The following is a 113,901-nucleotide window of genomic DNA, read 5'->3' as shown; positions in this document are numbered from 1 at the left end:
CCTGTTCGCTGTACCAGGAATAGACCTGCTGCACGTGCAGGCGCTCGCGGTTCTGCTCGATCCAGGCTTCGACACGGGCCACTTCCTCGGACATCTGCCGGTAGGTGTAGGCGCCCTTCCACATGTAGCCGATGAAGATGTCCTTGCCACCGTCGCCACCGAACATGTCGATCTTGGTCAGCTTCATCGGCACCAGGCTGACCAGCACCACCAGCACGATGCCGAGCAGGCTCCAGCCGCGATGGCGCAGTGACCAGTCCAGCAGCTGCGCGTAGCGGCGCTGCAGGCGCGCGATCACGCCGGTCTGCGAGTGCACCAGCTTGGGCGTGGCCATGCGTGCCGACAGCATCGGGATCAGGCTGACCGCCACCAGCCAGGAGGCCAGCAGCGAGACCGAGATGGTGATCGCGATCTGCGCCATGAAGATGCTGATGTTGTTGGTTTCACCAAACAGGTTGGGTACGAACACGATGCAGTGGCACAAGGTGCCGGCGCTGAGCGCGATGGCAACGTTGCGGGTGCCGATGATCGAGGCCAAGCGTGGCTGGTCCGGCAGCCGCTCACGCTCCTGGTAGATGCTCTCGACCACCACCACGGCATTGTCGACCAGCATGCCGACGGCCAGCAGCAGGCCCATCATGGTCAGGATGTTGAGCGTCACCCCGGCGAAATACATGAAGCCGAGGGTGATGGTGAAGCAGATCGGAATGGCCAGGGTCACCATCAACGTCGACGGCCAGTGGCGCAGGAAGAAGAACAGCACCGTCACCGACAGGATCAGGCCGACACCGCCGGCCTCGGCCAGCTCCAGCAGGGACGAGGTCACCGCCTTGCCCTGGTTGTCGATCACCTTGATCTGCACGTCGCGCATCGACGCCTGCGCGCGGATCGCCTCAACCTCGGCAAGCGCGCCGCGCGAGACGTCCACCAGGTTGGCGCTGCGTTCCTTGTAGATGTCCAGGCCGACGGCAGGATTGCCATCCAGACGGCGGCCATAGCTCATCCGCGCCGGCTTCAGCCGCACATCGGCAATGTCACCCAGGCGCAGCCCCTTGGCATTGATCACCAGGTCACGCATTTCCTGCAGATCGGTGATCTCGCCCACCGGCTGCACGCGCACGCGCTGGCCGTTGTCATCGATCTGCCCGGCCGAGATGGAGAAGTTCAGCGTGCGCAGCCGATCGCTCAGCTCATTGATGCTCAGGCCGTGGGCGTTCAGGCGGTTCGGATCGATCGCGATCTCCACCTCGTTCGGCGGCGCGCCGGTGATCTCGACCCGGGCCACGCCCGGAATCCGCTCGATACGCCGCTTGAATTCGCGGTCGAGCATGTCATAGGCAGTGGTCAGGTCGGTTGTGCTGGCCAGGCGCACCTTCAGCACCGGCTGGTCGCTGCTGGACCACTTGAACACGTTGTAGCGCTGCATGTCGTCAGGCAAATCACTGCGGATCGCGTCGATGCGCTCGCGCGCGTCCGAAGCGGCGATGGCGATATCACGATCCCAGTCGCTGAACTCGATGAAGATCGACGCAGCTTCGGAGGTCGCCGACGACCGCATGCGCTTGATGCCGGTCATCGTCGCCAGCGACTCCTCCACCGGCCGGATGATGGTCCGCTCGACTTCTTCCGGCGTGGAGCCGGTATAGGGAATCTGCACGAACAGGAACGGTGCGGAGATGTCCGGCAGCGCTTCCAGTGGCAGCCGGAACGAGGCGATCAGGCCGACCACCACCAGCGACACGAAACACATGATGGTGGTGACCGGGCGGCGGATGGAGAACTCGGCAACGCTCATGCCGGTTCCTCCGCACCCGACGCACTGCCCTCGGCACCGTGCAGGCCCTCACCGGCATGCTTGCGACCGCGTTCGCGGTAGTAGGCATCGCCGCGGCGGTCCATCAGGTCGTACACCACCGGGATCACCAGCAGGGTCAACAGGGTCGACACCAGCAGGCCACCGATCACGGTGATCGCCATCGGTGCGCGCACTTCGGCACCCTCGCCCATCGCCACCGCCAGCGGCAGGAAGCCGAACAGCGTGCACAGGGTGGTCATGATGATCGGCCGCAGGCGCGAACGCGCACCTTCCACCAAGGCCTCGTGCTTGGCCACGCCGGCCTCGCGCAGCTGGTTGACTTTGTCGATCAGGATGATCGCGTTCTTGGTGACCAGGCCGACCAGCAGGATCAGGCCGATGAACACCACCACCGAAATCGGCTTGCCGGTCAGCATCAACGCCAGGATCGCGCCGACCAGCGCCAGCGGGATGGTGAACAGGATCACGAACGGATGCAGCAGCGATTCGAACTGCGAGGCCATCACCAGGTAGACCAAGAAGATCGCCAGGCCGAAGGCGAAGATCAGCGACTTCGCCGCCTGTGCCAGTTCCTCGCCCTGGCCGCCGATGTGCAGGCCCACGCCTGCCCCCAGCGGCTGTTCGGACACCATCTGCTGTACTTCGCGCATGGCCGCGCCCAGGTCGATGTCGCGCAGGTTGGCCGAGACCACGGCCACCCGGGTCTGGTCGGCACGATGGATCTCGCTGGGGCCGGTGGTGGCAACCACGTCGGCTACCGCATCCAGGGTGACCGGACGGCTGCTGCCCGGATTGACGATCAACCGGCGGATGCTCTCCACGCTGGCGCGATCGGTTTCCTGCGCGCGCACCAGCACATCGATCTTGCGGTCGCGGAAGCTGTACCGGGTGGCGACATCGCCGCGCACCTTCTTCACCACCACATCGGCGATCTGCCGCGTGGTCAGGCCCAGTGCGCCGGCGCGCTCCTGGTCGAAGCGGATCTGGATTTCCGGGAAACCCTCTTCCACGGTGGATTTGACGTCGGCGTAGTGCGCATTGCCGCGCAGCAGCGCCGCCAGGCGCTGGCCAGCCACTTCCAGGGTTGCCATGTCCTGCCCACGCAGTTCGATTTCCAGCGGCGTGGAGAAGCTGAACAATGCCGGCCGCGCGAAGTCGACCTGCGCCCCCGGGTGCTGGCCCATGGTGTCGCGCAGGCGCTCGGTGATCTCCGCTTCGGTCTGCGGGTTGCCGCCGCCTTCCATCACGATGGTCAGCTTGCCGATGTTCTCGCCGCTCTCGGTCGGGCTGGCATCCAGGCGGGTACCGCTGCCGCTGACGCCGTACAGCGAGGCCACGCCTTCGCCGTTGCCGTGTGCCAGCTGCAGCTCGCGCACCAGCGCATCGGTCTGCTTCAGCGGCGTGCCGGCCGGCAGCTTGACCGTCATTTCGAAACGGTCCTGCGCCAGCTGCGGGATCAGGTCGGCGCCGAGCATCGGCACCAGCGCCATCGTGCCGACGAACGCCAGTGCGGCCAGGCCCAGCACCTTGCCGGGATGGGCCAACGCACCCGGCAGCAGCCGCAGGTAGCCACGTTCGGCACCGGCGTACGGCTTCATGGCGATGTCGCTGGCCTTGCGCATCACCGGGCCGACCACTGCAGCCACGCCACGGCAGAGGCGCACCACCAGCCATGCCAGCGCGTAGAAACTCCAGCGCATCGTCGCCACCACACCACGACGGCCGAGTGCGACCGGCTTCTGCCAGCGGCTCTGCGGCTGCCACGGCTCGGCTGCGGCTTCTTCCGGGAAGGCCAGCGGCGGCCGGCCCTTCAGCGAGCTCAGCATCGGAATCAGGGTCATCGACACCAGCAGCGAAATCGCGATGGCGATGGCCACGGTCAACGCCTGGTCGCGGAACAGCTGGCCGGCGATGCCGTCGACGAACACCAGCGGCAGGAACACCGCGATGGTGGTCAGGGTCGAGGCGACCACGGCCATGCTCACTTCACGGGTACCGGCGATCGCCGCCTGCAGGATGCCCAGGCCGCGTTCGCGCGCCTTGGCGATGCTCTCCAGCACCACGATGGAGTCATCCACCACCAGGCCGGTGGCCAGTGCCAGGCCGCCCAGCGACATCACGTTCAAGCTCAGGCCAAGCTGGCCCATGAAGAAGAACGTGGCGATGATCGAGACCGGCAACGACAGGCTGATCACGAACGTGCTCCAGCCGTCGCGCAGGAACAGGAAGATGATCAGGATCGCCAGCAGGCCACCGATCACCGCGTCTTTCTTGACGTCGGCGATGGCATGCTCGATGAAGCGCGACTGGTCTTCGATGGTGGTCAGTTCGGCATCGGCCGGGAACGTTGCCTTGATCTGCTCCAGACGCTTGCGCAGCGCTTCGGCGGTGGCCACGGTATTGGCGTCGCCTTCCTTGTAGATCGCCAGTTCGACCGACTCCTTGCCGCCCAGGCGGATGACCGCTTCGCGTTCCTTGTAGCCCTGGCGCACGGTGGCCACGTCCTTCAGGCGCACCGGCACGCCGTTGGCGACCACGCTGGAGGCGCCGCCAGAGGAAGCGCTCTGCGCAGCGGAAGCGGCGGCGACGGCTGCAGCCGAACCCGTAGAGGCAGCGATGTTGAACATCTGCTGCAGCGCCGAGTCGGCCGCGCTGCCGTTGGCGGACTGGGTGGTGACCAGCAGGTTGCGGATTTCTTCCAGATCGGCGAACTGGTTGACGGTGCGCACCAGGAAGCGCTGCGAGCCCTCCTCCAGGCGGCCGCCGGAAATGTTGATGTTCTCTTCCTTCAACCGCTTGATGACGGTGTCGATCGGCAGGTTGAGCTGGGCCAGTTTCTGCTGGTCGATGTCGACCTGGATCTCGTCTTCCAGGCCACCGCCAACCTTCACCGCCGCCACGCCGGTAACCGGCTCCAGCTTCTTCTTCAGGTCTTCGTCGGCATAGCGACGCAGGCCGGTCAGTTCACGGATCGCTTCTTCGTCGGTCGCAGGCGCGGCCTTGGTCGACAGCACCAGGCGCATGATCGGCTCGGTGGACGGATTGAAGCGCAGCAGCACCGGCGCCTTGGCTTCCAGGGGCAGGTTCAGCGCTTCCATCTTGTCGCGCACTTCCAGGCTGGCCTGGTCCATGTTGGTGCCCCAGGCGAACTCGAGCACCACATCACTCTGGCCGGTACGCGAGACCGACTTCAGCTTGCGCAGGTTCTTGACCACGCCCACGGCTTCTTCGACCGGCTGGGTGATCAGGGTTTCCATTTCCGTCGGCGCCGCACCGGTGTACTCGGTGCGTACGGTCAGCGTCGGATAGCTGAGGTCGGGCAGCAGGTTGACCTTGAGGTTGCCCAGTGCGATCAGGCCGAACAGCAGCAGGGTGACCGTGCACATGGCGATGGTGACGCGGCGGCGGGTGGCGAACTCCACCAGGCCGCCACGCATGCCTGCGGCGGCGCCATCGCTCCCGGGCGAGGCACCGTGATCGTGGCCGGGCGCGGTCATTGCGTGCTCCCGGCCTTCTCTGCCGGCTTGGCCGAGGCGGTTACGGTCTTCGCCTTGGCCTTCGGATCGGCGATCACCTGCACCGCGGTGCCGTCGCGCAGGGCGACCTTGCCGGCGGTGACGATCTGGTCGCCTGCCGCCAGTCCCTCACGGATTTCCACCCAAGGCCCTTCGGCGTAGCCGAGCTTGACCGGCACCCGCGCGACCTTGCCCTCGCGCACGCGGAACACTGCCGGCTCACCATCGTCCAGCAGTGCCAGGCGCGGCACCACCAGTGCGTCGGCACGCTGGTCGTAGTCGATGCGGATACGGCCAAACATGCCCGGCTGCAGCGACTGCGCGGCACCGTCGAAAGCACTGACCACACGGAAGGTGCCGCTGCCCGAATCCACTACCGGTGCGATGCGGTCGACGACGCCAGTGAAGGTCTGGCCCGGCAGCGCATCGGCCGACAGCGTGACCGGCTGGCCCGCACGCAAGGTCGCCAGCTCGCGCTCGGGCACGTTGAGGGTGGCTTCCAGCCGCGAGTTGTCGACGATGCGGAAGATCGGCGTGTTGATCTGCACGAAGTTGCCGGTCTTGATCGATCGCGAGGCGATCACGCCGGAAATCGGTGCGACCACGGTGGTGTAGGACAGTTCCAGCGTGGCCAGGCGGTACTGCGCGCGCACGTTTTCCAGGTCGTAGCGCAGTTGGTCGACATCGGCAGCGCTGACCATCTGCTGGCCGACCAGCTTCTGTGCGCGCTGGTAGTTGTTCTCCAGCTTGCGCATCTGCGCCTCGCTCTGGGCAACGGCCAGGCGTGCGCGGTCCGGATCCAGCCGCACCAGAGGCTGCCCGGCGCTGACCCGCTGCCCTTCCTCGACCAGTACCGCCAGCGCGACGCCCGAGGTCTTGGCGACCACCTGCGATTCGGCGCGCGGCTCCAGTGCTGCCGTTCCGGTGTAGCTGGCGGCCACCGCGCGATGGCTGGCCACGGCCACTTCAACCGGTACCGCGTCGACCTTCTTCTCGTCCTTGGTCTCGGCCGCCTTGGCCTCGTTGTTGGGCCCAGCGGCGCAACCGCTCAGCAGCAGGGAGGTGGAGAGCAGCAGCGCGGCAGCGCAGAGTCCGCTGCGGGGGCCGGGCAGGAAGGTTTGGTGCGACATCGTCAGATCCCTGGAGGATGCGTGGGCAGGTGTGGTAGCAAAGTAATGCACCACTTCACGGCAACACCATATCCCAAAGGTCATGGTGTCTTCACGCCGCCGGTCGGGCCGACCCCATTTCAGCTAGATGAAACCTGAGGCTATACTCGGGTCGTTCCGTACCCCACGCCGGAACGACCAGACCCGAATCCCCGGAAAAGACACCATGCGCCCGCAGCCGCTCGCCGCTTGTCTCGCTCTGGCCGTCCTCCTGCCCCTCGGGGCCGCCGCACAGCCCGCACCTGCTCCTGCAGCACCACCCGCCCCGGCACCGGCTCCGGCCCCTGTGCCGGCGGCTGCCACGCCCACCGGCAGTTTCGACAATGGCCGTGTGCTGGCCTACACCTGCCAGGGTTGCCACGGCATCACCGGTTACAAGAACGCCTACCCCAGTTACCGGGTACCGAAGATCGGTGGCCAGACCCAGCAGTACCTGACCCAGGCCCTGACCGAGTACCGCCAGGGCAAGCGCCGGCATCCGACGATGCAGGCGCAGTCGATGAGTTTCAGCGAACAGGAGATCGCCGATCTCGCTGTTTACCTGTCCACCGTCAAGTAAGGCCCGCCCATGTCGAAAGCCGCGCATCCACTGCGTCACGCCATCGCCCTGTCCGTCGCCCTGCTGCTGGCGGCCTGCTCGCAGTCACAGGTGGAGAACAGCGAGAAATCCGCTGGCGATCCCGGCCACGCCAGCGGCGAGCACGGATCGTCTTCCTCCGCGGGCCTGCCTGCCGGGCGTGAAGCCGCCGGCGAGGCCCGCGCCAAGGTCAAGAGCAAGGCCACCAGCCAGAGCTGCATCGATTGCCACGGTGCCGACGGCAATGCGCCGATCGATCCGACCTATCCGAAGCTGGGTGGGCAATATGGCGATTACCTGGCGCATGCGCTGCAGGCCTACCGTGCCGGTGATCGCCAGCATGCGCTGATGACACCGCAGGCGAAGGACCTGAGCGATCAGGACATTGCCGATCTGGCCGCGTATTTCGGCAGCCGGCCGAGCCAGCTGCGGGATCTGCACGGGGTCAAATGACCGCCGGCCGCCGGTGGGTGGGCGTTACTTCTCTTGATGACGCACATCCTTGTGCGTCACCCTGCGGGCCGGCTATGCCGTTCCGCCCTGCTCCTGCAGTGCGGTGCGGTGCGCGCAAAGAAAAGTAACCAAAAGAAACGCTCCGCCATCCGCGAGCCGATGCTACGCGCCGGTACCCTGCGCTCCTCGGTCCACCAAGGGACGGCGTGGGAACTCGCTGCGCTCAGACACCCGCACCTCTTCGCCCTCGGCGGACCTGCGGTGCTCGGCTCGCTACAAGGCGGAAACAGATCAAAAGCGACAGCCGCTAACAGGTATCACCATCACCAACGCACGAGTGCGCCCGGCAAGTGAAGCGACCGCTTTGGATTTTGCCTCAGGTCCGCCTTGAGCGAGCCGAGCATCGCAAGGGAATCAGGGCGTAGAGGTGCCGATGTCTGAGCGCAGCGAGTTCGGCACCGTCCCCTGATTCACAGAGAAGCGGAGGGCACCGGCGCACAGCGCCGGCTCGCGATCTGGCGGCGTGTTTCTTTGGTTACTTTCTTTGCACGAGCAAAGAAAGTGACAATGCCCGAACGCACGTGAATCGGTGGCCGCCCGCCAAGCGAGACGGCCATCGCCCTGGCTCAGCCTTCCAGTTCTTCCCAGCGTGCGTACGCGGCATCCAGCTCGGCCTGCACCTTGGCCAGCTGCTGGGTGTGCGCGGTCACTTCGGCGCTGCTGCGCGTGTAGAACGACGGATCGTTCATTGCCGAGGTCAGCCCTTCGACGTCGCCTTCCAGCTTCTCGATGGTCTTCGGCAGCTGCTCCAGCTCACGCGCTTCCTTGTAGGCCAGCTTGCGCTTGGGCGCTGCCGGTTCCGCAGCCGCCGCCGGGGCAGCGACCACCGGCTTGGCTACGGGGGCCGAGGCAGGCGCAGCAATGCTGGCCGCGTAACGCTGCCAGTCGCTGTAGCCGCCCACGTACTCGCCGATCACGCCATCGCCTTCCATCACCAGCGTGGAGGTCACCACGTTGTCGATGAAGTCACGATCATGGCTGACCAGCAGCAACGTGCCGTTGTATTCGCCCAGCAGCTCTTCCAGCAGCTCCAGGGTTTCCACGTCCAGATCGTTGGTCGGTTCGTCCATCACCAGCAGGTTGGACGGCTGCGCGAACAGCTTGGCCAGCAGCAGGCGGTTGCGTTCGCCACCGGACAGGCGGGTGATCGGCGCGCGCGCGCGCTCGGGGGTGAACATGAAGTCCTGCAGGTAGGCGTGCACGTGCTTGCGCTTGCCGTTGAACTCGAGGAAATCGCGGCCTTCGGCCACGTTCTCGATCGCGCTCCAGTCTTCGCGCAGCACTGCACGGTACTGGTCGAAGTACGCAACCTGCAGGTTGGTGCCGGCGTTGACCTCACCCTTCTGCGGCTGCAGCTCGCCCAGCAGCAGCTTCAACAGCGTGGTCTTGCCACTGCCGTTGGGGCCGATCAGGCCGATGCGGTCGCCACGCAGGATGGTGGTGGAGAAATCGCGGACCATCGTGCGATCGCCGAAGGCGAACGAAATGTCCTTGATGTCGATGACCTTCTTGCCCGAGCTCACGCCCTGAGCCGCTTCCATCTTGACGTTGCCGCTGAGGTCGCGGCGGGCGGAACGCTCGTTGCGCATCGCCTTCAAGCGGCGCACGCGGCCTTCGTCGCGGGTGCGGCGTGCCTTGATGCCCTGGCGGATCCACACTTCTTCCTGCGCCAGCAGCTTGTCGAACCGTGCGTTTTCCTGGGCCTGCGCGTTGAGGCGTTCTTCGCGACGGCGCTCGTAGTTGGCCCAGTCGCCCGGCCAGCTGGTGACCTGGCCGCGGTCGATCTCGACGATGCGGGTGGCCAGCGCACGCAGGAAGCGGCGGTCATGGGTGACGAACACCACGCTGCCGTTCCAGTTCTTGAGGAACATTTCGAGCCAGTCGATGGCTTCGATGTCGAGGTGGTTGGTCGGTTCGTCCAGCAGCAGCAGGTCGGGGCTGGAGACCAGCGCGCGGCCGAGCAGCACGCGGCGCTTCATGCCGCCGGACAGGCGCGCGAACTCCGCGTCGCCATCGAGGTCGAGCTTGGTCAGGGTCTCGCTGACCCGCTGATCCAAGCCCCAGCCATTGGCGGCATCGATCTTGGCCTGGACGTTGCCCAGCGCTTCGCCATCGAACACGTCGGCGTGGCTGAGGTGATGGAATTCGGCGAGCCATTGGCCCAGTTCGCCCAGGCCATCGGCGACGACGTCGAACACGCTGCCAGCGGCGCCATGCGGCACCTCCTGCTCCAGGCGAGTCACGCGCACGCCCTGCTGCACGCGCACTTCACCGTCATCGGGCTTGTGGTCGCCGGACAGCAGCTTGAGCAGGGTCGATTTGCCGGCGCCGTTGCGGCCGATCAGGGCGATACGCTCGCCCGGCTCGATCGACAGTTCGGCTTTTTCCAGCAACAGCGGGCCGCCGACGCTGAAGTCGACGTTTTGCAGAGTAATCAGAGGCATCCGGCCATTGTAGCGGGTTGCGGAGCCTGGCCGGGCGGCGCCCGGCACCCGCGGAGGCCACGGCCGCAGCAACAGCAACAGCCAACCCCGACTTGCTGGAGGGATAGCGGGGTGGTGTGGGGCTTCAGGACACGCCGTAAACCCTTCCATGGGGGCTCGATGGCGCCATCCATGGCGCCAACGGTCCTGCAGCCCCACACCGCCCCGCCTTCGACAGATCTCCGCTGCTGTTGGTAGGTGTCGACCTTGGTCAACACGTAGATCCACGCCATGCGTGAATGATCGCTGCGGGGTGAATTGATGGAATCGACTGGATTGGGCGGATTACCCCACTTCCCCCAGCAACGCCTGCAAACCCGGCAACCATCGCTTGCCGGGGTGGCGTACCAGCCACAGCGTGCGGTGCAGGGCCGGCAATGGCGTTTCAAGGATGCGCAGGCGGCCGAGGGCCAAGGGTTCTTCCAGCGCATGACGCGAGAGGCAGGCCAGGCCGAGGCCGGCGATGGCGGCTTGCTTGATGGCTTCGGTATTGCCCAGCTGCAGGGTCTGGGCGAAGCCGCGCAGATGCGGCAGCAATGCCTGTTCGACAGCCTCGCGGGTGCCTGAGCCGGGTTCGCGCAGCAGCCAGCGCGCTGCGCGCAGTTCATCCAGCGACCAGCGCGGAGGCGCATCCGCGGCGGCGACGATCACCAGCGGGTCCTGCTGCCAGGCGGTCACCTGCAGCCCGCGTTCGTGGCACGGGCCTTCGATCAGTCCTGCATCCACGTCCAGCCGTTGAACGGCCGCCACCACGCCTGCGCTGTTGTCGATGCGCAGATCGACCTCGGCCTGCGGTGCCTGCCGCAGCAGCTCGGCGATGCGCGGCGGCAGCAGGTAGTTGCCGATGGTGGTGCTGGCCGCCAACACCAGCCGCAGCGGTGCGCCTCGGGACGGGTCACCGCCCGCCGCCAATTGCCGCTCCAGATCGGCGGCATTGACCAACAGCGCGCGCGCCGGCTCCAGCAAGGCCCGGCCGTGGCCGTTCAATGTGAGGCGACGGCCGATGCGGTCGAACAGCGGCGTGCCGAAGTGCGCTTCCAGCTCCTGCAGGGCGGCGCTGGTGGCGGACTGGGAAAGTGCGATGGCCTGCCCTGCTGCGGTGGTGCTGCCCTGGTCGGCGATGGCAACGAAGACCTGCAGCTGGCGGAGCGTCAGGCGCATGTCAATTACCTGCTTTATGGGTAGGTTTCAGCTATATTATTCGTTTTACGGGTCGATTGGACAGAGGCAGGCTGTACGCCTCTCTCCCGTATCCCAGCCGCCATGAACGCGCCTGCCCTGCCCCCCTGGTCCCTGCCCGCCCTGCGCCAGCGCTGGCAACTGCGCCTGCCCGGCCTGCTGCTGGTCGGCCTGGTGGCGGCGGCGTCGCTGTACCTGGCCGAGCTGCCGTGGCTGCAGGCGCATGGCCTGAGTGCGCTGACCGTCGCCATCGTCGCCGGCATCGTGGTCGGCAACACCGCGTACCCGCGACTGGCCCCTGCCAGCGCGGCGGGCGTGGGCTTCTCCAAGCACTGGCTGCTGCGTGCGGGCATCGTGCTGTACGGCCTGCGGCTGACCTTCCAGGACATCGGCCAGGTTGGCGTGGCCGGTGTGCTGATGGACGTGCTGGTGGTGGCGAGCACCTTCGGCTTGGCCTGCTGGCTGGGCGTACGGGTGTTCAGGATGGAGCGCGAGGCCGCCATGCTGATCGGTGCCGGCAGCGCGATCTGCGGTGCGGCGGCGGTGATGGCCGCCGAGCCGGTGGTGCGCGGCCGTGCTGCGCAGGTGACGGTAGCGGTATCGACGGTGGTGGTGTTCGGCACGCTGGCCATGTTCCTGTACCCGGCACTGTATGCGCTGGTGCAGTCGCACGGCTGGCTGGCGATGGACGCGCGGCAGTACGGCCTGTTCACCGGCGCCACTGTGCATGAAGTGGCACAGGTGGTGGCTGCCGGACGTGCGGTGGGTGAATCAGCCGCCGATACCGCGGTCATCACCAAGATGGTGCGGGTGATGCTGCTGGCACCGTTCCTGATCGCACTTTCCTTGTGGCTGGCGCGTGGTGGCAAGGCAGCGGCGGACGGTGGCAAGACCCGGATCGTGGTGCCGTGGTTCGCGTTCGGTTTCGTGGCGGTTGCCGGGCTCAACTCGCTGCATCTGCTGCCGGTGGGTGTGCAGGCCGGGCTGGTGCAGCTGGATACCGTGCTGCTGGCCATGGCGATGGCCGCGCTGGGCCTGACCACCCATGTGTCTGCGCTGCGCCAGGCCGGGTTGAAGCCGCTGCTGCTGGCATCGATCCTGTTCGCCTGGTTGCTGCTGGGTGGCCTGGCGATCCACCACGGTGTGCTGGCGGTGCTGGGCTGATCGCCCCCAGCTTGCCGAGCCTATCCGCAGGTCGTACAAGAACGCACCCTGCGCTGCACTACATGGACACCATGAGCGTCAATCACCTTCCAAACTTCCGCTACCATCCGGACCCGGTTGCGACGGGCAACGTGGGCCCCTCCAGCTCTGCCTGCAGGGTCTGCCAGCAGGCGCGTGGATACGTGTACCTGCGCGATGCCCTCCACGAAGGGCGCGAAGATTTTTCGGAACAGATCTGCCCTTGGTGCATTGCTGATGGCCGTGCAGCATCGACGCTGGATGTCGAATTTGCCTTCAGTCTGGACATCGACGAAGTGGTGCCCGAAACCGCGCTGGAAGAGCTGTCCCGACGCACACCGGGCTACGCCAGTTTTCAAGGTGAAAAATGGCTGGCACATTGCAGCGATGTCTGCCGTTTCCTGGGCGACGCCACGATGGAACAGGTGAGTCAGGCCTCGGCAGCGACCATCGCGGCCTGGTGCGCGGCCAACAACGCCGACGAAACACTTTGGTCGGAGCTGGTCAGCGGTTACGTACCCGGTGCAGATATCGGCTTCTACACGTTCGAGTGCCTGCACTGTGGCCTGATTCAGTTCCATGTTGACGCGGCCTGAGCCTCCTGCTGCGCATGTCCAACGTGGATCGTTAGACTTGAGGCATGCCAGTCTCCCCCGCCCTGCTGAAGATCCCGCTGCGCCTTCTGGATGATCGCTATGGGCCGGGCAATGTCGATGAGGCCGAAGACACGCTGGTCGAGATCGTTCAGGCGATGATGGGCGCGCAGGCGACCTGCTCGTTCGACGTCGACACGCGGCACGCCAACCCGTGGTTCCACCAGCTGCTGCTGGAGCCCCGGGCCGCTGGAAAACCGGCCACCCCGGAGCAGTTGCAGGCGATGGCTGCGCGGCTGGTGGCCATCGGGCTGGGCTGAGAAGATGTTCGGCCAAGGTGCCGACCAAGGTCGCCCGCTACCGGGCGCCCCCACAATCGTGAACGACGGCGGGACCGGGCGCGCGCGCAGGTACAATGCGCCATGACTGATTTCTCGACCCTGCCGCTGAGCCCGGCCCTGCAGCCCGGCCTGGATGCCCTCGGCTATACCACCCTCACGCCGATCCAGGCGCAGAGCCTGCCCGCCATCCTTGATGGCCGCGATGTGATCGCCCAGGCCCCGACCGGCAGCGGCAAGACCGCCGCCTTCGGTCTTGGCCTGCTGCAATCCATCGATCCCAGCCTGATCCGCGTACAGGCGCTGGTGCTGTGCCCCACCCGCGAGCTGGCCGACCAGGTGGCCAAGCAGATCCGCAAGCTGGCCACCGGCATCCCCAACCTGAAGCTGCTGCTGCTGACCGGCGGCACACCGCTGGGCCCGCAGCTGGCGTCGCTGGAAAGCCACGATCCGCACGTGGTGGTCGGCACGCCCGGCCGCGTGCAGGAACTGGCGCGCAAGCGCGCACTGAATCTGGGCGCCGTGCGCACCCTGGTGCTGGATGAAGCCGACCGCATGCTCGATATGGGCTTCGAGGAACCGATCCGTGAGATCGCCGGCCGTACCCACCGCGATCGCCAGAGCCTGCTGTTCTCGGCAACCTTCCCCGACACCATCCGCGCCATGGCCCGCGACCTGCTGCGCGATGCCGTGGAAGTGACCGTGGAAGGCGCCGACCAGGCCCCGGCCATCCGCCACCTGTTCTGCGAAGTCGAACCGGCACACCGGCAGAAGGCACTGGCCGGCCTGCTGCTGAAGTACACGCCCGAATCGGCCGTGGTCTTCTGCAACACCCGCAAGGACGTGGACGAAGTGGCCAACTCGCTGCAGCAGTTCGGCTTCTCCGCGCTCGCCCTGCATGGCGACATGGAACAGCGCGACCGCGAGGAAGTGCTGCTGCGCCTGGCCAACCGCAGCTGCAACGTGCTGGTTGCCAGCGACGTTGCCGCGCGCGGCCTGGATGTGGAAGAGCTGGCCGCAGTGATCAACTACGAGCTGCCGACCGACGTCGAGAGCTACCAGCACCGTGTCGGCCGCACCGGTCGTGCCGGCGCCAGTGGCCTGGCGATCAGCCTGGTGGCCGGCCGCGAGAAGACTCGTGCCGACGCCGTTGAGGCCCAGATGGGCCAGCCGTTGGACTGGCAGAAGACGCCGCTGGCGACGTCGCGCCCGGCCGAGCTGCCGCAGGCGGCGATGCGCACCCTGCGCATCGATGGCGGCAAGACCGACAAGCTGCGCGCAGGCGACATCCTCGGCGCCCTCACCGGCGATGCCGGCCTGTCGGCCAAGTTCATCGGCAAGATCGCGATCTTCCCGACCCGTTCCTACGTGGCGATCGCCCGCGAGCAGGTCAACAAGGCGGTGGCGAAGCTGGAAGCGGGCAAGATCAAGGGCCGTCGTTTCCGCGTGCGGATGATGTGATTGAAGGAGCGCTGCCGATCACGGTTGGCAGCGAGGTGACCTGGTAGTGGCCAACCTTGGTTGGCCCATCCATGCGGTGCCAACCAAGGTTGGCAACTACCGGTTCGCCGCGATTCGCTCGGGCAGGCGCCACCTTGGTTGGCACCTGCGCAATCAGAACACCAGTTCGGTGTGCAGCGGCAGATCCGCTTCCCAGCGACCACGGCCGCCCAGGCCATCCAGCTCGACCAGCACGCCGGCGCCGACTACGTCCACGCCCAGGCGGCGCACCAGCGACAACGCAGCCACCAGCGTACCGCCGGTTGCCAGCACATCGTCGATGATCGCTACACGCGCACCGGCGGGCAGCGCGTCGGCATGCACTTCAATGCAGTCGCTGCGGTATTCCAGGGTGTATTCCTCACGCAGCACCTTGCCCGGCAGCTTGCCCGGCTTGCGCACCGGCACGAAGCCCACGCCCAGTTCCAGCGCCATGGCCGCACCGAGGATGAAGCCGCGCGATTCGATGCCGACCACCGCGTCCAGCTTCTGATCGCGCCAGCGATCGGCCATCGCCACGACCGCGCCACGGAAGTCCTCGCTGTGAGCGAGCAGCGGCATGATGTCCTTGAACAGGATGCCCGGCTTCGGGAAATCAGCGATGTCGCGCAGGCGCGAGGCCCAGGCGGGGACGGCCACGGTGGCGTCGGTCATTGCAGCTACCAGCTTGTATGGCGGCATAGGGTAACCGGTTCGCCCGTGCCCTGCCCGTTCCCGGCACCACTGCGCCGCTGCGTTCCACCGATGGCGCCGTGGGGCATCACGCCAAAATCGCACACGCGTGCGATAATCGCCCTAACCGGTCATTCACCCAGCCTGCGTCATAAGCAGGCCGACGCCTGCCCGCCGTCACGGCCCGCAGCCGCCCGGGATGCCGTTGGCCCCCGCCACGCCTGGCGCGCGCGGGGCTTTCCCCGCCTCCGCGCGGGTTTTTCGCAATGAGGTTCATGCAACGTGGACGAGACGACGAGAGTTCCGGCCCTGTGCCGTGTGCTGGTGGTCCTGCTCGGCATCCTGGTGACCCTGTTCGGCCTGGCTCTGCTGGTCGGCGGTGTACGCCTGGTGCAGCTGGGGGGCAGTTGGTATTTCCTGCTGATGGGTGCGGTGTCGGCGGTAGCCGGCGTACTGCTGGCGATGCGCCGGCCGAACGGTGCGCTGCTGTACGGCCTGGCCTTCCTGGCCACGCTGTTGTGGGCGCTGGTGGATGCCGGCTGGAATTTCTGGCCGCTGGTATCGCGGCTGGTGATGCCGGCGGTGCTGGCCCTGCTGGTCGCCCTGGCCTGGCCGGTGCTGCGCCGCAGCCGAGGCCAGGTTGCCGGTCGCGGCGCCTATGGCGTGGCCGCCGTGCTGCTGGTCGGCCTGCTGGGCACTGCGGTGTCGGCGTTCCAGCCGCGCCCGGTACAGACCGCGCAGGGCACGACGCCGCCGGTGGTGCCGGTGGCCAAGGGCGCTGAACAGCGCGACTGGATGCATTGGGGCAACACCACCGCCGGCACCCGCTTTGCCGCGCTGGACCAGATCACCCCGGCCAACGTGAAGGAACTGCAGGTTGCCTGGACGGCGCGCACCGGCGATGTCCCGGAAAGCAACGGTTTCGGTGCCGAGGACCAGAACACCCCGCTGCAGATCGGCGACACCCTGTTCCTGTGCACCCCGCACAACCAGGTGATCGCCATCGATGCCGATTCCGGCAGGCAGCGCTGGGCCTTCGACCCCAAGGCCACCGCGCCGAACTGGCAACGCTGCCGCGGTCTGGGCTATTTCGACGCAACCACGGCACCGTCTGCGGCAGATGCAGCCGCTCCGGCACCTGCGCCGCTGCCGGCCACCGAAACGGCCAGCACGGGTCCGGCGCTGTGCGGGAAGCGCATTCTGATGACCTCCATCGATGCGCGCCTTTTCGCGCTGGATGCGAAGACCGGCGCGTTGTGCCCGGACTTCGGCAGCAACGGCGTGGTCGATCTGAAGGTCGGCATGGGCGAGATCAAGCCGGGCTTCTACACGCTCACCGCCGCACCGCTGGTGGCGGGCGAACTGATCGTGGTCGGTGGCCGCGTGGCCGACAACATCGAAGTGGGTGAGCCGTCCGGCGTGGTGCGTGCCTACAACGTGCGCACCGGCGCACTGGCCTGGGTCTGGGATCTTTCCAGGGAAACCCCGGACGTGCCGCTGGATCCGTCGATCCACTACACGCGCGCCACGCCGAACGTGTGGACCTCGATGGCCTACGACCCGCAGCTGGGCCTGGTCTACCTGCCCACCGGCAACACCACCCCGGACCAGTGGGCCGGCGAGCGCACCCCGCAGGATGACAAGTACAGTTCGGCGGTGGTTGCGCTGGACGTGGCCACCGGCAAGGAGCGCTGGGTCTACCAGACCGTGCACCACGATCTGTGGGACTACGACCTGCCCGCGCAGCCGACCCTGACCGATGTGCCCGACGGCAAGGGCGGCACGCTGCCGGCCCTGCTGCAGATCACCAAGGCCGGGCAGATCTTCATGCTCAACCGCCAGACCGGCGTGCCGATCAGCGAAGTGCGCAACATACCCGCGCCGCAGGGCAATGCGCAGGGCGAACGCTATGCCGCCACCCAGCCGCTGTCGGTGGGCCTGCCGCAGATCGGCGCGCAGACGCTGACCGAGTCGGACATGTGGGGCGCCACCCCGATCGACCAGATGCTGTGCCGCATCCAGTTCAAGCAGTTCCGCTACGACGGCATGTACACGCCGCCGGGCGAAGACCTCGCGCTGCAGTGGCCCGGTTCGCTGGGTGGCATGAACTGGGGCAGCGCCTCGGTCGACCCCACCACCGGCTACCTGTTCGTCAATGACATGCGCCTGGGCCTGTGGACCAAGCTGATCCCGCGCGCGCAGATGACCAGCGGCGACGGTGGCGTGGAAATGGGTGCGGCCTCGCAGACCGGCACGCCGTACGGCTCGCTGCGCGACCGCTTCCTGTCCAAGCTGGGCATTCCCTGCCAGAAACCGCCGTTCGGCACGATGTCGGCGATCAACCTGGCCACCCGCCAGCTGGTCTGGCAGGTGCCGGTGGGCACGGTGAAGGACACCGGGCCGATGGGTATCAAGATGGGCCTGCCGATTCCGATCGGCATGCCGACCCTGGGCGGTTCGCTGGCCACGCAGTCGGGCCTGCTGTTCTTCGCCGGTACGCAGGATTACTACCTTCGCGCCTATGACAGCCGCACCGGCGAGGAAGTGTGGAAGGCCCGCATGCCGGTTGGCAGCCAGGGCACGCCGATGACCTACGTCTCGCCGAAGACCGGTCGCCAGTACGTGGTGATTTCCGCCGGTGGCGCACGCCAGTCACCGGACCGTGGCGACTACGTGATCGCCTACGCGCTGCCCGAGCGCAAGTGACCGGCGCCACGCGGCGCAGCCTCGCAGGCTGCGCCGCGTGGGTACCGGTTGCTGGTTCGAGCCCTTACCATGCGAGGTCGAACCCGATGAAAGCTGCTGCCATGCCTGCCGTTCCTCCCAGCCGTCGACCCAAGCGCCCCCCTGCCCCCCCGCAGGATCGTGGCCTGGCCCATGAGCTGATGCAGCAGATCCAGGACAACCAGGGCGATCCGGACTTCATGACGTCGCTCGGCCGCGGCCTGGCCGTGCTGAGCGTGTTCTCGCAGCACCCGCGCGAAGTGACGATGTCGCAGATCAGCAGCGATACCGGCATTTCCCGCGCAGCGGTACGGCGCGTGCTGTACACGCTGGAAAAGCTCGGCTATGTGGGTGAACAGGGCCGCGGCTACGTGCTGCTGCCGCGCGTGCTGGGCATGGGCGGCGCCTATGTCGCGTCGTCGTCGATGACCGCTGCTGCACAACCGCTGCTGGATGCCCTGCGCGATGCCGTGCACGAATCCTGCTCGCTGGGCGTGCTCGATGGCGATGACATCCTGTACGTGGCGCGCGCGGAAACCGTACGCATCATGTCGATCGGCCTGCGCGCAGGCAGCCGCCTGCCGGCCTACTGCACCTCGATGGGCCGCGTGCTGCTGGCCTCGTTGCCGCGCGACACGCTGGAAGGCTACCTGGAACGCAACCCGTTGCGGCCGCGTACTGAACGCACGGTCACCCGCATGGATGACTTCCTCGACCTGCTGGAAAAGGTGCGCCGCGAAGGCGCGTCGCTGGTCGATCAGGAACTGGAGATCGGCCTGCGCTCGATCGCCGTGCCGGTGCGTTCGCGCAGCGGCGATGTCGTGGCCGCGCTGAACATCGGCACCCAGGCGGGCCGTATCGGCCTGGGCGTAATGCAGACCCAGCTGTTGCCGCGCCTGCGCGAGGCCGCACAGCGGCTGGGGACGCTGTTGAATTGAGGTACAGCCGCCGGGCATGGCCCGGCGCCGGGGCCGCGCTCTGGTAGCGCCGGGCCATGCCCGGCGGATGTTCGGCGTCAGCGCTCTGCGGCCTGCTCTTCCAGGATCGGCCTGGCCAGCGCGAACGCGTGGTTGGCCGCGGGCACGCCACAGTAGATCGCGGCCTGCAGCAGCGCTTCCTTGATCTCCTCCGCCGTCACGCCGTTGTTGCGGGCGGCACGGATATGCAGCTTGAACTCCTCGTCATGGCCCAGCGCCACCATCATCACGATGGTCAGCAGCGAGCGCGTGTGCCGCGGCAGGCCCTCGCGCGTCCACACCGTGCCCCACGCCGTGCGCGTGATGAATTCCTGGAATTCGGTGGTGAACTCGGTGCGCGCCTGCAGCGAGCGTTCGACGTGTGCCTCACCCAGTACCTGGCGGCGCACCGCAAGGCCGGCTTCGTAGCGTTCCTGTTCGTCCATCGTGGTCTACCTGTTGTGCGGGATCAGTGCTGCGCCGAGAGATGCGCGGCCAGTGCGGAGGTGAACGCCTGCGGCGATTCCAGGTTGCAGATGTGGCGGCCCGGCACGGCGGCATGGTGGCCATGGGCCACGCCGTCGGCGATTGCCTGCAGCTCGGCCGGTGCGCACACCGGGTCGTCATTTCCGGCAATGGCCAGCAGCGGCACGCCAATGCGGCCCAGCGCATCACGGAAGTCGGCCGTGCCTACGGCGTTGCAGCAGCCGGCATAGCCAGCCACGCTGGTGGCGAGGAAGCGCTGCAGGATGTCTTCCACCTGGCTGGCATGGGTCTGCGCGAAGGCGGCGGTGAACCAGCGTTCGCGGGTGCCATCGACCAGCGGCAACAGGCCATCGTGCTGGACCTGGGCGATGCGCGCCTGCCAGCCGTCCAGCGTACCGATCTTCGCTGCGGTGGCAGCCACCGTGAGCGTGCGCAGGCGATTGCCAGCATGCACGCCCAGCCACTGCCCGGTCAGGCCACCGATCGACAGCCCGCAGAAATGGCTGCGCGCGATGCCGAGGTGGTCCCACAGGGCCAGCACATCAGCGCCCAGTTCGGCCACGCTGTACAGCCCCGGTGGCGTGCTGGACTGGCCATGACCGCGACGGTCATAGCGCAGGATGCGGTACTGCGAGGCGAGTGCATCCACCTGCGGCTGCCACATGCCCAGGTCGGTACCCAGCGAATTGCAGAAGGTCAGCCACTGCCCGTCGGCGCGGCCCTCGGTCTGGTAGTGCAGGCGATGCTGCGGAAGGTCGAGGAATGGCATGCGTGCTCCAACGTTGAACGTAGGATCAGCCGCGCGCGAGCACGCGGTCGATCCAGGTATCGGCCATGCCGCGCCAGCTGTCTGCGGCGAACAGGGCATCCAGTTGTGCGGCGGAAAGCTGCGCGGTGACTTCGGGCATCTGCCCGAGCACCACCCGCAGGTGCTGCGATTGCGCAAGCGCCTGCCTGGCCGCTTGTTCCACCAGGGCATGCGCGGCCGGCTTGCCGATGCGCTCGCCCAGGGTGACCGCAACGGCTTCGGCGTAAAGCAGGCCGCCATGACTGTCCAGGTGCTGGCGCATGCGCTCGCGATCCAGCTGCAGACCCTGCACCACCACATCCACCTGGGCCAGGCTGCCCGCACACAGGCGCACGATCTCCGGCACGGTGTCCCATTCGGCGTGCCATTGGCCTGCTGCGCGCTCGTGCGGCTGCGGCATGGCAGTGAACAGCGTGGACAGCAGGCCGGGCACGCGCGTAGCAGCGGCAATGGCGGCCACGCAACCCACCGGATTGCGCTTGTGCGGCATTGCCGAGGAACCGCCCTTGCCCTCGCCCGCCGGCTCGAAGGCTTCGGCCACCTCGGACTGCATCAGCAGCACGATGTCGGTGGCGATCTTGCCGAGGCTGCCGGTCAGCAGTGCGAACACGCTGCCGAACTCGGCAATGCGGTCACGCGCGGTGTGCCAGGGCAATGCCGGCAGCGGCAACTGCAGCTCGGCAGCCAGGGCTTCGGCCACGTCCAGCCCGCGCGTCTGCAGCGAGGCCAGGGTGCCAGCGGCACCGCCGAACTGCAGCACCAGCGTGTCTGCGGCCAACGCATCCAGCCTGCGCTGGCTGCGCTGCAGGGCGTCGAGCCAACCGGCCGCCTTCAGGCCGAAGGTCACCGGCACTGCCTGTTGCAGCAGCGTGCGTCCAGGCAGCCCGGTGCCGCGCTCGGCCTCGGCCAGCCGCGCCAGCGCCATGCACAGCACGCGCAGGCGCGCCTGCACCTGGCTGACTGCCGCGCGCAGCTGCAGCACCGCGCCGGTATCGATGATGTCCTGGCTGGTGGCGCCCCAGTGCACCCAGCGCGCGGCCTCGGCATCGTTCGCCTTGACCTGCGCGGTGAGTGCCTTGACCAGTGGAATGGCCGGATTGCCAGCCAGTGCGGTGGCTGCCGACAGCGCCGGCAACGAATACAGATCGGCACTGCAGGCCGCTTCGATCGGTGCCAGCGCGGCTGCGGGAATCACCCCGCACTGCACCTGCGCGCGCGCCAGAGCGCGTTCGACATCGAGCATCGCCTGCAGGCGTGCTTCATCGCGGAACACGGCGTCGACGGCGGGGTCGCCGAACAGACCGCCCAGCAGCGTTGGGAAGTGGCTCATCGGTGCAGTCCATCCTGAGTAATCACAGCTTACCCGCGCCCGCCGCACGCGGGCGTGGAATGGCCGGAAGGCGCGTCGGGCGCGCCGCGATCAGTATGCGAAGAACACCGTCTCGTCCGGGCCCTGCATGCGCACGTCCCAGTGGTACAGGCCCTTGCCCTGCGCCTGTGCGACCAGGGTGTGGCGGCGTTCGGCCGGCACCAGCGCGAGGATGCCGTCCTCGGCGTTGCTGGCTTCGTCACTGAAGTAGATGCGTGCACGGGTGGCCTGCAGCAGGCCGCGCATGAACACCAGCACCACCAGGTGCGGCGCCTGCGGCTCGCCACGCAGGCCCGGCACCCGGCCCGGCTTGACGGTGGTGAAGGCGAAGCGGCCCTGGTCGTCGGTGGGCACGCGGCCCCAGCCGTCGAAGGCCGGGTCGTGGTCGTCACGGCGCGGGTCTTCGCCATGGGCATAGATGCCCTGCGCGTCGGCCTGCCAGATCTCCAGCACGGCATCGGACACCGGCACGCCATTGCCATCGAACACCTGGCCCTGCACTTCCACGCGCTCACCCTGCGCGATGGCCGGGGCGATGTCGGTGCGGTACAGCGGTTCCAGGCCCAGGCGGTAGTACGGGCCCACGGTCTGCCATGGAGTGGATTGGAAACTCATGGTGTTACTCCCAGACGGTCATCTTGCGACCGCGCAGCACGATGTCGAAACGGTAGCCCAGCGCGAATTCGTTGGCGGTGTTTTCCCAATCGAACGAGGACACCATGCGCTCGCGCGCCTTGGCGTCGTCCACGCAGTTGTAGATCGGATCAAACGCCAGCAGCGGATCATTGGGGAAATACATCTGCGTGACCAGGCGCTGGCCGATGCCTTCGCCATGCAGCGAGAAGTGGATGTGTGCCGGGCGCCAGGCGTTGTAGTGGTTGCGCCACGGGTACGCGCCCGGTTTGATGGTGGTGAAGCGGTAGCGGCCTTCGCTGTCGGTCAACACCTGGCCGGTACCCTTGAAGTTCGGATCCAGCGGCGCGTCGTGCTGGTCGCCCTTGTGCAGGTAACGGCCGGCGGCGTTGCACTGCCACACCTCCACCACGGTGTTGCGCACCGGGCGGCCGTTCTCGTCCAGCACGCGGCCGCTGACGATGATGCGCTCACCCTGCGGCTGGCCTGGGAAGCCGGCAGTCAGGTCGGCGGCATGCTCACCGAGGGTGATGCGGTTGATGCTCGGGCCGGTCACTTCCGAGAGCGTCACCGGGATCGCGATCGGGTCGGTTCCAGGGCCACGCAGCGCGGTGGAGGCGTACGGCAGGTGGATGCGCGGCGGCTGGCTGCCGGGGTACGGCCTGCGGTAGCCGCGCAGTGGGGTGGGATCGCTCATGGCGTACTCCTGTTGGCGAGCGGCCCGGAAGCCGCAGCTGTCTTGAGATTACGGAATCAGGGGATGGTTCACGCGCGCTCGATGGCCAGGGCCACGCCCTGCCCCACGCCGATGCACATCGTGGCCAGGCCACGGCGGCCACCGCTGGCCTCCAGCTGGCGCAGCAGGGTCAGCGCCAGGCGCGCGCCGCTCATGCCCAGCGGGTGGCCCAGCGCGATGGCACCGCCGTTGGGGTTCACGTGCGCGGCATCGTCGGCCAGGCCCAGCTGGCGCATGCAGGCCAGCCCCTGCGAGGCGAAGGCCTCGTTCAGTTCGATGGCGTCGAAATCGTCGATGGCCAGGCCCAGCCGTGCCATCAGCTTCTGGCTGGCCGGCACCGGGCCCATGCCCATGATCGCCGGCTCCACGCCGGCACTGGCAAAGCCGAGGATGCGCGCGCGCGGGGTCAGGCCCAGCGCCTGTACCTGCGCACCGGACGCCAGCAGCAGCGCGGCGGCACCATCGTTGATGCCCGAGGCGTTGCCGGCGGTCACCGTGCCCGGCTGGCGGAACAGCGGCTTCAGCCTGGCCAGTGCTTCGGCGGTGGTATCGCCGCGCGGGTGTTCATCGCAGTCGACGGTCACGGTTTCGCCGCGTTTGCGGCCCGGTACGTCCACCGCCACGATCTCGCCGTCGAAGAAGCCGCGCGCCTGCGCGGCGGCCGTTCGCTGCTGGCTGCGCAGGGCGAACGCATCCTGGTCCTCGCGGCTGACGCCGTAGCGCTCAGCCACGTTCTCGGCGGTCTGGCCCATGGTCTCCACGCCGTGCAGTTCACGCAGGCGCGGGTTGATGAAACGCCAGCCCATGGTGGTGTCTTCGATCTGCTGGTCACGGGCAAACGGCGAGGTTGCCTTGCCCATCACGAACGGCGCGCGCGACATCGATTCGACGCCGCCGGCAATGGCCAGGCCGAGCTCGCCGGCAGCAATACCACGGGCCACGGTGCCGATCGCATCCAGGCCCGAACCGCACAGGCGGTTGATCGTGCTGCCGGGCACGCTCACCGGCAGGCCGGCCAGCAGCAGGCTCATGCGGGCGACGTTGCGGTTGTCCTCACCGGCCTGGTTGGCACAGCCCAGGTAGACATCCTCCACCAGCCCCGGGTCCAGCTGCGGGTGGCGCGCCAGCAGTGCCTTCAGCGCAATCGCGCCGAGGTCGTCGGCGCGCACACCGGACAATGCGCCGCCGTAGCGGCCGATCGGGGTGCGGATGCCATCGACGATATAGGTCTCGTGCAGGGGCATATCAGGCTCCCTCGGCCAGTGCCAGCGGCAGGCCGGTCAGTTCACGCAGTTGATCGATGTCCACGCCCTCGACCATTTCCAGCACGGTCGCGCCGTCGGCGCCAAGGTCGAACACCGCCACATCGGTATACACGCGCGACACGCAGCGCAGGCCGGTCAGCGGATAGCTGCATTCGGCCACCAACTTGCTCTCACCCTGCTTGGTGAACAGGTCCATCATCACGAACACCTGCTTGGCCCCGATGGCCAGGTCCATTGCACCGCCCACGGCGGGAATCGCATCGGAGGCGCCGGTGCTCCAGTTGGCCAGGTCACCGTGCGCCGAGACCTGGAAGGCACCGAGCACGCAGATGTCGAGGTGGCCGCCACGCATCATCGCGAACGAATCGGCGTGGTGGAAATAGCAGCCACCGGTCAGCAGGGTCACCGGCTGCTTGCCGGCATTGATGAGGTCCGGGTCTTCCTGGCCGGGCGACGGCGCCGGGCCCATGCCCAGCAGGCCGTTTTCCGACTGCAGCAGTATCTCCTTGTCCGCCGGCAGGAAGTTGGCCACCGTGGTCGGCAGGCCGATGCCCAGGTTGACGTAGGCCCCTTCGGGAATATCGCGCGCCACGCGCGCGGCCATCTGTTCGCGGCTGAGCTTGTTCATGCCTGCACTCCTTCTGCGGCCACCGGCACCACGCGCTGCACGAAGATGCCGGGGGTCACCACGGCCTCCGGGTCCAGTTCGCCCAGCGGCACCACCTCACGCACCTGCACGATGGTGCAACGTGCGGCCATCGCCATCAGCGGGCCGAAGTTGCGCGCAGTCTTGCGGTACACCAGGTTGCCCCAGCGATCGCCGCGGTCGGCCTTGATCAGCGCGAAATCGGCATGCAGCGGGTACTCGAGCACGTAGTGGCGACCGTCGATCTCGCGCGTTTCCTTGCCCTGGGCCAGCTCGGTGCCATAGCCGGTGGGCGTGAAGACCGCGCCCAGCCCGGAACCTGCCGCATGGATGCGCGCGGCCAGGTTGCCCTGCGGCACCAGCTCCAGCTCGATCTCGCCGGCGCGGTAGGCCGCGTCGAAGTGCTGCGAATCGGCCTGGCGCGGGAAGGAGCAGACGATGCGGCGCACGCGCTTGTGCTTGATCAGCGCAGCCAGGCCGGTATCGCCGTTGCCGGCGTTGTTGTTGATGATGGTCAGCTCGCGCGCACCCTGTGCAATGAGCGCATTGATCAGCTCGTCGGGCATGCCGGCAGTGCCAAAGCCGCCGATCATCACGGTCGCGCCATCATGGATATCGGCCACCGCTGCTTCCACGCTGGCTACGCTCTTGTCGATCACTGCATTGCTCCTTGCCCTGCCTGCCGGCGGTCATCACCGCCACGCTGCAGGGCCACTGCGAAGGGAAAACATGACCCGGACATGGTCGCCATGGCACGTCGCCCGGTCAATGCGATATTCGGCCATTCGATTCGATAATCGCACATTGAGTGACGTGCTCCGGCCATCGGTTCAACGCCGGTTCTGACCCACGCCCACGCGCAGGCCGAGGCACGCCCATGCCGCCAGCAGCAGCGGCGCAGCGCACAGCACGTACAACGAGGACGGCTGCCAGCCACCATCGACCAGAACACCCACGGTGAGCGGCGAGAGGATCGCGCCGACCCGGCCGATGCCGATGGCCCAGCCCAGGCCGGTGGTCCGCACTTCGGCGGCGAACACCACCGGCGCGGCCGCATACAGGCCGGCCATCGCTGCGAACAGTGCCGCACCGATCACGAAGGCCAGCGGGAAGGCCACGCCCAGCTGCGTGTTGAAGGCCGCAAAGCCCAGCATCGAGACCATCGCCAGCAGCAGCGCGCCGGCCGTCAGCCTGGACAGCGACCAGCGCGAGGCCAGCCAGCCGAACAGGCTGCCGCCAACGATGCCACCCAGGTTCAACAGCACGCCACCGGTGATGCCCTGCTGCGCCGACACGCCGGCCGACACCAGCAGCTTCGGCGTCCAGCTCAGCACGAAATAGAACGCGAACATGTGCAGGAAGAACGCCAGTGCGATCAGCAGCGCGACACGGCGCAGGTCACCCACGAACAGCGCGGCATAGCCCTGGCGCTGGCCGTCGCGCACCGGCGCTGGCGGCAGCGCCTGCAGCTCCGGCATGCGCATGCGCGAGAGCAGCGCGTTCAGGCGTGGCAAGGCACTGGCCGGGCGACGCGCGACCAGGAAATCCAGCGATTCGGGCAGGCATTTGAGCACCAGCGGAATGCACAGCAGCGATGCCGCTGCGCCGACCAGGAACACGCTGTGCCAGGCCCAGTGCTCCAGCATCCACGCAGCCAGCAGACCGCCAGCGGTCGCACCGATCGGGTAGCCGGTGGCCTGCAGCGCGACAGCGGTGCTGCGCCACTTGGCGTTGGCGTACTCGGCGGTGATCACCCCCACGCCGGCCAGCATGCCGCCGATGCCGATGCCGGTGTACACGCGCAGCGCACCCAGCTGCCAGGCGTCGGCGGCCAGCGCGGACAGCGCCATGCCACTGGTCAGGATCAGCAGGCAGCAGACGATCATCGGCCGCCGCCCCCAGCGGTCGGCCAGCGGTGCCAGCAGGAACGAACCCAGCGCCATGCCGACCAGCCCGGCACTGAGCATCAGCCCCAGTACCTTGCCCGACAGCGCCCAGTCCGCCGAAACATGCGGCGCGGTGAAGGCCATGACCATCACATCGAAGCCATCAAGCATGTTCAACAGCACGCAGATGGCGATGGCGGTCCACTGGAAGGGACTCATCCGTTCAAGGACAAGCGACGGTGCGGCGGCGGAGGCGTGGCTCATGGTGCGGTTTCCTGCAACAGCGTGGTGCGGTGGAAAGTCCGGCGGGGAAGGTCTCAGTGACCGGCCTGGCTGGATGCATGGATGACCTGCAGGACGTCCTGGAGGCGATCAACCTCGACCTGGCCTGGCGCCGACGGAGTGCCGATCATGCCGAAGGTCAGAGCCTGGCCGAAGGTTTCGCCAGCCAGGCGCGAAACCACGCCGGTACCACCCATCGACATGGTCAGCAGCGGCTTGTCGCTCTGCTGGCGCACCTGCCAGGTGGCATCGAGCAACGCCAGCACATCGCCAGCGTCGCGCGGCATCACCGCGATCTTCAGCACGTCCGCGCCAAGGGCCTGCTGCTTGAGCAGGCGTGAGACGATTTCCTCGCGCGGTGGCGTGGCGTGGAAGTCATGGCTGGACATCACCACTTTCACGCCAGCCTTGTGGGCCTGCGCCACCAGCGCCTGCACCACCTTCGCATCGCGGAACATCTCCACGTCGATCAGCTGGGCGACACCACCGCGCAGCAGCGCAGCGTAGAGCTTGCCGTAGTCGGCATCGCTGATCGGCTTGGCGCCCCCTTCGGCCTTCGTGCGGAAGGTCACGATGGCCGGCTTGCCCCCCAGCGTGGCCTGGATGCGCTTGCCCAGCGCGACCAGCGCCTTGCCATCGGTGGCGATGTCCAGGTAGTCGATGCGCCACTCGGCGATGTCGGTGGATCTGCTGGCGGCGATGGCCGCGGCCTGCTGCAGAGCGACGTCCGCGGTGGCACCGGTAATCGGTACGATGGTGCGCGGACTGCCCTCGCCGATGCGCAGTTGGCCGACCTGCAGCACCGCCGGTGGCGGCGCGGCCAGGGCCAGCAAGGGAGAGGAGGCGAGCACGCCGGCGAGGACAACGGAAGCGAGCGGAATTTTCATCACAGTCACCACAGCATGGAAGGAGCGCGCGGCCATCAGAAGGTCACCTTGGCCTGGACACCTACGGCCCAGGCGTTGTCGGTACCGCTGTAATTGAACGTGCCCGGGTTGACGATGTACTGCACGTCCGGGCGGATCATCAGCCAGGGGTTCACCTGGAAGCTGTAGGACAGCTCGAACAGCTCCTCGGCCTGGCTGAGGTTGTACAGCGGCGAATCGGTGGGCACGCCCCCGGCGGCCAACGTGGCGCGCCGCGCATCGACCAGGCGGTGGTTGATGTCAGCGCCGACGTAGCCCAGCGCGATGCTGTCCTGCGCACGCGCGCCGATGCCCTGGTAGACGCCGCCCAGCGCGTACCAGCGCTTGATCTGCGCGGTATCGGTGTCGGACACCATGTACTGCGCGAAGGCGGTCAGGCCGCGGCTCGGGTCGGCCGATTCCTGGGTCAGGCGCTGTTCGGCCAGCACGTAGGCGCCGTGGCGGCCGGTGGTCGGCGAGGTATCCAGGCCACGCTTGTCCACGCGCGACGTGTCGTAGTAGCCACCGAACTTGTAGACGCCGGCGTAGCGGCTGCCCTTGGCCGGCGTCCAGGTCACCTCCACCGGAAACAGCGAGCCGGTGGTGCCCGAAACGAACGGACGGAATGCGTTGCGTTCGATGTTGCCGCCCAGGTTCGGGTTGACCTGGAACCAACCCGTGCGCACGTTCACCGCCGGGCTGATCTGCTGGGCGAACTCACCGCCCCAGCGTGCCATCGGATAGTTGTACCAGCCGCTGTTGCCGGACATCGCCAGCGGGTGGGCGCAGAATGCGGCGTTGACGAAGTGGGTCAGCAGGCTGTGCAGGCCGAACTGGTTGCCCATCGCGTAGTACCCCAGCTTGTAGTACGACCGGCCCGCATTGAAGGTCTGGTCGTAGCTCAGCTCGGTCAGCCGCGTGTACTGGCCGCCATACGCCTCCTGGATCGGGAAGCGGTTGCCGACGAAGTCCACCGAGGTGCTGCGGCCACGACGATCGTTGAGGGTGAAGTGGAACGCACCGCCGTCCCAGCCGGCCAGCTTGCCCATGTCCAGGTCCACGCCCACCCGCACCTGCTGCGCATAGCGCGCGCCGGTTTCGCCGTAGCCACCATCGACCACGCCCATGGCCTCGCCCACGTAGTCGCCGCGGAAGGCAACGCCGCGCTCGAACAGTTCGGTGCGGGTGCCGCCCCAGTCGCCGGTAAGCGTCTTGCCTTCGTAGCGGTTGCTGGACTGCGCGCTGGCCACGGCTGGCAGCAGCAGGGCGGCCAGCAGGCCCAGGGAAACAGGTTTCGCAGGATTCATGATCGCGGTCTCGTGGAGGTGATCAGCGCAGCGACAGTGGCGCACTCAGGGGGGATGTGGCGCCCTGCGCCGAGGTAACCGTGGCGGTCAGGCTGCCGGCAGCGGCAGCGTCGGTCCCTGCACCGAGCGGGAAGGTGAAGCTGCCCTGCCCCTGCGCGTCGGTACGTGCTTCCACACTGCCCAGCACCCACTCGGCCTCGTTGCCGGTGGCGGCGCGGTTGCCGAACACTTCCACCTGGTAGCGGGTATCAGGCACGCCCTGGAAACGACCCGTCAGCTGGCGCTGCGCACCCTTGCCCTGCACCGCGGTCAGCTGCGGCGCGGCCTGGCCGAGGTTCGGCAGCGGCTGGCAGCCGGCCTGGCCGGCAGCGGTGCAGATGCGCGCACGCTTGGACGCATCGTTGTCCACGCCACGGCCACGGGAGCCGACGAAGCTGGCGTGCTCCAGGCCCGGCACACCGAACACGATGGCGCCACGCGGCTGGCCCTTCACGCAGGCGCCGCCGGCTTCGCAGCGCTCGATCGGCAGGCCGTTGCCGTAGATGCGGTTGCCGGTGAAGCGGTTCGGCGCACTGACCGGCTGCGGGCGCACGCCGATGCCGATGCCATTGCCGGTGACGGTGTTGCCGTCGACCACGTTGCCGCTGCCGGTGATGCTCAGGCCCAGCGAATTGCCGGTGAAGGTGTTTGCCGCGATGTAGTTGCGGTTGCCCCAGTTGATCTGCAGGCCATCGGAGTAATCGACGAAGCGGTTGTGGACCACGCTGTTGTCGTTGCCCCACAGGATCTCGATGCCCTGTGAGGGTTCCGGGTTGGCCCTGGTGGATTGGAACAGGTTGTCGGCCACCAGGTTCCAGGCCGCGCCGCGGGTCAACTCCAGGCCGTCGCCGTTATCGAGGAATACGTTGCGCACGATGCGGTTGTGCACGGTGGTGGTGGCGGTGGACTGGCCCTTGCCGTCATCACCGGTGAGCATGATGCCGGCACCGCCCTTGTTGGCGACGATGCGGTTGTCATGGATCTCGTTGTGGCTGGAGCGGTTGACCAGCACGCCGATGCAGAAATTGCGGATCTCCAGGCCGGCCAGCTCCACGCCCTGGGTATCGCGCAGGACCAGGCCCGGGAGCGTGGTGGTGCGCACGTTGGTGCCGGACTGGCCCGGCTCGGCGCCTGGGCAGGCATCGGTACCGGTGCCGGTCACGTAGGCCGAGCCATCGATGGCGACGTACTGGCCATCGCGTTGCCAGGACGTGCCGATGATCTGCACCGGTCCCTTGATCTCCGGCAGCGGCGTGGCCGGCGTGATGACGTAAGGCGCAGCGCCAACGGCCGCGATCTCGATGCGGTATCGACCCGGCGCCGCATTGGCAGTGGTGATCGCCCAGCGCAGCGAGCCGGCGTTGGCGTCGTCGGCGTAGCGGTCCACGCGCAGCACCTGCAGTGCTTCGCGCGGCGGTTCGGCCTGGTAGGCCAGCGCCAGCGACGGCAGCACGGCAAGCAGGGACAGGGAAACAATGGACAGACGACGGCGCATGCGATCACTCCGCGCAGAGGAAGGAAAATCCGGCGGCCTTCCCCCTGCACCTGGCATCAGCACCGGACCGGCTGCTGCCCTCGCCCCGCCAGGGGTGGATCGCTTGGACTGCTATGAAACTGCGGAAATGAAAGTAGGTTTATCGCACTGCACCATTCAAGTGCGGTAATCGACTGCGTGTGCGAATATCGCACTGAATGGGTACTACCATCGTTGTAGGCGCGGTGTTTGCAGGGCTTGCAGCCCTGCACCTGCGTGGAGTCAGAGCCACAGATCTCGAAACAGATCGGGGTCAGATCCGGCAGATCGCGGCCAACTGTCGAAGGCGGGGCACTGTGGGTTTGCGGGGTGTGAGCGGCATGGATGCCGCGACCGAGCCTCCAGGGATGGATTCACGGCGTCCCCGCAAACCCACAGTGCCCTGCCATCCCTCGGAATCCCGACGTTGCTGTTGCTGTTGCTGTTGCTGCCGCTGAGGTTGCCGACCAGCGGCCGGCACTACAGCGGGGGCAGGGCGCAGCCCTGCAAAGGAAAACCCTACGAACTGCAGGAAAGCATCGAACAGCCTGCGCGGTCGTCAGCCCACGCCGGCCGCTTGCCGGCGTAATGTTCCAGCCCCGGGCGTTCGGTGTACGGATCACGCAGTACGTCCTGCAGGGCATGCACACCGCCCAGGTCGCCCTGCTCGGCGCGGTCGATCGCTTCCTGTGCCAGCCAGTTGCGCAGCACATACAGCGGATTGGCCGTGCCCATCTTGGCGACACGCTCGGCTGCCGGCAGCGGATCGGCACGCAGCCGCGCCGCGTACTCCTGCAGCCACTGCTGCAGAGGTTCCTGCACCGCGTGCTGGCGCTCGGCGTCGTAGAAGACCTCGGCCAATACGCTTGCATCGGGTGCGTTGGCATCGATGCGCATCAACGCACGCCATGCCAGGGTCATGTCCATGCCGCCGTCCTGCATCAGCTGCTGCCAGCGCTGGTAAAGCTGCAGATCGGCATCGTCGGCCGCGGCCAGCCCCAGCTTGGCCGCAACATCGCGACGGGTGCAGGCGACAAAGGTCGCCTGGTAAGCGGCCAGCCCTGCCTGCAGCGGCTGCACGTCGGCGAACAACGGCGACAGCGCCTGCGCAAGCCGGTTGAGATTCCAGTACGCCACCTGCGGCTGGGTGCCGAAACGATAGCGGCGTCCCTGCGCATCGGTGGTGTTCGGGGTCCAGTCCGGGTCGAAGTCTTCGACCCAGCCATAGGGGCCATAGTCCAGCGTCACGCCGAGCACGGAAAGGTTGTCGGTGTTCATCACCCCATGCACGAAGCCCACGCGCATCCAGTGCGCGATCATCTCTGCGGTACGCACGGCGATCTGTGCGAACCAGTCGCCATACAGCGCTTCGCCCTGCCCCTTCAGCTCCGGGAAATCGCGGGCGATGCACGCCTCGACCAATTGCTTCAGCAGTGCGGTCTCGCCACGTGAAGCAGGCAGTTCAAACGAACCAAAGCGCAGGAACGAGGGCGATACCCGGCAGACAATCGCGCCGGGCTCCGCGCGCGGATGACCGTCGTAGAACATGTCGCGCACCACGTCTTCGCCGGTGCCGACCAGCGACAGGGCGCGCGTGGTCGGCACACCCAGGTGATGCATGGCCTCGCTGCACAGGAATTCACGGATCGACGAGCGCAGCACCGCACGGCCGTCGGCGCCGCGCGAATACGGGGTCGGCCCGGCACCCTTCAGCTGAAGCTCCCAGTGCCGGCCATCGGGGGCGATCACCTCGCCCAGCGAGATGGCGCGGCCATCACCGAGCTGACCGGCCCAATGGCCGAACTGATGGCCCCCATAGTTGGCCGCCCACGGCTGCATGCCTGCATACAACGCGTTGCCGCCGAACACCTCGGCGAAGCCTTCGTCATCGACCTGCGCAGGATCGAACCCCAGCATCCCGGCAACCTCTGGCGACCACGCCAGCAGTACCGGCGCTGCGACAGGCGTCGGCATCACCGACGACCAGGCCGCACCCAGCACCTCGCGCCGGCGCGGACCGGACTCGGGATCGCCCGGCAGCAGATTCAGCAGGCAGTTGTCGAACTGGGGGGCAGTGGTATCCATGGGCAAAGCATGGGGGCGGCGACGACCATCCTCAATCGCCGCGCAGGGCCTGCAATGCCCCGCCGTGTGCCTCGGCGCGCCGGTAGGCCGGACGCTCGCCGATGCGCTTGAGGAAGTCACGCAACGCCGGCTTGTCGTCCAGCCCGCCGCCGCGTGCGGCCGCCGCCTGGATCGGGAAGCTCATCTGGATGTCCGCAGCGGTGAAGCGTTCGCCTGCAAACCACGGGCTTTCGGCCAGGCGCCGTTCCATCCAGTCCAGATGCAGGCGTCGCTGCGGGCCGATGAAACCGCGCTCGGCCTTGTCGGCGATGCTGCGGGCGATCGGCCGCGCGAAGAACGGCATCGGCGCGCTGCGGATGCGGCTGATCACCAGGGTCAGCAGCATCGGCGGCATGGCCGAACCTTCGGCATAGTGCAGCCAGTAGCGGTAATCGATGCGCTCTTTGCCTTCGGCCGGTACCGGCGACGGCGACAGCTGGCGATGCACGTCGTAGCGGTCAACCAGGTAGTCAAGGATGGCGCCGGATTCGGCCAGGATGAGGTCGCCATCCTGCAGCACCGGCGCCTTGCCCAGCGGATGCACCTGGCGCAGTTCCGGCGGCGCCAGCAGGGTCTTCGGGTCGCGCGGGTAGCGGCGCAGTTCGTAGTCCAGCCCCAGCTCTTCCAGCATCCACAGCACGCGAAGCGAACGGGAATTTTCCAGATGATGGACGATGCGCATGGGCGGCTTCCGCAGAAAGGTGCCCGATGGTAGCGCGGCCTGGTGCATGCAGGTGTCTGCTACCCTGCCCGGCCGTGGAAGGCCTGCCAGCATGGACACCCCGCCCTTCGATGCACTGCTTGGTTACCTCGGGCAATCCGAGGACCACAACTGGACGCAGTACATCTGCGAGCACGTTGCCAAGGGCGTCCTGCGCAGATTCGAAGCGCACGATTGGCAGCGCCTGCAGAAGCTGATCGCAGCGCAGCCCGCGTTCTGGCAGCAACGCTGCACCGACGCGCTGGGTGAATGCATGAAGCCCGAAGCCTTGCCGCTGCTGTTCAGTCAGCTCCATTCCAGCGATGACGACAGCCGGATACTGGCGGCCTACCACCTGCAATGGATGGAAGTGCCGGTGGGTCCGGAGGTGGTTGATGTCCTGCGCAAGATCCTGTCGCGCATTCCGGCAGCCGAACGCGCCGAGTACCAGGAAATAACCCAGCTGCTGGAGCGGGCGCTGGCTGCGGGTTGAACCCGTCGTGCGACGCAAACGAAAAACGCCGGGAGCTTTCGCTCCCGGCGTTTTGGCTACCAAACGGTAGCAGACGGATTAGACCGCCTGCACCTGGTCAGCCTGCATACCCTTCTGGCCCTGGACGGCGACGAAGGTAACCTTCTGGCCTTCCTGCAGGGTCTTGAAGCCGGTGCCCTGGATCGCGCGGAAATGCACGAACAGGTCCGGGCCGCTTTCCGGGGTGATGAAGCCGAAGCCCTTGGCGTCGTTGAACCACTTGACAGTGCCGGTCTGACGATCAGACATATTTACTAACTCCTGAAACACATGTTGAAAAAAATCGCAGCCACCGGGTATCGGGGCCGAGACTGAGTTGCAGGCGTTGGTAAAGCGGATCGATGAGCGGATCGTGAGATCAACTGCACCAGGCCACGATTCACGGTGACCCTAGCAAACACAGTGGGCCAGACGATACGCGTGTTTTGAGCAAAAAGCGATAGCCATGATATTCAGCGTCAAACGGCCAGCCCCTAGACAGGGCAAGGGGTTGCACCAGATCGAGGCTAAACCCGGGTCCCCATTCAGGTTTTTCCTACCCTACACTGGGTAAATGACTGAAGCTGAAACCCGAGCTGAACCCCTGCTCCTCCGCATGTGGGTGGACGCAGACGCCTGCCCTGTTGTCATCCGCGACATCCTGTTCCGCGCAGCTGAACGGGTCGGCGTGGAGCTGACCCTGGTCGCCAACCAGTGGATCCGCACCCCGCCTTCGCGCTGGCTGCGCTCCATCCAGGTTCCGCAGGGACTGGATGTGGCTGACAGCGCCATTGTCGAACGGATGGCTGCCGGCGACCTGGTGGTCACTCAGGACATCCCCTTGGCGGCCCTGGTGCTGGAGAAGAAGGGCGTGGCCCTGAACCCGCGCGGCCAGCTGTACACCCCCAACAACATGGCCGAGCGGCTGTCGATGCGCAATTTCATGGAAGAACTGCGTGGCGCCGGCGTCCAGACCGGCGGGCCGCCGCCGCTCGGCGCGCGCGACCGCCAGTTGTTCGCTGCCGAGCTGGACCGCTGGCTGGCGCGACGACCGGGCAGGTGAATCCGGCTGTGCGTCAGCCGGGAACGCACAAGGTGCGCGTGCTGCGGAAGCTGCGTCGCTGGCCGGTCAACGGATCATCGAAGGCCAACGCCTGCGCCAGCAGCTGCAACGGCGGCTCGGCCGCACCCTCTGGCCGCATGTGCAGCTGCGGATAGAGCTCGTCCCCCAGGATCGGCGCCCCGAGCGCGGCCATATGGACGCGCAGCTGATGCTTGCGCCCGGACTCGGGCGCAAGCCGGTAGCGCCAGACCGGGCCGTGCGCATCAATGACCTCGACACGGGTCAGCGCATTCGGCTCGCCGGGAACTTCAGCCATACGGAAGAACGGTTCCCCCGGCTGCAGCCGGCTATGCCGCTCCAGCGGAAACCGCAGGTCCGGCAAGGCCGGCGCCAGCGCCTCGTAGGTCTTCTCGATGCGGCGCTCACGAAACAGCCTCTGGTACGCGTCGCGCGTTTGCGGCTGGGTGGAAAACAGCACCAGGCCGGCCGTCAGCCGGTCCAGCCGGTGCAACGGCACCAGGTCGGCGTTGCCGGTGCGCTCGACCAGGCGTGCCAGCAGGGTCTGGCGCACAAATGCGCCGGCCGGCGCAGTCGGCAGGAAGTGCGGCTTGTCGGCCACCAGCAGGTGAGCGTCGTGATGCAGGATGTTCTCTTCGAAGGGAATCACCGGCTCATCGGCCACTTCACGGAAGTAGCGGATCTCCAGCCCCACCTGCCACGGCATGTCCGGTGCCAGCGCCCTGCCCTGTGCGTCCTGTATCCGCCCGCGTGCGAAGCGACTCTCCCATTGCAGCCGGTCGATGCGCGGGAAGCGCGCACACAGGCCCTCCAGCAGGGAATTCCAGTCACCGGGCGGCAGCTGAAGTCGGCTGGGCAGGGACATACGACAGGGCACGCCGGAAGCATCAGGGCGGCCAGCGTGCCACCGATCACGCCCTGCCGACACCCCCATACCGGACACCCCCGGGGCAAACCTCTATCATTGACGGTCTTTACCCCTCTGGATCTTCATGGCCCTCACCGCCACCATCCGCAAGGCCGAACTACAGATCAGCGACATGGATCGCGGCTACTACGCGACCCACAACCTGACCCTGGCCCAGCATCCGTCCGAAACCGACGAACGCCTGATGGTGCGCCTGCTCGCCTTCGCGCTGAACGCTGGCGACCGCCTGGAATTCGGCCGCGGCCTGAGCACCGACGACGAACCGGACCTGTGGGAACACGACTACACCGGCGACATCCTGCAGTGGATCGACCTCGGCCATCCGGACGAGTCGCGCATCCGCAAGGCCAGCAACCGCAGCCGGCAGGTGCAGGTGGTCAACTACGGCGGCAATGCATCGGACATCTGGTGGCAGAAGCAGGGCAAGGGCCTGGCCCGCTTCGATAACCTGTCGGTGGTCGACCTGGACGGCGGCTTCGTCGATCTGTGGGGCCAGCAGATCCAGCGTGCGATGCGCTGGAGCGTGCTGATCCAGGACGCCGAAGTGCAGCTGCTCAACGATCAGATGCAGCTGGACGTGATCCCCAACTGGCGCAAGCGCGCCAAGGCATGAGCGCGATCCGCTGCGACGTGCTGGTGATCGGTGCCGGCGCTGCCGGGCTGATGACCGCGATCACGGCGGGCCAGCGAGGCCGGCATGTGCAGGTGATCGACCACGCCAACAAGATCGGCAAGAAGATCCTGATGTCCGGCGGTGGCCGCTGCAACTTCACCAACACTGGCACCACCCCGGCCAACTTCCTGTCGGCCAATCCGCATTTCTGCAAGTCGGCGCTGGCGCGTTACTCGCCGTACCACTTCATCGAGATGGTCGAGCGCCATGGCATCGCCTATCACGAGAAGGAACTGGGCCAGCTGTTCTGCGATGTGTCGTCCAAGCAGATCGTGAAGATGCTGGTGGACGAGTGCCAGCAGGCCGGCGTGCAGATCCGCACTCAGTGCAGCGTGGAGCGCATCGAGCACGGAACTGACGGCTTCCGCGTGCACACCACCCACGGCCTGTTCCATTGCGCCTCGCTGGTGGTCGCCACCGGCGGCCTGTCCATTCCCAGCCTGGGTGCAACCGGATTCGGCTATGAGATCGCGCGCCAGTTCGGCCACCAGGTGCTGCCCACCCGAGCCGGCCTGGTGCCGTTGACCCTCAGCGGCACCCACCAGGAGCGCTTGGCCGAGCTCAGCGGCGTCGCCCTGCCGGTCGAGGCCAGCAGCAACGGCACCCGCTTCCGCAACTTCATGCTGCTGACCCATCGTGGCGTCAGTGGTCCGGCCATCCTGCAGATTTCCTCGTTCTGGCAGCCCGGCGACGCGCTGTCGCTGGATCTGCTGCCCGGCCAGGATGCCGCCGAATGGCTGCGCCGGATGAAGCGCGAACGCCCCGCCGCGGAACTGCGCACGGTGCTGGGCGATGTGCTGCCCAAGCGGCTGGCGCAGCGCCTGTGCGAGCACTGGCTGCCCGACCGCCCGGTACGCCAGCTGGACGAGCCGGACCTGCGCAAGGCCGCACAGGTGCTTTCAGCGTTCCCACTGGTGGCCAGCGGCACCGAGGGCTACCGCACCGCCGAAGTCACCCTGGGCGGCGTCGATACCAACGAGGTCTCTTCCTCGACGCTGGAATCCAAGCGCGTACCCGGCCTGCATTTCGTCGGCGAGGTGCTGGACGTGACCGGCTGGCTGGGCGGCTACAACTTCCAGTGGGCCTGGGCCAGCGGGCACGCGGCCGGCGGCGTGGTGTGAACCGCATCGCCGTTCCATGCACGCAACCGTTGCGCGCATGGACGCGCCGCCACGCATCGTGTATCTAGATTTGCAGATTGGGGAGCAGTGCATGCAGAACGCGAACGACATCACCATCCGCCTGCTGATCGTCGATGACAGCGGCGAGAACGCCGAAGCCATCGTCAGCACCCTGCGCAACAGCGGCATCGCCGTGCGCCCATGGCGCCCGCAGGACTCGGCCGAGCTGTCGCAGGTGCTCGCCAGCCAGGCGATCGACCTGGTGCTGGCTGCGCCCTCGCAGAGCATTCCGCTGCCACTGGTGGCCCAGCACATCGCCGCCAGCGGCAAGGACATCCCGCTGGTGCTGCTGGCCGAACGCATCGACGAGGACGAACTGGTACAGGCCAGCAGCAACGGGGTTCGCGCCCTCGCCCTGCGCCAGCGCGGCGAACACCTGCTGGCGGTGGTCCGCGACCAGTGGGTCGACCTGCAGGCGCGCCGCGGCCTGCGCCGGATCGAAGCGCAGATGCGCGAGACCGAGCGTCGCTGCGACGCGCTGATCGCCTCTTCGCGCGAGCCGATTGCCTATGTCCACGAAGGCATGCATATCCGCGCCAACGATGCCTACCTGGAAATGTTCGGTTACGAGGATTTCGAGGAGGTCGAAGGCATCTCGCTGCTGGACATGGTTGCCGCCCAGCACGTGGATGATTTCAAGCAGCTGCTGAAGTCGCTCAGCCGCGGCGATGCACCGCCGCCGCAGTACCAGCTGGATGCCCGCCACCAGGACGGCAGCGCCTTCCCGGCGACGATGGAATTCACCGCAGCCACCTACGAGGGCGAATCCTGCCTGCAGGTGGTGTTCCGCCGACGCATGGAATTCGACCCGGAGCTGGCGCGCGAGGTCGAGGACCTGCGCCAGCGCGACCAGGTCACCGGCCTGCTCAACCGCCCCACCTTCATGCTGCAGGTCGAGGACGCGGTTGCCCAGGCCGGGCGCAGCGAAGGCCAGTTCGGCCTGCTGATGGTCGAGCCGGACCATTACGCGCGCCTGCTCCCGGATATCGGACTGGCCTCGGCCGACGCCCTGATCGGCGCCCTCGCCGCCCTGCTGGCCGACGTCGTTGGCGACGATGCGCAGCTGGCCCGTTTCGGCGAACACAGTTTCGCCGTACTGCAGTCCGGCCCCTATGCGCAGACCGTGGCACTGGCCGAGCGCATCCGCGAAGCCTACGCCGCACACGTCTTCAGCATCGGCGCGCGCTCGGCCACGGTGACCGTCAGCATTGGCGGGGTGCAGGTGGGCGAGAAGATCGCCAGCATCGGCCAGGTGCTGGCGCGCGCCAGCGAATGCACGCAGGCCGCGGCCGCCCTCGGCAATACCTGCCGCATCTTCGACCCGGCCGCTGTTGATCGCGTGGAGGAAGAGCGCGTGCAGCGCTGGGTCGCGCGCATCCGCGAAGCCCTGGCAGGCGATGGCTTCCAGTTGCATTACCAGCCGGTGCTGAACCTTCAGGGCGAGTCGCTGGAGCTGTATGAAGCCTACCTGCGGCTGGAACACAACGGAGAACTGCTGAGCCCGACCGCCTTCCTCGGCATTGCCGAAGAACATGGCCTGCTGGCGGACATCAACCGCTGGGTCGTCTCGCAGGCAATCGCGGTGCTGGGCGCGCGTGCCCGCGAGGGTCATCCCACCCAGGTGCTGGTGAAGGTCACGCCGGAATCGTTCGATGATCCGAAGATGATCGCCACGCTGCGCCAGCAGCTGCAGGCACACGGCGTGCCGGGCGAACGCCTGTGGCTGCATGCGCCGGAATCGAAGGTGTTCACCCACCTGCGCAGTGCCCAGCAGTTCCTGGCGGAGGTGGCACCGCTCGGCTGCCGGATCGGCCTGGAACAGTTCGGCTCGGGCCTGGACTCGTTCCAGCTGCTGGCTCACTTCCAGCCGCAGTTCCTCAAGCTCGATCGCGGTTTCACCAGCGACCTGGCCGCCACCCGCGAGAACATCGACCGGGTCAGCCAGATCACCGCACGCGCGCAGGAAGCCGGCATCCGCACCATGGCTGAGTTCGTCAGCGACGCCAACTCGATGACACTGCTGTTCAGTGCCGGCGTCGATTACGTGCAGGGCGATTTCGTCGGCCCCGCAGCGCCGGCGATGAACTTCGAGTTCGGCTGACACGTCATCGGTAGCGTCGGGCCATGCCCGGCGGATGGCCAGCAGACCGCTGCGCTCGCCGGGCATGGCCCGGCGCTACCCATAAAGAAGGCCGGCTTGCGCCGGCCTTCTCCGTTGATCAGGTCAGATCGACCAGGTTGTCGATCTTCACGTCCGGGTTGACGTCGGCTTCGTAGTCGACGCCTTCGACACCGAAACCGAACAGGCGCAGGAAATCGGCCTTGTAGCCGGCCAGGTCGCTGATCTCGTACAGGTTCTCGTTGGTCACCTGCGGCCACAGCGCCAGCACCTTGCCCTGCACGTCAGCGGCCATTTCCTTGTAGTCGGCGCGCAGGCGTCCTTCCTCATCGATCAGCGCAACGGTATGGCCATCGCCATCGACCAGATCGTGGCGCAGGCGATCGACCGCCACGCCATCGGCCTTGGCGCCGTACAGGATGTCGTACAGCACGTCGAGCTGCTCGATGCAGCCTTCGTGGGTGCCCTTTTCCTTCATCACCTTGAACAGCAGCGACAGGTACAGCGGCATGGTCGGAATGGCCGAGCTGGCCTGGGTCACCACCGCCTTCAACACCGACACGCGCGCATCGCCGCCGATCCTGGCCAGCTTCTCGCGCAGCCCCAGCACCTTGTCGTCCAGATCCTTCTTGGCAGCACCGATGGAGCCGTTCCAGTAGATCGCCTGGGTGATCTCTTCGCCCACATAGGTGAAGGCCGTGGTGGTGCAGCCGTTGGCCAACACGCCGGCATCGGCCAGCGCGTCGATCCACATCTGCCAGTCCTCGCCGCCCATCACCGCGACGGTGCCGGCGATTTCTTCCGGGGTGGCCGGCTGCAGGTGGGTTTCGGTCAGCACTTCCTTGTCGGTATCCAGGCCACGCAGGGTGATCGGCTCGCCGATCGGCTTCAGCGTGGAGCTGATGATCTCGCCCGTCTTGGGATGCTTGCGGCGCGGTGCAGCCAGGCTGTAGACCACCTGGTCGACCTGGCCGAGATCGGCCTTGATCATCTCGATGGTCTTGGCCTTCACCTCATCGGAGAACGCATCGCCGTTGATGCTCTTGGCATACAGACCCGCTTCGTCGGCGTACTTGTGGAACGCCGCCGAGTTGTACCAGCCCGCCGTGCCCGGCTTGGTTTCACTGCCTGGGCGCTCGAAGAAGATGCCCAGGGTTGCCGCGCCACTGCCGAAGGCGGCAGTGATGCGCGCGGCCAGGCCGTAGCCGGTCGAGGCGCCGATCACCAGCACGCGCTTGGGGCCGTTCTGGATCGGCGGGCGCGCACGGATGTAGTCGATCTGCTGCTTGACGGCGGCGTCGCAGCCGGTCGGGTGGGTGGTGACGCAGATGAAGCCGCGGACGCGCGGTTTGATGACCATGAAGACCTCGGGTTGGCAGGTGCGGCGCGCGGGGCGCTCAGCAGGAATACGTGGCGCGCGCGTGCGCGCGAACCGCAGGATCGTAGTGCGCGGGGGAAGATTGCACAACCGACGGCGGCGTAGGGTGGAGTTTGTTTTGCAGGGTTGCACCCTGCACCCGCAGAGACCGGAGCAACGTCAAAAGCTGGGTTCCTGTGAGATGGCGGGGTGGGTCCGGTGGAGGGGGACGCCGTGAACCCGTCCATGGGGGCTTGGTCGCGGCATCCATGCCGCTCACACCCCCTCCACCGGACCCACCCCGCCTTCGACAGTTTCCCGCGATCTGTTGGAACAGCGTCCGGCCCTGGTAGGTGTCGACCTTGGTCGACACGGATGAGTTCATTCGATATCTGACAGATGTGTCGACCAAGGTCGACACCTACCAGCAGCCGCAGGAATCTTTCGGGGGTGGGGCCATGTGGGTTGGCAGGACCGTTGGCGCCATGGATGGCGCCATCGAGCCCCCACGGACGGGTTTACGGCGTGTCCTGCCAACCCACATGGCCCCGCCCAGCCAGCAGAAAGCCAGCTCCGCTTTGGACGTTGACGTTGCTCTTGCCTCTGCGGGTGCAGGGCGCAGCCCTGCCAACAAAAAACCCCGCTTGCGCGGGGTTCTCTGTGTACTGCGTGCAGCAGAGGCTTACGGACGGCGCGCCAGGGCCTCGACGTCCTTGGCCTTGGGCAGCAGGTCCTGCTTGGTCACGCGCAGCGCGCCGACCGTCAGCATCGGCACTGCCACCAGGATCGAGGACAGCACCACGATCACCGCACCGATCATGTGCGTCTCGGCCAGGCCTTCCATCGAGCTGCCACCGTACAGGTACAGGGCCAGTGCGGACAGGAAGAACATCACCGCGGTGATCACCGTACGCGACAGCGTCTGGTTGATCGAACGGTTCAGCACTTCCATCGGCTCCACGCGCAGGCTGCGGAAGTTCTCGCGGACGCGGTCGAACACCACGATGATGTCGTTGATCGCAAAGCCCATCACCGACAGCAGGCCGGCCAGCACGGTCAGGTCGAACTCACGGCCGAGCAGCGACACGTAGGCCACCGTCACGATCAGGTCGAACATCGCCACGATGCTCGCGGTGACCGCGAACTTCCATTCGAAACGCACCGCGATGTAGATCAGGAAGCCGGCCAGCATGAAGATGGTGGCGTACAGGCCATTCATCGCCAGGTCCTTGCCGATCTGCGGGCCAACGAACTCGTTGCGCAGCACGGTGGCCTGGTTGTCAGCCGAAGAGACCGCCTTGACCACGGCCGCGGCAGTCGCCTTGTCCTCGGCCGAGGCGCCACCGGTACCCGGAGCGTGCTCACCGTGCGGGGCCAGGCGGATCAGCAGGTCGGTGTTGCCACCGACGCTCTGTACCTGGGCGCCGTCGAAGCCGTTCTGCTCAAGCTTGCTGCGGACGTCCTCGACATCCACCGCGTGTTCGAAGCGGGCTTCGATCAGGGTGCCGCCGGTGAAGTCCAGAGCGTAGTTGAAGCCCTTGAAGCCGATGATGCCGATCGAGGCCAGGAACACGATGATCGTGACGACCATCGCGACATGGCGCCAGCGCATGAAGTCGATCTTGGTATCGTTCGGGAGGATGTGCAGCGGAAACAGTTTCATGTGCGTGTCGTCCCGTCAGATGGCCACGTTCTGGAGCTTCTTGCGACGGCCGTAGATCAGCGTCGCCAGTGCACGCGATACGGTGATCGCGGTGAACATGGAAGCGAAAATACCGATGATCATGGTCAGCGCGAAGCCCTTCAGCGGACCGGTACCGAATGCGAACAAGGCCACACCGACGATCAGGCCGGTCAGGTTGGCGTCGAGGATGGTGCCCGACGCGCGCTCGTAACCGGTCACGATCGCGGTCTTGCCCGGCACGCCGGCACGCAGTTCTTCACGGATACGCTCGTTGATCAGCACGTTGGCGTCGACCGACAGACCGACCGACAAGGCCAGGCCGGCAAAGCCCGGCAGGGTCATGGTCGCGCCGAACAGCGACATCACCGCCACCACGATCAGCAGGTTGAACAACATCGCGATCGAAGTAATGAGGCCGAACATGCGGTAGTAGATGGTGAAGAACACCAGGGTGAACATGAACGCGTAGACCACCGCGGTGATGCCGTTCTTGACGTTCTCCGCGCCCAGGCTCGGGCCGACCACGCGCTCTTCGACGAAGTCCATCGGCGCAGCCAGCGAGCCCGACTTCAGCAGCTTGGCCAGGTCCTCGGCTTCCTTCTTCTGCAGACCGGTGGTCTGGAAGTTCTTGCCGAACACGCCGTTGATGTTGGCCACCGAGATGACTTCCTCGTTGACCTTGAAGCCACGCACTTCCTCACCGTCGACGACGGTCACGGTCGGCACGCGCTCGGTGTAGACCACCGCCATCGGCTTGTTCACGTTCGCGCTGGTGAAGTCGAACATGCGCTGGCCACCGACGTTGTTCAGCGTCACGCTGACTGCCGGGGTGCCGCTGGTGGAGTCGGTCACCGCCTGCGCGGCCACCATCTGGTCACCGGTGACGATCACGCGCTTGTTCAGCAGCACCGGGCCGCCGTTGTCACGGCGCTGGTAGACCTTCGCTTCCGGCGGAATGCGGCCCGACGCGATGGCGTCCTGCGCATTACCGTCCACCACGGCCCGGTATTCCAGGGTGGCGGTGGCACCGATCATGCGCTTGGCTTCGGCCGTGTCCTGCACGCCCGGCAGCTGCACCACCACGCGATCAGCACCCTGGCGCTGGATGATCGGCTCGGACACGCCGAGCTGGTTCACGCGGTTGCGCAGGGTGTTGATGTTCTGCTCGATGGCGCCGTTGGCGATCTGCGTGATTTCCGCTTCCGGAATGGAGACCGTGATGCGGTTGCCACTGACGTCATAGCCGAGGGTCGGCTGCGCCTTGGCCAGCGCGGCGCGGGCACGGGTACCGGCGTCTTCGCCGGCCGAGGGGCTCAGGTTGGCGACGATGGTGTTGTCGGCACGACGCTCGACCGACTGGTAGGCGATGCGCGCATCACGCAGGGTGCTGCGCACGTCCTCGGTGTAGGCGTCCAGGCGCTTGTCCAGCGCGGCTTTCTGGTCGACCTGCAGCACGAAGTGCACGCCGCCCTGCAGGTCCAGGCCCAGCACCATCGGGCGGCCGCCGAGCTTGGCCAGCCAGTCCGGCACGGTCGAGGCCAGGTTCAGGGCAACCGTGTAGTTCTCGCCCACGCTGTCACGCAGCGTATCGCTGGCGGCAGACTGCGACTTCAGGTCCGACAGGCGGACGATCAGGCTGTCCCCTTCCTTCTCTGCACCGATCGTGGTGACACCGGCCTTCTTCAGGTCGGCCAGCACACGGTCGCGCAGCGCATCGTCGATCTGCCCGCCACGGTTGGCGGTGATCTGGATGGCCGGGTCCTTCTGGTACATGTTGGGCAGAGCGTACAGCGTGCTGAGCGCCAGTACGATCACGATGACGACGTACTTCCAGCGTGGAAATTCGAGCATTGCTTGGGTCCCGCGCGGCGCCATCCCCGGCGCCGCGGTTGTGCTTCAGAAAGGGAGTGGCTTACTTGGCCGAATCCAGGGTGCCGGTCGGCAGCACGCTGCCGACAGCGCCCTTCTGCACGCGGATGCGCACGTTCTCGGCCACTTCGACGGTGACGAAGTTGTCGCCGATATCGGTGACCTTGCCGGCGATGCCGCCATTGGTCAGCACTTCGTCGCCGCGCTTGATCTTCTCCAGCATGGCCTTGTGCTCCTTCTGCCGCTTCATCTGCGGGCGGATCATCAGGAAGTACATGATGGCGATCAGGATGATCGGGAACAGCAGCGTGGTCAGGCCCATGCCCTGCGGTTGGCCGCCAGCGGCCTGGGCGTGGGCGGCGGGAATCAGGAAGGCAAGCAGGTTCATCGTTGGTCCTTTGGTTGGGCGGCGCTTCGGCCGTTTCACGGGCACGAGGTGTCGACCGCGGATCTGGGTCAGCCTTAAAGTATGCCACGGCCCCGGGCGTTCGTCCTTGGGCCGTTTGGCAGGGGGTGCTGCGGGTTTACAGGGGCGGCGCTACCGCCCCGCGTGCTGCGTAGAAGGACTCGCGGAAGGCCAGGAAGGTTCCCGCCTCGATGGCTGCGCGGATGTCGGCCATCAGCTTCTCGTAATAGAAGAGGTTGTGCTGGGTGCCAAGCATTGGCGCCAGCATCTCGTTGCAGCGGTCCAGATGGCGCAGGTACGAGCGCGTATAGCCGCCGGCACAGGCCACGCAGCCACAGCCCGGCTCGATCGGGTCCATGTCCCGCGCGTACTGCGAATTGCGGATGCGGACGGTGCCGAACGAGGTGAAATAGTGGCCGTTGCGCGCATTGCGGGTCGGCATCACGCAATCGAACATGTCCACGCCACGGGCGACACCCTCGACCAGGTCTTCAGGGCGGCCAACGCCCATCAGGTAGCGCGGACGGTCGACCGGCAGCTCCGGGTCCAGATGGTCGAGCATGGCGTTGCGCTCGTCTTCCGGCTCGCCCACGGCCAGGCCGCCAATGGCATAGCCGTCGAAGCCGATCCCCTGCAGGGCCTCGGCCGAACGGCTGCGCAGGTCGGTATGCACCCCGCCCTGGACAATGCCGAACAGGGCCGCATCGTTGCCCAGTTCGTCATGCGCGTTGCGGCTGCGCTGGGCCCAGCGCAGGCTCAGTTCCATCGATCGGCGGGCGACGTCCTCGGTGGCCGGGTACGGCGTGCACTCGTCGAAGATCATCACCACGTCCGAATCGAGCACCTTCTGGATCTTCATGCTCTCCTCCGGACCCAGGAACACCCGGGCACCGTCGGTCGGCGAGGCGAAGGTCACGCCCTGCTCGGTGATCTTGCGGCGGTGGGCCAGCGAGAACACCTGGAAGCCGCCGGAGTCGGTCAGGATCGGACCATCCCAGCGGCAGAAGCCATGCAGGCCGCCGTGGTCGGCGATGATGTCCAGGCCCGGCCGCAGGTACAGGTGGAAGGTGTTGCCGAGGATGATCTCGGCGCCCAGCGCACGCACCTGGTCCGGCAGGATGCCCTTGACCGAGCCATAGGTCCCCACCGGCATGAAGGCCGGCGTTTCCACCGTGCCACGCGGGAAGGTCAGGCGGCCACGGCGGGCGCGGCCATCACGGGTCTGGAGCTGGAACTGCAATCGGGACATGGAGCGGTCGTTCGGGCAAATAGTTGCCTATTGTCTCCCAAAACCGCCTTTCCTGCTCCGGCAGCGCCGGGCCATGCCCAGCGGATGACCCGCAACTGCTGCCCGCCGGGCATGGCCCGGCGCTACCCACTTCGTCCCTACCCCGCCTGCGGGAACAGCAGCATCGCGTCGCCGTAGCTGAAGAAGCGGTAGCGCTGCTCGATCGCGTGCTGGTAGGCCTCGAACACGCGCTCCTTGCCGGCAAACGCCGAGATCATCATCAGCAGCGTGCTTTCGGGCAGGTGGAAATTGGTCACCATCGCGTCGACGCTGCGGATCCGGTAGCCGGGGGTGATGAAGATCTGCGTTTCACCCGCGAACGGCAGCAACTCCCCCTCACGCATCGCACTTTCCAGCGCGCGCACCACGGTCGTGCCGACGCCGATCACCCGGCCACCGGCCGCACGCGTGCGTCGCACCTGCTGCACCAGCTCGGCACCGACGTTCAGCCACTCGCGGTGCATGACGTGGTCCTTCAGGTCGTCGGCGCGCACCGGCTGGAACGTGCCTGCGCCCACGTGCAGGGTGACGTGGCCGAAATCCACGCCCTTGTCCTTCAGTGCTGCCAGCAGCGCCTCATCGAAGTGCAGGCCTGCGGTCGGTGCCGCCACGGCGCCCACTTCGCGGGCGAACACGGTCTGGTAGCGCTCGCGGTCGTCCACGCCGGGCTCGCGCTGGATGTAGGGCGGCAACGGCAGCCGGCCGGCGTGCAGCAGCCACTGCTCCAGCGATTCCGGCACATGGAACTGCAGCACGTAGAACTCGCCGTCGCGGCCCAGCACTTCGGCTTCGCCACCGGCATCCAGGGCGATGCGGCTGCCGGCCTTCGGCGACTTGCTGGCACCGACCTGGGCCCGGGCCTGCTGGCCGCCGAGCAGGCGCTCGATCAGGATCTCCACGCGGCCACCACTGGCCTTCTGCCCGAACAGGCGCGCCGGAATCACCCGGGTGTCGTTGAACACCAGCAGGTCGCCCGGTTGCAGCAGCGATGGCAGGTCGCGCACCTGCAGGTCGGTGAAGGCAGCCGGCGCCGGCGGCACCAGCAGCAGGCGGCTCGCCGAGCGTTCGGCCAAGGGGGCCTGGGCGATCAGTTCGGCCGGCAGTTCGTAATGGAAATCGGACTTCTTCAAGGCAGTGGACGGCAACAGGTCGACAATGGCGCGCATTGTACGTCCAGCGTCTGCGAGCCGGCACGAGCGAGACCGAACGTCGCGCAAAATGCTGCTATGCAGCAGTCTTTTGCGGGGTTATCGCGCAAAAAAACAAGTGCTAGCATCGACGAGGAAGTCCGCTGCACGAGCCCGCCCCAAGCGCGCGTGAAGACGCGCGTTTTGCTTTTGAAGGCCCGTGCGACCCAACGTTTCAGGAGATCTGCAATGAGCTTCATCGAACGCCTCGCCCCCCTCCGCGCCCAGCCCGGCACCCGCCTCACCAACGGCCTGGATGACGCAACCCTGACCGCCCTCGCCGCCAACCACCCGCAGCTGCTCGCCGCGGTCGATGCCGCCGCTGCCGAATTCGCGCGCGTGCAGGCTGAGCTGGGGCCGCTGCTGGCACAGGATGAGCAGGCGCAGATCGATGCCATGCAGGACGGCTTCGTCAATTTCTACGCCGATGATGCGGTGACCCCGTACGTGGCGCTGGCCGCGCGCGGCCCGTGGGTGGTCACCCTGAAAGGCGCGGTGCTGTACGACGCCGGCGGCTACGGCATGCTGGGCTTCGGCCACACCCCGGACGCCGTCATGGAGGCGATGTCACGGCCGCAGGTGATGGCCAACATCATGACCCCCAGCCTGTCCCAGCAGCGCTTCATCACCGCGCTGCGGGCCGAGATCGGCCACCGTCGTGGCGGCTGCCCGTTCACGCGCTTCATGTGCCTGAATTCCGGCTCTGAAGCGGTTGGCCTGGCCGCGCGCATCGCCGACGTCAACGCCAAGCTGCAGACCGACCCGGGTGCCCGCCACGCCGGTGCGGCAATCAAGCGCGTAGTCATCAAGGGCAGCTTCCACGGCCGCACCGACCGACCGGCGCTGTATTCCGATTCCAGCCGCAAGACCTACATGCAGCACCTGGCCAGCTACCGTGGCGAGGAGTCGGTGATCACCGTCGCCCCGTACGACGAGGCCGGCCTGCGCAAGGTGTTCGAGGATGCCGCGCACAACAACTGGTTCATCGAAGCGGTGTTCCTGGAGCCGGTGATGGGCGAAGGTGATCCGGGCCGCTCCGTGCCGCCGGCGTTCTATGCGCTGGCCCGCGAACTGACCCGCGCCCACGGCAGCCTGCTGCTGCTGGACTCGATCCAGGCCGGCCTGCGCGCCCATGGCGTGCTGTCGGTGGTCGACTATCCCGGCTTCGAAGGCCTGGATGCGCCGGACATGGAAACCTACTCCAAGGCACTGAACGCCGCGCAGTATCCGCTGTCGGTGCTGGCCGTGACCGAGCACGCCGCGCAGCTGTACCGCAAGGGCATCTACGGCAACACCATGACCAGCAACCCGCGTGCGCTGGACGTGGCCTGCGCCACCCTGGCCCAGTTGACCCCGCAGGTCCGCGCCAACATCGCCGAGCGCGGTGCCGAGGCCGTGCGCAAGCTGGAGCAGCTGAAGAACGAACTGGGCGGCCTGATCACCAAGGTGCAGGGCACCGGCCTGCTGTTCTCCTGCGAACTGGCCCCGCAGTTCAAGTGCTATGGCGCCAATTCCACCGAGGAATGGCTGCGCCAGCACGGCATCAACGTGATCCATGGTGGCGAGAACTCGCTGCGCTTCACCCCGCACTTCGGCATGGACAGCAGCGAGCTGGACCTGCTGGTAGGCATGGTGGGCCGTGCGCTGCGTGAAGGGCCGCGCCGCGAACAGGCTGCCGCCGCGTAATCCCAGACCCTCGTAGAGCCGGGCGCTGCCCGGCTGAAGGTCTGGCCGTGATCTGAACGAAATGTCGCCGGGCATGGCCCGGCGCTACAGAGAACAACAGCGAGGCCTCATAATTGCCCGGACACCCCGCCCTGCGACCGGCTTCACTGGTTGACCGCGGGGCGTTTTCGTTTCCGGCCAAGACAGGAAGATCCATGAAGTCGATCTGTGTGTACTGCGGTTCCAACGCTGGCAGCAAGCCGGTCTACACCGAACGCGCCATCGCGCTGGGCGATCGCATCGCCCGCGACGGCATGCGCCTGGTGTACGGCGGCGGCAATGTCGGCCTGATGGGTACCGTGGCCAATGCCGTGCTCGCCGCCGGCGGTGAGGTCACCGGCGTGATTCCGCGCCAGCTGGCCGACTGGGAAGTGGCCCATCGCGGCCTGACCGAACTGGAGATCGTCGGTTCGATGCATGAGCGCAAGTCGCGCATGTTCGATCTGTCCGATGGCTTCGTCGCCCTGCCCGGCGGCTTCGGCACCATGGAAGAGATCTTCGAGATGCTGACCTGGCGCCAGCTCGGCATCGGCAACAAGCCCTGCGCGTTCCTCGATGTGGACGGCTTCTATGCGCCGCTGATCGGCATGATCGATCGCATGGTGGAAGAGCGCTTCCTGCACCCCGAGCAGCGCCAGGACCTGTGGTACGGCTCGGACATCGAGGAGATGCTGGCCTGGATGAAGAACTACCAACCGGCCCAGGCCTCGAAGTGGATCGACGAGAAGCGCCGCGCGGCGCTGCGTTGAAAACTACGTGCGCGGTGGCTCAGGCTGCCGCGCGCGTCCACGGTGCCGGCCGGCCCAACAGGTAGCCCTGGCCGTAGTCGCAGCCGAGCTCGAACAGCGTGTCACGCTGCGCCTCGGTCTCGATGCCTTCGCCGATCGTCTCGATGCCCAGCGTGCGTGCCAGTGACAGCACGCCTTCGACCAGCGCGCGCGTGCTCTGTGCCTCCGGGCCGTGCAGGCCGGCAATGAAGCTCTGGTCGATCTTCAACGTGCTGATCGGGAAACGGTGCAGGTAGGACAGCGCCGAGAAACCCGTTCCGAAATCATCCAGCTGCACCTGGATGCCACGTTCACGCAGGCCCTTCAGGATGCGCAGCGTGTGTGGACCGTCGTCGAGCAGCGCCACCTCAGTGATCTCCAGGCGCAGCCGCCGCGGGTCCGCGTTGCTCGCCTCCAGCAGGCCATACAGGCGCCCGCTGAACTCGGCGGAGCGGAAATGCCGTGGCGACACGTTGACCGACACATAGCCACGCCCGCCGTCGGCAAGGCCGGCAATGACCTGCTCATAGATCAGCCAGTCGACCTGTTCGATCAGGCCACTTTCCTCGCCCAGTTCCAGGAACGCGCCCGGCAGCAGCAGGCCACGGCGCTCGTGCTTCCAGCGCAGCAGGGCCTCGTGGCCGACCACCTCGCCGTCGGAGAGGCGCACGATCGGCTGGTAGAACGGCACGAAATCACGGTTGTTGATCGCCCGCCGCAGGTCGGCCTCCAGATCCAGGCTGCGCAGCGCCTGCTCGCGCATTTCCTCATCGAAGATCGAGCAGCGGTCGTGGCCCTGGGCCTTGGCCCGGTACATCGCCGCATCGGCGTCGCGCAGCAGTTCCTCGCCGGTGCGATAGCGCGGGTTCCACAAGGCGATGCCCAGGCTGCCGGAGGGGAACAGCTCGCGACCGGCGATCCACATCGATTCCTGCAGCGCCAGCAACAGCCGCTGGCCGAAATCCAGCGCCTGCGCCAGGCCCTCCGGACAGTGCAGCAGCACGGCGAACTCATCACCGCCCAGGCGCGCCACCACATCGTTGTCACCGGCCATGGACACGATGCGCTTGGCCACTTCCACCAGCAGGCGATCGCCGGCGGCGTGACCGATGCTGTCGTTGACCAGCTTGAAGCGGTCAAGGTCCAGGAACAGCACCGCGAACACCGGGCCACCTTCGCGCCGGGCCAGCGCCAGCGCATCCTGCAGCCTGTCCAGCAGGTGCAGGCGATTGGGCAGTCCAGTCAGCGCGTCGTGCATCGCCTGGTGGGTCAGCCGCTGCTCGGCGCGCAGGCGCTCGGCGATCTGGCCCAGCAGCTTTTCGTTCACCTCGCCCAGCTCGCGGGTGCGCTCCTCCACCCGCTTTTCCAGCTCGGCATGCGCCGAGCGCAGTCGTTGCTGGTCGCGCTGGCGCGCAAGACCGGTGCCGATGTTCTGCGCAACGAAGATCAGCAGGCGCTGGTCATGCACGCTGAAGGCGATCTGCTCGGTGTAACTCTGCACCACGATCGCACCGACCACTTCGTCGTCGCGCAGCAACGGCACGCCGAGCCAGCACTGCGAACGTGCGCCGGATTCGCGCACCTCGCCGGTTTCCAGCAGCGCATCGATCTGCGCACGCGAGGCCAGCAATGGCCGACGATGGCGGACCACATACTCGGTCAGGCCGCGGCTGAACGCGCGTGGTGCACGACTCGCGTTGTGCTCGTCGACCGAATAGACGAAATCCAGCCCATCGCCCTCGGCATTGACCAGCGCGATATAGAAATTGCGCGCATCCAGCAGGCGCCCGACCACGCCGTGCACCTGCCCGTAGAACTGCGCCAGGCTGTCGGCGGACATCGCCATTTCGGCGATGTTGTACAGCGCGGTCTGCAACTGCTCGGCGCGGCGGCGCTCGGCCACTTCATCCTGCAGGCTGAGATTGGCGCGCTGCAGCTCCTGCGTGCGCCGTTCCACCTGCTGCTCCAGCCGCACCTGCGCCTGGCGGCGGTCCATGGCGGTCTGCACGTGCTGGGCGACAAAACCCAGCAGGGCCCGTTCGGCCTCACCGTAGCGGTCGGCATGCTCGTAGCTCTGCACCACGATCGCACCACACACCCGGCCATCGCGCAGCATCGGCACGCCCAGCCAGTCCAGGCTTTCCGGACCGCGCTGCGGATCGTGCTCCTGGTCTACCTGCGCCAGCAGTTCGCGCGACGGCCCGCTCAGCGGCCGGCCATGCCGCAGCAGCGCCACTGTCAGGCTGCGCGGCATCTGGTCGATGTCGTAGCCCTGCGCCGGATCGGCGACGAAGTCATCGACCTGGTCGGCGAAGTACAGGAAGCGGATCTGCCGGCGGGCATCGTCATACTCGACGATGTAGCAGTTCTGCGCATACATCAGCGTGCCCAGCACGCCATGCACGTGGCGCAGCATCTCGCTCATTTCCAGGTCGGCACCGGCCAGGTCGGCAATCTGGAACAGGGCCTGCTGCAACCGCTCAGCTTCTTCCAGCGCCTTGATCTGCCCCGCCTGGCGGCCCCGCTGCAGGGCCAGCTCCATGGCCTGCCGGGCCAGTCCCCACCAGGCCGGGGAAGGCGTGGCGCCGCGTACCGACAGCAGCAGCCGGGCGCCGTCGTATTCCCAGCCGTGGCGGCCTTCAGCGTGTTCGGTCAGCGGCTGCCAGATGTCCTCCTCGCCGCCACCGACCGGCCAACCGCCCTGCCCGCTGCCGAGCTGCGGATCGTCCCAGCCGACGCGCACGATCGCCGCTTCCGGCAGCAGCGCATGCAGCGCGCGCACCAGCGCTGCGCTCAGCACAGGCTCGTTGTTTGACGCTTCCAGCGCGCGGTCGGCTTCGGTGGACAAATGACGTTCTCTTGGCGCCGCCTGAGCGCCGCCTCCCCTGAATTACCGAGCATAACGCGCCACCCGGGGGGCAATGGAAGCCCGGCAACCCCGAAACGTGCCCTCGGGCGTTTTTCCTGTCGATCCCCTCCCGGTTCCTGCCGTGACTGTCGCCCTGTCCCACCCCATCGCTGGCTATGCGCCACCGCCTGCAGGGCTTACCCTGTACGGCGTGGATGCCAGCGCCCTGCCAACCGATGAAGCCTTGATGCTGGCCTGGGCCGCCGGTGAAGTGCACGCGTTCGAAAGCCTGTATGCCCGTCATCGCAAGCGCCTGTTCGGCTTCCTGCTGCGGCAGCTGCGCGACACCGCGCTGGCCGAGGAGATGTTCCAGGACGTCTGGCAGCGGGTGATCAGCGCGCGTGCAGGCTGGCAGGCCGATGCAGCCTTCAGCACCTGGCTGTTCCGCATCGCCCACAACCGCCTGAACGACCACTGGCGCGCCGCCCGCCACCGCCCCCCTGCACCGGCCGATGCCGACCTGCGCCTGGCCGCGCTGGAAGATGGGCAGACACCGGAAGCGGAACTGTCCGAATTCGAGCAACGTCGCCGCATCCAGCTGGCGATGGAAGAACTGCCCGCAGAACAGCGCGAAGTGCTGCAGCTGCGGCTGGAACAGGAACTGAGCCTGGAGGAGATCGGCCAGATCACCGGCGTTGGCCGGGAAACCGTGAAATCGCGGCTGCGCTATGCGATGGACAAGCTGCGTGCGGGACTGAACGCATGAACCGAGACGATGCACTGACGCCGGAAGAACGCGAACTGGCACGCCTGCTTGGGCGCCGCACAGAACAGGGTCCTCCGCCGGCACTGGATGCGGCGATCCTCGCCGCTGCGCGTGCGGCCGTGGAGACGCCCGCACGCGAGGCGGCCCCGGCGCCGGTGGCACCGCGCACGCTGCGCCCGCGCCGCCGCTGGCCGGCCGTATTCGGCGTGGCCGCATCGACGGTGTTCGCCGTTGGCATCGCCTGGCAGATGCGTCCAGAGCCGCCCTCGGCCCCTGCCGAGGCAGTTGCCACCGCGCCGGCTGCACAGGAAATGGCGGCCGATGCGAGCGACGAAGGCACGGCCCACGACAGCGCGGCCGCCGATGTCGCGGCCACCGAAGCCGCACCGGTACCTGCACCGGCCGCAGCACCGGCACCTGCGGCGGCCAAGGCAGCACCGGCACCGGCCATCGCGGACGCGGTGAAACCCGCGCCTGCCGCACCCCGGCAGGCACCTGCTCCGATGATGGCGCCGGCACCGCCACCTGCGCCTGCAGCCGACACAGCGTTTGCGCCGCCTCCGATGCCAGCGGCAGCGCCCCCCGCAGCCGAAGCCTATTCGGCACCTGCGCCTGCGGCCCCTGCCGCGACGATGAGGGCGCGCAAGGCCACTGCGGCGGCGGCCGAATCCATGCCCTCCGCACAGGCCACGGCCGAAGACCGCGTCGCGCTCACCGCGGCCAGGCAGGACGCGGCCACCAGAACCGCGCCAGGCGTCATGCGCCGTGCAAGCGACGCGAACCTCAGCGCGGACGCGGTACAGGCCGAAGTGCAGGCCGATGCCGGGCTTCCACGCCGGCAATGGCTGCAGAAGATCCGCGAGCGCCGCGACGCCGGCCAACGCGATCTGGCCCGGGCGAGCCTGGAGCGTTACCTGCAGACCTATCCAGAGGCGCGCCTGCCAAAGGATGTGCGGCCGTTGCTGGACGACTGAAGCACGTCGGCGGCAAGCCCGTAGAATGAAGGGAATGCCCGATACCCTCGCCCAACCGGTCAACCACACCCTGGACGTCAAGCACAGCCGCTTCATCGCGCATGCCGCGCCGATCGAGAGCGCGTCTGCGGCGATGGCATTTCTGCAGGACGTGTCGGTAGCCGATGCTACCCACAACTGTTGGGCCTACCGGCACGGCCAGGACTACCGCTCCAGCGATGACGGCGAGCCCGCCGGCACCGCGGGCCGCCCGATCCTGGCCGCCATCGATGGCCAGGGATTCGACCGGGTGATGGTGGTGGTCACCCGCTGGTTCGGCGGCATCAAGCTGGGCGCCGGTGGGCTGGTCCGGGCTTACGGCGGCGCCGCTGCCGAATGCCTGCGCACCGCGCCGCGCCTGCCACTGGTGGCGATGGCGCGGCTGCAGCTGGTCGCTGGATTCGAGGACCTTGGCGCGCTGCATGCGGCGCTGCCGGCCCACGCGGCCGAAAAGCGCGATGAACAGTTCGATGCCAATGGCGTGAGATTGCGGGTGGAATTGCCCGCAGACCAGGTCGACGCATTGAAAATCCGCCTGCGCGACGCCACCCGTGATCGTATCCGTATCCAAGATGACCCCCTCGATGACTGACAAGGACGCACCGGCGACCGGCCCGGCCTCCCCGCCGCTGCGCCGCCTCGGCAGCCTGCGCACACTGTGGCCGTTCGTGCGCCGCCACAGCGGATTGTTCAGCGCCTGGCTGCTGGCCCTGGCCGTTTCTTCGGCGGCAACCCTGAGCCTGCCGCCGGCGGTGAAGCAGATGATCGATCACGGCTTCAGCAGCGGTGGCCAGATCAACCGTGCCTTTGCATTGCTGATGCTGGTCGCTGTGGTGCTGGCGTTGGCGACGGCGGCGCGCTTCTACTTTGTTTCGCTGCTCGGCGAGAAGGTCGTGGCGGATCTGCGCAGCCGGCTGTACGCGCACCTGATCCAGCTTGGCGCCGGCTTCCACGACCGCAGCCGCAGCGGCGAGCTGGTATCGCGCCTGACCGCCGACAGCGAACTGCTGCGCAGCGTGGTCGGCTCGACCATGTCCGTGGCGCTGCGCAGCAGCGTCACCGTGGTCGGCAGCCTGGTGATGTTGTTCGTCACCAGTCCGCGGCTGGCCGCCTGGTCGCTGCTCGGCATCCCGCTGGCGGTGCTGCCGATCATCATCGGCGCGCGCAAGCTGCGCGTTGTCGCCCGCAACAGCCAGGACCGCATCGCCGATGCCAACAGCCTGGCCAGCGAAACGCTGGGGGCCGTGCGTACGGTGCAGGCGCATGCGCGCGAGCCTTATGAACGCGGCCGTTTCGACCATGCGCTGGGCGATGCGATCCGTGCCGCGCGCCGGCGCATCGGCGCGCAGTCGCTGGTGACCGCCAGCGCCATCCTGCTGGTGTTCGGTGCGATTGTCGGGGTGCTGTGGCTGGGCGCGCACGACGTCATCGACGGGCGGCTCAGCGCCGGTACGTTGGGCCAGTTCGTGCTGTACGCACTGATCGGTGGTGGTTCGGTCGGTGCGCTGGCCGAAGTGTGGAACGAACTGCAGCGCGCCTCTGGCGGCATGGGCCGCATCGGCGAGCTGCTGCAGGAAGACATCGAGATCCGTGCGCCGGCCAAGCCGCGTGCGCTGCCACAGCCGCTGCGTGGCGAGATCCATTTCGACGACGTGGTGTTCAACTACCCGCAGCGACCGGACCAGGCCGCGCTGGATCATTTCAACCTGCACGTGCGGCCGGGTGAAACCGTCGCCCTGGTCGGCCCGTCAGGCGCCGGCAAGAGCACGGTGCTGTCGATGCTGCTGCGCTTCCACGATCCGGCAAGCGGCCGCATCTGCGTGGACGGCATCGATGTGCGCGAGGTCGATCCGGCCGAGCTTCGCGCGCAGCTGGCGCTGGTGCCGCAGCAGCCGACATTGTTCGCCTCCAGTGCACGCGACAACATCCGCTATGGTCGGCTGGAGGCCAGTGACGCCGAGGTGGAGGACGCAGCCCGTGCCGCCGAGGCCGACGCCTTCCTGCGTGCGCTGCCAGAGGGCTACGACAGCGAACTGGGCGAGCGCGGTGCCCGCCTGTCCGGTGGCCAGCAGCAGCGCGTGGCGATCGCCCGTGCCTTGCTGAAGGACGCACCGATCCTGCTGCTCGACGAAGCCACCAGCGCGCTGGATGCACAGAGCGAACATGGCGTGCAGCAGGCGCTGGAACGCTTGATGGCGGGACGCACCACGCTGGTCATCGCCCACCGGCTGGCGACCGTACTGAAGGCCGACCGCATCGTGGTGATGGACCATGGCCGTATCGTGGCCGAAGGCACGCATGCGCAGCTGCTGGCTGAAGGCGGCCTGTATGCGGAGCTTGCACGCCTGCAGTTCATCGATTGATGACGGCCGGCTAACACCGGCCGGATCACTCTGGCGACGTAGCGAAGAACCAGTGAAGGAGGCCAGGCATGTCGTTCCGTCAGTTCCCTGCTGTCGACAGCAATGGCGAAAGCCACATCATCATCGAGTTCAAGCCCGAGGCCAGCGGCAGCGGGCATGGCTCCGAAGCGACGCCGCGTTATGAGCTTGATGACGGCCGCCAGCTGGTACGCAACGGCCGCGAGTTCACCACCAGCGGCGGCGAGGTCAGGTTGTCGATCTAGCGATCCACCGCAGAGCCGGGCATGCCCCGGCTCTACTGTTGTTCCGTACAGAAAAAAGGTTGGTCATTTTTTGACCAACCATCTTGACAGCCTTGCACGCCAAGGCCTGCCGCAGGTTATCCACATGTTTGCGCAGAAGCCATCCACACGCCCTGTGGATGAATGGCTTTACGCCAGCACCCGGCCGATCCCGCTGGCATCCACTTCGGCCGCGGCTGCCGCGATAGCCCCTGGCTCACTGCCGGCCACGAAACCGATGCGGAAATGCACTTCGCCGGCGGGCGTGCGCGAGGAGTGGATCGAGGCGAGGCTGATGCCATGCTGCTCGAACACGTTCAGCAGCTCACGCAACGAACCGGCGCGGTCTTCAGGCAGATGCACCGACAGTGCGTTGCGCTCGGTCAGGTCGGCCAGCAGATACCCGACGCGCTCGAAGGTGTAGTTGCCCGCAGCCAGCGCCTGATCGCCGAAGGCACTCCTGTTGGCCTCCAGCAGGTGATCGCGGAACGCGCCCCGCGCAGCATCGTCGCCCTGCCCGACCTGCACCTGCAGCGTCTGCAGCTGGCCGATCAGGCGTTGCAGCATCGGCGCCACATAAGGATTGCCGAACTGGATGTCTTCGTAGATCGCCGGATTCAACGACAGGATGCGCGAGATGATCGCGGTATCCAGTTCGAACGAGGCCGATCGATACGGCAGCATCGCCGCCAGCGTGCCCAGCTGCGGTTGGTACTCGCGCAGCACACCTGCCTGGGCCAGGTGGGTCGCATGCACCATCGCCTGCACCAGCGCCATCATCTGGTCATGGTGCTGCGGGGTGGCGCGCACGCATTCGGCCTGCAGTGCCAGGCACAGCGCGTCCACCCAGGGCCGCCAGTGCTGCAGTCGCGCCTCGCAGACCACCATCACCCGGCCCTTCAGGGTCGGCGCTTTGGGCGGCGCCGTCATCGGATGCAGGCCCACCACTTCGGCGCACGAGGCCAGCATCGCCTGCACCGGCGCTTCCTTCACCGAGGTCACATCCAGCCACAAGCGTTCCTGCTCGCGGCCCGCCGACAGACGCGCGTACTCGGCGATCAACGTGGACGTGTGCCGGATCGGTGCGGAGAACACCAACACGTCGGCCTGTTCCAGCAACTGCTCCGGCGCATGCGAACCCGGATCGGCCGGATCGTGGCCGATCACGCGCACCTGCATGTGCTGTTCGAAGAACCGGGTCAGCCAGCGTCCATAGGCGCCGGCACTACCGACGATGCCGACCGTGCGCGGCGTGCGTTCGTGCAGATCGCTCATGCCAGCCGTTCGGCGCGGAAGCGCATGCCGTCGGCCAGTGCCGCCGGTGCGGCCGCGATCACGTCGAACTCTTCGAAGCCGTGGGCCAAGGTCGCCTCCAGCGCCGCATGGGTGCCGGCGATGGCCCGCGAGATGGCCATCTGCATCGGCTCACCACGCAACAGGAAGGACACCATCAGCGACATCAGCACATCGCCGGTGCCTGCCACATCCACCGGCAGCAGCGGCGAGGTCCAGCGCCAGGTTTCCTCGCGCCCCACAGCCAGCGTCACCAGCTCGCCCGGATTGCCGCCGACGCTGTGTGCCAGCACCCACTGCGGCCCGCGTGCCAGCAGCGCGCGCGAAGCAGCAATGGCATCGGCTTCGGCCAGCGCCGGCATGCCGGTCAGGCGACCGAGTTCGAAGGCATTCGGGGTAACCAGCCATGCATGCGGCAGCAGGCGCTCAGCGAAGATTGCTTCCAGTCCCGGCTCCACGTAGGGGCCAGTGTGGGTATCGCCGATCACCGGGTCCAGGCAGTAGCGCAGCTGCGGACATGCCGGCAGGATCTCGTCCAGCCAATCAGCAAAGGCCGCACCGTTGGCAGCGCTGCCGAAGTAGCCGGAGACCAGCATCTTCGCCCGCTGCGGAAGACCCCGTTCATGCGTGCCGAGCAGCAGATCGGCAAACCAGTCGCTGGGCAGCACACGGCCACGGGTGGTCTCGTAGAACGGCGCATTGCTCAGCAGCGTGGTCGGGATCGAGGCCACGCGCACGCCGAGCGCACGCATCGGGGGCAGCGCGGCGCTGTTGCCGGCATGGCCGTAGACCAGTTGTGATTGGACCGAAATGACATCGATCGGCGAAGGGCCGTCGGGCCGCTGGCGGCGGCCGTGGACCAGGTGGTTGTCGAGGGATTCGCTCATGCCCGCATTCTACGCCCAAGGGGGTTTTCGGCAGGGCTGCGCCCTGCACCTGCAGAGGCAACAGCCACAGCCAAAGCCGAGGCAACAGCAACAGCCGGCTCTGGCTTTTCTCTGGTTTGGCGGGGCGGCATGGGGCTGCAGGACACGCCGTAAACCCATCCATGGGGGCTCGATGGCGCCATCCATGGCGCCAACGGTCCTGCAGCCCCATACCGCCCCGCCCTCGACAGTTTCCCGGTGACGGATGGTGATGGAGCCACGACATGCGTGGATGAATCTCCATCGGAATCGAATATTTCGAATTCGAATCGAAGAGCATCCACGACGTGTCGACCAAGGTCGACACTCACCAACAGCAAGTCATGCCATCCCGACAGATTGCGGAGATCTGTCGAAGGCGGGGTGGGTCCGGTTGCGGGGGCGTGAGCGCCATGGATGGCGCGACCGAGCTTACAGGGACGTACTTGCAGCGTCCCCCGCAACCGGACCCACCCCGCCATCCCACGAAATGCACGCTTTTGCCGTTGCCGTTGCCGTTGCTCTGGCATCTGCTGGTGCAGGGCGCAGCCCTGCCGAAGAACACCCCTCAGTGCGCAGCAGGCCTGGACGGCGGCAGCCAGGCCGCGACGATGCCCAGCAACGGCAGGAACGCGGTCAGCTGGTAGACGAATTCGATGCTGGTCCTGTCAGCCAGCAGACCGAGCACTGCTGCGCCGAGGCCGCCCATGCCGAAGGCAAAGCCAAAGAACAGTCCGGACACCATGCCGATGCGGTGCGGCATCATTTCCTGCGCATAGACCACGATCGCCGAGAAGGCCGAAGACAGCACGAAACCGATCAGCACCGCCAGCACCGTCGTCCACAGCAGGTCGGCATGCGGCAGCATCAGCGCGAACGGTGCCACGCCCAGGATCGAGGCCCAGATGATCGGCTTGCGACCGATACGATCGCCCAGCGGCCCGCCAAAGAATCCACCCGCGGCGGACGCCACCAGGAAGGCGAACAGATGCAGCTGCGCCTGCGCCACCGGAATGCCGAAATGATGCATCAGGTAGAAGGTGAAGTAGCTGCCGATGCTGGCCATGTAGAAGTACTTGCTGAAGATCAGCACCAGCAGGATGGCCAGCACCCGGGCGATCGTGCGCGGCGGATGGCGCGCGGCAGTCGCACCGTGGGCTGGTGGCCGGGGCGCGCCCAGATGCAGCGAATACCAGCGACCGACATAGGTCAGCAGCGCGATGCCGATCAACGCTGCACCGGCAAACCATGATGCGGCATGCTGGCCATGGGGCACGATCACCGCTGCGGCGATCAGCGGCCCCAGCGCCGTGCCGAAGTTGCCTCCCACCTGGAATACCGACTGCGCCAAGCCATGACGGCCGCCGGAGGCGAGGCGTGCGATGCGCGAGGCTTCCGGATGGAAGATGGCCGAACCGATACCGACCAGCGCGGCGGCCAGCAGCACCATCGCGTAGTTGGGCGCAAAGCCGAGCAGCAGCATGCCGCACAAGGTCGAGGCCATGCCAATCGGCAGCGAGTACGGGGCCGGCCGGCGGTCGGTGGCAAGGCCGACCAGCGGCTGGAAGATCGAGGCGGTGAGCTGGTAGGTCAGCGTGATCAGGCCGATCTGGGTGAAGCTGAGATTGAAGCCGCCCTTGATCACCGGATAGATGGCCAGGATCAGCGACCGCATCATGTCGTTGACCATGTGCGAGCTGGAGATTGCCGCCAGCACTCCTGGCGATACGGGGCGGGCGGATACGGCGGGAGAAGCCAGAGTCGACATTGCGCACGGTCAGGATGGGGGCGAGCCGTGCATGCTACGGTGGCCACCCGCTCCCTTCTGCCGCGTTCTGGTCATGGCCTATCGCAAAAAGGACACCCCCTGTCCCATCCGCGAAACCGCGCCGTGGAACGAGGTGCCGGTGCATCGCCCGGTCACCTGCCGCGCACGCGACTACCGCGCCGGCACCCACATCGCGGCGCACAAGCACCGGCGGCACCAGCTGGTCTATTCCATGTCCGGGCTGATGGTGGTGCGCTCGGAGGTCGGCCGCTGGGTGGTGCCCTCCACCCGCGCCATCTGGATGCCGGCGGGCATGGCGCATGCGGTGGACTGCATCGCCGAGGTGCACATGCGCAGCCTGTACATCGAACCGTCATTCGCCCCGCAGCTGCCCGCCGAGCCCTTCGCCGTGCAGGTTGCCCCCCTGCTGCGCGAACTGCTGCAGGCAGCCATCCTGATCGACGGGCCGCATGAAGAAGACAGCCGCGATGGCCGCGTGGTGCGGCTGATGCTCGACGAACTGCACCGCATGGACGTACTGCCGTTGCACCTGCCCGAGCCCGTCGACCCGCGCCTGCACAGGATCTGCCAGCACATCCAGAAACATCCCGGCGACGAGGCGACCCTGCAGGACTGGGCGCAGGCGTTGGCGATCGACGTGAAAACCATCCAGCGCCACTTCGCCAGCGAACTGGGCATGACCTTCGGCCAGTGGCGGCAGCAGGCGCGCCTGCTGGCCGCGATGGAACGGCTGGCCCGCGGCGAGAAGGTGATCGATGTTGCGCTGGCGATGGGTTATGACAGCCCCAGTGCCTTCACCAGCATGTTCAAACGGCAGCTGGGGCAGACGCCTGCGGCGTTTTTCCGTTGATCCGTCGCACTGCGTCCACGCATGGCACGGATCTGCTGCGCCGGAAACGAAAACGCCGGGCATGGCCCGGCGCTGTCGTTCAACATTTCCCTCAAGGGATCAGGACGTCATCCGGTCCCAGAAGCCCTTGACGCCGTCGATGAAGGTCGCCGACTTCGGCGAATGCTTGCGCGCATCCTCGCCGTTGAAGGTGGCTTCGAACTGCTCAAGCAGTTTGCGCTGGTCGCTGGTGAGGTTGACCGGTGTCTCCACCACAACGCGGCAGTACAGGTCACCCTCGCTGCGGCTGCGCACCGAACGCACGCCCTTGCCGCGCAGGCGGAACAGCTTGCCGGTCTGGGTCTCGGCCGGGATACGGATTTCCGCTTCACCACCGAGGGTGGCCACGCGCACGGTATCGCCCAGTGCGGCCTGCGAAATGCGGATCGGCACTTCGCAGTGCAGGTCGTCACCGTCGCGCTGGAAGATGTGGTGCTCGCGCACGCGCACTTCCACGTACAGATCGCCCGGTGGCGTCCCCGCAGGGCCGGCCTCGCCCTCACCCGCCAGGCGGATGCGGTCGCCGGTATCCACGCCCGCCGGCACCTTCACCGACAGCACCTTGTCTTCTTCGACACGGCCGTTGCCGTGGCAGGTCTTGCAGGGCTTGGCGATGATCTGGCCACGGCCACCACAGTTGTGGCAGGCCTGCTGCATGGCGAAGATGCCGCGCTGGATGCGCACCTGGCCACGACCATGGCAGACGTTGCAGGTCTCGACCTTGCCGTCTTCCGAGCCGCTGCCATCGCAGTCGCCGCATTCGGCCAGGGTCGGAATCTCGATGCGGCGCTCGACGCCACGCACCGCTTCTTCCAGGTCCAGCTCCATCACGTAACCGATGTCGGCGCCGCGACGCGCCTGGCGCGGGCCACCACCGCCGGCACCACCAAAGATGTTGCCGAAGATGTCGCCGAAAATATCGTTCATGTCCGGGCCGCCCGGACCACCGCCACCACCGCCCATGCCGTGTTCGAACGCGGCATGGCCATGGCTGTCGTACATGCGGCGCTTGTTGCCGTCGGACAGGACTTCGTAGGCTTCCTTGCACTCTTTGAAGGAGGCTTCGGCCGCCGCATCACCCGGGTTGCGGTCCGGGTGGAACTTCATCGCGCAACGGCGGTAGGACTTCTTCAGTTCTTCGTCGGTGGCGGTGCGGGCAACGCCCAGCACTTCGTAGTAATCGCGCTTGCTCATATCGTGGATCGCATTCCGGAAAGTCGGGATTCGTCAAAGCGGAAGAGCGGAACCAGGTCCGCTCTTGCGTCGGGCGCCCCGACACGCCAGAGGGCGGTCAGGACCCTGGTACGACGACGGGACGCTGGCAACCAGCGTCCCGTGTCGGTCCGGATCAGGACTTCTTGTCGTCCTTGACTTCGGTGAACTCGGCGTCCACCACGTCATCCTGCGCCTTGCCCGCATTGCCGGCGTCGGCACCCGGGGCGGCACCGCCCTGGTCGGCCGAAGCCGCAGCGAACAGCGACTGGCCAGCTTCTTCCAGCACCTTCGACTTGGCTTCGATCTGCGCCTTGTCGTCACCCTTCATCGCGGTTTCCAGATCGGCCAGGGCCGCTTCCACCTTGCCGATCACGTCGCCACCAACCTTGCTGCCGTGCTCGGTGATCGCGCTGCGGGTGCCGTGGATCAGGGCATCGGCCTGGTTGCGGGCCTGCACCAGCTCCTGGAACTTCTTGTCTTCTTCGCGGTTGGCTTCCGCGTCGGCGACCATGCGTGCGATCTCTTCCTCGGACAGACCCGAACCGGCCTTGATCTCGACCTTCTGTTCCTTGTTGGTCTTCTTGTCCTTGGCCGACACGTGCAGGATGCCGTTGGCGTCGATGTCGAAGGACACTTCCACCTGCGGCAGGCCGCGCGGGGCCGGCTCGATGCCGGACAGGTCGAACTTGGCCAGCGACTTGTTGAAGCGGGCCTGTTCGCGCTCACCCTGCAGCACGTGCACGGTCACGGCCGACTGGTTGTCCTCGGCGGTGGAGAACACCTGCGAGGCCTTGGTCGGGATGGTGGTGTTCTTTTCGATGATCTTGGTGAACACACCGCCCATGGTTTCGATGCCCAGCGACAGCGGGGTCACGTCCAGCAGCAGCACGTCCTTGACGTCGCCACCCAGCACGCCGCCCTGGATCGCAGCACCCAGTGCCACCGCTTCGTCCGGGTTGACGTCCTTGCGCGGTTCCTTGCCGAAGAACTCGGTGACAGCCTGCTGCACCTTCGGCATGCGGGTCTGGCCGCCGACCAGGATCACTTCGCTGATGTCGCTCGAACGCAGGCCGGCGTCATTCAACGCAACGCGGCACGGCTCGATCGACTTCCTGATCAGCTCTTCCACCAGCGATTCCAGCTTGGCGCGGGTCAGCTTGATGTTCAGGTGCTTCGGACCCGACGCGTCAGCGGTGACGTACGGCAGGTTCACTTCGGTCTGCTGGGCGCTGGACAGTTCGATCTTGGCGCGCTCGGCAGCATCCTTCAGGCGCTGCAGGGCCAGCGGGTCCTTGCGCAGGTCGATGCCCTGGTCCTTGTTGAACTCTTCAACCAGGTACTCGATGACGCGGTTGTCGAAGTCTTCGCCACCCAGGAAGGTGTCGCCGTTGGTGGCCAGCACTTCGAACTGCTTCTCGCCGTCGACATTGGCGATCTCGATCACCGAGACGTCGAAGGTGCCGCCGCCCAGGTCGTAGACAACGATCTTGCGATCCTTGTTGTCGCCCTTGTCCAGGCCATAGGCCAGCGCGGCCGCGGTCGGCTCGTTGATGATGCGCTTGACGTCCAGGCCGGCGATGCGGCCAGCGTCCTTGGTTGCCTGGCGCTGGCTGTCGTTGAAGTAGGCCGGCACGGTGATGACCGCTTCGGTGACCTTCTCACCGAGGAAGTCCTCGGCGGTCTTCTTCATCTTCTCCAGCACCTTGGCCGAGATTTCCTGCGGTGCCATCTTCTTGGCATCGCTGGTGGCCACCCAGGCATCGCCATTGTCATGGGCCAGGATGCTGTACGGGACGTGCGCGATGTCCTTCTGCACTTCGGCGTCGGTGAACTTGCGGCCGATCAGGCGCTTCACCGCGTAGAAGGTGTTCTTCGGGTTGGTCACGGCCTGGCGCTTGGCCGAGGCACCGACCAGGACTTCGCCGTCCTTGGTGTAGGCGACGATCGACGGGGTGGTGCGATCGCCTTCCGAATTTTCGATGACGCGGGCCTTGCCGCCGTCCATGATCGCCACGCACGAGTTGGTGGTGCCGAGGTCGATACCAATGATCTTGCCCATGGGGGAGACTCCTTGAAGGATGTTGTTTTTGTCAGTCCGGCCGTTCGGCCGGTGGATGAATGGGATGTGGGGGAGGCTCGTGGAACATTCAAGCCATCCCCCGAACGCTGTGTTTCCGTTCGCCCAACACGTTCAGCGTCGGTCGTGCCGATGCCCCGGTCGCGGCGGGAAAACCCGCGCCAGGCCAGGCCCGGCGCCGGCGGTCAATCGGCGGCAACCACCACCAGCGCCGGCCGCAGCAGGCGCTCGTTGAGCAGGTAGCCCTTCTGGAACACGGTCACCACGCTGCCCGGGGCGGCGCCGGGGGCAGCGACCTGGCTGATCGCCTGGTGGTGTTCCGGGTTGAACGGCTGCCCGGTCGGGTCCAGCAGCACCAGGCCGTTGTCACCAGCGACCTTCAGCAGCTGCTTGTAGGTCAGCTCCAGCCCCTCGCGAAGCGGATGGGCATCGTCGCCGGCGGCCTTGAGGCCGGCATCAAGGCTGTCGAATACCGGCAGCAGTTCGCCCAGCAGCTTCTCGTTGGCGAACTTGCGCGCCTGTTCGATGTCGCGGGCCACGCGCTTGCGCTGGTTGTCGAGGTCGGCGCGCTCACGCAGCGCTTCGGCCTTGACCTGCTCCACTTCGGCACGGAGCTGTTCGATCTGTTCGTTGACGCCCTCGGCGGCAGCTGCGTCGGCGGCGGCCTGCTGGGCGGCGATGTCTGGCTGATCTTGATTCATGTCTGGGTCCCTGGCGGTCACTCTCCGCCTCCACCCACCCTAGTGTGGGCGGGATGCTGCGTTTCAAGCGTCCGATGCACCCGGAGTTCGCCCGCCCGGCGAAAAGGCCGCGCCGAGCACATCGGCGGTGGCCTGGACCAGCGGAATCATGCGGTCGTAGGCCATCCGCTTCGGCCCGATCACGCCCAGCACGCCCAGTACCTGGCCGTTGGCGGTGTACGGCGCGGTGACCAGCGAGACGCCCTGCAGGGGTACCACGCCGGTTTCCTCGCCGATGAAGATGCGCACGCCGGGGGCCTGGATGGTCCGCTCCAGCAGCTGCAGGATCTCGCGCTTGCTGGAAAACAGCTCGAACAGCTCGCGCAGGCGCTCCAGGTCGGACAGGTCCTGCACCCCCATCAGACGCGTCTGGCCGGCCACCAGCATGTCGTCGGCCGGCGGCTGCAGGGCCTGCTCGGCCAGCTCGACGCTGTGCGCCAGCACCTGTTCCAGCTCGGAACGGGCGTCGCGCAGCTCCAGCAGCAGGCGGGTACGGATCTCGGCCAGGGGCAGCCCGGCAAAGTGGGCATTGAGGTAGTTGGCCACCTGCTCCAGCTGCCCCGGTGCGAAGTCCTGGCGGGTCTCGATCACCCGGTTCTGCACTTCATTGTCGGCAAACACCAGGATCGCCAGCACCCGGCGCCCGTCCAGCGCCACGAAGTCGATCTGGCGGAAGGCGAACTGCTCGCGGCGCGGCGCGCTGACCACGCCCACGAAGTGGCTCATCGCCGACAGCAGCTCCGACGCACTGCCGAGCAGCGCCTGGGTACTGCCGCCCCCGGCCAGCTCCTGACGCAGCCGGGCCAGCTCGCCTTCGCCCGGTGGCTGCATCTGCAACAGGCTGTCGACGAACACCCGGTAGCCATGCGCGGTTGGAATCCGGCCCGCCGACGTATGCGGCGAGGCCAGCAGGCCCAGGTCTTCCAGGTCACCGAGGATGTTGCGGATGGTGGCCGGACTGACCTCCAGGCCGGCCACGCGCGCCAGCGTCTGCGAACCCACGGGCTCGCCATCCTGGATGTAGCGCGCGATCAGCGTGCGCAGCAGGTGCCGCGCGCGCGGGGCAAGTTGGTCGGGAGAACCGTGCATGGAATCAACCTGTGAGACAGGGACATTAGATAATGGCGGCGCATCCCCTTGGCAAGTCATTGGACGACCCCGCCGCGCGTGCTAGCGTTGCGCGGCTGCAGACACCCCCTTACCCATGCTCAGACATCTTTCAATCAAGGATTTCGCCGTCGTCCGCGCCACCGAACTGGAGTTCGGGCCGGGCATGACCGTGGTTTCAGGCGAGACCGGCGCGGGCAAATCGCTGATGGTCGACGCCCTGGGCTTCCTGTCCGGCCTGCGCGCCGACAGCGGCGTGGTCCGCCATGGCGCGGCCCGGGCCGAACTGTCGGCCGAATTCGCGCTGGACCAGCTGCAGGCCGCCCGCCAGTGGCTGGCCAGCAATGAGCTGGACGATGAAGACCAATGCCAGCTGCGCCGCGTGATCCGCGCCGACGGCGGCTCGCGCTCGTGGATCAACGGCCGCCCGGTCACCCTGGCGCAGCTGGCCGACCTCGCCGGCCTGCTGGTGGAGATCCATGGCCAGCATGAGCAGCAGGCCCTGCTGACGCGTCCGTCGCAGCTGGCCCTGCTGGACGCCTATGCCCGCAACGAAAGCGAACGCCGCCAGGTGCGCCGCGCTGCCGCCACCTGGCAGGCGCTGGTCGATGAATCCCTGGCACTTTCGCAACAGGGCGACGTGAGTGACCGCATCGGCTTCCTCGAACATCAGCTGCGCGAACTGGACCGCGAGGATCTGGAGCCGGAGTCGATCACCGCGCTCGGCGCCAGCCATCGCCGTCAGGCGCATGCCAGCGCCCTGTTGGCCGCCTGCCAGGCAGCTTCGGACCAGCTCAACGGCGACGAAGGCCACTCGGCGCTGGACCTGCTGCAGCAGGTGCGGCATGAACTGGCCAGGGTGGCCGAACATGACCCGCGGCTGGGCGATGTCGATGCATTGATCGACAGCGCCTCCATCCAGCTGCACGAGGCTTTGGCCCTGCTCGACCGGGTGCATGACGACCTGGACGCCGATCCGGACCAGTTCGAGGAAAACGAGCGCCGCCTCGGCCGCCTGCACGACCTGGCCCGCAAGCACCGCGTGCCGATGGATGAGCTGGGTGCGCAGCGTGAGCGCATGCACGCCGAAGTGGAACAGCTGCGCGGCGCCGACGAGCGCCTGCAGCGTCTGGCCGGCGAAATTGAAAAGGCCGCAGCGGCCTGGCGTGTCGAGGCTGCAGCACTGACCACCAGCCGCCGCACCGCTGCTGCCGAGCTGTCGGCCACCACCACCGGCATCATTGCCGAGCTGGGCATGGGCGGCGGCCAGTTCCTGATCGAGCTGGAGCCGCAGGACAACGGCAAGCCGGACCCGCAGGGCGCCGAGCGCGTCGAGTTCCTGGTAGCAGCCAATGCCGGCCAGCCACCGCGTGCGCTGCGCAAGGTCGCTTCCGGTGGCGAGCTGTCACGTATTTCACTGGCCATCGAAGTGGCCGCGCTCGACCTGGATGCAGTGCCGACCATGGTGTTCGACGAAGTCGACTCCGGCATCGGTGGCGCGGTGGCCGATATCGTCGGCCAGAAGCTGCGTGCCCTCGGCGAAAAGCGCCAGGTGCTGTGCGTGACCCATCTGCCGCAGGTTGCCTCCAAGGGCCACGCCCATTACCGGGTCAGCAAGGCACCGGTGGAAGGCATGACCCAGAGCGCAGTGGAGAAGCTCGACGCAAAGGCCCGCGAGGAAGAGCTGGCGCGCATGCTGGGTGGCGTGGAAGTGAGCAAGGAAGCCCGCGCCGCCGCGCGCAAGCTGCTGCAGGTGTAGGCACCTGCACGCCTGTTGGCGCGCGTGAATCGCGGCCATTCATCCACGCATGGCGTGGATCTACTGCAGGCCTGACACCTGGTAGTGCCGGCCGCTGGCCGGCAACCCAACGCACGTGGACGAGGACCTGGTAGTGCCGGCCGCTGGCCGGCAACACGACGCACGCGGACGAAGACCTGGTAGTGCCGGCCGCTGGCCGGCAACCCGACGCACGTGGACGAAGATCATGACGCTGCCGGCCAGCGGCCGGCACTACCCCCGCGGCTGCGTCAGGTCGACGTTCTCCACCAGGAAATCAAGGAACGCGCGCACCCGCAGCGGCAGGTAGCCCCCCTGCCCCAGGAACACCGCGTGCACCTCTTCCAGGTCGCCCGGGTTGGCGTCCTCCAGCACCGGCAGCAACCGGCCTGCCGCGATGTCGGCCTGCACCTGGAACGCCGCCAGCCGGGCCAGGCCCAGCCCACCCAGCACCAGCTGACGCAGCGCGTCGCCATTGCTGGCGCGCGCATTCCCGCTCGGCAGTACCCGCTGCTGCTGGCCATCCTGCAGCAGCGGCCAGCCCTGCACCGACCGTGCATGGCCGATATCCAACCGGTTGTGCGCCAGCAGCGCATCGGCATTGGCCGGCAGTCCGTGTCGTGCCGCATAGGCCGGTGCCGCCACGATCATCATCCGCGTTGCACCCAGCCGGCGCGCGACCAGGCTGGAACTCTTCAACGGACCGGCCCGCACCGCCACGTCCGTGCGCTGCTCCAGCAGATCGATCACCTCGTCGGTCAGCGTCAGGTCCACACCGACCTGCGGGTGACGCTGCAGGAAGTCTGGCAGCAGTGGCAGCAGGAAGTGCTGGCCGAACGGCACGTTGGCATTGACCCGCAGCCGCCCGCGCGGCTCGGCGTGGGCGCTGGCACAGCGTTCGGCCTCTTCCAGATCGGCCAGCACCCGCAGGCCGCGCTCATAGAACGCGCAGCCCTCCGGGGTCAGCTGCAACTGGCGGGTGGAGCGCTGCAGCAGACGCGTGCCCAGCCGTTGCTCCAGCCGCGCAACCAGCTTGCTGACCGCCGACGGTGTCATCTCCAGGCTGCGGGCGGCGGCGGAAAAGCCGCCGGTTTCGATCACCCGTACGAACACTTCCAGTTCGCCGGATCGGTTGATGTCGGTGCGTGCCATACCAATGAATTCGATTCACAGATGATTATCCGTGCGCAGTCTAGTTCACAGATGACCCCGGACGCACCATGGCCGTCCCTGCCACCGGGTCATTTCGATGAATCGCCTGAGCCAACTGACCGCCACCGCCCTGCTTGCCCTGTCCGGCGCCGCCACTGCGTCACCCGCCCCGCACTGGGTCGCCAGCTGGCAGGCCAGCCCGCAGCCGGTGTGGGGCAGCGATTTCCTGTTTCCTACCCTCATTCCCGGCCAACTGCAGGACCAGACCTTCCGCCAGAGCGCTCGCATCAGCCTGGGCGGGTCGCGCCTGCGGGTCCGGTTGAGCAATGCCTATGGTACCCAGCCGTTGCGCATCGGCGCTGCCAGCGTGGCCGCGCATGCGGGCGGCACGCCGCAACCGCTGCGCTTCGACGGCCAGCCCGGAGTCGTGATTGCGCCCGGGCAGGACCGCCTGAGCGATCCGCTCCCCCTTCCCACCGCTGATCGGCAGGCGGTGCAGGTCAGCGTTTACCTGCCCGACCGCACGCCGCTGCAGACCTTCCATTGGGAAGGGCGGCAGACCAGTTGGATTGCGCGAGGCGACCAGCATCAACGGCCGGCGCTGCACGACGCCAGCAGCACCACGGCCCGCCTGCTCCTGTCGGCTATCGACGTCGAGGTCCCGGCCATCGCGCGCAGCGTGGTGGTGATCGGCGATTCAATCACCGATGGCGCCACCGCCAGCCTCGACCAGGACCAGCGCTGGACCGATCACCTCGCCGCGCGGCTGGCACCTGAAGGTGTAGCGGTGGTCAATGCCGGCATATCCGGCGGTCGCCTGCTGCGCGATGGCATGGGCGAATCGGCCCGCAGGCGTTTCCAGCGTGACGTGCTCGACCAGCCAGGCGTCGCCAGTGTGATCGTGCTGATCGGCATCAACGACATCAGCTGGCCGGGCACGGCCTTTGCCCGCACGCAAGCCAGGCCCAGCCTGGCCGAACTGCAGGCCGGCTACCGCGATCTGGCCCAGCGCGCCCATGCGCGCGGCCTGCGCATCCTCGGCGCGACCCTGACGCCGTTTGCCGGCGCCCTGCCCGGCACCCCGCTGGACGACTACTACGCCGCGGACAAGGACACCCTGCGCCAGCAGCTCAACGCCTGGCTGCGCACGGACAGCCCGTTCGACGCGGTGATCGACCTCGACGCGGCCCTGCGCGATCCGGCCGATCCCTCACGGATGGCGGCTGCCTACGACTCAGGCGACCACCTGCACCCGGGCGATGCGGGGAACCGGGCGATGGCCGAGGCGGTGGATCTGGACGTCCTGATGGGGCCATCCACGCATCGCGTGGATCTACCGCGACGCTGAGGCCAGACAAACAAAAACCCCGGGCATGCCCGGGGTTTCGTCGCAATCAGCTGGCTGCGGGGCTTACTTGCGCTTCTTGCGCACGTACAGCACCAGCGAGTGTTCTTCCAGCTCGTAGCCGTGATCGGCAGCGATCTTGCGCTGCAGGTCTTCGATCTCAGTGCTTTCGAACTCGATGATCTTGCCGCTGTCCACATCGACCATGTGGTCATGGTGGCCGCCGCGGTCGAGTTCGTAGACGGCCTGGCCGCCTTCGAAATTGTGCTTGAGCACGAGGCCGGCGGCCTCGAACTGGGTCAGCACCCGGTACACCGTGGCCAGGCCGATCTCGTCGCCATGCTCCAGCAGCTGGCGGTAGATGTCTTCGGCGGTCATGTGGTGCTGGGCACTGCGCTGCTCGAGCAGCGCCAGGATCCGCATCCGCGGATGGGTCACCTTCAGGCCGACTTTACGCAGGTCGTGGGTTTCCATAGGTCTCCGTTCATTGGCGATTTAGCGCCAGCTGCCTCGGATTGGGTCGCGGTGGCACGCCGGGAGTGTATCATCGGATTGATTTCCCCAACCGCCAGTCCCGATGCGCAATCTCCTGTTGGTCGCCGCCGTCGCCTTGTCCACCACCGGGTGCGGCATCATCTACAAGCAACCCATCTACCAGGGCAACCTGATCCGGGAAGATGCCGTGGCCAAGCTGCAGGTCGGGCAGAGCAAGCAGCAGGTCAACGCCCTGCTGGGCACCCCATCGGTGCCGGACCCGTTCCACGCCCAGCGCTGGGACTACACCTCGACCGAGCGCGTGAACCGCCTGGGCCGTACCGACGTGAAGAATTTTGTCGTGCACTTCGAAAATGATGTGGTCACCCGTTGGGAAGGCGATTACTTCCCGGCCAACGACAAGGCCCTTGCCCAGCAGACCGTGCGCCAGTTCGGCCGCAATCTGCCGAAGGACAAGAAGAAGAAGGGCGGCCGCTGAGCCACCCTGCCCGTCCTCCGGGACGGGCCTGGGGATCATCCGCCGCGCGCGCGACGCCGGCGGTTGTCCTTGGGGTCGGCCTGCAGCACGCGCAGCAGCTCGACACGATCGCCATCCAGCAGCACCTGCTGCGGTCGCGCCAGTACGCCATGCACGGCGGCGGCCGGACAGTCGGCACTGCCTTCTAGCCCGGCCGTTGCTATCGCATCAGCCACGGTCGTCCCTTCGTCCAGCTGCAACCGGCGCGACAGCACCCGCTGTGGCCAAGCCAGCACGACCTCGACCTCGATCATCGTTCAGTCCTCGTCGGCAACGCGGACGAAATCGTTGACCATGCGATCGGCCAATCCCTGGAAGCCGATGGCCAGCGCCGGACCCAGCAGGCGTGAACTCGGCTCGAAGTCCAAGGTGAGGGTGACCTTGCAGGCATCTTCGGCCAGGGCATGGAATTCCCAGCGGCCATGCAGTTGCTTGAACGGCCCCTCGCGCAGCTGCATGTCGATGCTGTGCGGGCGGTGCAGGGTGTTTTCGGTCTGGAACCAGGTGCTGAACGAACCCAGGCCCAGGTCCAGGCGAGCGACCAGCCGGTCTTCGCCCTGCTCGACGATGCGGGCATCGGAGCACCAGCGGAAGCGGCGCGGATAGGCCTGGACATCGTTGACCAGATCGAACATGCGCGCGGCCGAATGTTCGACCAGGGCACTGCGGCGGATAGTAGGCATGAATACAGGACGCTTCGGCAATCGACCGGGCGGGCCCGAATCGGAGACAATACGGAAATGAGCAAGAACACCGGCAAGGATAAAGCAAAGAGCGCGACGGCCAACAAGACCATCGCGTTGAACAAGCGTGCCCGTCACGAGTACCACATCGAAGACCGCTTCGAAGCCGGCTTGGCCCTGCAGGGCTGGGAAGTGAAGTCGATCCGCGCTGGCCGCGGCAACATCGTCGACGCCTACGCCTATGTGAAGGACGGCGAGATCTTCCTGATCGGCGCGCAGATCACCCCGCTGATCCAGGCCTCCACCCACGTGGTGGCCAACGACCGGCGCGAGCGCAAGCTGCTGCTGCACCGGAGCGAGATCGACAAGCTGGTTGGCAAGGTCGAGCGTGATGGCTACACGATCGTGCCCACCGCCATGTACTGGAGCAAGAACAAGATCAAGCTGGAAGTGGCGCTGGCCAAGGGCAAGCAGACCCACGACAAGCGCGATGCCGCCAAGGATCGTGACTGGGCGATCGAGAAGCAGCGGGTGATGCGTCGCGGCAACCGCGACGCCTGATGGAGCGCGCCGACGCTCCTGCGGCGGCCAATGCTGAAGACGCGCGCGAGCTGTGCGCGCGGTTGTCTGCGTTCAACCGCGCCAGCAGCGGTTTCAACTTCGAAGACGTACCGGTCCGGCTGGCCTGGCGCGATGAACAAGGTGAACTGCGCGGCGGACTGCTTGCCGATGTCTGCGCAGGTTGGCTGCAGGTGCATGTCCTGTGGGTCGACCCGGAACTTCGCGGGCGTGGCATCGGCCAGCGCCTGTTGGCGGACGCCGAGACCCGGGCCCGTGACGCTGGTGCGTGCGGAGTGATGCTCGACACCTTCGACTGGCAGGCCGAACACTTCTACCTGCGACAGGGCTACGAAGTGTTCGGGCGGCTCCCCGACTGCCCGCCGGGCCACGAGCGGATCTATCTGCGCAAGCTGCTGCCAGGCCTTTAGCCCACGGCACTTCCGTCGGCTTTCGAAGGACTGCGCCAGTCTGCCCCAGCACGGGGCATCGCCCACCGTTACGGGCAACGACTCAACCCGCCAGCAGGCCCTGCCCGCGCAGACGCGGTGACAGCGCCGCGTGCATCACCGCCAGGTGCATCACCACCGACAGCTCCGGGGCATGGCGATCATCACCGGCACGCCACTGCTGCGCCAGCCTCGCTGCGTCAACGGGCAGCAGGGCCAGCAACTGGGCGTCGTCCAGCGCGTCGGCGGAGGCCTGCAGCTGCCGCGCCAGTTGCCGCGACTGCCATACGTGCACGCCAATGCTGAGGCTGGCCAGCGACATCAGGGTCAGGGCCAGGCCATGTTCGAACCACTGTGACAGCACATCCGGGCCCCACAGGAGTGCGGCCAGTACCGCCAGGGCCGGCAGCCGCCATCCCAGCCAATGGAAGCGGCCACGCCGAGGCCAATGCACCACCACCGCACTGGCGATCAGCGCGGCTGCAGCCGTGGCCGGCAACTCGGTTGCCCAGGTTGCAGCCAACAACACCGCCAGCACCGCCCAGACCCAGCCGGGCGGCAGTGCCCGCCGCTGGTAATCGGCCCCTACCGGGCCAACCAGCTGACGCAGGCTGCGTTGTTGCATTGCTTCGGTCACCGGCCGTCTCCGTATCTATGCTGGCTGGAATGGTCGTAGCCAGTGTGTCGCAAATTCGTGCCCACGACGTTAGCAATCCGCTATGACGGAAGCTCTACAACATGTTGCGGATTGACGTGGCGACCGGCCGACGCCTGCCATTCACGCCGCGCCGAGATCCTTGCTGAGGAACACTCGGCTGGTCCCCGGCGGATCGCAGGGGACCTGGCCGAATACAGTCCAGCCATGCTTCACATAGAAGTCCGGCGCCTGGAAGCTGATGGTGTAGAGCACGGCGGAACGGCAGCCGCGCCGGCGCGCTTCCTCTTCGGCAGCGGCAAGCATCTGCGACCCCAGGCCATTGCCGCGCTGTGCGGGCGGCAGGTAGAACAGGTCGATGAACAACAGGCCCAGCGAGGTGCGCCCGCTCAGGCCACCCACCACTTCGCCGCTGGCCGGATCGGTGACCAGCACCGCTAGGGTGCGTCGATCGGCATGGCCGGCCGCCTGCAGATTGAACTGATCCAGGCCATCGGCAATCAGCTCCAGTGCTTGCGGGCTGGGGGCGTCGGTCACGGCGATTTCGAGCTGCATGCGGTCCATTCCCTGGGCGACTATCGGAACCGCCGATGCTAGCAGGCGACCTGCGGAAGCGGGTGACTGTTCAGGTTTTTTGGCGTAGCATGCCCAGCGTTGGGCAGGTACTGACCGTGGCGACACGGAACAGGCCTTGTACCTTGCAGAACTTGAAGAAACCGGGGGTGCATTGGTTTCGACGGGGGTTGTGAAGTCGCCTGGCGCATGCCGAGGGGGTAGCTTTCCTCGTAAATCCAGCTGCAAAACTCTAGTTGCCAACGACGACAACTACGCTCCGGTCGCTCTCGCAGCCTAAAAACTGCGGTGCGTGACCTTCTGCCGACTTAGGCGGAGCCTCGAAACTGCTTGTGTCCATGCTCGCAGCGTAGAGTCATTATCATGGAATCGCGCTGGGCGGCTGCCTGTCAGTCCGGCACTAGAACACAACAGGCTGGTTCCCGGGTGCGCTTTGCACACCGTGCTGCTCGGGGATGAGATTCAACGGTGAGCTAAGCATGTAGTGCTGGGGATGGAGTGCCTTCGGACGGCGGTTCAATTCCGCCCACCTCCACCATTTGTACCGCCCTTCGGGGCACGAAAAGCCAGATCTCCCGTCGATTGGGGTCTGGCTTTTTTGTTGGCCGTTTTTGCGCACAACGGCCGGGACTGGTCTACATCAGGCTATTGGCCAGGTCCATCCGTGACCGGGCCAATGATCGACGGAAGAGCCGGCGCAGGCACTACAGCCAGCGCCGGACCTGCTGCCGGAACGCTTTGTACTGGGCGCCGAAACGCTCGCCAAGAACGCGCTCTTCCGGATGGATCTGAAAGCGCGTGATGTACAGGACAAACATCGGCACCACTGCGAGTGCCAGGAGGTTCTGCAGATACAGCATGCCTCCCAGCAGGAACGCCGCTTGCCCCAGATACATGGGGTTTCGCGTATAGCGGTAGACCCCTCTGGTGATCAGCGCCGTGGATGATGCCGGCCGCATCGGATTGACCGTGGTACCCGCACGCTGGAATGCCAACTTGGGCAATAGGTTCATTATCAGCCCCGCGGCCATCACCGCCACCGCAGCCCACCATGGCGTGGGCAATTCCGCTGCGGGCAGCCAGCGGCTGAGGCCGAGACCGAGCAGACCGCACAGCAGCATTACAAGAGGTGGGGGAACACGGGTTTCCAGCAATCGCATCGGCCGTCCCGGCATCGGATCTCCGAGCCAGTGTCACATGCCGATGCCGGGTCCACATCGGCCGGCATGGAGCCACCGCAGGCCTGCTTCCGCGTTGACACGCCTGCCGCTAGAGTGGCGCCAGCGCAGGGAGTTGACATGGAAAGAACAGGCATCGGCGTCATCCGCTCCACCTTCGTCCTCATTGCCCTGCTCGCCCTGAGCGGCTGCGCGACACTGCGCCAGTTCGGCCCATCGGTGCAGGTGGGCACGGTCACGCCAGGACAGTACATCGCGCTCAAGCGCGGTGACATTCTCACCAGCGGCAAGCTCAGTTCGGCCACCATGGAGACCCTGCGCGTGGCCGGCCTGGACGAGGGCGCCTGTGCCAAGCCCGGCCTGCCCTGCATCGAGGCGATGGAGGGCAGCATCGTCGTCCGCGAGGAAGACAAGCGCTCGGCGCTGGCCGAACTGTGGGTGCAGCATGCGATGGCGATGCCGGCGCCGAAGCGCGAGTCGGCGTCGGTGGCCCGCAGCAAGGCCGCGACCGCCCCGCCCGACCCGACCTTCCAGCCGCGCCTGGATGCTTGGATGCAGATCGCGCGGCAGTCCTACGCATATCTGTTCTTCACCGAACGCACCGCCAACCAGCGTGGCTTCGAAGACCGCCAGACCCAGGTGCGCGACTACTACAACCTGGCCGTGCAGGAATCAGCCGTGCTGCTGTTCGAAGCCTATTCGAGCAAGCAGGTGCGCAACGACAACGGCCGGTTCCAGCTGGGACGCTGGACCTTCGTACTCGCGCCTGCCGACGATGGCCCGGCAGCGGACACGCGCGAGCCGCTGGAACTGGTACCGGCCGCATCGCTGTCCTTCACCGGTACCCTGCGCAGCGTGCATCGCCGCGATGGCTTCGGCGCCGAACTGGTGGCGGTGATGGCAGACCCGGCCAGCACCGGCCTGGCGGCCGCCGCCGCGGGTACCGTAACGACGGCCGAGCGCGACTGGAGCGAGATGCCGTCGCCGTCGATGACCGTGCTGTTGCGTTTTTCCGGCAACAACCTGTGGGAAGTTCTGCACGACGACGAGCCGGAACTGGAGATCCACGACCCCTACCAGGTGGCGGTGGTGGAACTGCACGGCGAGCAGGTGCCACTGGCGGCGAACTTCACCGCCGGTTACGCGCTGTGGCTGGCCCGCTCCAACTTCAGCCGGCAATCGCTGCGTACACTGTTCGGCGGCAAGGGCGGCATCGACAAGCCGCATCTGTTCATGATGCAGCCGTACGATCCGGACCGCCGTGTGCTGCTGATGATCCATGGCCTGGCCAGCAGCCCGGAGGCGTGGGTCAACGTGGCCAACGAGCTGATGCGTGACGATGAGATCCGCAGCGACTTCCAGATCTGGCAGTTCTACTACCCGACCAACATGCCGATCGCCCTCAGCCACGATGAGATCCGGCGGATCCTGCATGAGGCACTGCAGCACTTCGACCCAACCGGCAAGGCGCTGGCATCGCGAGACATGGTGGTGGTCGCGCACAGCATGGGCGGGGTGATTTCGCGGCTGATGGTGTCCTCCTCCGGCGATCATCTGGTCGACACCCTGCTGGCGACTGCGCAGATGACCCCGGCGCAGCGCGAACTGCTGCGTACGAAGGGCGCGCCGGTGCTGACATTCCAGCCGGAACCGGAAATCTCACGGGTGGTGTTCATCGCCACCCCACATCGCGGCACCGATGTTGCCGGCACGCGCCTGGGGCGCTGGCTCGGCCGCTTCGTGCGCCTGCCGCTGACCGTGCTGGAAGACGTTGCAACGCTGGCAAACGACGGCAAGGTCGAGCGCAACGATGACAAGCACGGCTACCAGATGAACAGCATCCAGAACCTGGACAAGGACGACGCCTTCGTCAAGGCCGTGGCCGATCTGCCGATATCGCCGAAGGTGCGTTACCACTCGATCATCGCGCGGGCCAAGGCGGAGGGTCCGCTGGAAAAGACCGATGACGGACTGGTCCCCTACTGGAGTTCGCACCTGCCGAAAGCCGTTTCAGAAAAGGTGATCGTGTCCGGTCACAGCGTGCAGGAGGCCACCCCGGCCATCGTTGAACTTCGCCGCATCCTGCATGAGGACATGGAGGCTCATCCTCTGCCGGCAAAGTAGCGCACGACTTACAGCAACCATGGCCCGCGCTTTCCCGACCGGGCCATCGACAACGAGGCAATGGAATGCATATCTCAACACTGGTCGAGCTGCTCGGCAGCAAGGGCTCGGATGCTCATCTGCAGGCATGGTTCGCGCAGCACGGCATCGGCAAGCCCCCGACCACGATCAGCGCGAACCAAGGGCAGAAGTCGGTCAAGGACAAGCTCCACGACATGGAGTTCTACTTTGCCTTCGACATCATCAACGATCGCTTCTATCCGCCCACCGTCGGAGCGCGTGGCAGCCTGCTGAGCCACTTCAAGTCCGCCACCCTGTTCAGTCGCCGGCCCAAGGGCAATCCGCCAAAGCCCGAAGGCTTCTGGGACGGATACGTGCAGCCATCAGCCACACTCCAGGACTGCCTGGCGTACTTCAACGGCCGGTTGGGAGAATTCGGCGACACCGCCTACTTTGAAAAGCCGCTTACCGGGGAGGTCGACATCAAGCTCTGGTTCTGCAAGCGCAGGCAGCGCGTGGACACCATCCAGCTCAATCTGCATGAGGACCGCGAGTTCATCGGCCATCATGATTTCGATCCTGGCAATGAACACAACACCACCCCGCAGGCGGCAACCCTGGTACTGAAGTGGCTGTTCGATCGCCGGCACCTGCGGGTGCCGCGGGCACTCTACGAGGCCGGGTTGGAGGATGATCACCAAGCGATCCTGCACTTTGCCGAGCAACATCTTGGCGACCACGTCTGGGCAGGCCAGCTTCACGATTCACCTGCGCTGCGCAGCGTGCTGGCCCACACCAGGACCACCCGCCCCCTGCAACTGGACAACGGCAGCCCGCTGCACCTGTTCGACAAGTGGCTGTACCTGAAGGCAGGCGGAGCATGGGAACGGCATCAGGCCCTCTACAACGACGACACACTGGCCGACTGGAGTGCGAGCGTGGATGCGTTCGAACGCGCGGTGGTGCTTGATGCCGCGCAGCGACAGGCTTTCCTGGCAATGCTGGACGACGCCTACCAGCGGGTTCAGCAAGCGCACCCTGCCTGATCGCATTGGGGAAATCCCTCATCGTGCGTACGCATCGCTCTGGCTAAGGTGACCACTCTCTTCCGCAGGAGGTCCGCATGAATACGTCAGAACCCAGCCGTCAGCCCAGCCCCGATCCGGCCGAGCGGGATGCGTTTTTCCCGTCGCCGTACTCGCTGTCCCAGTTCACTTCGGAAACCACCGATCTGTCCGGCGCGGACTATCCCGATGCCCGCCGTGACGGACGCTGGAAAGTGCTGATGATCGCCGCCGACGAACGCTATCTGCCGACCGCCAACGGCCACCTGTTCTCGACCGGCAACCATCCGGTGGAGACGCTGCTTCCGATGTATCACCTGCACAAGGCCGGTTTCGGCATCGACGTGGCGACGCTGTCGGGCAACCCGGTGAAGTTTGAATGGTGGGCGTTCCCACGCGAAGACCGCGAGATCGGCCGCCTGTACGAACACTACGAACCCCGCTTCCGCCAGCCTCTGCACCTGGACGACGTGGCGGGGGCACTCGATGCCGGTTCGGACTATGCCGCGGTGTTCATTCCCGGCGGTCACGGTGCGTTGATCGGCCTGCCGGAAAGCCGCGCGGTGAAGGCCACCCTGCAGTGGGCGGTGGACAATCAACGTCACATCATCACCCTCTGTCACGGCCCTGCCGCGCTGCTGGCGGCCGGCGTGGATGAAGCCGGTGGCGGTTCATTGTTCCGCGGTCATCGGATCTGCGCCTTCCCCGATGCGATGGACCGGCAGACCCCGGATATCGGCTACATGCCTGGTCAACTGCCGTGGTTCTTCGGTGAGCGCTTGGCCCAGCAGGGCGTGCAGATCGTCAACGAGGGCATCGATGGCAGCGTGATGCAGGACCGTCTGCTGTTGACCGGCGACAGCCCGCTGGCGGGCAATGCGCTGGGCAAGCTGGCTGCGCGCACCCTGCTGGATGCGTTGGCCGGTCGCTGAGAGGACAGGCACTTCCTACCGGCGCAGGCTGCGTGCTGCACAGGACCGCGCCTGTGTTCTGCCGCAGGTGCGGCGCCTTCGGCACCGGCAGATGCCGCCGAAGAGGTCGGCCTGCAGGAAGCGTGCGTGCCCTTCCGGGCCGGCTTCGGCATCCACCAGCGTTGCACGCTGTACGTGGTCCATGACGATGGCACCCGCGTGGCCAGCGACCACTACAACCGCAACGGGAACGGGAACGGGAACGGGAACGGGATGATGTACGACCCCTGATCGACCAGTGGTATCAGCCGGGCGGTCGCACGCCGTCCGCCCGGCCCTTGCAACCGCCCATCCCGGCATACCGCTGCCCTTGCCTTCCATGGCATCCTCCATGAAACCGCTTTCATGGAATGGAGGGATTCCACGATGTTGTCTCGCTTCCGCACGACCGCGCTCTGCGCACTCCTGGCTTTTGCACTGCCCGCCGCCACCTGGGCAGCATCGCCCGCGCCGTTGAAGGTGATGTCCTTCAACGTACGCACCCCTGCCGACACCGACCCCGGCAAGCGCTGGGAGGACCGCCGCGACGCCATGGTCAAGGTGATCCAGCAGGCACACCCAGCCGTGATCGGCACCCAGGAGCTGGTGCAGGAGCAGGCCGATTACCTGGCCGAGCACCTGCCCGACTATCGCTGGTTCGGCGAAGGCCGCCGCGGTGGCAGCGGCGACGAACACATGGGCGTGTTCTACGACAGCAAGGTGCTGGCGGTGGAAGAATCAGGCAACTTCTGGCTGTCCGATACGCCCGAGGTTGCAGGCAGCATCAGCTGGGGCAACCTGTTCCCGCGCATGGTCACCTGGGCCGTGTTCCGCCGCTTGGATGATGGCCGTCGCTTCTACTTCATGAACACCCACCTGCCCTACCGCGACGAGGACGAGCCGCGCCGGATCAAGGGAGCCGAACTGATTGCCACACGCGTGGCCGCGCTGCCTTCCGACCTGCCGGTGGTACTGACCGGTGATTTCAACAGCGAGCCCGGCGGCGGCACCTATCAGGCCTTCACCCGGGTGCTTCAGGACACCCGTCGCCAGGTCAAGTCGCCGCAGGGTCCGCGCCTGACCTTCCACAACTTCACAGGAACGGCGACCGCCGAGCTGGACTGGGTGCTGGTGCGTGGCTTCCACGCGCGCAGCTTCCTCACCGATGACCGCCGCATCGACGGCGTACTGCCCTCCGACCACTTCCCGCTGGTGGTTGAGCTGGACTGGCCGAAACACTGAGCAATGCGGCGACCCTCGCTACGGCGACGGTCGCTTGCCCAGCAGGCGGTACAGCGCCTGGTGCTGGTCGCGCGCCTGGCAGATGCGTGCGCCTACGGCAAGGAACACCGCAATGCCGACAAGGCCAGCACCCAGCATTGAATCGGGCAGGCGCACGAAGCCGATCACCGCGGCCATCGCGGCCAGTACCAGCAACACCACCACGCCGACCGACAGCCCGGCCCCCGGCAGGCCGGGATCACCGAGCAGCGTCCGTTGCGCCGATGGCTTCTGTTCGCTCATGTCCTGTCCTCCTGTGCTTTTCCCCACTAGTTACACGGCGGGCGCCACTTCGGGCAGAGTCAGAAACGTCACAGCGGCGAGAACGCCCTCGGCAGCCCACGCGCTACCCTGCCAGCATCCTCGTTGAGCGGAGACAACGCATGACCCATCGCAGCCGACTGGCCGGGTTCATCATCGATTGCCAGGACACACCCGCCGCAGACAGCGCGCGCTTCTGGGCCGCAGCGCTGGGCCTGCAGGCCGAGCCCGCCCGTGCTGAAGGCGACGCAGAGTATGCCGATCTGACAGGCGCGCCGGCGGGATTGAACGTGGAGGTGCAGCGGGTCGATCACCCGTCGCGGGTGCATCTGGATATCGAAAGCGACGACATCGATGCCGAAGCCGAAAGGCTGGAAAAACTCGGTGCCCGCCGGGTCGGTTTCGTCAAACGCTGGTGGGTGATGGAAGCGCCCACCGGTCATCGTTTCTGCATCGTGCGCATGCGTGATCACGATGCTCCGGCCAACCACTGGCCATGATGAAAAAAGGGACGGAAGCAGATGCTTCCGTCCCCTGTCGATCAGCGCGCCTGCGCCACGCTCGGCGCCTGCGGTGACTGGCCCCAGCCACCGAGTGCCTTGTACACACCCACGACACTGACATTGACCTCTGATTCGGCGGCCGCCAGTGCATCATCGGCCACCAGCTGCGTGCGCTGCGCGTCCAGCAGGGTCAGGAAGTCCTCCGACCCTTCGCGGTAGCGGATCTGCGCCAGCGATTCGGCACGCCGCGCCGCCTGCGCCTGCTCGACCACGATGGCCAACCGTGCCTGCTGCTTGGAGTAGCGGGTCAACGCGTTCTCAGTGTCTTCCAGCGCCAGCAGCACCGCCTGTTCGTACTGCGCGGCCACGCCTTCGGCCTCGGCCTTGCTGGCACGCAGGCGTGCCTTGACCGTACCGAAGTCGAATGCCGCCCAGCTCAACGACGGGGTCAGCGACCAGGCCTTGTTGTTGCCGTTGACCAGGCCACTGGCATCGCCGCCGAGGAAGCCGACGAAACCGGACAGCGACAACCGCGGGAACAGATCGGCCGTGGCAACACCGACACGCGCGGTGGCGGCAGCCAGGCGACGCTCGGCCACGCGCACGTCGGCACGCTGGCGCAGCAGTTCGCGGGTATCACCCAGCGGCAGTGCCTTGGCAAACGCCGGCACTTCGTGCGGTGCCAGCATGGCGGTCAGCACCTCCGGACGCTGGCCAAGCAGGACAGCCAACCGGTTGCGCGACTGCGTCTCGGCCACTTCCAGCAGCGGGATGTCGGCCTCGATGGCCTTCAACCGTGCGCGGCTGCTCTGCACGTCCAGTTCGCTGCCGGCACCCAGTTCCCAGCGCGCCTCGGTCAGCCGCTGCGTATCGCGCAGGTTGACCAGGGTGCGCTGGGCCACCGCGATGCGCTTCTGGGTGCCACGCAGTTCGAAGTAGTTGCGCGCCACTTCGGCAGCGATCAGCACCTGCGCGTCGGCAAGGTTGGCCTGCTCGGCGTCCAGGTCGGCACGCGCGGCCTCTGCAGCACGGCGCTTGCGGCCGAACAGATCCAGCTCCCAGCCCGCATCGAAGCCGAGCTGGTAGCTTTCACTGAACACCCGCTGCCCACCCAGCCGCGGATCGGGTTGCTTGCGGCGGTCGTAGCTGCCGCCAGCGGTAACGTGTGGCGCCTGGTCGAAGCGGCTCTCGACAAACACGGCACGGGCCTGGCTGACACGGGCGACAGCCACGCGCAGGTCCAGGTTGTCCGACAGTGCACCGTGCACCAGTTCTTCCAGCACCGGGTCATCGAACTGCGCCCACCAGCTGGCCACCGGCGAGGCGGTGCTGAAGACCGGCTGCTGTGCACCCTGCAGGACGACGGGCTCCTGCACCGGTGCCTTGTAGTTGGGGCCGACGCTGACACAGCCCGCCAGCACCAGGCTGGAGACGGCCATCGCCAGGGTGCGGATCACCATGGCAGCACCTCGCCCAGGTAGGTGAAGCTGCCGCTGGCGCCGGACTCGCCGATCAGCGCCATCTGCACGCTGGAACGCGCGCCCTCGGCGATTTCGATCTCGCCGTTGCCACCGTTCATATCGGTTTTCACGTAGCCGGGGTGCACGGTGTTGACCTTGATCGGCGTACTGCGCAGTTCATGGGCCAGGGCCAGGGTCCAGCTGTTCACCGCGGCCTTGGACGCGTTGTAGGCCGGGATCTTGAAGTCGTAGATGCCCGAGGTCGGATCGGCATGGAGGGTCTGCGAGCCGAGCATGCTGGAGACGTTGACGATGCGGCCGGACTTGGCCTGCTTGATCAGCGGCAGGAAGGCCTGAGTCACCGCCACCAGCGCATACACGTTGGTCTCGAACGTGCGACGCCAAGTGTCCAGCGACTGCTCCGACGGCAGTTGCGCTGGGTTTTCGATCATGATGCCGGCGTTGTTGACGAGGATGTCCAGACGACCATGGCGCTGACGCACCTGCTCGACCGCCTCGGCGATGCTGGCGCCATCATTGACGTCCAGCTGCAGCGCTTCCACCGGCAGGCCCTCGGCCTGCAGCTTCAACGCCAGTTCCACTGCGGTTTCGCGCTTGCGTCCGGCCAGCAGCGTGTGCACGCCGGCCTGTGCCAGCTGGCGCACGGTTTCCAAGCCGATGCCGCGGGTTGCGCCGGTGACCAGCGCGATCTTGTTCTGATGGGTGTTCATGGATTCGTTGCCTTGGTAGGGGGAAGCGGGCGCCGGTGATTGCCGGCGCCGCTGTTTTCCATGTCAGTGATGGATGGTCGGCTCGCCGTGCTGCACCAGCTGGCCACCACCGTTGCGGGTGACGAACTTGCGCAGTGCCACGTAGAACACCGGGGTCAGGAACAGGCCGAACAGGGTCACGCCCAGCATGCCGGCGAACACCGTGATGCCGGTCACCGAGCGCACTTCGGCGCCAGCGCCATGCGACAGCACCAGCGGCACGGTGCCGGCGATGAAGGCGATGGAGGTCATCACGATCGGGCGCAGACGCAGGCGGCAGGCTTCCAGTGCCGCTTCGACGATGCCCTTGCCGCCCATTTCCAGCTCTCTGGCGAACTCGACGATCAGGATCGCGTTCTTGCACGCCAGGCCCATCAGCACCACCAGGCCGACCTGCACGAACACGTTGTTGTCGCCGCCGGTCATCCACACGCCGAACAGCGCCGACAGCAGGGTCATCGGCACGATCAGGATCACCGCCAGCGGCAGCGACCAGCTTTCGTACAGCGCGGCCAGCACCAGGAAGGCCAGCATGATCGCCACCGGGAACACGATGAAGGCCGCCTTGCCCTGGGTCGCCTGCTGGTAGCTCAGGTCGGTCCATTCGGTCGCCATGCCCACCGGCAGCACCTTGGCGGCGATGGCGGTGAGGTTGTTCATCGCTTCGGCCGAGGACAGCACACGCGGGTCGGCTTCACCGGCCAGGTCAGCGGCCGGGTAACCATTGAAGCGCAGCACCGGGTCCGGACCGTAGGTTTCCTTGACGGTGACCATCGAGCCGATCGGCACCATCTCGCCACGGTCGTTGCGGGTCCGCAGCTTGCCGATGTCTTCGACGCTGTCACGGAACTGGCCATCGGCCTGCGCGATCACCTGCCAGGTACGTCCGAACTGGTTGAAGTCGTTGACGTAGGCCGAACCCAGGTAGGTCTGCAGCGTGTCGAACAACTCGGTCAGCTGTACGCCCTGGGCCTTGGCCTTGACACGGTCCACCTCGGCATCCAGCTGCGGCACGTTGGCCTGATAGCTGGTGATCGGGAAGGCCATGCCCGGGGTCTGCGCAACCGCACCCTGCATCGACTGCACCGCGTTCTGCAATGCGCCATAGCCGAGGTTGCCACGGTCCTGGATGAACATCTGGTAGCCGTTGCCGTTACCGAGGCCGAGGATCGGCGGCGGCATCATGGCGAAGGCGAACCCTTCCTGCAGGCCTGCGATCTTCTGGTTGATCTCCGCATTGATCTGCGCCGCGGTACGGCCATGGCGCTCGCTGAACGGCTTGAGCGGAATGAACGCAACACCGGTGTTGGGCGTGTTGGTGAACTGCAGGGCATTCAGGCCCGGGAACGAAATGGTGTGCGCCACGCCGTCGGTTTCCTGGGCGATCTTGGCGACCTTGCGCAGCATTTCATCGGTACGCGCGATCGACGAACCCTCCGGCAGCTTCACACCGGCGATCAGGTACAGCTTGTCCTGGGTCGGAATGAAGCCCGGCGGCACCAGCTTGAAGATGAAACCGGTACCGACCAGCAGCACCGCATACACCACGAACACCGCACCACGACGACCGAGGATCTTCGACACGCCACGCTCGTACTTTTCCGAGCTGGACTTGAAGAAGCGGTTGAACGGACGGAACACCCAGCCGAACAGACGGTCGATGATGCGGGTCGGGGCATCCTTCGGCGCGCCATGCGGCTTGAGCAGGCGGGCCGCCAGGGCCGGCGACAGGGTCAGCGAGTTGATCGCCGAGATCACCGTGGAGATGGCGATGGTGACCGCGAACTGCTTGTAGAACTGACCGGTGACGCCCGACAGGAACGCCATCGGCACGAACACCGCACACAGCACCAGGGCGATGGCGATGATCGGCCCGGACACTTCGCGCATCGCCTGATGCGCAGCGGCCAGCGGGGTCAGGCCTTCTTCGATGTTGCGCTCAACGTTTTCCACCACCACGATCGCGTCATCGACCACGATGCCGATCGCCAGCACCAGGCCGAACAGGCTCAGCGTGTTGATCGAGAAGCCCAGCAGGTACAGCGCGCCGAACGTACCGACGATCGACACCGGCACCGCGATGAGCGGGATGATCGAAGCACGCCAGGTCTGCAGGAACAGGATCACCACCAGCACCACCAGCGCGATGGCTTCCAGCAGGGTGGAGACCACGGCCTTGATCGAGTCGCGCACGAAGATGGTGGTGTCATACACCGCTTCGTACTTCACGTCGGCCGGCATGGTTTTCTGCATCTCGTCCATGCTGGCCATCACCGCATCGCGGATTTCCAGCGCATTGGCGCCGGGGGCCTGGAAGATACCGATACCCACCGCGTTCTTGCCGTCCAGCTGCGAGCGCAGCGTGTAGTCACCGGCACCCAGTTCGACACGGGCCACGTCCGCCAGCCGCACCACTTCACCGTCGGTGCCGCTCTTGAGCACGATGTCGCCGAACTCCTGCTCGCTGCGCAGGCGGCCCTGGGCATTGATCAGGGTCAGGAACTGGCTGTTGGGCATCGGCTCGGCGCCGAGCTGGCCGGCCGAGACCTGCACGTTCTGTTCGCGCATGGCGCGCACCACGTCGCTGGCGGTCAGGCCGCGCGCGGCCACCTTGTCCGGGTCCAGCCAGGCGCGCATGGCGTAGTCACCACCGCCGAAGATCTGCGCGTCGCCGACGCCCTGGATGCGTGCCAGCGCGTCCTTGACGTGCAGGCGGGCGTAGTTGCGCAGGTACAGGGTGTCGTACTTGCCGTTGGGCGAGGTCAGGTGCACCACCATCAGGAAGGTGGGTGACTGCTTCTGGGTGGTCACGCCTTGCCGGCGCACATCCTCGGGCAGTCGCGCCTGGGCCTGGGCGACACGGTTCTGTACCTTCACCGCCGCTTCGTCCGGGTCGGTGCCCGGGCGGAAGGTGATGGTCATCTGCAGCACGCCATCGGAACCGGCCACCGACTTGAGGTAGATCATGCCCTCAACGCCGTTGATGGCCTCCTCCAGCGGGGTGGCCACGGTTTCGGCGATCACCTTCGGGTTGGCGCCCGGGTAGACCGTGCGTACGACCACCGACGGCGGCACCACTTCGGGGTACTCACCGATGGGCAGCATCGGAATCGAGATCAGGCCTGCGGCGAAGATCACGATCGACAGCACCGCCGCGAAGATCGGCCTGTCGATGAAGAAACGGGAAAAGTCCATGGAAGAATTCCTGGAAAAGGCCGTCGGCGGGCAACAGCCGCCCTGCCCCTCGCCAATCTGGCGAAGGCAGTGACGGCTGCCGCTGGCACCGGCAGCTAAGCGGGGACGCGGATCAGGAGCCGGCGGATCAGTGGTTCAGTGCGGCAGTTGCATCGCGACCCGGCGCCGGCGCAGCGGTGGGCTGCATCGCCACCGCCTTCGCCTGCACCGGCATACCGGGCATGAAGACCTTCTGCACGCCATCGATGATCACCTTGTCACCAGCGGCCAGGCCCTGCTCGACGATGCGCAGGCCTTCGGCGGTGCGGCCGAGGCGGATGTCACGGCGCTGGGCCTTGCCATCCTTGTCGACCACATAGACGTACTTGCGGTCCTGGTCGGTCAGCACGGCCTTGTCGTCGATCAGCATGGCCTGGAACTGGCCGCTGCCGAGCAGCTGCACGCGGGCGAACAGGCCCGGGGTGAACTGGCGATCGGCGTTGTCCAGCAGCGCGCGGACGCGGATGGTGCCGGTGCTGCGGGTCACCTGGTTGTCGAGGAAGTCGACCTTGCCCGAGTGCGGGTAGCCTTCTTCACCGGACAGGCCGATCTTCACCGGCAGCTCGCTGTCGCGCTCGCTCGGGCGCTCGCCCTTGCGTGCCATCTGCGCATAGCGCAGGAAGGTGCTTTCGTCGGCATCGAAGTACACGAACACCGTATCCAGCGAGACCAGCGTAGTCAGCACGCTGGCGCTGTCGCCGGCGGTGACCAGGTTGCCGGCGGTGACCATCGCCCGGCCGGCACGGCCGTCGATCGGCGCACGCACCTTGGTGAACTCCAGGTTGAGGCGGGCGGCATCCACCGCGGCCTGCGCAGCCTGCACCGCCGCACCGGACTGGTCGGCGGCCGCACGACGCTGTTCGGCGGTCTCGGTGGAAATCGCCTGCTGTTCGGCCAGGCGCTTGGCACGCTCGGACTCGCTGCGGGCCAGCACTGCCTGGGTACGCGCACGGGCCAGTTCGGCGTTGGCGCGGTCGTACTCGGCCTGGTAGCTGCGGGCATCGATGGTGAACAGGACGGCGCCCTTCTTCACTTCTTCGCCTTCAACGTAGTTGACCTTGTCGATGTAGCCGGACACGCGCGGGCGCAGCTCGACGCTCTGCACGGCCTCGACGCGACCGCTGAACTCGTCCCACTGGCTGACCTGCTTGAGCAGCACGGGGGCAGCTGAGACCTGCGGCGGGGCGGCGCGCCGGCTTCTTCGGCATGGCCACCGCTGCAGGCCGCCAGGACGGCGGCAGCGAGGATCGACACGCCAGCCATCGCGATGCGATGACCGAAACGATGTGGAGTGGTATTGGGGGAAGTCATGGCATGCATCCGTACGGAGGGGTGGTACAGCTATTTGAGAATTGCTATCAACTTTCGGCGGCGTATCCTGCGACCTCAACCAAAGTCGAGGTCAAGCAACGCCTGCGGTGTCGCGCCACAGCGGCGGTATTTCCAGGTGCAGCAGGCCGCGTGGCAGTTCGGCATCACTGCTGTCGCAACGGACGATTGCGCGGTTGTCGCGGCACCCGTCGAGCAGGGACACCACGCGGCGACCGACCAGCAGTGAACTCGGCCATTCAATACAGGCGTTGGCAGCGTTGGCCGGCGTGCAGACCGGACTGCACACTTCCAGCATCTGCGCGCGTACGCCCACGGCCTGCGCTTCCTGGTGCACCACCTGCGCGTACATGCGCAGCGCGGCGGTGGTGATCGAGGTCTCGCCATAGCCTGCCCAGGGCTTGAGCCCGGCCGGGCTGCCGATCATCACGTAGCGGCGGGCGTGCACGTTGTTCTGCAGCAGCGGCAGCAGGTGGTGCACTGCGTGCACATGCGGCATCAGGTCCGCCTGCAATGCCGCCGACAGGGCGTCACCGCCACGCTCGACCACGCGGCCACGGTTGTACGGGCCGCCCATCGCGGCAACCACCGCTGCCAGCGGGCGGGGGCGCTGCGCCACGCGTTCGGCCAGCGCACGTGCCGAACTGTCGTCGCTGAGCGAGCCCAGCATCGTCTGCAGGCCCGGCTCATCAGCGAACTGCTCGTGCAACGCCGCCAGGCGGCCGGGATCGCGGCCGACCACCAGCACGGGGCTGCCGGCCTCCAGCAATGCACCGACCACACCCTGGCCCACGGCACCGGTGCCGCCGAGAACCAAGACCTCGGGCGTCAGAATCCCATTCACGGGACATTTCCTCCCAAATCCGGGATAGTCCCGATTCGGCGCAGCCGGTCACCCTTGTGCGAGGCAAGGTGCAAGGCACCGCCACGCTGCTGACGCATGGGTGCGGTAAACTCCCGAAAATCCTTGTTAACCAAGGAGCTGGGACGGGATTCAACGGTCATTGCCAGGTCCAGGGCGTTCTGGCCGGCAATCCGGAAGCGGGCAAGAATGTTGCGCAGGCTCATGGCGGACGGGCTCCAATTAGCGAATGGCGCCACGATAGACCTCAAACCCCTACTTGATTAGTCCTGATTAAGGGGAATAATCATCCCGTCCCCGGTCCAATCGTTCTGTCACGATTGCCCCATCCCCGACGTCCAGGATCCCTGACCATGTCCCACGATCTCAACGAGACGCTGATCTTCGTCAAAGTGGTCGAGCAAGGCAGCTTCATCGCGGCTGCCAAATCGCTCGGCCTGCCCAAGACCACGGTCAGCCGCAAAGTGCAGGAACTTGAGACGCGCCTCGGTGCGCGCCTGCTGCACCGGACCACGCGCCGCCTCGGCCTCACCGAAGCCGGTTCGATCTATCACGAGCACTGCCAGCGCATCGCGCGCGAGCTTGAAGAGGCTGAAAGCGCGGTCAGCCAGCTGCAGTCCGGTCCACGCGGATGGTTGCGCTTCACCGTGCCCTATTCGATCGGCATCACCTGGATCGCACCGCTGCTGGGCCAGTTCCATGCGCAGTACCCGGAAATCCGCCTGGACATGCACATGGGCAACGAGAAGCTGGACCTGATCGCCGGTGAGGCCGATCTTGCCCTGCGCGTGGGTGCCCTGCCCGATTCCAACCTGGTGGCGCGCAAGCTCGGCAGCCTGCGCACGCAGGTATTCGCCAGCCCGGCCTACATCGAGCGCTACGGCGAGCCGCTGCATCCGGAAGAGCTGCAGTTCCACCGCATCCTGGCCATGCGCAAGCCGTACCACACCGGCAATTCGCCACGCTTTACCTGGCAGCTGGGCGAGAACGGTGGCGAGCTGCGCGACTTCCCGGTGACGCCGCTGATGACGGCCAACGACATGTCTGCGCTGAATGGCGCGCTGGTGTGTGGCGAAGGCCTGCTGCTGACCGGCGACGTGATGGCCAAACCGTTCGTCGAGTCGGGCATGGTGCGCCGTGTTCTGGCCGGCTGGACCGGCCCGGAAGTGGATTTCAACGCGGTGTTCGCCGGTGGCCGGCTGGTCTCGCCGAAGGTGCGCGCGTTCGTCGATTTCCTGGTGGAAAAGCTCAACTTCGATGCCAACTACATGCTGGCGCAATGCCCCGGTGCGAAGCTGGCGCGACAGCAGCAGGAGCAGGAGGAAGCGGCGCTGGCGAGCAGCGGCAAGCGGATCCTGGAGAAGGTGGCTGCTTCGGCGGCGTAAGCTTAAGCTGCAGCGATGCCGCCTGTACCCTGCTCCTGGATCGCCTCCGGTGGATGCCGACCTTGTGGTCGGCATGGCTCTCCACATGGGCAATCGGCGTGCCGAGCACGCTCGGCACCTACAGAAAATGCCGCCTGCGAGGGCGGCATTTTCGTTCCGGCTGCGGCGGACCGGCAATAACGCTATGCGTTATTGTTTGAGAGGAATCACGCGGATTTCGACGCGACGGTTCTTGGCACGGCCGGCATCGGTGCTGTTGTCAGCGATCGGGTAGGCCTTGCCAGCACCCAGGGTTTCGATGCGCACGCTCTGCACGCCCTGGCCGATCAGGTACTGCGCCACCGAATCAGCACGTTCCTTGGACAGGCGGTTGTTGACCGCGTCGCTGCCGATGCTGTCGGTGTGGCCGACCACTTCGATCATGGTCTGGTTGTACTCGCGCAGGGTGCCGGCAACGCCATTGAGCGAACCGTAGAACTGCGGCTTCAGTGCCGACTTGCCGAAGTCGAAGGTGATGCCGTCGGGCAGGTTCAGCATGATGTTGTCGCCCTGGCGCTCGACGTCGATGCCGGTGTTGGCGGTGCGCTCACGCAACGCGCGCTCCTGGCGATCCTGGTACTGGCCCACCGCGGCGCCACTGAGGGCACCGATACCGGCACCGATCAGCGCATGCTGGCGACGTTCGGTCGCGCTGTCGCCGGTCAGCAGGCCGGCGGCCACGCCGATGGCGGTACCGATCAGGGCATTGCGGCCGGTGCGGTTCTGCTGCTCGGTCGGGTTGCCATACGGGTCACTCTGCACATAGGAGCCGCCGGTGGCGCAGGCCGACAGGACGGCCGCACTCATCAGGGCCAGTGCGACGTTGCGGGTGGTGTTGCGGATCATGGTGTTCTCCTTGGTTTCCGGTCGGGCCGGCGGCTTGCGGGCGGAAACGAGGATAAACAGCCGGACGCGATGTCGGGATGATGATCACACCGGTCGACAGGGACGTGTTCAGCTAGCTGTCTGGACCGCTCAGCCAGCGCTTTACCCCGCCGCCGACTGACGGTAGGCGGCCAGAGCAGCATCTCGGCCAGCCGCCAGGTCCACCAGCGGTGTGCGCGGGTAGCCGGGCGCGAGTTCGGCCAACTGCTGCGGGTGCTGCCATGGAGCGAACCGCGCCTTCACCGGCAGCGCCGCCAGCTCAGGCACCCAGCGGCTGATGTAGCGCGCCTGCGGATCGAACTTCTCGGCCTGTGTGACGGGATTGAACACGCGGAAATACGGAGCCGCGTCGGCACCGGTGCCGGCCACCCACTGCCAGCCCATCGTGTTGTTGGCCAGGTCGGCATCCACCAGTGTGTCCCAGAACCAGCGCGCACCGTGCTGCCAGTGCGCACGCAGGTGTTTGCACAGGTAGCTGGCGACGATCATCCGCACCCGGTTGTGCATGTAGCCGGTATGCCAGAGCTCGCGCAGGCCAGCATCGACGATGGGCACGCCGGTATTGCCGCGCTGCCAGTCGTGCAGCTGGGCAGCACTGGGGCTGGCCCACGGGAAGCGATCGAAACGCGGATTGAGGTTGTCGGTCGGCGTCTTCGGGAAGTGGTGCAGCAGGTGATGGGCGAAGTCACGCCAGCCAAGCTGGCGCAGGTAGCCATCGATGTCAGCATCGGTACCGGCGCTGCGCAGGCCTTCCAGCGCGTGGGCGATGCGCCACGGCGCGATTTCGCCGAAATGCAGGTGCGGCGACAGCCGCGAAGTACCCACCCGGTCCGGCAGGTCGCGCTGCTCGCGATAGCCGCGCAGCGCACCATCCTCGAACACGGACAACGCCTCGAGCGCACCGGTCTCGCCCGGCTGCCAGTGTTGCCAGAACCCGATGTCCCAGTGCAGGGTGGGCGCCAGCTGCAGCGTAGCCAGCGCGAGGCTGTCGACCGTATGCGCCGGCAGCGTCTCCGGTGCGGCCTGCAAGGCGGGCAAACGCCAGTGGCTGAGTACGTTGCGCCAGTACGGAGTGAACACCTTGTAGGGCTGCCCCTGCTGGGTGGCGATGTCCCAGGGCTCGAACAGCAGGCTGCCATTGCAGCTCTGCGCATCGATGCCCTGCTCGCGCAGCGTGCGTTTGATGGCGGCATCGCGCGGTTGCGTGGCCGGTTCGTACTTGCGGTTCCAGTACACCGCTTCGGCGCCGGTCTGCTGCACCAGCTCCAGCAGGGAAGGCAGGCTGTCACCGGCGCGCAGCACCAGCGATGAACCCCGTGCATGCAGGCCGGCATCCAATGCCGCCAGCGAACGATGGCGCCACGCATTGGAGGCCGCGCCCGGCGCCCACTCGCCCTCTTCGTGCGGCGCGTGGATGTACACCGGCACCACATCGTGGCCCGCTTCCAGCGCCGCCTGCAGCGCCGGATTGTCCTGCAACCGCAGGTCCCGACGGAACCATACCAACGCTACCGACACGTGCACTGCCTCTCAGTTGCTGGGCGGCCATGATAGCCAGTGACGGTGAAGGCGATGCGTGCGACCGGCTCTGCTAGGCTGCGCACTCTTCCGCTTCTGCCCGGCCCTCGTCATGGATGATCTTCGCGCCACGTTTGCCCGCTTCGGCTCCCTGCAACCGCAATCCGCCGACGCGTGGCAAGGGCCGTTCCCGCTGCCGGACGTGCTGGCCAGATTCTATGCGCACGTCGGCCCGTTCGGCGAGGTATTCAATCCTGCAAAAGGCCCCTGCGGCATCACCATTCCAGGCCTTGAGGTGTGGATACCGCCCTTGCAGCGCCTGTGGGCCTACCAGGCAGGCTATCGCTGGAACGGCAACGATGGCGAACCGATCAGCGACTGGCCGGCGCAGTGGCTGGTGATCGCCGACCGTGGCGCCGATCCCCTCATCCTCGACATCGACGACGGGCGCGTGCTGTTCGCCCGGCATGGTGCGGGCCACTGGGACGCCGATGACTTCGCCGCCGACGTGCCGACCCTGATGGCCGCGTTGGCTGCCGCCGGCAGCGTTTACCTCGATGCCGACGAGGATCTGTACAGCGATGACGATGATGGCGGGATCCGTCCGGTTCATCGCGAAGCGGCGCTGCGCGCTGTCGCCGCAGTGATGGGCGGCACGGATGAAGCAGAGCTGTTCCTGGACGCAATGCAATAGAGCCACGCCATGCGTGGGGTGCACGGAAAGGTTCAATCCACGCGTGGCGTGGATCTGCTTCTGGACTGCTGCATCGCTTCGCTGATCACCCGCCCGTCGTTCCTTCCTGCGGCACCTGCTCCGGCTGAGCGGCCAGGAACGGGTGCAGTACGGTATCGGCAGCAGCCACCGCGCCCACCACCAGCAGCAGGGCAACGGCAATGGCGGCCAGGGGAACGAGGCGCGGGCGCGTGCTCATCGGTCTGCCCTCACTCCCAGCACCGGTCGGTGCGGCCCTTGGCGGTCTGGGCACGCGCGCAGTCACGCGGCGCGATCCGTCCTTCCTGCTGCTCCACCCGTTGCTTGCCGCCATTGTCATCGCGCTTCAGCTCGAAGGCGTCGTACAGGCGCCCGGTCACCGTGCGCGCCTCGTAGCGAAGGCGCTGCGGATCGATGCGCAACACCTGGAACAGCTGGGTGTCTTCGCCCACAGGGTCCATCGTCCTGCGTGCTTCGTCCGACAGGCGGTACTGTTTCGGTCCGGCCACCGTCACCACGTACTGCGGTGTTGCCGCTTGCCCCTCGCCGCGACGGCCGTAGGTATGGTCATGCCCCTGCAGTACCAGATCCACCTTGTGACGGCGCACCACCGGCAGCAGCACCTTGCGCAGGGCAGCATTCTCGCGGCCCTCGCGCGGCGAATAGAACGGCTGGTGCAACAGCACGATCGTCCACGGCTGCCGGTTGCCGGCCAGCACCTTGTCCAACCATTGTGCCTGCGCCCTGGCGGTACCGAGATCCAACGCCGAGGTGCCATCGACCACGGCCACGCGCACGCCCTGTGCGTCGAACCAGTAGCTGGTACCCGCCGCCGCGCTGGCACCGTTGCCCGGCAGGGCGAAGGTCACCGGCCAATGGCGGCCCAGCACGCGGCGCTCCTGTGGCGTGTCCTCGAATTCCTCGAAGTACTCGTGGTTGCCGATCGCCGGCGCGACCAGCGTCTCCTGTGCCAGCCAGCTGGTGGCGGCGAACCATTCGCCCCATTCGCTGTCGTCCATGTTGTCGCCACCGCTGACCAGGTCGCCGGCAAACAGACTGATCCGTGCATCCGGCGCGGCCTTCTGTGCGGCCCGCACCACGCGGCTTACATGGCTGACGTTCTTGTTCTGGGTATCGCCGAAATACAGCAGGGTCAGCGGCTGGTCGGCAGCGGCCAGCGTACGCAGCTGGTTCCACGCGCTCCAGCTGCCATTGCCCTGTACGCGGTAGACATACAGGGTGTCCGGCTGCAAACCATCGATGTCGGCGCGATGATGATGCGACAGGCCGTTCTCGGTCTGCAGCACCTGGCTCTTCGCGCGCACCTGGACGATGCCCTCGATGGCCGGCGAATCGTCGGCCCGTGCGATTTCCAGCAGCGGCGACTGCACGCTGCCATCGGTGCGCCAGGCCACTGCAAAGCCGTGGCTGGGGTCGACCGATGGAGAGGCAACGATGCGGTCCGGCACCGGTGTGGCCGCGTAGTAGCGGCTGCCCGACGGCACCTGCGTATTGGGCTCGGCCGCAGCCATCGCCATCGATGGCAATGCCAGCAGCAGCCCGATCGCAAGCAGGCGCACCAAACGCGCGCTCACGAGCCACACTCCAGCGGCAGGGCCAACTGCTTGGCGATGCTCTCCCAGTCGAAGGCCACCACGCCCTGGTCATCGTGCACCGCATACAGGGCGCCGTGCGGGAACCGTGGCGTCGGCAGCTGCATCATCCAGATGCCATCGGTGTTGGCCACGGTATTGCCCTGGAACGCACCCACCTGCTTCAGCGTATGGCGGTCGAACAGATGGAACACGCTGCGCTGCTTGCCCTGCTCGGTGGTGATCCACCAGCCGTCCTTGCCGCAGGTGCGCAGCATCACGCCTTCGGCCTGCGCCTTGAACACGTCGCGACCGAAGGTGGTGCCGGTGAAGCGCCCGGCCAGGGTGTAGACCTTGAATTCGCTGGCGTAGCTTTCGTCCTCTTCGGCGATCAGCAGGCGATCATTGGCCGGATCCCCCCAGATCGATTCGACCACGCGCAACGCGCCGGCTTCGCTGGTATCACCGATGCTGGCCGACAGTGTCGCCTGCACCTTCGTGCCGTCACGGGACACGTGGTACTGGCGCACGCGCTTGTCCAGCTCAGCCAGCGGCGGCAGGATGTCCTTGCCCTGTGCGTCCTCGCCGTTGTCCCAGGAGTCGGTGACGTAGACGCTGTAGCCATCGGCACGGCGGTCCACCCACAGGCCGTACGGCTTGCGCAGGTCGTCGGCACCGAAGGTGGCCAACGCCGTGAAGTCCGGCAGCGAAAGCACCTGCACACGGTGGTTGTCGCGCTCGACGATCCACAGCAGGTCATCGATCACCGCGATGCCGTTGGGACGATCGAACTGGCCCAGGCCGGTGCCGGTGCTGCCGACGTCGCGCAGGTGCTGGCCGTTGCTGCCGTCGTAGACCACCAGCTTGTCGGTGGCCTTGGCCGTGGCGATCAGCCAGGTCTTGCCATCCGGCGCCTGCCAGGACGCAGGCGAATCGATGTTGTCGGCCGGGGTCATCGGGGTCAGGAAGGCCTCGGCGATGGTCGCCACGTTGCGCTCGACCGGTGCCACAGCGCCGGTCGCTGCAGCCGCTGCCGGCGCCTTGTCCGCTGCCGGCGTGCAGCCGGCGGCAAGAACGGCTGCCAGCGCGGCCGCCATCAGGGTCATGCAACGCGCCATCACAGCGCCACCTTCAGGCCGACGGCGTAGGTGCGGCCATACTCTTCCATCTGCAGGGTGCGCGAGCGCGTGCCCTGGTACAGCTCCAACGGCTTGTCCAGCAGGTTCTGCGCTTCAAAGTACACGCTTACGTTCGCGTTGAACTTGTAGTCCAGCGAGAAGTCCAGCTGGGTGTTGGGCGCGACGTAGATGTCGAACGCACGGCCCTTGCCGATGCTGTCCAGGTACTCGCTGCGGTACACCGCCGCCAGACGGGTGCTCAGGCCGTACTTTTCATAGCCGATGTGGGCGCTGTACACGTGCTTGGAGGCACGCGGCAGGGTGAAATCCTCACCGGCGCGATCCTCGATGCCAGCGTCGAATCCGGTATCCAGCCAAGTGCCGCTGGCGCCCACCAGCAGGCCGTCCAGGCCCGCGGGCAGGAAGGCCAGCTGCTGCTGCCAGTTCAGCTCCGCACCACGCACGGTGGCTTTGCGGCCATTGATCGGCTGGGTCACGTCGAAACCACCGTAGGCCGGATCATTGGTGCGCACCGTCTCGACGATATAGCCGTCGATGGACTTGTGGAACAGACCTAGCGAAACGATGCCGGTGCTGCCGAGGTACTTCTCCACCGACAGGTCGATGTTCTTCGACTCGTACGGGTCCAGCTCAGGATTGCCCAGGCGCACTTCCTCGTCGCCGCGGCTGTAGCCGACGCGCGGCGAGATATCGCCGAAGGACGGGCGCGAAACGGTCTTGTTGGCCGACGCGCGCAGCACCCAGTCATCGGCTGCGTCGTAGCGCAGGTGCAGGCCCGGCAGTACGTTGGTATAGCTGCTGTTGGCCACGCGGGGGGTTACGGTGTAGCTGCGGCCGTTGGCCGCCACATCGACCTGGTTGCCCTCGGCCCTGAAGCGGGTGTTCTCCACACGCACGCCACCGATGATGCGCAGCGCACCGACATCCCAGGTCCCCATGGCGTAGCTGGCGAAGATGTCTTCACTGGCGGTGTAGTCCTCTTCCAGCGAGGTCATCGCGTTGGCGCCGACATCCTGCGGCCGGGCACTGAACTGGCCACGATTGGCCGCCCAGTACGCGCGCATCGCGTCCGAATCCATGCCGTCACCCAGGCTGCCGTGGCGGTGATCCGGAGAGCCGGTGGTCCAGCTGGACAGGGCAACCTTGGGGCCGACGCGCAGTTCGCTTTCGTCGACGTTGACATCGCGGTCGCGCCATCGCCCCAGCAGGCCGAACTTGATGCTGCTGCTGTCGCCATCGAAGCGCACGTTGACCTGTGCGCTGTGCTCCTTGTCGTTCACCTGCTTGGGTGAAACCACGAAGCGGTCGAACGCGTAGTTCGCGTTGTCCAGCCACTGCGGATTGTCGAAGCTGTAGCTGGGCAGGCGGCTGCTCTGGTCCAGCGTACCGTTGAAGGCCTTGCCGTTGAGCTTGAAGCGCGCCTCCATTTCATCGTTCACCCGCTCTTCGGTGCGGGTGAAACCCACCTTGTAATCGACCACGGCGTTGGTCAGCGTGTTCTCGCCGCCCAGGCTGGCCGCAAAGGTGTTCTCTTCCTTGGTGCGGTAGCGCATGCGCTTGTCGATGGAATCCTTCGGCATGCCGTCCAACCGGTACTGGTCGGTACCGGTCTTCACCATCTTGGCGTCATCGAAGTTGAAGATCACCCGCTGGCGGGTTTCGGCATCATCGAACTGGCTGTACAGCGCACGCAGGTAGTACTTGCTGTCCTCGTTCGGGCGCCAGTCCAGGTTGAGGTTGGCGCCGATGCGCTTGCGCTCGATCTCATACTTGCGGTGCTGCAGGTTGATCGCGGTGACGTCGCCCGGTGCGGCATCGTCTTCCCCGTCGTACTCCACTTCGGTGTTGTCCGATTCGAACGTGCGCTTCTGGTAGTTCACGCCCAGCGCGACGCCGAAGGTGTCGTTGAACACTTCGCTGTAGTTGAAGGCCGCCTTCGGGCTGGTTTCGCCGGACAGCTGCTGGTGGCTGGCTTCGATCTTGCCACGCAGGCTGCGACCGTCACGATCGAAGGCCGAGGCCGATTCAACCAGGATCGCGCCGCCGATGGCGTCGCCCGGCATGTCCGGGGTCGGCGACTTGACCACGCGCAGGCGTTCGGTCGAATCGGACGGAATCACATCCAGCGGCGCCGCGCGGCTGGAATCTTCCGGGGTGCCGATGGCGATGCCGTCGACGCTGACGCTGTTGAGGTTGGCATCCAGGCCACGCACCACCACGAAACGGCCTTCACCCTGGTCTCGGGTCACGCTGATGCCCGGCAGGCGCTGCAGCGACTCGGCCACGTTCTTGTCCGGGTACTGGCCCAGCGCGTCTGAGGACACGGCGTCTTCGATGGCATCGCTGCTGCGCTTCAGGTCGACGGCGCGTACCTGCGATTCCAGCTGCGCACGCACTTCGATGCGGTCCAGATCGGTCGCTGCGGTGGCCCCCCCTGCCACGGCAGCGGCAGCGTTTTCGGCCGCCACCACTGACGGGCTGGCCGTCACCAGCAGCGAGAGGCTGATTGCCAGGCCCAACGTGTTCTTCTTCTGCACAGCTATCCCCAACGGTGTAAAGATTGGGTCAGCACGGTATGTCCGGCAGGTTGCATGGGCATGACACCGGTGGAGCCTGGCCTGCCGGACCCGGCTCGGCACCACCGCGCATTCCGCTTAAAATGGTGGCCTCCCCTTCTGCCAGACCCTCCCATGAAGATCGTCGAAGTGCGCCACCCGCTGGTGCAGCACAAGATCGGCCTGATGCGCAACGCCGCGCTCAGCACCAAGGATTTCCGCGAACTGGCCAATGAACTGGGCACGCTGCTGGCCTACGAGGCCACCGCCGACCTGGAAACCGAGCCGCACACCCTGCCGGGCTGGTCCGGTCCGGTCAGCGTGCAGCGCATCGCCGGCGCCAAGATCACCGTGGTGCCGATCCTGCGCGCCGGCCTGGGCATGCTCAGTGGCGTGCTGTCGCTGATCCCGGCCGCCCGTGTCAGCGTGGTCGGCCTGCAGCGCGATGAGGAAACCCTGCAGCCGGTGCCCTACTTCGAGCGCCTGACCGGCCGCCTGGAAGAGCGCGACGCGCTGATCCTCGACCCGATGCTGGCCACCGGCGGCACCCTGATCGCCACCATCGACATGCTCAAGCGCGCCGGCGCCCGCCGGATCAAGGGCATCTTCCTGGTTGCCGCACCGGAGGGCATCGAAGCGGTGAAGGCCGTGCACCCGGACGTGGAGATCTACACCGCCGCGATCGATGCGCAGCTCAACGACAAGGGCTACATCCTGCCGGGCCTGGGTGATGCCGGCGACCGCATCTTCGGTACCCGCGTGGGCTGAGATCGACCGGGTCGGAGCGCTTTCGAAAGGAAGTGCTCCACCTGCTCCAGGCACCTTCACGCCGGCTTTGCGGCAACGGGCGAATGCTCCGCGCACCCGCGCCGCCCTGGAGCCACCATGAATGCCTCTTTGCTGCTCGCCGCCGCCCTGCTGCTCAGCCTCCCGTTTGCCGCCAACGCAGCGACCCCGCAACAGCAGCGCATGGCCGACTGTTCGGCAAAGGACAAAGGGCTGAAAGGCGACGCCTACACGCCCGCGCAGAGCACATGCCTGAGCTCGCACGCAGCCGCACCGGCAACCCCTGCCACACCGCAGGAGCGCATGAAGAAGTGCAACGCAGATGCCGCCACCAGAAAGCTCGCCGGCGACGCCCGCAAGACCTTCATGAGCAGCTGCCTCAAGGCATCGTAAAAACAGCGAAGAAAGGCCCCATCCACGCATGGCGTGGATCTACTGACCACCGGAAAACTGTCGAAGGCGGGGCGGTGTCGGATTGCGGGGTGTCAGCCGCATGGATGCGGCTGCCAAGCCTACAAGGACGTACTTGCGGCGTCCCCGCAATCCGACACCGCCCCTCCACCCACGGACAGCCCGCTGTTGCTGTTGCTGTTGCTGTTGCCTTTGATTCGGCAGGTGCAGGGCGCAGCCCTGCCGGCCAACCTCACCCCAACGCCCGCGCCTTCAGTTCGTCCTGCTCATGCAGCGTCACGAAACGTCCCTTCTCATCCCGCCCGACCTGCGCCAGCGCCACCTGCGGATCATGGGTGAAGAACAGATGCACGTTGCGCGCCAGCTTGTCTTCCAGGAACTGCCGCTTCTCGTCGATCAGCAGCTCGGCGTTGCGGTCGTACCCCATGGTGATCGGCACGTGCACCCACGAGCGACCCGGAATCAGATCGGCGCAGAACACCACGCCGCCGTGCGCCCCCTCGCCTGCGCGTGCCTGCCCGACGATCTCGGCCAGCATCAGCCCCGGCGTGTGCCCGTCGCTGTAGCTGAAACGCACGCTGTGGCCGAGCACCTTCGAATACTCGCCGTCCACCACTTCCAGGCGGCCACTGGCCTGCAGCAGGCCCGGCAGTTCTGGAATGAAGCTGGCGCGATCGCGCGGGTGCGGCTGCAGCGCGCGCTGCCAATGCTGCGCCCCGACCACGTACGTCGCATTGGGGAACAGCAGTTCCGGTTCACGGCCTTCGTGCCACGCGGCCAACAGGCCGCCGGCATGGTCGAAGTGCAGATGGCTGAGCACCACCACGTCGATGTCTTCGTGCTCGAAGCCGGCTTCGCGCAGCGAATCGATCAGCACATGCTGGCTTTCCTGCACGCCATAGCGCTCGCGCATGCGCGGCTCGAAGAACGCACCGATGCCGGTTTCGAACAGCACCGTCTTGCCTTCCAGCGGGCTCGCCAACAACGCACGACAGGCCAGCTCGATGCGGTTGAGCTCATCCGGTGCTGCCCACTTCTCCCACAACGCGCGCGGCGCGTTGCCGAACATTGCACCGCCATCCAGGCGCTGGGTATTACCGCGGATCGACCATAGTTTCATGAGGCAATTATCGGTGGCCGCTCGTTAAATAATCGCTAGTGGGAAAATGAAAAACCCCGCCGTTGCGGGCGGGGTTCTCAGGTTTGCGTCCGCCGGACATGGCCCGGCGCAACCGCCGGCTCAGGGAGCCGGCACGACCTGGGCACTGCCGACCGGGTTGCGCGGGTCACTGCCGCCAAACAGTTTGTTGGCCTTGCGGTCCCACTCCACCGTCTGCAGGTTGCCCCACACGTGGCTGGAACCGCGGCCGCCGGCAGCGACCTCGCCCGGCAGGTCGATCTTGTGGCCCATCGCCTGCAGCTGCTTGATGGTGCCAGCGTCGAAAGCATTGCTTTCCGCTTCGATCAGGTCCGGCAGCCACTGGTGGTGGTAGCGCGGCAGCGCGGCGACCTGCTGCGCATCCAGGCCAGCGTCGTAGCCCAGGATACCCAGCAGCACCATGGTGATGATGCGGCTGCCACCGGGCGTGCCCAGCACGATCACCTTGTCGTCGTTTTCCATGAAGGTGGGCGTCATCGAGCTGAGCATGCGCTTGCCCGGCTTCGGCGCGTTGGCCGCGTAGCCCATCACGCCAAAAGCATTGGGCGTTCCCGGCTTCAGCGCGAAGTCGTCCATCTCGTTGTTCAGCAGCACGCCGGTGCCCTTCGGAATCAGGCCCGAGCCGTACAGCAGGTTGACGGTCTGGGTGGCACCGACACGGTTGCCATCACGGTCGATGATCGAGAAATGGGTGGTCTCGTCATCCTCCAGCGGCGTCGGGTTGCCCGACAGCAGGTCGCTGGGGGTCGCCTTTTCCGGATGGATGGTTGCGCGCAGGCCCTGCGCGTAATCCTTGCTGGCCAGCACCTTCTGCGGGATCTGCACGAAATCCGGGTCGCCGAGGAAGAAGGTGCGGTCACGGTAGGCACGACGCATCGACTCCACCACCAGATGGGTGCGGTGCGCGGCATCCATCTGCTTGATGTCCCAGCCTTCCAGGATCTGCAGCATGCTGGCCAGAGCGATGCCACCGGAGGACGGCGGCGGTGCGGTGGTGATCTTCCAGCCGTTGTAGTTGAAGACGATCGGCGCACGCTGCTTGACGCGGTAGCCGGCCAGCTCTTCGGCGGTCCACTTGCCGCCCGCCTGCTTCACGCCGGCCAGCAGCAGCTTGCCGGTCTGGCCCTTGTAGAAGCCGTCGAAGCCACCGGCCGCCAGGCGCTCCAGGGTCTGCGCCAGTTCCGGCTGCTTGAACAGGTCACCGGTGGCGATCGGCTTGCCATTGCGCAGGTAGACCTCGCGCGTACCGGGATAACGCTCCATCACTTCACGGCGCGAGGCATAGCCCTTGGCCATGCGGTCGTACACCGGGAAGCCTTCACGCGCGATGCGGATCGCCGGCTGCAACGACGCTGACAGCGGCAGCTTGCCGTGCTTGGCCGACAGTTCGACCAGCGCCGCCGGCAGGCCCGGAATGCCGGCCGACCACGGGCCGTTGACCGAGCGGTCGCGGTCCAGGTCACCCTTCTTGTCGAGGAAGGCCTGCGGCGTGGCCGCGGCCGGCGCGGTCTCGCGCGCGTCCAGCATCACGTCCTTGCCGGTGCCCGCATGATGCAGCAGGAAAAAGCCGCCGCCACCGAGGCCGGAGCTGATCGGCTCGACCACTGCCAGGGTCGAGGACACCGCCACCGCCGCGTCGAAGGCGTTGCCGCCCTGGGCCAGGATGTCGACACCGGCCTGGGTGGCCAGTGCGTGACCGCTGGCGATGGCCGCGCCATCGGGGCGCTCGGCACGGACCGGGGCATCAGCCCAGGCGACGGAACTCAGCAGCAGGCCGAGCAGCAACAGGGGGCGGGCGAACGACTTCATTCGGATGGGGGCTCCGCATAGAGTTCGGGATGATCGTGCTGCAGTTGGCGCAACTTGGCCAACAGCTCGATTTCGGTTTCGACGATGTCCGGATCGGGGTCGATGCATTCGACCGGGCAGACGACCACGCACTGCGGTTCGTCGAAATGGCCCACGCACTCGGTACAGCGGGCGGGGTCGATCACGTAGATGGTTTCACCCATCGTGATGGCCTGGTTCGGGCAGGCCGGCTCGCATACGTCGCAGTTGACGCAGAGCTCATTGATTTTCAGCGACATGGCGATACTCCACGCCCGCGCCTTGGGACAAGGACCGGCCTGCGCGGGCGCGCGGGCCGGTCAGGTCATCAGCGGCGCCCATCGCAGGGCGCCGCCCGGGCCGTGCCGAAGCACGACCGCCTCGGCTCGGTCTTACTTGGCTTCGACGAAAATGTACTCGGCACCGGTCGGCTGGACCACGGCCTGCACGCGGGCGTTGTCGGCGGACTGGCCGATGAAGACGACGCGCACGCCCTTCATCGAATCCGGCGAGACATCCTTGAACACGGTCTGGATCATGTCAGCCATCTTGCCCGAGGCCGACGAACCGAAGGCCAGCATGTTGCCCGGCTGCACGCCACGGGCCACGGCCTGGGTCGCGCTTTCGGTCTGGCGCTCGTACTTGGCCTGGAAGTCCGGATCCGATTCCGGCGACAGGTAGTACAGGAACGGGCTGTTGGTGATGTTGCCCATGTTCTGGATGGCCACTTCCTGCAGGTACTTCTTCCAGCCTGCGTCGTCTTCCTTGGCCGGCGCGACCAGCGCCTGCTTGGCTTCGTCGACCGGAGCGGCTTCTTCCTTCTTGCAGGCGGTGAAAGCCAGGGCAAACGAAGCGATCAGCATCGCGCGCATGGTGTTGTTCATGGGTTTCCTCCCGGAATGTTGCGTGTTGGTGTGCGTAATGGAATGCGTGGTGCTACAGGATCTACTGCTGGCCAGGGCTTACGACTGCGCCGACTTCGCTTCGCGGACCTTGCGCAGCGCCTCGAGCACGGCGGCCGGCACGAAGCCGGACACATCGCCACCCAGGCGTGCGATCTCGCGGACCAGCGAGGACGAGATGAAGCTGTGCTGTTCGGCCGGGGTCAGGAACAGGGTCTCGACCTCCGGAATCAGGTGGCGGTTCATGCTCGCCATCTGGAATTCGTACTCGAAGTCGGACACCGCGCGCAGCCCGCGCAGCAGCACACCGCCCTGCACCGAACGCACAAAATGGGCCAGCAGCGTATCGAAGCCGATGACCTCGACGTTGCTGTGGTGGCCCAGGGCGCCACGCGCCAGCTGCACGCGCTGTTCCAGCGGCAGGGCCGGTCCCTTCGAGGGGCTCTGCGCCACGCCCACAACGACCTTTTCAAACAGCGGCGCGGCCCGGCTCACCAGGTCGATATGACCATTGGTGATGGGGTCGAACGTGCCGGGATAGACGGCGATGCGGCGGTTGGCCACGGTCATGGGCGGTAGCAGATGTTCAGATGAGGTCAAAGTGTAGCAGCGGCGCGGCGGTACAGGGCAAAGCGCACCTCGCGGGTGCCGCCATCGCGGTGCAGCAGCCATTCCGGGGGCAGCACCGGCACGTGGCTGGCCGGCGATTCCAGGTACAGCCAGGCATCGGCGGCCAGGTGCCGCGGCAGCTGGGCCAGCACGTCCTGCCACAGGCCATCGGCGAACGGCGGGTCGATGAACACCAGATCCGCCTGCTGCGCCGGTGCGGCCTGCAGCCAGCGCAGCGCATCGGCCTGGGCGACCGTCACGACGTCACCCGCCTGCAGTCTGGCCACGGCCGCCGACAGGTTGCGCGCGAGCTGCGGGTCGCGCTCGACCAGGGTGGCATGCGCGGCCCCCCGCGAGACCGCCTCCAGCCCCAGCGCGCCGCTGCCGGCGAACAGGTCCAGCACGCGCGCCCCGCCCAGCTTGGGCATCAACCAGTTGAACAGGGTCTCACGCACGCGGTCGCTGCTGGGCCGCAGGCCCGGCAGGGTCGGAACTGGCAGTCGGGTATTGCGCCAGCGTCCACCGATGATGCGCACCTGGCCTTCGTTGCCACCGCGGCCGCTCACAGGCACCCCTGGCGAGGTTCATTCGAGAATTTCAGCATGAGCGGGATTGTAGTTCGGCCGGGCTGCGCCCGGCACCCGCAGAGGCCGAAGCAACGTCAAAAGCTGGTTTCCTGTGGGTTGGCGGGGTGGGTCCGGTTGAGGGGGACGCTGCAAGTACATCCCTGTAAGCTCGGTCGCCGCATCCATGCGGCTCACGCCCCCTCAACCGGACCCACCCCGCCTTCGACAGTTTTCCGCGATCTGTCAAACGGCTCTTGGGGGATTTCGATATCTGAGAGATTTCATCCACGCATGGCGTGGATCTACTGCAGGTCGCGACGATCTGTCGGAGGCGGGGCACTGTGGGTTTGCGGGGTGTGAGCGGCATGGATGCCGCGACCAAGCCCCCATGGACGGGTTTACGGCGTCCCCGCAAACCCACAGTGCCCCGCCATCCCACGGAATGCCCGCTGTTGCTGTTGCTGTTGCTTTGGCCTCGGCGGGTGCAGGGCGCAGCCCTGCCAGAACAACCCCTTGATTTCGGGACAATCACCCCTACCCCTTGGCGAGGCCGCACGCGCTTGCGCGGCACCGCACATGGAGCCCTACCCGATGACCGAGACGACCCAGACCGAAACCCTTGGCTTCCAGACCGAAGTCAAGCAGCTGCTGCAGCTGATGATCCACTCGCTGTACTCCAACAAGGAGATCTTCCTCCGCGAGCTGGTCTCCAATGCCGCCGACGCCGCCGACAAGCTGCGCTTCGAAGCCCTGACCCAGCCTGAGCTGCTGGAAGGCGACAGCGAGCTGCGCGTGCGCGTCAGCTTCGATCCGGCCGCCCACACCATCACCATCGAAGACAACGGCATCGGCATGAGCCGCGCCGATGCCATCACGCACCTCGGCACCATCGCCAAGTCCGGCACCGGCGACTTCCTGCGCCAGCTGTCCGGCGACCAGAAGAAGGACTCGCAGCTGATCGGCCAGTTCGGCGTCGGCTTCTACAGCGCCTTCATCGTCGCCGACGAAGTGGAAGTCACTTCGCGCCGCGCAGGCCTGGCCGCCAATGAAGGCGTGCGCTGGACCTCGCGTGGCGAAGGCGATTTCGATGTCGCTACCATCGACAAGGCCGAGCGCGGCACCCGCATCGTCCTGCACCTGAAGGACGGCGAGCACGACTTCGCCGACGGCTGGCGCCTGCGCAGCATCCTCAAGAAGTACTCCGACCACATCGGCCTGCCGATCCAGATGCCCAAGGAAGGCGGCGAAGAAGGCGCCGCGATCGAGTGGGAAACCGTCAACCGCGCCAGCGCGCTGTGGACCCGCCCGCGCACCGAGATCAGCGATGCGGAGTACACTGAGTTCTACAAGCACGTCGCCCACGACCACAGCGACCCGCTGGCGTGGAGCCACAACAAGGTCGAAGGCAAGCTGGAGTACACCTCGCTGCTGTACGTGCCGGGCCGCGCGCCGTTCGACCTGTACCACCGCGATGCGCCCAAGGGCCTGAAGCTGTACGTGCAGCGCGTGTTCGTGATGGACCAGGCCGAGCAGTTCCTGCCGCTGTACCTGCGTTTCATCAAGGGCGTGGTCGATTCCAACGACCTGTCGCTGAATGTCTCGCGCGAGATCCTGCAGTCCGGCCCGGTCATCGATTCGATGAAGGCAGCGCTGACCAAGCGTTCGCTGGACATGCTGGAGAAGCTGTCCAGCGACAAGCCCGAGCAGTACGCCACGTTCTGGAAGGAATTCGGCCAGGTGCTGAAGGAAGGCCCGGCCGAGGACTACAACAACCGTGAGAAGGTCGCCGGCCTGCTGCGCTTCGCTTCCACCCGTGGCGAGGCCGATGCGCAGACCGTCTCGTTGGCTGACTACATCGCCCGCATGGCCGAAGGCCAGGACAAGATCTATTACCTGACCGGCGAGAGCTACAGCCAGGTGCGCAACAGCCCGCACCTGGAAGTGTTCCGCAAGAAGGGCATCGAAGTCCTGCTGCTGACCGATCGCATCGACGAGTGGCTGATGGGCTACCTGACCGATTTCGACGGCAAGGGCTTCGTCGACATCGCCCGCGGCGACCTCGACCTGGGCGCGCTGGAGAGCGAAGCGGACAAGCAGGAGCAGGAAGCCGCAGCCAAGGACAAGCAGGGCCTGGTCGAACGCCTGAAGAACGTGCTCGGCGATGACGTGGCCGAAGTGCGCGTGTCGCACCGCCTGACCGATTCGCCGGCGGTGCTGGCCATCGGCGAACAGGACCTGGGCCTGCAGATGCGCCAGATCCTGGAAGCCAGCGGCCAGAAGGTGCCCGACAGCAAGCCGGTACTGGAGATCAACCCGGGTCATCCGCTGATCGCCAAGCTGGATGCCGAAGCCGATGGCGCACGTTTCGACGACCTGGGCCGGGTGCTGTTCGACCAGGCCGCACTGGCCGCCGGCGACAGCCTGAAGGACCCGGGTGCCTATGTGGCCCGTCTGAACAAGCTGCTGCTGGAGCTGTCGGCCTGACCGATGCCGGGATCGCCCGGCCTGGTGGGTGCCAACCTCGGTTGGCACCGCCATTGCCCCGGTAGATGCCAACCTGGGTTGGCGCCGCCATTGGCCTGGTAAATGCCAACCTTGGTTGGCGCTGCTGTTGGCTTGGTAGATGCCAACCTTGGTTGGCGCTTGAAAAGCTGCCGAGCATGGCTTGACTGCAAAAGCGTGCCAACCAAGGTTGGCACCTACCAGAGCCGGTCGGATCAGGCCTGCCGATCCAGCAGCGAGCCCAGCATCTGGTCCTCGCGGCGGATCAGCGCAGCATTGGCGGCGAAGGCCACCACCTCGGACTTGGCAGCCAACAGGTCGCCCAGCGGTGCGGTCGGATCGGTGTCGCCATGGGACGTCACGCGGGTGTCCACCCCGCCCTGCGCTGCGGCATCGCGCTGCAGCTGCAGTCGTGGCGCATCCGGGGTCGCCAGGTTGGCCACATTGTGTGCAGCCACCTGCACGCCCTGCTGGGCCGCACGCATCCCGCTGAGCGCAACACCTGTCACATCGTTCATCGGCGGTCTCCCAGGCCACCCAACGCAGCCCTCCGGACCGGTTAACGGCCGCGCAGCTGCGACCTTGAGTCCACGCCGGCCATACAGGCCCGGGTGGTAGCATATCCCTCTGATTTCAGCGCCTTTTGCCAATGCTCAGTTTTTTCCGCCGCAAGAAGCCCCAGGACGCCGCCACACCGGACGCGCCCAAGACCCAGCACTACTCGGCTGAAGAGCTGGCGGCGGCATTCCCGTCGGCCGCGCCACCCGAGCAGGCCCCGGCCGCACCGGTAGCCCCGCCGACGGTGGAAGCGCCTGTGCCAGCGGCCACGCCCGAGGTCGTTGCCCCCGCAACGTCAACCGCGCCGGCCCCGCAAGCAACACTGCAGACGGCGCAGGAAACCATCCCCGAAGCCACGCCCGCCCGCGTGCTGGCGCCGGAGAACTTCGAAGCCGAAGCGGCCGCCGCCGCCGCGGTGCTTGCCCCGCTGGCCCCGGTCATCCCGGCGCAGGAACCGGCCGCCCCCGCCGCCGACCTGCCGGTGCTGGTCGATACCCCGGCCGCCCCGGCGGGCAAGCCCGGCTGGCGCGAGCGCCTGCGCAACAGTGCGTTCGCCCGCAGTTTCGGTGGCCTGTTCTCGCGCAACCCCAAGCTCGATGACGACCTGCTGGACGAGATCGAGACCGCGCTGCTGACCGCCGACGTCGGCGTTGCCGCCACCACCGACCTGATTGCTGACCTGCGCAAGCGCATGAAGGCGCGCGAGTTCATCGATGCCAATGCCCTGCTGGCGGCACTGCGCGCGGACCTGATCGCGATCCTGCAGCCGGTATCCAAGCCGCTGGTCATCGACCGCAACGCCAAGCCCTTCGTGGTGCTGACCGTGGGCGTCAACGGCGTCGGCAAGACCACCACCATCGGCAAGCTGGCCAAGCGTTTCAAGGACGAGGGCCACAGCCTGATGCTGGCCGCTGGCGATACCTTCCGCGCCGCCGCCGTCGCCCAGCTGCAGATCTGGGGCGAGCGCAACGGCGTGGCCGTGGTCGCGCAGGGGCAGAACGCTGATGCCGCCTCGGTGGCCTACGATGCGCTGCAGGCCGGCAAGGCCCGCGGCACCTCGGTGCTGATCGCCGATACCGCAGGCCGCCTGCACACCCAGTCCGGGCTGATGAACGAGCTGGGCAAGATCCGCCGCGTGCTCGGCAAGATCGACGAGAACGCGCCGCACGAAGTGCTGATGGTGATCGACGGCACCACCGGCCAGAACGCGCTTTCGCAGCTGCGCCAGTTCAATGCCGCAGTGAAGGTGACCGGCCTGGTGGTGACCAAGCTGGACGGTACTGCCAAGGGCGGCGTGGTGTTCGCGCTGGCCCGTGAGTTCGGCATTCCGATCCGTTTCGCTGGCATCGGCGAGCGCCCGGAGGACCTGCGCGTGTTCGATCCGGAAGCCTTCGTCGACGCCCTGTTGCCCGAAGCGCTGGGTGCCTGATACACCGTGCAGCCACGCGTGGCGTGGCTCTACTGCAACCCGGTAGAGCCACCCCATGGGTGACCGGCCGCTGCCGTAGTAGAGCCACCCATGGGTGGCTGCCCCCTGGAGTACCGATGCCCCGCCAGCCGAACGCCAGCGCCACGTCCGACCCTGAGCACGGCTTCGTTGCCCGCCTGCTGCACTGGTTCGACGGCCACGGCCGCCACGACCTGCCCTGGCAGCATCCGCGCAGCCCATACCGGGTGTGGTTGTCGGAGATCATGCTGCAGCAGACCCAGGTGGCCACGGTCATTCCGTACTTCCACCGTTTCCTGCAGCACTTCCCCACCCTGCCCGAACTTGCCGCCGCCAGCAACGACGCGGTGATGGCGCAGTGGGCCGGCCTGGGCTACTACGCCCGCGCACGCAATCTGCACGCGGCCGCCAAGCGCTGCGTGGCCGAGCACGGCGGCGACCTGCCGCGTGACTTCGATGCCCTGCACGACCTGCCCGGCATCGGCCGCAGCACCGCCGGCGCGATCCTCAGCCAGGCCTGGAACGACCCGTTCGCGATCCTCGATGGCAACGTCAAGCGCGTGCTCAGCCGCTATCACGGCGTCGAAGGCTTCCCTGGCCTGCCCGCCATCGAAAAGCAGCTGTGGGCCATCGCCGAAGCGCAGGTCGCCCAGGTGCCGGCTGGACGCATGGCCGACTACACCCAGGCGCAGATGGACCTCGGTGCCACGGTCTGCAGCCGGTCCAGACCGGCCTGCGTGATCTGTCCGCTGCAGGCCGATTGCGTGGCACGTCGCGAAGGCCGCACCGCCGAGCTGCCAACCGCAAAGCCAGGCAAGACGCTGCCCGAACGCGAGGCGGTGGCCCTGCTGCTGCGCGACAAGCAGCAGCGCGTGCTGCTGCAGAAGCGGCCGGACACCGGCATCTGGGCACAATTGTGGACGCTTCCGCAGGCCGATGCGGGCAGCGAGCTGCAGGACTGGTTCGACGTCCACGTCGATGGTTCGCTGGAAGATGCCGAGGAACTGCCTGTGCTGCAGCACACCTTCAGCCACTACAAACTGCACCTGCAGGTATTGTCACGGCAGGTGCACGGCCTGCGCGTGGAAGAACCCACGCTGCGCTGGGTTGGCGCCGCCGAACTGCCTGCACTGGGCTTGCCTGCCCCCATCCGCAAACTGCTTGAGGGCGCGCCCATCAAGAGCCCGAAGCGAACTTCCGCAAAATCCCGCAACCACGAGTGAGTGCCATGCCCCGAACCGTCTTCTGCCAGTACGAACAACGCGATGCCGAGGGCCTGGACTTCGTGCCTTACCCGGGCGAGCTGGGCCAGCGCGTGTTCAACCACATCGGCAAGCCGGCGTGGACCGCATGGCTGGCACACCAGACCATGCTGATCAACGAGAACCGCCTTTCCCCGCGAAAGCCGGAGCATCGCGCCTTCCTGGAGACGGAACTGGTGAAGTTCCTGTTCGAGAAGGACGCGGAGAAGCCCGCCGGGTTCACCCCCGAAGCCTGACCTGCCGGTAGCGCCGGGCCATGCCCGGCGTCCAGCCATCCGCCGGGCATGGCCCGGCGCTACCGCTCTACTTCGCGGATTCCTCGCGTTCCTGCACCTGCGCCTGCCGCAGTTCCTTTTCCTCCGCCCGCAGCGAGTTCACGTCCAGCTTGCGGATGCTGTTGATGAAGCACGGCACGCGTGGACCGCCGGTGGGATCGCGCACCAGCACCTTGTCGAAGCGCGCCGAAACGCGGTTCATCCGGCTGGTCAGGCCGATGGCGGTCGCATAGGGCAGATCCTGGCAGGGACCATTCAATTCCAGCAGGTAGGCCTCGCTCGGCCGCGTCCACACCGCCAGCGCGCTGTCACCCAGCTCGGTCCAGCCATTGAGGCTGCCGAAAAACTGCATGTCGTTCTGCGGCGCGCCAGCGTGGGCACGATACAGGTCGAGTTTCTCGGCGCTGCTGAGCCGACCGGTAGTCGCGCAGGCGGCCATGGCCAGGCAGAGGCTGGCCAACAGAATCGGGGTCTTCATGGCGATCTCCACAAGGGAACTGCGTGCATCATGCGCCCCGCCAGGTGGTGCCGGCGCAACGGCCGGCAGCCCCGTTCAGGCCCTGCATCGAATCCG

General features: G+C 66.7%; 100 protein-coding genes, 1 other RNA gene and 3 pseudogenes (1 of these 104 only partly in view). 40 read left to right on the top strand and 64 right to left on the bottom strand.

The window, feature by feature from the left end; all coding sequences use genetic code 11:
• From LMF57_RS08385 to LMF57_RS08375, 3 genes and pseudogenes are all read right to left on the bottom strand, one after another.
• Positions 1-1,795 carry the 5' portion of an efflux RND transporter permease subunit gene (locus LMF57_RS08385; protein ID WP_229291205.1) on the bottom strand. The gene continues 1,286 nt to the left of window position 1, outside the view, so the window shows 1,795 of its 3,081 coding nt (coding positions 1-1,795); its start codon is at positions 1,793-1,795; its stop codon lies beyond the left edge, outside the window.
• Positions 1,792-5,247 (bottom strand): annotated as a pseudogene (locus LMF57_RS08380) (efflux RND transporter permease subunit); the annotation flags it as partial. The gene LMF57_RS08385 and the pseudogene LMF57_RS08380, both read right to left, overlap by 4 nt.
• A 62-nt stretch (positions 5,248-5,309) precedes the next feature.
• The gene (locus tag LMF57_RS08375) at positions 5,310-6,461 is read right to left on the bottom strand and encodes a MexH family multidrug efflux RND transporter periplasmic adaptor subunit (RefSeq protein WP_025875055.1); all 1,152 of its coding nucleotides are present in this window, start codon (positions 6,459-6,461) and stop codon (positions 5,310-5,312) included.
• 205 nt (positions 6,462-6,666) lie between these two features.
• On the opposite strand from LMF57_RS08375, the gene LMF57_RS08370 reads away from it, so the two are divergent.
• Together LMF57_RS08370 and LMF57_RS08365 are read left to right on the top strand one after the other, a co-directional pair.
• Positions 6,667-7,059 (top strand): c-type cytochrome, encoded by a 393-nt coding sequence (locus LMF57_RS08370; RefSeq protein ID WP_025875058.1) that lies wholly within the window; start codon positions 6,667-6,669, stop codon positions 7,057-7,059.
• A gap of 9 nt (positions 7,060-7,068) precedes the next feature.
• Positions 7,069-7,530, top strand: a complete 462-nt coding sequence (locus LMF57_RS08365; protein ID WP_032977578.1) for a cytochrome c — start codon at positions 7,069-7,071, stop codon at positions 7,528-7,530.
• A 626-nt stretch (positions 7,531-8,156) separates the two neighbouring features.
• Here the strand turns inward: LMF57_RS08365 and LMF57_RS08360 are convergent.
• Together LMF57_RS08360 and LMF57_RS08355 are read right to left on the bottom strand one after the other, a co-directional pair.
• On the bottom strand, positions 8,157-10,034 hold the full coding sequence (locus LMF57_RS08360) for an ATP-binding cassette domain-containing protein (protein ID WP_117310176.1): 1,878 nt from the start codon (positions 10,032-10,034) through the stop codon (positions 8,157-8,159).
• Between the two features lie 324 nt (positions 10,035-10,358).
• Entirely contained in the window at positions 10,359-11,234 is an 876-nt protein-coding gene (locus LMF57_RS08355) for a LysR family transcriptional regulator (RefSeq protein ID WP_229291204.1), read from the bottom strand.
• Positions 11,235-11,336: 102 nt separating this feature from the next.
• Between LMF57_RS08355 and LMF57_RS08350 the strand changes: the two genes are divergently transcribed.
• The 4 genes from LMF57_RS08350 (at position 11,337) to dbpA (ending at position 14,826) form a co-directional block, all read left to right on the top strand.
• Complete coding sequence (locus LMF57_RS08350) at positions 11,337-12,416, top strand: YeiH family protein (protein ID WP_229291203.1); 1,080 nt, start codon at positions 11,337-11,339, stop codon at positions 12,414-12,416.
• Between the two features lie 62 nt (positions 12,417-12,478).
• A complete protein-coding gene (locus LMF57_RS08345; RefSeq protein ID WP_229291202.1) occupies positions 12,479-13,030 on the top strand; it encodes a CbrC family protein in 552 nt (183 codons plus the stop codon).
• Positions 13,031-13,074: 44 nt separating this feature from the next.
• A complete protein-coding gene (locus LMF57_RS08340) occupies positions 13,075-13,347 on the top strand; it encodes a hypothetical protein (protein ID WP_229291201.1) in 273 nt (90 codons plus the stop codon).
• Positions 13,348-13,449: 102 nt separating this feature from the next.
• Complete coding sequence (gene dbpA, locus LMF57_RS08335; protein ID WP_229291200.1) at positions 13,450-14,826, top strand: ATP-dependent RNA helicase DbpA; 1,377 nt, start codon at positions 13,450-13,452, stop codon at positions 14,824-14,826.
• A 153-nt stretch (positions 14,827-14,979) separates the two neighbouring features.
• On the opposite strand, the gene LMF57_RS08330 is transcribed toward dbpA, so the two are convergent.
• The gene (locus LMF57_RS08330; protein ID WP_223494882.1) at positions 14,980-15,519 is read right to left on the bottom strand and encodes an adenine phosphoribosyltransferase; all 540 of its coding nucleotides are present in this window, start codon (positions 15,517-15,519) and stop codon (positions 14,980-14,982) included.
• Between the two features lie 300 nt (positions 15,520-15,819).
• Between LMF57_RS08330 and LMF57_RS08325 the strand changes: the two genes are divergently transcribed.
• Together LMF57_RS08325 and LMF57_RS08320 are read left to right on the top strand one after the other, a co-directional pair.
• On the top strand, positions 15,820-18,243 hold the full coding sequence (locus tag LMF57_RS08325; protein WP_208083029.1) for a membrane-bound PQQ-dependent dehydrogenase, glucose/quinate/shikimate family: 2,424 nt from the start codon (positions 15,820-15,822) through the stop codon (positions 18,241-18,243).
• Between the two features lie 101 nt (positions 18,244-18,344).
• Complete coding sequence (locus tag LMF57_RS08320) at positions 18,345-19,199, top strand: IclR family transcriptional regulator C-terminal domain-containing protein (protein ID WP_229291199.1); 855 nt, start codon at positions 18,345-18,347, stop codon at positions 19,197-19,199.
• Between the two features lie 77 nt (positions 19,200-19,276).
• On the opposite strand, the gene pcaC is transcribed toward LMF57_RS08320, so the two are convergent.
• The 14 genes from pcaC to LMF57_RS08250 form a co-directional block, all read right to left on the bottom strand.
• Positions 19,277-19,663, bottom strand: coding sequence for a 4-carboxymuconolactone decarboxylase (pcaC, locus tag LMF57_RS08315; protein ID WP_208082931.1), 387 nt, complete (start codon positions 19,661-19,663; stop codon positions 19,277-19,279).
• 23 nt (positions 19,664-19,686) lie between these two features.
• Positions 19,687-20,472 (bottom strand): 3-oxoadipate enol-lactonase, encoded by a 786-nt coding sequence (pcaD, locus tag LMF57_RS08310; RefSeq protein WP_080149061.1) that lies wholly within the window; start codon positions 20,470-20,472, stop codon positions 19,687-19,689.
• A 25-nt stretch (positions 20,473-20,497) separates the two neighbouring features.
• Positions 20,498-21,841 (bottom strand): 3-carboxy-cis,cis-muconate cycloisomerase, encoded by a 1,344-nt coding sequence (locus LMF57_RS08305; protein WP_059063875.1) that lies wholly within the window; start codon positions 21,839-21,841, stop codon positions 20,498-20,500.
• 90 nt (positions 21,842-21,931) lie between these two features.
• On the bottom strand, positions 21,932-22,495 hold the full coding sequence (gene pcaG, locus LMF57_RS08300; protein ID WP_223482279.1) for a protocatechuate 3,4-dioxygenase subunit alpha: 564 nt from the start codon (positions 22,493-22,495) through the stop codon (positions 21,932-21,934).
• Positions 22,496-22,499: 4 nt separating this feature from the next.
• On the bottom strand, positions 22,500-23,210 hold the full coding sequence (pcaH, locus tag LMF57_RS08295) for a protocatechuate 3,4-dioxygenase subunit beta (protein ID WP_229291198.1): 711 nt from the start codon (positions 23,208-23,210) through the stop codon (positions 22,500-22,502).
• A gap of 68 nt (positions 23,211-23,278) precedes the next feature.
• On the bottom strand, positions 23,279-24,487 hold the full coding sequence (gene pcaF, locus LMF57_RS08290) for a 3-oxoadipyl-CoA thiolase (RefSeq protein WP_229291375.1): 1,209 nt from the start codon (positions 24,485-24,487) through the stop codon (positions 23,279-23,281).
• Positions 24,488-24,494: 7 nt separating this feature from the next.
• A complete protein-coding gene (locus tag LMF57_RS08285) occupies positions 24,495-25,142 on the bottom strand; it encodes a 3-oxoacid CoA-transferase subunit B (RefSeq protein WP_229291197.1) in 648 nt (215 codons plus the stop codon).
• Positions 25,139-25,819: a 3-oxoacid CoA-transferase subunit A gene (locus tag LMF57_RS08280; RefSeq protein WP_208082934.1), complete on the bottom strand. Its 681-nt coding sequence runs from the start codon at positions 25,817-25,819 to the stop codon at positions 25,139-25,141. Before LMF57_RS08280 ends, LMF57_RS08285 begins: the two co-directional genes overlap by 4 nt.
• A gap of 171 nt (positions 25,820-25,990) precedes the next feature.
• On the bottom strand, positions 25,991-27,310 hold the full coding sequence (locus tag LMF57_RS08275) for an MFS transporter (protein ID WP_229291196.1): 1,320 nt from the start codon (positions 27,308-27,310) through the stop codon (positions 25,991-25,993).
• Between the two features lie 53 nt (positions 27,311-27,363).
• Positions 27,364-28,215 (bottom strand): type I 3-dehydroquinate dehydratase, encoded by an 852-nt coding sequence (aroD, locus tag LMF57_RS08270; RefSeq protein WP_229291195.1) that lies wholly within the window; start codon positions 28,213-28,215, stop codon positions 27,364-27,366.
• 35 nt (positions 28,216-28,250) lie between these two features.
• The gene (locus tag LMF57_RS08265; protein ID WP_229291194.1) at positions 28,251-29,540 is read right to left on the bottom strand and encodes a carbohydrate porin; all 1,290 of its coding nucleotides are present in this window, start codon (positions 29,538-29,540) and stop codon (positions 28,251-28,253) included.
• 22 nt (positions 29,541-29,562) lie between these two features.
• Positions 29,563-31,074, bottom strand: coding sequence for a right-handed parallel beta-helix repeat-containing protein (locus LMF57_RS08260; protein ID WP_229291193.1), 1,512 nt, complete (start codon positions 31,072-31,074; stop codon positions 29,563-29,565).
• 537 nt (positions 31,075-31,611) lie between these two features.
• Positions 31,612-33,177 carry a protein adenylyltransferase SelO gene (locus LMF57_RS08255; protein ID WP_229291192.1) on the bottom strand — a complete coding sequence of 522 codons (1,566 nt, stop codon included), beginning with the start codon at positions 33,175-33,177 and terminating at the stop codon, positions 31,612-31,614.
• A gap of 31 nt (positions 33,178-33,208) precedes the next feature.
• Positions 33,209-33,898, bottom strand: a complete 690-nt coding sequence (locus tag LMF57_RS08250) for a glutathione S-transferase (protein WP_229291191.1) — start codon at positions 33,896-33,898, stop codon at positions 33,209-33,211.
• A 91-nt stretch (positions 33,899-33,989) separates the two neighbouring features.
• Here LMF57_RS08250 and LMF57_RS08245 point away from each other — a divergent pair, with 91 nt between their 5' ends.
• A complete protein-coding gene (locus tag LMF57_RS08245; protein ID WP_208082938.1) occupies positions 33,990-34,409 on the top strand; it encodes a hypothetical protein in 420 nt (139 codons plus the stop codon).
• Between the two features lie 78 nt (positions 34,410-34,487).
• On the opposite strand, the gene LMF57_RS08240 is transcribed toward LMF57_RS08245, so the two are convergent.
• Positions 34,488-34,697, bottom strand: coding sequence for a cold-shock protein (locus LMF57_RS08240; RefSeq protein ID WP_025875108.1), 210 nt, complete (start codon positions 34,695-34,697; stop codon positions 34,488-34,490).
• Between the two features lie 304 nt (positions 34,698-35,001).
• On the opposite strand from LMF57_RS08240, the gene LMF57_RS08235 reads away from it, so the two are divergent.
• Positions 35,002-35,490 carry a YaiI/YqxD family protein gene (locus LMF57_RS08235; RefSeq protein WP_229291190.1) on the top strand — a complete coding sequence of 163 codons (489 nt, stop codon included), beginning with the start codon at positions 35,002-35,004 and terminating at the stop codon, positions 35,488-35,490.
• A 13-nt stretch (positions 35,491-35,503) separates the two neighbouring features.
• On the opposite strand, the gene LMF57_RS08230 is transcribed toward LMF57_RS08235, so the two are convergent.
• Positions 35,504-36,373, bottom strand: coding sequence for a pseudouridine synthase (locus LMF57_RS08230; protein ID WP_229291189.1), 870 nt, complete (start codon positions 36,371-36,373; stop codon positions 35,504-35,506).
• Positions 36,374-36,500: 127 nt separating this feature from the next.
• Between LMF57_RS08230 and LMF57_RS08225 the strand changes: the two genes are divergently transcribed.
• The 3 genes from LMF57_RS08225 to LMF57_RS08215 all read left to right on the top strand — a co-directional run bounded on the left by LMF57_RS08225 (position 36,501) and on the right by LMF57_RS08215 (position 40,391).
• Positions 36,501-37,049, top strand: coding sequence for a YaeQ family protein (locus LMF57_RS08225; RefSeq protein ID WP_025875114.1), 549 nt, complete (start codon positions 36,501-36,503; stop codon positions 37,047-37,049).
• Positions 37,046-38,230, top strand: a complete 1,185-nt coding sequence (locus tag LMF57_RS08220) for an NAD(P)/FAD-dependent oxidoreductase (protein WP_229291188.1) — start codon at positions 37,046-37,048, stop codon at positions 38,228-38,230. Before LMF57_RS08225 ends, LMF57_RS08220 begins: the two co-directional genes overlap by 4 nt.
• A 91-nt stretch (positions 38,231-38,321) precedes the next feature.
• Positions 38,322-40,391 (top strand): EAL domain-containing protein, encoded by a 2,070-nt coding sequence (locus LMF57_RS08215; RefSeq protein WP_229291187.1) that lies wholly within the window; start codon positions 38,322-38,324, stop codon positions 40,389-40,391.
• 118 nt (positions 40,392-40,509) lie between these two features.
• Here the strand turns inward: LMF57_RS08215 and fabV are convergent, their stop codons facing one another.
• The 6 genes from fabV to queA all read right to left on the bottom strand — a co-directional run bounded on the left by fabV (position 40,510) and on the right by queA (position 48,179).
• Entirely contained in the window at positions 40,510-41,769 is a 1,260-nt protein-coding gene (gene fabV, locus LMF57_RS08210; RefSeq protein ID WP_025875119.1) for an enoyl-ACP reductase FabV, read from the bottom strand.
• Between the two features lie 679 nt (positions 41,770-42,448).
• On the bottom strand, positions 42,449-43,429 hold the full coding sequence (gene secF / locus LMF57_RS08205; RefSeq protein WP_025875120.1) for a protein translocase subunit SecF: 981 nt from the start codon (positions 43,427-43,429) through the stop codon (positions 42,449-42,451).
• Positions 43,430-43,444: 15 nt separating this feature from the next.
• Complete coding sequence (secD, locus tag LMF57_RS08200; RefSeq protein ID WP_229291186.1) at positions 43,445-45,301, bottom strand: protein translocase subunit SecD; 1,857 nt, start codon at positions 45,299-45,301, stop codon at positions 43,445-43,447.
• A gap of 61 nt (positions 45,302-45,362) precedes the next feature.
• Entirely contained in the window at positions 45,363-45,707 is a 345-nt protein-coding gene (gene yajC, locus LMF57_RS08195) for a preprotein translocase subunit YajC (protein WP_025875124.1), read from the bottom strand.
• Positions 45,708-45,843: 136 nt separating this feature from the next.
• A complete protein-coding gene (gene tgt, locus LMF57_RS08190; protein WP_229291185.1) occupies positions 45,844-46,974 on the bottom strand; it encodes a tRNA guanosine(34) transglycosylase Tgt in 1,131 nt (376 codons plus the stop codon).
• 137 nt (positions 46,975-47,111) lie between these two features.
• A complete protein-coding gene (gene queA / locus LMF57_RS08185) occupies positions 47,112-48,179 on the bottom strand; it encodes a tRNA preQ1(34) S-adenosylmethionine ribosyltransferase-isomerase QueA (protein ID WP_093819902.1) in 1,068 nt (355 codons plus the stop codon).
• A 210-nt stretch (positions 48,180-48,389) separates the two neighbouring features.
• On the opposite strand from queA, the gene LMF57_RS08180 reads away from it, so the two are divergent.
• Both LMF57_RS08180 and LMF57_RS08175 read left to right on the top strand, forming a co-directional pair.
• A complete protein-coding gene (locus LMF57_RS08180) occupies positions 48,390-49,886 on the top strand; it encodes an aminotransferase class III-fold pyridoxal phosphate-dependent enzyme (RefSeq protein ID WP_229291184.1) in 1,497 nt (498 codons plus the stop codon).
• 194 nt (positions 49,887-50,080) lie between these two features.
• Entirely contained in the window at positions 50,081-50,674 is a 594-nt protein-coding gene (locus tag LMF57_RS08175; RefSeq protein ID WP_025875132.1) for a TIGR00730 family Rossman fold protein, read from the top strand.
• Between the two features lie 19 nt (positions 50,675-50,693).
• On the opposite strand, the gene LMF57_RS08170 is transcribed toward LMF57_RS08175, so the two are convergent.
• Entirely contained in the window at positions 50,694-53,540 is a 2,847-nt protein-coding gene (locus tag LMF57_RS08170; protein ID WP_229291183.1) for an EAL domain-containing protein, read from the bottom strand.
• A 247-nt stretch (positions 53,541-53,787) separates the two neighbouring features.
• Here LMF57_RS08170 and LMF57_RS08165 point away from each other — a divergent pair, with 247 nt between their 5' ends.
• From LMF57_RS08165 to LMF57_RS08145, 5 genes are all read left to right on the top strand, one after another.
• Positions 53,788-54,306, top strand: a complete 519-nt coding sequence (locus LMF57_RS08165; RefSeq protein WP_229291374.1) for an RNA polymerase sigma factor — start codon at positions 53,788-53,790, stop codon at positions 54,304-54,306.
• Positions 54,303-55,280, top strand: a complete 978-nt coding sequence (locus tag LMF57_RS08160; protein WP_208081413.1) for a hypothetical protein — start codon at positions 54,303-54,305, stop codon at positions 55,278-55,280. The genes LMF57_RS08165 and LMF57_RS08160 overlap by 4 nt, the downstream gene beginning before the upstream one ends.
• A gap of 34 nt (positions 55,281-55,314) precedes the next feature.
• Positions 55,315-55,911, top strand: coding sequence for a YigZ family protein (locus tag LMF57_RS08155; protein WP_033830875.1), 597 nt, complete (start codon positions 55,315-55,317; stop codon positions 55,909-55,911).
• Positions 55,904-57,682 carry an ABC transporter transmembrane domain-containing protein gene (locus tag LMF57_RS08150; protein WP_117310147.1) on the top strand — a complete coding sequence of 593 codons (1,779 nt, stop codon included), beginning with the start codon at positions 55,904-55,906 and terminating at the stop codon, positions 57,680-57,682. The genes LMF57_RS08155 and LMF57_RS08150 overlap by 8 nt, the downstream gene beginning before the upstream one ends.
• 68 nt (positions 57,683-57,750) lie before the next feature.
• Complete coding sequence (locus LMF57_RS08145) at positions 57,751-57,945, top strand: hypothetical protein (protein WP_025875144.1); 195 nt, start codon at positions 57,751-57,753, stop codon at positions 57,943-57,945.
• Positions 57,946-58,113: 168 nt separating this feature from the next.
• Here the strand turns inward: LMF57_RS08145 and LMF57_RS08140 are convergent, their stop codons facing one another.
• From LMF57_RS08140 to LMF57_RS08130, 3 genes are all read right to left on the bottom strand, one after another.
• Positions 58,114-59,238 carry a prephenate dehydrogenase gene (locus LMF57_RS08140; protein WP_080149109.1) on the bottom strand — a complete coding sequence of 375 codons (1,125 nt, stop codon included), beginning with the start codon at positions 59,236-59,238 and terminating at the stop codon, positions 58,114-58,116.
• Complete coding sequence (pdxY, locus tag LMF57_RS08135) at positions 59,235-60,143, bottom strand: pyridoxal kinase (RefSeq protein WP_059063846.1); 909 nt, start codon at positions 60,141-60,143, stop codon at positions 59,235-59,237. The genes LMF57_RS08140 and pdxY overlap by 4 nt, the downstream gene beginning before the upstream one ends.
• Positions 60,144-60,729: 586 nt before the next feature.
• Complete coding sequence (locus tag LMF57_RS08130) at positions 60,730-61,929, bottom strand: MFS transporter (protein ID WP_229291182.1); 1,200 nt, start codon at positions 61,927-61,929, stop codon at positions 60,730-60,732.
• 73 nt (positions 61,930-62,002) lie between these two features.
• Between LMF57_RS08130 and LMF57_RS08125 the strand changes: the two genes are divergently transcribed.
• Positions 62,003-62,800: a helix-turn-helix transcriptional regulator gene (locus LMF57_RS08125; RefSeq protein ID WP_105163876.1), complete on the top strand. Its 798-nt coding sequence runs from the start codon at positions 62,003-62,005 to the stop codon at positions 62,798-62,800.
• A 99-nt stretch (positions 62,801-62,899) separates the two neighbouring features.
• On the opposite strand, the gene dnaJ is transcribed toward LMF57_RS08125, so the two are convergent.
• From dnaJ to hrcA, 4 genes are all read right to left on the bottom strand, one after another.
• A complete protein-coding gene (gene dnaJ, locus LMF57_RS08120) occupies positions 62,900-64,033 on the bottom strand; it encodes a molecular chaperone DnaJ (RefSeq protein ID WP_025878872.1) in 1,134 nt (377 codons plus the stop codon).
• Positions 64,034-64,187: 154 nt separating this feature from the next.
• Entirely contained in the window at positions 64,188-66,113 is a 1,926-nt protein-coding gene (dnaK, locus tag LMF57_RS08115; protein ID WP_140225943.1) for a molecular chaperone DnaK, read from the bottom strand.
• 203 nt (positions 66,114-66,316) lie between these two features.
• Positions 66,317-66,832, bottom strand: coding sequence for a nucleotide exchange factor GrpE (gene grpE, locus LMF57_RS08110; protein WP_025878870.1), 516 nt, complete (start codon positions 66,830-66,832; stop codon positions 66,317-66,319).
• Positions 66,833-66,895: 63 nt separating this feature from the next.
• Entirely contained in the window at positions 66,896-67,960 is a 1,065-nt protein-coding gene (hrcA, locus tag LMF57_RS08105; RefSeq protein ID WP_025878869.1) for a heat-inducible transcriptional repressor HrcA, read from the bottom strand.
• Between the two features lie 115 nt (positions 67,961-68,075).
• Between hrcA and recN the strand changes: the two genes are divergently transcribed.
• Positions 68,076-69,737 carry a DNA repair protein RecN gene (gene recN / locus LMF57_RS08100; RefSeq protein ID WP_032977644.1) on the top strand — a complete coding sequence of 554 codons (1,662 nt, stop codon included), beginning with the start codon at positions 68,076-68,078 and terminating at the stop codon, positions 69,735-69,737.
• Positions 69,738-69,989: 252 nt separating this feature from the next.
• On the opposite strand, the gene LMF57_RS08095 is transcribed toward recN, so the two are convergent.
• A complete protein-coding gene (locus LMF57_RS08095; protein ID WP_208082426.1) occupies positions 69,990-70,907 on the bottom strand; it encodes a LysR family transcriptional regulator in 918 nt (305 codons plus the stop codon).
• 97 nt (positions 70,908-71,004) lie between these two features.
• On the opposite strand from LMF57_RS08095, the gene LMF57_RS08090 reads away from it, so the two are divergent.
• Positions 71,005-72,255 (top strand): SGNH/GDSL hydrolase family protein, encoded by a 1,251-nt coding sequence (locus tag LMF57_RS08090; protein WP_229291181.1) that lies wholly within the window; start codon positions 71,005-71,007, stop codon positions 72,253-72,255.
• 63 nt (positions 72,256-72,318) lie between these two features.
• Here LMF57_RS08090 and fur read toward each other — a convergent pair whose 3' ends face one another.
• Entirely contained in the window at positions 72,319-72,726 is a 408-nt protein-coding gene (gene fur, locus LMF57_RS08085; protein ID WP_117310139.1) for a ferric iron uptake transcriptional regulator, read from the bottom strand.
• A 103-nt stretch (positions 72,727-72,829) separates the two neighbouring features.
• Here fur and bamE point away from each other — a divergent pair, with 103 nt between their 5' ends.
• Positions 72,830-73,225, top strand: a complete 396-nt coding sequence (bamE, locus tag LMF57_RS08080; RefSeq protein WP_208082424.1) for an outer membrane protein assembly factor BamE — start codon at positions 72,830-72,832, stop codon at positions 73,223-73,225.
• A gap of 35 nt (positions 73,226-73,260) precedes the next feature.
• Here bamE and LMF57_RS08075 read toward each other — a convergent pair whose 3' ends face one another.
• Both LMF57_RS08075 and LMF57_RS08070 read right to left on the bottom strand, forming a co-directional pair.
• Positions 73,261-73,518 (bottom strand): RnfH family protein, encoded by a 258-nt coding sequence (locus LMF57_RS08075; protein ID WP_080149114.1) that lies wholly within the window; start codon positions 73,516-73,518, stop codon positions 73,261-73,263.
• Between the two features lie 3 nt (positions 73,519-73,521).
• Positions 73,522-73,947: a type II toxin-antitoxin system RatA family toxin gene (locus LMF57_RS08070; RefSeq protein WP_049468448.1), complete on the bottom strand. Its 426-nt coding sequence runs from the start codon at positions 73,945-73,947 to the stop codon at positions 73,522-73,524.
• A gap of 57 nt (positions 73,948-74,004) precedes the next feature.
• Here LMF57_RS08070 and smpB point away from each other — a divergent pair, with 57 nt between their 5' ends.
• Positions 74,005-74,508, top strand: a complete 504-nt coding sequence (gene smpB, locus LMF57_RS08065; protein ID WP_025878861.1) for an SsrA-binding protein SmpB — start codon at positions 74,005-74,007, stop codon at positions 74,506-74,508.
• Positions 74,508-74,936, top strand: a complete 429-nt coding sequence (locus LMF57_RS08060) for a GNAT family N-acetyltransferase (protein WP_229291180.1) — start codon at positions 74,508-74,510, stop codon at positions 74,934-74,936. Before smpB ends, LMF57_RS08060 begins: the two co-directional genes overlap by 1 nt.
• Before the next feature lie 82 nt (positions 74,937-75,018).
• Here LMF57_RS08060 and LMF57_RS08055 read toward each other — a convergent pair whose 3' ends face one another.
• On the bottom strand, positions 75,019-75,591 hold the full coding sequence (locus LMF57_RS08055; protein ID WP_117310136.1) for a hypothetical protein: 573 nt from the start codon (positions 75,589-75,591) through the stop codon (positions 75,019-75,021).
• A gap of 141 nt (positions 75,592-75,732) precedes the next feature.
• On the bottom strand, positions 75,733-76,164 hold the full coding sequence (locus LMF57_RS08050) for a GNAT family N-acetyltransferase (RefSeq protein WP_229291179.1): 432 nt from the start codon (positions 76,162-76,164) through the stop codon (positions 75,733-75,735).
• 163 nt (positions 76,165-76,327) lie between these two features.
• Here LMF57_RS08050 and ssrA point away from each other — a divergent pair.
• Positions 76,328-76,720, top strand: a transfer-messenger RNA (tmRNA) gene (gene ssrA / locus LMF57_RS08045).
• Between the two features lie 166 nt (positions 76,721-76,886).
• On the opposite strand, the gene LMF57_RS08040 is transcribed toward ssrA, so the two are convergent.
• Positions 76,887-77,342, bottom strand: coding sequence for an isoprenylcysteine carboxylmethyltransferase family protein (locus tag LMF57_RS08040; RefSeq protein ID WP_117310134.1), 456 nt, complete (start codon positions 77,340-77,342; stop codon positions 76,887-76,889).
• Positions 77,343-77,480: 138 nt separating this feature from the next.
• On the opposite strand from LMF57_RS08040, the gene LMF57_RS08035 reads away from it, so the two are divergent.
• The 4 genes from LMF57_RS08035 (at position 77,481) to LMF57_RS08020 (ending at position 82,740) form a co-directional block, all read left to right on the top strand.
• The gene (locus LMF57_RS08035) at positions 77,481-79,484 is read left to right on the top strand and encodes an alpha/beta hydrolase (protein WP_229291178.1); all 2,004 of its coding nucleotides are present in this window, start codon (positions 77,481-77,483) and stop codon (positions 79,482-79,484) included.
• A 65-nt stretch (positions 79,485-79,549) separates the two neighbouring features.
• On the top strand, positions 79,550-80,530 hold the full coding sequence (locus LMF57_RS08030) for a hypothetical protein (protein ID WP_229291177.1): 981 nt from the start codon (positions 79,550-79,552) through the stop codon (positions 80,528-80,530).
• Between the two features lie 77 nt (positions 80,531-80,607).
• On the top strand, positions 80,608-81,480 hold the full coding sequence (gene hchA, locus LMF57_RS08025; protein ID WP_208082420.1) for a glyoxalase III HchA: 873 nt from the start codon (positions 80,608-80,610) through the stop codon (positions 81,478-81,480).
• A 405-nt stretch (positions 81,481-81,885) separates the two neighbouring features.
• A complete protein-coding gene (locus tag LMF57_RS08020; protein ID WP_229291176.1) occupies positions 81,886-82,740 on the top strand; it encodes an endonuclease/exonuclease/phosphatase family protein in 855 nt (284 codons plus the stop codon).
• 18 nt (positions 82,741-82,758) lie between these two features.
• On the opposite strand, the gene LMF57_RS08015 is transcribed toward LMF57_RS08020, so the two are convergent.
• Positions 82,759-83,022 (bottom strand): hypothetical protein, encoded by a 264-nt coding sequence (locus LMF57_RS08015; protein ID WP_229291175.1) that lies wholly within the window; start codon positions 83,020-83,022, stop codon positions 82,759-82,761.
• Between the two features lie 140 nt (positions 83,023-83,162).
• Between LMF57_RS08015 and LMF57_RS08010 the strand changes: the two genes are divergently transcribed.
• A complete protein-coding gene (locus LMF57_RS08010) occupies positions 83,163-83,540 on the top strand; it encodes a VOC family protein (RefSeq protein WP_033830848.1) in 378 nt (125 codons plus the stop codon).
• Positions 83,541-83,581: 41 nt separating this feature from the next.
• On the opposite strand, the gene LMF57_RS08005 is transcribed toward LMF57_RS08010, so the two are convergent.
• The 6 genes and pseudogenes from LMF57_RS08005 to LMF57_RS07980 all read right to left on the bottom strand — a co-directional run bounded on the left by LMF57_RS08005 (position 83,582) and on the right by LMF57_RS07980 (position 91,404).
• On the bottom strand, positions 83,582-85,003 hold the full coding sequence (locus tag LMF57_RS08005; protein ID WP_229291174.1) for an efflux transporter outer membrane subunit: 1,422 nt from the start codon (positions 85,001-85,003) through the stop codon (positions 83,582-83,584).
• Positions 84,997-85,734: an SDR family oxidoreductase gene (locus LMF57_RS08000; protein ID WP_025878844.1), complete on the bottom strand. Its 738-nt coding sequence runs from the start codon at positions 85,732-85,734 to the stop codon at positions 84,997-84,999. The genes LMF57_RS08005 and LMF57_RS08000 overlap by 7 nt, the downstream gene beginning before the upstream one ends.
• Positions 85,735-85,797: 63 nt before the next feature.
• Entirely contained in the window at positions 85,798-88,968 is a 3,171-nt protein-coding gene (locus LMF57_RS07995; protein WP_025878843.1) for a multidrug efflux RND transporter permease subunit, read from the bottom strand.
• Between the two features lie 127 nt (positions 88,969-89,095).
• Positions 89,096-90,318: pseudogene (locus LMF57_RS07990) on the bottom strand (efflux RND transporter periplasmic adaptor subunit).
• Positions 90,319-90,409: 91 nt separating this feature from the next.
• Positions 90,410-91,180, bottom strand: coding sequence for an SDR family NAD(P)-dependent oxidoreductase (locus LMF57_RS07985; RefSeq protein ID WP_208082415.1), 771 nt, complete (start codon positions 91,178-91,180; stop codon positions 90,410-90,412).
• Entirely contained in the window at positions 91,177-91,404 is a 228-nt protein-coding gene (locus tag LMF57_RS07980) for a hypothetical protein (RefSeq protein WP_025878840.1), read from the bottom strand. The genes LMF57_RS07985 and LMF57_RS07980 overlap by 4 nt, the downstream gene beginning before the upstream one ends.
• 147 nt (positions 91,405-91,551) lie before the next feature.
• Here LMF57_RS07980 and LMF57_RS07975 point away from each other — a divergent pair, with 147 nt between their 5' ends.
• Positions 91,552-92,583 carry a LysR family transcriptional regulator gene (locus LMF57_RS07975; RefSeq protein WP_025878839.1) on the top strand — a complete coding sequence of 344 codons (1,032 nt, stop codon included), beginning with the start codon at positions 91,552-91,554 and terminating at the stop codon, positions 92,581-92,583.
• A 189-nt stretch (positions 92,584-92,772) separates the two neighbouring features.
• Here the strand turns inward: LMF57_RS07975 and LMF57_RS07970 are convergent, their stop codons facing one another.
• The gene (locus LMF57_RS07970; RefSeq protein ID WP_049470452.1) at positions 92,773-93,468 is read right to left on the bottom strand and encodes an OmpA family protein; all 696 of its coding nucleotides are present in this window, start codon (positions 93,466-93,468) and stop codon (positions 92,773-92,775) included.
• Between the two features lie 141 nt (positions 93,469-93,609).
• Positions 93,610-95,025, bottom strand: a complete 1,416-nt coding sequence (locus LMF57_RS07965) for a deoxyribodipyrimidine photo-lyase (protein ID WP_229291173.1) — start codon at positions 95,023-95,025, stop codon at positions 93,610-93,612.
• A 112-nt stretch (positions 95,026-95,137) separates the two neighbouring features.
• Here LMF57_RS07965 and LMF57_RS07960 point away from each other — a divergent pair, with 112 nt between their 5' ends.
• On the top strand, positions 95,138-95,719 hold the full coding sequence (locus LMF57_RS07960; protein WP_229291172.1) for a hypothetical protein: 582 nt from the start codon (positions 95,138-95,140) through the stop codon (positions 95,717-95,719).
• Between the two features lie 103 nt (positions 95,720-95,822).
• Here LMF57_RS07960 and LMF57_RS07955 read toward each other — a convergent pair.
• The 4 genes and pseudogenes from LMF57_RS07955 to LMF57_RS07940 all read right to left on the bottom strand — a co-directional run.
• Positions 95,823-95,957: pseudogene (locus LMF57_RS07955) on the bottom strand (inorganic diphosphatase); the annotation flags it as partial.
• Between the two features lie 10 nt (positions 95,958-95,967).
• Positions 95,968-97,275 carry a metallophosphoesterase family protein gene (locus LMF57_RS07950; protein ID WP_229291373.1) on the bottom strand — a complete coding sequence of 436 codons (1,308 nt, stop codon included), beginning with the start codon at positions 97,273-97,275 and terminating at the stop codon, positions 95,968-95,970.
• Between the two features lie 53 nt (positions 97,276-97,328).
• The gene (locus LMF57_RS07945; RefSeq protein WP_208082413.1) at positions 97,329-98,447 is read right to left on the bottom strand and encodes a phytase; all 1,119 of its coding nucleotides are present in this window, start codon (positions 98,445-98,447) and stop codon (positions 97,329-97,331) included.
• Complete coding sequence (locus LMF57_RS07940; RefSeq protein ID WP_229291171.1) at positions 98,447-101,005, bottom strand: TonB-dependent receptor; 2,559 nt, start codon at positions 101,003-101,005, stop codon at positions 98,447-98,449. The genes LMF57_RS07945 and LMF57_RS07940 overlap by 1 nt, the downstream gene beginning before the upstream one ends.
• Before the next feature lie 153 nt (positions 101,006-101,158).
• Here LMF57_RS07940 and upp point away from each other — a divergent pair, with 153 nt between their 5' ends.
• Positions 101,159-101,791 carry a uracil phosphoribosyltransferase gene (gene upp / locus LMF57_RS07935; RefSeq protein ID WP_049470437.1) on the top strand — a complete coding sequence of 211 codons (633 nt, stop codon included), beginning with the start codon at positions 101,159-101,161 and terminating at the stop codon, positions 101,789-101,791.
• A 117-nt stretch (positions 101,792-101,908) separates the two neighbouring features.
• Positions 101,909-102,202 carry a PsiF family protein gene (locus LMF57_RS07930; protein WP_117310122.1) on the top strand — a complete coding sequence of 98 codons (294 nt, stop codon included), beginning with the start codon at positions 101,909-101,911 and terminating at the stop codon, positions 102,200-102,202.
• Positions 102,203-102,452: 250 nt separating this feature from the next.
• On the opposite strand, the gene LMF57_RS07925 is transcribed toward LMF57_RS07930, so the two are convergent.
• The 6 genes from LMF57_RS07925 to rsmD all read right to left on the bottom strand — a co-directional run bounded on the left by LMF57_RS07925 (position 102,453) and on the right by rsmD (position 107,289).
• Complete coding sequence (locus LMF57_RS07925) at positions 102,453-103,340, bottom strand: MBL fold metallo-hydrolase (RefSeq protein ID WP_229291170.1); 888 nt, start codon at positions 103,338-103,340, stop codon at positions 102,453-102,455.
• A 120-nt stretch (positions 103,341-103,460) separates the two neighbouring features.
• Positions 103,461-105,188, bottom strand: coding sequence for a gamma-glutamyltransferase (gene ggt / locus LMF57_RS07920; RefSeq protein ID WP_229291169.1), 1,728 nt, complete (start codon positions 105,186-105,188; stop codon positions 103,461-103,463).
• Positions 105,185-105,466: a YfhL family 4Fe-4S dicluster ferredoxin gene (locus LMF57_RS07915; RefSeq protein WP_025878828.1), complete on the bottom strand. Its 282-nt coding sequence runs from the start codon at positions 105,464-105,466 to the stop codon at positions 105,185-105,187. Before LMF57_RS07915 ends, ggt begins: the two co-directional genes overlap by 4 nt.
• A gap of 132 nt (positions 105,467-105,598) precedes the next feature.
• Entirely contained in the window at positions 105,599-106,090 is a 492-nt protein-coding gene (locus LMF57_RS07910) for a hypothetical protein (RefSeq protein ID WP_025878827.1), read from the bottom strand.
• 78 nt (positions 106,091-106,168) lie between these two features.
• Complete coding sequence (gene coaD / locus LMF57_RS07905) at positions 106,169-106,678, bottom strand: pantetheine-phosphate adenylyltransferase (protein ID WP_008267036.1); 510 nt, start codon at positions 106,676-106,678, stop codon at positions 106,169-106,171.
• Between the two features lie 26 nt (positions 106,679-106,704).
• The gene (gene rsmD / locus LMF57_RS07900) at positions 106,705-107,289 is read right to left on the bottom strand and encodes a 16S rRNA (guanine(966)-N(2))-methyltransferase RsmD (RefSeq protein WP_324255959.1); all 585 of its coding nucleotides are present in this window, start codon (positions 107,287-107,289) and stop codon (positions 106,705-106,707) included.
• A gap of 585 nt (positions 107,290-107,874) precedes the next feature.
• On the opposite strand from rsmD, the gene htpG reads away from it, so the two are divergent.
• The gene (gene htpG, locus LMF57_RS07895) at positions 107,875-109,767 is read left to right on the top strand and encodes a molecular chaperone HtpG (RefSeq protein ID WP_229291168.1); all 1,893 of its coding nucleotides are present in this window, start codon (positions 107,875-107,877) and stop codon (positions 109,765-109,767) included.
• A gap of 233 nt (positions 109,768-110,000) precedes the next feature.
• On the opposite strand, the gene LMF57_RS07890 is transcribed toward htpG, so the two are convergent.
• A complete protein-coding gene (locus LMF57_RS07890; RefSeq protein WP_117310116.1) occupies positions 110,001-110,303 on the bottom strand; it encodes a hypothetical protein in 303 nt (100 codons plus the stop codon).
• 131 nt (positions 110,304-110,434) lie between these two features.
• Here LMF57_RS07890 and ftsY point away from each other — a divergent pair, with 131 nt between their 5' ends.
• From ftsY to LMF57_RS07875, 3 genes are all read left to right on the top strand, one after another.
• Positions 110,435-111,772: a signal recognition particle-docking protein FtsY gene (gene ftsY / locus LMF57_RS07885; protein ID WP_117310115.1), complete on the top strand. Its 1,338-nt coding sequence runs from the start codon at positions 110,435-110,437 to the stop codon at positions 111,770-111,772.
• A 116-nt stretch (positions 111,773-111,888) separates the two neighbouring features.
• Positions 111,889-113,013, top strand: a complete 1,125-nt coding sequence (gene mutY, locus LMF57_RS07880) for an A/G-specific adenine glycosylase (protein ID WP_117310114.1) — start codon at positions 111,889-111,891, stop codon at positions 113,011-113,013.
• Between the two features lie 5 nt (positions 113,014-113,018).
• The gene (locus LMF57_RS07875; protein WP_025878821.1) at positions 113,019-113,288 is read left to right on the top strand and encodes an oxidative damage protection protein; all 270 of its coding nucleotides are present in this window, start codon (positions 113,019-113,021) and stop codon (positions 113,286-113,288) included.
• Between the two features lie 67 nt (positions 113,289-113,355).
• On the opposite strand, the gene LMF57_RS07870 is transcribed toward LMF57_RS07875, so the two are convergent.
• Positions 113,356-113,805, bottom strand: a complete 450-nt coding sequence (locus LMF57_RS07870) for a DUF6491 family protein (protein ID WP_117311883.1) — start codon at positions 113,803-113,805, stop codon at positions 113,356-113,358.
• Positions 113,806-113,901: the final 96 nt, after the last annotated feature.

Origin of the sequence: Stenotrophomonas sp. SI-NJAU-1, assembly GCF_020883215.1 — a bacterium.
In the GTDB taxonomy this organism is placed as follows: Bacteria; Pseudomonadota; Gammaproteobacteria; order Xanthomonadales; family Xanthomonadaceae; genus Stenotrophomonas; species Stenotrophomonas indicatrix.
Note: the sequence above shows the minus strand (reverse complement) of the source record. Positions and strands in the feature narration are given on the sequence as shown.

Bases quoted from the DNA above. Each gene is read 5' to 3' on its own strand.
- LMF57_RS08275 (WP_229291196.1), bottom strand. From the start codon at position 27,310: ATGAGCCACGCCTCCGCCGCCGCACCGTCGCTTGTCCTTGAACGGATG.
- LMF57_RS08140 (WP_080149109.1), bottom strand. From the start codon at position 59,238: ATGAGCGATCTGCACGAACGCACGCCGCGCACGGTCGGCATCGTCGGT.
- LMF57_RS08225 (WP_025875114.1), top strand. From the start codon at position 36,501: ATGGCCCTCACCGCCACCATCCGCAAGGCCGAACTACAGATCAGCGAC.
- LMF57_RS07975 (WP_025878839.1), top strand. From the start codon at position 91,552: ATGTCCCACGATCTCAACGAGACGCTGATCTTCGTCAAAGTGGTCGAG.
- pdxY (WP_059063846.1), bottom strand. From the start codon at position 60,143: ATGAGCGAATCCCTCGACAACCACCTGGTCCACGGCCGCCGCCAGCGG.
- LMF57_RS08180 (WP_229291184.1), top strand. From the start codon at position 48,390: ATGAGCTTCATCGAACGCCTCGCCCCCCTCCGCGCCCAGCCCGGCACC.
- LMF57_RS08175 (WP_025875132.1), top strand. From the start codon at position 50,081: ATGAAGTCGATCTGTGTGTACTGCGGTTCCAACGCTGGCAGCAAGCCG.
- LMF57_RS08245 (WP_208082938.1), top strand. From the start codon at position 33,990: ATGGACACCCCGCCCTTCGATGCACTGCTTGGTTACCTCGGGCAATCC.
- upp (WP_049470437.1), top strand. From the start codon at position 101,159: ATGAAGATCGTCGAAGTGCGCCACCCGCTGGTGCAGCACAAGATCGGC.
- LMF57_RS07890 (WP_117310116.1), bottom strand. From the start codon at position 110,303: ATGAACGATGTGACAGGTGTTGCGCTCAGCGGGATGCGTGCGGCCCAG.
- LMF57_RS07915 (WP_025878828.1), bottom strand. From the start codon at position 105,466: ATGTCGCTGAAAATCAATGAGCTCTGCGTCAACTGCGACGTATGCGAG.
- LMF57_RS07950 (WP_229291373.1), bottom strand. From the start codon at position 97,275: ATGGCGATGGCTGCGGCCGAGCCCAATACGCAGGTGCCGTCGGGCAGC.
- LMF57_RS08260 (WP_229291193.1), bottom strand. From the start codon at position 31,074: ATGCGCCGTCGTCTGTCCATTGTTTCCCTGTCCCTGCTTGCCGTGCTG.
- htpG (WP_229291168.1), top strand. From the start codon at position 107,875: ATGACCGAGACGACCCAGACCGAAACCCTTGGCTTCCAGACCGAAGTC.
- LMF57_RS08000 (WP_025878844.1), bottom strand. From the start codon at position 85,734: ATGAACACCCATCAGAACAAGATCGCGCTGGTCACCGGCGCAACCCGC.
- pcaH (WP_229291198.1), bottom strand. From the start codon at position 23,210: ATGAGCGATCCCACCCCACTGCGCGGCTACCGCAGGCCGTACCCCGGC.
- LMF57_RS07910 (WP_025878827.1), bottom strand. From the start codon at position 106,090: ATGAACAACACCATGCGCGCGATGCTGATCGCTTCGTTTGCCCTGGCT.
- coaD (WP_008267036.1), bottom strand. From the start codon at position 106,678: ATGACCGTGGCCAACCGCCGCATCGCCGTCTATCCCGGCACGTTCGAC.
- ggt (WP_229291169.1), bottom strand. From the start codon at position 105,188: ATGAAGTCGTTCGCCCGCCCCCTGTTGCTGCTCGGCCTGCTGCTGAGT.
- tgt (WP_229291185.1), bottom strand. From the start codon at position 46,974: ATGTCCCGATTGCAGTTCCAGCTCCAGACCCGTGATGGCCGCGCCCGC.
- LMF57_RS07970 (WP_049470452.1), bottom strand. From the start codon at position 93,468: ATGATCCGCAACACCACCCGCAACGTCGCACTGGCCCTGATGAGTGCG.
- LMF57_RS08230 (WP_229291189.1), bottom strand. From the start codon at position 36,373: ATGTCCCTGCCCAGCCGACTTCAGCTGCCGCCCGGTGACTGGAATTCC.
- LMF57_RS08345 (WP_229291202.1), top strand. From the start codon at position 12,479: ATGGACACCATGAGCGTCAATCACCTTCCAAACTTCCGCTACCATCCG.
- grpE (WP_025878870.1), bottom strand. From the start codon at position 66,832: ATGAATCAAGATCAGCCAGACATCGCCGCCCAGCAGGCCGCCGCCGAC.
- LMF57_RS08320 (WP_229291199.1), top strand. From the start codon at position 18,345: ATGCCTGCCGTTCCTCCCAGCCGTCGACCCAAGCGCCCCCCTGCCCCC.
- dnaJ (WP_025878872.1), bottom strand. From the start codon at position 64,033: ATGAGCAAGCGCGATTACTACGAAGTGCTGGGCGTTGCCCGCACCGCC.
- LMF57_RS08375 (WP_025875055.1), bottom strand. From the start codon at position 6,461: ATGTCGCACCAAACCTTCCTGCCCGGCCCCCGCAGCGGACTCTGCGCT.
- pcaC (WP_208082931.1), bottom strand. From the start codon at position 19,663: ATGGACGAACAGGAACGCTACGAAGCCGGCCTTGCGGTGCGCCGCCAG.
- yajC (WP_025875124.1), bottom strand. From the start codon at position 45,707: ATGAACCTGCTTGCCTTCCTGATTCCCGCCGCCCACGCCCAGGCCGCT.
- pcaG (WP_223482279.1), bottom strand. From the start codon at position 22,495: ATGAGTTTCCAATCCACTCCATGGCAGACCGTGGGCCCGTACTACCGC.
- LMF57_RS08160 (WP_208081413.1), top strand. From the start codon at position 54,303: ATGAACCGAGACGATGCACTGACGCCGGAAGAACGCGAACTGGCACGC.
- aroD (WP_229291195.1), bottom strand. From the start codon at position 28,215: ATGAAAATTCCGCTCGCTTCCGTTGTCCTCGCCGGCGTGCTCGCCTCC.
- LMF57_RS07870 (WP_117311883.1), bottom strand. From the start codon at position 113,805: ATGAAGACCCCGATTCTGTTGGCCAGCCTCTGCCTGGCCATGGCCGCC.
- LMF57_RS08040 (WP_117310134.1), bottom strand. From the start codon at position 77,342: ATGCGATTGCTGGAAACCCGTGTTCCCCCACCTCTTGTAATGCTGCTG.
- LMF57_RS08005 (WP_229291174.1), bottom strand. From the start codon at position 85,003: ATGGTGATCCGCACCCTGGCGATGGCCGTCTCCAGCCTGGTGCTGGCG.
- LMF57_RS08370 (WP_025875058.1), top strand. From the start codon at position 6,667: ATGCGCCCGCAGCCGCTCGCCGCTTGTCTCGCTCTGGCCGTCCTCCTG.
- LMF57_RS08060 (WP_229291180.1), top strand. From the start codon at position 74,508: ATGGAGCGCGCCGACGCTCCTGCGGCGGCCAATGCTGAAGACGCGCGC.
- LMF57_RS08250 (WP_229291191.1), bottom strand. From the start codon at position 33,898: ATGCGCATCGTCCATCATCTGGAAAATTCCCGTTCGCTTCGCGTGCTG.
- LMF57_RS07960 (WP_229291172.1), top strand. From the start codon at position 95,138: ATGGATGATCTTCGCGCCACGTTTGCCCGCTTCGGCTCCCTGCAACCG.
- LMF57_RS08165 (WP_229291374.1), top strand. From the start codon at position 53,788: ATGCTGGCCTGGGCCGCCGGTGAAGTGCACGCGTTCGAAAGCCTGTAT.
- fur (WP_117310139.1), bottom strand. From the start codon at position 72,726: ATGGAAACCCACGACCTGCGTAAAGTCGGCCTGAAGGTGACCCATCCG.
- recN (WP_032977644.1), top strand. From the start codon at position 68,076: ATGCTCAGACATCTTTCAATCAAGGATTTCGCCGTCGTCCGCGCCACC.
- LMF57_RS08255 (WP_229291192.1), bottom strand. From the start codon at position 33,177: ATGGATACCACTGCCCCCCAGTTCGACAACTGCCTGCTGAATCTGCTG.
- LMF57_RS07930 (WP_117310122.1), top strand. From the start codon at position 101,909: ATGAATGCCTCTTTGCTGCTCGCCGCCGCCCTGCTGCTCAGCCTCCCG.
- mutY (WP_117310114.1), top strand. From the start codon at position 111,889: ATGCCCCGCCAGCCGAACGCCAGCGCCACGTCCGACCCTGAGCACGGC.
- LMF57_RS08145 (WP_025875144.1), top strand. From the start codon at position 57,751: ATGTCGTTCCGTCAGTTCCCTGCTGTCGACAGCAATGGCGAAAGCCAC.
- LMF57_RS08035 (WP_229291178.1), top strand. From the start codon at position 77,481: ATGGAAAGAACAGGCATCGGCGTCATCCGCTCCACCTTCGTCCTCATT.
- LMF57_RS07925 (WP_229291170.1), bottom strand. From the start codon at position 103,340: ATGAAACTATGGTCGATCCGCGGTAATACCCAGCGCCTGGATGGCGGT.
- LMF57_RS08330 (WP_223494882.1), bottom strand. From the start codon at position 15,519: ATGACCGACGCCACCGTGGCCGTCCCCGCCTGGGCCTCGCGCCTGCGC.
- hchA (WP_208082420.1), top strand. From the start codon at position 80,608: ATGAATACGTCAGAACCCAGCCGTCAGCCCAGCCCCGATCCGGCCGAG.
- LMF57_RS08050 (WP_229291179.1), bottom strand. From the start codon at position 76,164: ATGCAGCTCGAAATCGCCGTGACCGACGCCCCCAGCCCGCAAGCACTG.
- LMF57_RS08360 (WP_117310176.1), bottom strand. From the start codon at position 10,034: ATGCCTCTGATTACTCTGCAAAACGTCGACTTCAGCGTCGGCGGCCCG.
- LMF57_RS08365 (WP_032977578.1), top strand. From the start codon at position 7,069: ATGTCGAAAGCCGCGCATCCACTGCGTCACGCCATCGCCCTGTCCGTC.
- bamE (WP_208082424.1), top strand. From the start codon at position 72,830: ATGCGCAATCTCCTGTTGGTCGCCGCCGTCGCCTTGTCCACCACCGGG.
- LMF57_RS08020 (WP_229291176.1), top strand. From the start codon at position 81,886: ATGTTGTCTCGCTTCCGCACGACCGCGCTCTGCGCACTCCTGGCTTTT.
- queA (WP_093819902.1), bottom strand. From the start codon at position 48,179: ATGCGCGCCATTGTCGACCTGTTGCCGTCCACTGCCTTGAAGAAGTCC.
- smpB (WP_025878861.1), top strand. From the start codon at position 74,005: ATGAGCAAGAACACCGGCAAGGATAAAGCAAAGAGCGCGACGGCCAAC.
- LMF57_RS08240 (WP_025875108.1), bottom strand. From the start codon at position 34,697: ATGTCTGATCGTCAGACCGGCACTGTCAAGTGGTTCAACGACGCCAAG.
- LMF57_RS08075 (WP_080149114.1), bottom strand. From the start codon at position 73,518: ATGATCGAGGTCGAGGTCGTGCTGGCTTGGCCACAGCGGGTGCTGTCG.
- secF (WP_025875120.1), bottom strand. From the start codon at position 43,429: ATGAAACTGTTTCCGCTGCACATCCTCCCGAACGATACCAAGATCGAC.
- hrcA (WP_025878869.1), bottom strand. From the start codon at position 67,960: ATGCACGGTTCTCCCGACCAACTTGCCCCGCGCGCGCGGCACCTGCTG.
- LMF57_RS08265 (WP_229291194.1), bottom strand. From the start codon at position 29,540: ATGAATCCTGCGAAACCTGTTTCCCTGGGCCTGCTGGCCGCCCTGCTG.
- LMF57_RS08070 (WP_049468448.1), bottom strand. From the start codon at position 73,947: ATGCCTACTATCCGCCGCAGTGCCCTGGTCGAACATTCGGCCGCGCGC.
- pcaD (WP_080149061.1), bottom strand. From the start codon at position 20,472: ATGCCATTCCTCGACCTTCCGCAGCATCGCCTGCACTACCAGACCGAG.
- LMF57_RS08340 (WP_229291201.1), top strand. From the start codon at position 13,075: ATGCCAGTCTCCCCCGCCCTGCTGAAGATCCCGCTGCGCCTTCTGGAT.
- LMF57_RS08155 (WP_033830875.1), top strand. From the start codon at position 55,315: ATGCCCGATACCCTCGCCCAACCGGTCAACCACACCCTGGACGTCAAG.
- LMF57_RS08215 (WP_229291187.1), top strand. From the start codon at position 38,322: ATGCAGAACGCGAACGACATCACCATCCGCCTGCTGATCGTCGATGAC.
- LMF57_RS08150 (WP_117310147.1), top strand. From the start codon at position 55,904: ATGACTGACAAGGACGCACCGGCGACCGGCCCGGCCTCCCCGCCGCTG.
- LMF57_RS07875 (WP_025878821.1), top strand. From the start codon at position 113,019: ATGCCCCGAACCGTCTTCTGCCAGTACGAACAACGCGATGCCGAGGGC.
- LMF57_RS08220 (WP_229291188.1), top strand. From the start codon at position 37,046: ATGAGCGCGATCCGCTGCGACGTGCTGGTGATCGGTGCCGGCGCTGCC.
- LMF57_RS08015 (WP_229291175.1), bottom strand. From the start codon at position 83,022: ATGAGCGAACAGAAGCCATCGGCGCAACGGACGCTGCTCGGTGATCCC.
- ftsY (WP_117310115.1), top strand. From the start codon at position 110,435: ATGCTCAGTTTTTTCCGCCGCAAGAAGCCCCAGGACGCCGCCACACCG.
- LMF57_RS08090 (WP_229291181.1), top strand. From the start codon at position 71,005: ATGAATCGCCTGAGCCAACTGACCGCCACCGCCCTGCTTGCCCTGTCC.
- LMF57_RS08355 (WP_229291204.1), bottom strand. From the start codon at position 11,234: ATGCGCCTGACGCTCCGCCAGCTGCAGGTCTTCGTTGCCATCGCCGAC.
- LMF57_RS08305 (WP_059063875.1), bottom strand. From the start codon at position 21,841: ATGAGCCACTTCCCAACGCTGCTGGGCGGTCTGTTCGGCGACCCCGCC.
- dnaK (WP_140225943.1), bottom strand. From the start codon at position 66,113: ATGGGCAAGATCATTGGTATCGACCTCGGCACCACCAACTCGTGCGTG.
- LMF57_RS08350 (WP_229291203.1), top strand. From the start codon at position 11,337: ATGAACGCGCCTGCCCTGCCCCCCTGGTCCCTGCCCGCCCTGCGCCAG.
- LMF57_RS08010 (WP_033830848.1), top strand. From the start codon at position 83,163: ATGACCCATCGCAGCCGACTGGCCGGGTTCATCATCGATTGCCAGGAC.
- dbpA (WP_229291200.1), top strand. From the start codon at position 13,450: ATGACTGATTTCTCGACCCTGCCGCTGAGCCCGGCCCTGCAGCCCGGC.
- fabV (WP_025875119.1), bottom strand. From the start codon at position 41,769: ATGGTCATCAAACCGCGCGTCCGCGGCTTCATCTGCGTCACCACCCAC.
- LMF57_RS08235 (WP_229291190.1), top strand. From the start codon at position 35,002: ATGACTGAAGCTGAAACCCGAGCTGAACCCCTGCTCCTCCGCATGTGG.
- LMF57_RS08285 (WP_229291197.1), bottom strand. From the start codon at position 25,142: ATGAACAAGCTCAGCCGCGAACAGATGGCCGCGCGCGTGGCGCGCGAT.
- LMF57_RS07980 (WP_025878840.1), bottom strand. From the start codon at position 91,404: ATGAGCCTGCGCAACATTCTTGCCCGCTTCCGGATTGCCGGCCAGAAC.
- secD (WP_229291186.1), bottom strand. From the start codon at position 45,301: ATGCTCGAATTTCCACGCTGGAAGTACGTCGTCATCGTGATCGTACTG.
- LMF57_RS07995 (WP_025878843.1), bottom strand. From the start codon at position 88,968: ATGGACTTTTCCCGTTTCTTCATCGACAGGCCGATCTTCGCGGCGGTG.
- LMF57_RS07945 (WP_208082413.1), bottom strand. From the start codon at position 98,447: ATGGCGCGTTGCATGACCCTGATGGCGGCCGCGCTGGCAGCCGTTCTT.
- LMF57_RS08030 (WP_229291177.1), top strand. From the start codon at position 79,550: ATGCATATCTCAACACTGGTCGAGCTGCTCGGCAGCAAGGGCTCGGAT.
- LMF57_RS08125 (WP_105163876.1), top strand. From the start codon at position 62,003: ATGGCCTATCGCAAAAAGGACACCCCCTGTCCCATCCGCGAAACCGCG.
- LMF57_RS08130 (WP_229291182.1), bottom strand. From the start codon at position 61,929: ATGTCGACTCTGGCTTCTCCCGCCGTATCCGCCCGCCCCGTATCGCCA.
- LMF57_RS08095 (WP_208082426.1), bottom strand. From the start codon at position 70,907: ATGGCACGCACCGACATCAACCGATCCGGCGAACTGGAAGTGTTCGTA.